101 protein-coding genes and 1 pseudogene (2 of these 102 running past the window's edge) are annotated in these 115,343 nt (G+C 62.2%); 48 read left to right on the top strand and 54 right to left on the bottom strand.

Annotation, left to right across the window (positions count from 1 at the left end; genetic code table 11):
* A protein-coding gene (locus OHD62_RS07790; protein ID WP_263781888.1) for a thiamine pyrophosphate-binding protein crosses the window boundary here: on the bottom strand, positions 1-976 show its 5' portion. The gene continues 827 nt to the left of window position 1, outside the view; only the first 976 of its 1,803 coding nucleotides appear in the window; its start codon is at positions 974-976; the stop codon falls past the left edge of the window.
* Between the two features lie 170 nt (positions 977-1,146).
* Between OHD62_RS07790 and OHD62_RS07785 the strand changes: the two genes are divergently transcribed.
* From OHD62_RS07785 to OHD62_RS07735, 11 genes and pseudogenes are all read left to right on the top strand, one after another.
* Positions 1,147-1,971 carry a helix-turn-helix domain-containing protein gene (locus OHD62_RS07785; protein ID WP_065010843.1) on the top strand — a complete coding sequence of 275 codons (825 nt, stop codon included), beginning with the start codon at positions 1,147-1,149 and terminating at the stop codon, positions 1,969-1,971.
* Positions 1,972-2,107: 136 nt separating this feature from the next.
* Complete coding sequence (locus OHD62_RS07780) at positions 2,108-2,968, top strand: sugar phosphate isomerase/epimerase family protein (RefSeq protein ID WP_263781885.1); 861 nt, start codon at positions 2,108-2,110, stop codon at positions 2,966-2,968.
* Positions 2,969-3,233: 265 nt separating this feature from the next.
* On the top strand, positions 3,234-4,112 hold the full coding sequence (locus tag OHD62_RS07775) for an ABC transporter permease (protein WP_263781884.1): 879 nt from the start codon (positions 3,234-3,236) through the stop codon (positions 4,110-4,112).
* A gap of 2 nt (positions 4,113-4,114) precedes the next feature.
* A complete protein-coding gene (locus OHD62_RS07770) occupies positions 4,115-4,918 on the top strand; it encodes an ABC transporter permease (protein WP_263781883.1) in 804 nt (267 codons plus the stop codon).
* The gene (locus tag OHD62_RS07765; protein ID WP_263781882.1) at positions 4,915-6,000 is read left to right on the top strand and encodes an ABC transporter ATP-binding protein; all 1,086 of its coding nucleotides are present in this window, start codon (positions 4,915-4,917) and stop codon (positions 5,998-6,000) included. The genes OHD62_RS07770 and OHD62_RS07765 overlap by 4 nt, the downstream gene beginning before the upstream one ends.
* Before the next feature lie 160 nt (positions 6,001-6,160).
* Entirely contained in the window at positions 6,161-7,300 is a 1,140-nt protein-coding gene (locus OHD62_RS07760) for an ABC transporter substrate-binding protein (RefSeq protein ID WP_263781881.1), read from the top strand.
* A 113-nt stretch (positions 7,301-7,413) separates the two neighbouring features.
* Complete coding sequence (locus OHD62_RS07755) at positions 7,414-9,009, top strand: GMC family oxidoreductase (RefSeq protein ID WP_263781880.1); 1,596 nt, start codon at positions 7,414-7,416, stop codon at positions 9,007-9,009.
* Positions 9,010-9,036: 27 nt separating this feature from the next.
* Complete coding sequence (locus OHD62_RS07750; protein WP_263781879.1) at positions 9,037-9,570, top strand: VOC family protein; 534 nt, start codon at positions 9,037-9,039, stop codon at positions 9,568-9,570.
* A 50-nt stretch (positions 9,571-9,620) separates the two neighbouring features.
* Positions 9,621-10,166 (top strand): annotated as a pseudogene (locus OHD62_RS07745) (site-specific integrase); the annotation flags it as partial.
* 392 nt (positions 10,167-10,558) lie between these two features.
* Positions 10,559-10,852: a glycosyltransferase family 2 protein gene (locus OHD62_RS07740; protein ID WP_263781878.1), complete on the top strand. Its 294-nt coding sequence runs from the start codon at positions 10,559-10,561 to the stop codon at positions 10,850-10,852.
* Positions 10,842-13,811 (top strand): trifunctional glycosyltransferase/class I SAM-dependent methyltransferase/polysaccharide deacetylase, encoded by a 2,970-nt coding sequence (locus tag OHD62_RS07735; protein WP_263781877.1) that lies wholly within the window; start codon positions 10,842-10,844, stop codon positions 13,809-13,811. The genes OHD62_RS07740 and OHD62_RS07735 overlap by 11 nt, the downstream gene beginning before the upstream one ends.
* A gap of 203 nt (positions 13,812-14,014) precedes the next feature.
* Here the strand turns inward: OHD62_RS07735 and OHD62_RS07730 are convergent, their stop codons facing one another.
* From OHD62_RS07730 to OHD62_RS07710, 5 genes are all read right to left on the bottom strand, one after another.
* Positions 14,015-14,695, bottom strand: coding sequence for a redoxin domain-containing protein (locus tag OHD62_RS07730; protein WP_263781876.1), 681 nt, complete (start codon positions 14,693-14,695; stop codon positions 14,015-14,017).
* A gap of 18 nt (positions 14,696-14,713) precedes the next feature.
* Entirely contained in the window at positions 14,714-18,013 is a 3,300-nt protein-coding gene (locus tag OHD62_RS07725) for an ATP-binding protein (protein ID WP_263781875.1), read from the bottom strand.
* A 195-nt stretch (positions 18,014-18,208) separates the two neighbouring features.
* Positions 18,209-19,594 carry a hypothetical protein gene (locus OHD62_RS07720; RefSeq protein ID WP_263781874.1) on the bottom strand — a complete coding sequence of 462 codons (1,386 nt, stop codon included), beginning with the start codon at positions 19,592-19,594 and terminating at the stop codon, positions 18,209-18,211.
* 117 nt (positions 19,595-19,711) lie between these two features.
* On the bottom strand, positions 19,712-20,236 hold the full coding sequence (locus OHD62_RS07715; RefSeq protein ID WP_263781873.1) for a GNAT family N-acetyltransferase: 525 nt from the start codon (positions 20,234-20,236) through the stop codon (positions 19,712-19,714).
* Between the two features lie 74 nt (positions 20,237-20,310).
* The gene (locus OHD62_RS07710; RefSeq protein WP_263781872.1) at positions 20,311-21,135 is read right to left on the bottom strand and encodes a hypothetical protein; all 825 of its coding nucleotides are present in this window, start codon (positions 21,133-21,135) and stop codon (positions 20,311-20,313) included.
* A gap of 204 nt (positions 21,136-21,339) precedes the next feature.
* On the opposite strand from OHD62_RS07710, the gene OHD62_RS07705 reads away from it, so the two are divergent.
* A complete protein-coding gene (locus OHD62_RS07705) occupies positions 21,340-22,755 on the top strand; it encodes an adenylate/guanylate cyclase domain-containing protein (protein WP_263781871.1) in 1,416 nt (471 codons plus the stop codon).
* Between the two features lie 37 nt (positions 22,756-22,792).
* Here the strand turns inward: OHD62_RS07705 and OHD62_RS07700 are convergent, their stop codons facing one another.
* The 8 genes from OHD62_RS07700 to OHD62_RS07665 all read right to left on the bottom strand — a co-directional run bounded on the left by OHD62_RS07700 (position 22,793) and on the right by OHD62_RS07665 (position 33,820).
* Positions 22,793-23,272 carry a class I SAM-dependent methyltransferase gene (locus tag OHD62_RS07700; protein ID WP_263781870.1) on the bottom strand — a complete coding sequence of 160 codons (480 nt, stop codon included), beginning with the start codon at positions 23,270-23,272 and terminating at the stop codon, positions 22,793-22,795.
* Between the two features lie 207 nt (positions 23,273-23,479).
* A complete protein-coding gene (locus OHD62_RS07695; RefSeq protein ID WP_263781869.1) occupies positions 23,480-24,661 on the bottom strand; it encodes an ABC transporter permease in 1,182 nt (393 codons plus the stop codon).
* Positions 24,658-25,656 carry an ABC transporter permease gene (locus OHD62_RS07690; protein ID WP_263781868.1) on the bottom strand — a complete coding sequence of 333 codons (999 nt, stop codon included), beginning with the start codon at positions 25,654-25,656 and terminating at the stop codon, positions 24,658-24,660. The genes OHD62_RS07695 and OHD62_RS07690 overlap by 4 nt, the downstream gene beginning before the upstream one ends.
* Before the next feature lie 2 nt (positions 25,657-25,658).
* The gene (locus OHD62_RS07685) at positions 25,659-27,557 is read right to left on the bottom strand and encodes an ABC transporter substrate-binding protein (protein ID WP_263781867.1); all 1,899 of its coding nucleotides are present in this window, start codon (positions 27,555-27,557) and stop codon (positions 25,659-25,661) included.
* Complete coding sequence (locus OHD62_RS07680) at positions 27,554-29,449, bottom strand: ABC transporter ATP-binding protein (protein WP_263781866.1); 1,896 nt, start codon at positions 29,447-29,449, stop codon at positions 27,554-27,556. The genes OHD62_RS07685 and OHD62_RS07680 overlap by 4 nt, the downstream gene beginning before the upstream one ends.
* Before the next feature lie 144 nt (positions 29,450-29,593).
* On the bottom strand, positions 29,594-30,934 hold the full coding sequence (locus tag OHD62_RS07675) for an adenylate/guanylate cyclase domain-containing protein (protein ID WP_263781865.1): 1,341 nt from the start codon (positions 30,932-30,934) through the stop codon (positions 29,594-29,596).
* A 266-nt stretch (positions 30,935-31,200) separates the two neighbouring features.
* A complete protein-coding gene (locus tag OHD62_RS07670) occupies positions 31,201-32,544 on the bottom strand; it encodes a nucleotide sugar dehydrogenase (RefSeq protein WP_263781864.1) in 1,344 nt (447 codons plus the stop codon).
* Positions 32,545-32,659: 115 nt separating this feature from the next.
* Positions 32,660-33,820 carry a DUF3095 domain-containing protein gene (locus OHD62_RS07665; protein ID WP_263782328.1) on the bottom strand — a complete coding sequence of 387 codons (1,161 nt, stop codon included), beginning with the start codon at positions 33,818-33,820 and terminating at the stop codon, positions 32,660-32,662.
* Positions 33,821-33,912: 92 nt separating this feature from the next.
* Here OHD62_RS07665 and OHD62_RS07660 point away from each other — a divergent pair, with 92 nt between their 5' ends.
* Together OHD62_RS07660 and OHD62_RS07655 are read left to right on the top strand one after the other, a co-directional pair.
* A complete protein-coding gene (locus OHD62_RS07660; protein ID WP_263781863.1) occupies positions 33,913-35,001 on the top strand; it encodes a glycosyltransferase family 4 protein in 1,089 nt (362 codons plus the stop codon).
* Positions 34,998-35,762, top strand: a complete 765-nt coding sequence (locus tag OHD62_RS07655; RefSeq protein ID WP_263781862.1) for a polysaccharide deacetylase family protein — start codon at positions 34,998-35,000, stop codon at positions 35,760-35,762. The genes OHD62_RS07660 and OHD62_RS07655 overlap by 4 nt, the downstream gene beginning before the upstream one ends.
* Before the next feature lies 1 nt (position 35,763).
* On the opposite strand, the gene OHD62_RS07650 is transcribed toward OHD62_RS07655, so the two are convergent.
* From OHD62_RS07650 to OHD62_RS07635, 4 genes are all read right to left on the bottom strand, one after another.
* Positions 35,764-36,618, bottom strand: coding sequence for an MBL fold metallo-hydrolase (locus tag OHD62_RS07650; protein ID WP_263781861.1), 855 nt, complete (start codon positions 36,616-36,618; stop codon positions 35,764-35,766).
* A gap of 135 nt (positions 36,619-36,753) precedes the next feature.
* Positions 36,754-37,203 carry a cyclic nucleotide-binding domain-containing protein gene (locus OHD62_RS07645; RefSeq protein WP_263781860.1) on the bottom strand — a complete coding sequence of 150 codons (450 nt, stop codon included), beginning with the start codon at positions 37,201-37,203 and terminating at the stop codon, positions 36,754-36,756.
* Positions 37,204-37,395: 192 nt separating this feature from the next.
* The gene (locus tag OHD62_RS07640; protein WP_263781859.1) at positions 37,396-40,110 is read right to left on the bottom strand and encodes an ABC transporter transmembrane domain-containing protein; all 2,715 of its coding nucleotides are present in this window, start codon (positions 40,108-40,110) and stop codon (positions 37,396-37,398) included.
* 17 nt (positions 40,111-40,127) lie between these two features.
* Positions 40,128-40,388: a hypothetical protein gene (locus tag OHD62_RS07635; protein WP_263781858.1), complete on the bottom strand. Its 261-nt coding sequence runs from the start codon at positions 40,386-40,388 to the stop codon at positions 40,128-40,130.
* Positions 40,389-40,576: 188 nt separating this feature from the next.
* Between OHD62_RS07635 and OHD62_RS07630 the strand changes: the two genes are divergently transcribed.
* Complete coding sequence (locus tag OHD62_RS07630; protein WP_263782325.1) at positions 40,577-41,248, top strand: class I SAM-dependent methyltransferase; 672 nt, start codon at positions 40,577-40,579, stop codon at positions 41,246-41,248.
* A gap of 99 nt (positions 41,249-41,347) precedes the next feature.
* Here OHD62_RS07630 and OHD62_RS07625 read toward each other — a convergent pair whose 3' ends face one another.
* From OHD62_RS07625 to OHD62_RS07595, 7 genes are all read right to left on the bottom strand, one after another.
* Positions 41,348-42,544 (bottom strand): glycosyltransferase family protein, encoded by a 1,197-nt coding sequence (locus OHD62_RS07625; protein ID WP_263781857.1) that lies wholly within the window; start codon positions 42,542-42,544, stop codon positions 41,348-41,350.
* Positions 42,541-43,785, bottom strand: a complete 1,245-nt coding sequence (locus tag OHD62_RS07620; protein WP_263781856.1) for a glycosyltransferase family 4 protein — start codon at positions 43,783-43,785, stop codon at positions 42,541-42,543. The genes OHD62_RS07625 and OHD62_RS07620 overlap by 4 nt, the downstream gene beginning before the upstream one ends.
* A gap of 1 nt (position 43,786) precedes the next feature.
* A complete protein-coding gene (locus tag OHD62_RS07615) occupies positions 43,787-45,001 on the bottom strand; it encodes a glycosyltransferase family protein (RefSeq protein ID WP_263781855.1) in 1,215 nt (404 codons plus the stop codon).
* A 546-nt stretch (positions 45,002-45,547) separates the two neighbouring features.
* Positions 45,548-47,110, bottom strand: coding sequence for a glutamine-hydrolyzing GMP synthase (gene guaA / locus OHD62_RS07610; RefSeq protein ID WP_263781854.1), 1,563 nt, complete (start codon positions 47,108-47,110; stop codon positions 45,548-45,550).
* A gap of 55 nt (positions 47,111-47,165) precedes the next feature.
* The gene (locus OHD62_RS07605) at positions 47,166-47,822 is read right to left on the bottom strand and encodes a 5'-methylthioadenosine/S-adenosylhomocysteine nucleosidase (RefSeq protein ID WP_412177359.1); all 657 of its coding nucleotides are present in this window, start codon (positions 47,820-47,822) and stop codon (positions 47,166-47,168) included.
* Positions 47,823-47,976: 154 nt separating this feature from the next.
* Entirely contained in the window at positions 47,977-48,435 is a 459-nt protein-coding gene (locus OHD62_RS07600) for a PaaI family thioesterase (protein WP_263781852.1), read from the bottom strand.
* 119 nt (positions 48,436-48,554) lie between these two features.
* Entirely contained in the window at positions 48,555-49,844 is a 1,290-nt protein-coding gene (locus OHD62_RS07595; RefSeq protein ID WP_263781851.1) for an RsmB/NOP family class I SAM-dependent RNA methyltransferase, read from the bottom strand.
* Between the two features lie 266 nt (positions 49,845-50,110).
* On the opposite strand from OHD62_RS07595, the gene OHD62_RS07590 reads away from it, so the two are divergent.
* Positions 50,111-50,788: an MIP/aquaporin family protein gene (locus OHD62_RS07590; protein WP_263781850.1), complete on the top strand. Its 678-nt coding sequence runs from the start codon at positions 50,111-50,113 to the stop codon at positions 50,786-50,788.
* A gap of 77 nt (positions 50,789-50,865) precedes the next feature.
* On the opposite strand, the gene katG is transcribed toward OHD62_RS07590, so the two are convergent.
* Positions 50,866-53,064 carry a catalase/peroxidase HPI gene (gene katG, locus OHD62_RS07585; protein ID WP_263781849.1) on the bottom strand — a complete coding sequence of 733 codons (2,199 nt, stop codon included), beginning with the start codon at positions 53,062-53,064 and terminating at the stop codon, positions 50,866-50,868.
* Between the two features lie 129 nt (positions 53,065-53,193).
* Here katG and OHD62_RS07580 point away from each other — a divergent pair, with 129 nt between their 5' ends.
* Positions 53,194-54,102, top strand: coding sequence for a hydrogen peroxide-inducible genes activator (locus tag OHD62_RS07580; protein WP_263781848.1), 909 nt, complete (start codon positions 53,194-53,196; stop codon positions 54,100-54,102).
* A 167-nt stretch (positions 54,103-54,269) separates the two neighbouring features.
* Here the strand turns inward: OHD62_RS07580 and OHD62_RS07575 are convergent, their stop codons facing one another.
* Positions 54,270-55,337, bottom strand: coding sequence for a calcium:proton antiporter (locus tag OHD62_RS07575; protein ID WP_263782324.1), 1,068 nt, complete (start codon positions 55,335-55,337; stop codon positions 54,270-54,272).
* 260 nt (positions 55,338-55,597) lie between these two features.
* Positions 55,598-55,819: a cysteine rich repeat-containing protein gene (locus tag OHD62_RS07570; RefSeq protein WP_263781847.1), complete on the bottom strand. Its 222-nt coding sequence runs from the start codon at positions 55,817-55,819 to the stop codon at positions 55,598-55,600.
* 79 nt (positions 55,820-55,898) lie between these two features.
* Between OHD62_RS07570 and OHD62_RS07565 the strand changes: the two genes are divergently transcribed.
* Genes OHD62_RS07565 through OHD62_RS07555 form a run of 3 tightly spaced genes read left to right on the top strand, consistent with a single transcriptional unit; the run spans position 55,899 to position 60,780 of the window.
* The gene (locus tag OHD62_RS07565) at positions 55,899-57,065 is read left to right on the top strand and encodes an efflux RND transporter periplasmic adaptor subunit (RefSeq protein WP_263781846.1); all 1,167 of its coding nucleotides are present in this window, start codon (positions 55,899-55,901) and stop codon (positions 57,063-57,065) included.
* Complete coding sequence (locus OHD62_RS07560) at positions 57,062-60,211, top strand: efflux RND transporter permease subunit (RefSeq protein WP_263781845.1); 3,150 nt, start codon at positions 57,062-57,064, stop codon at positions 60,209-60,211. Before OHD62_RS07565 ends, OHD62_RS07560 begins: the two co-directional genes overlap by 4 nt.
* A complete protein-coding gene (locus OHD62_RS07555) occupies positions 60,157-60,780 on the top strand; it encodes a DUF992 domain-containing protein (RefSeq protein ID WP_263781844.1) in 624 nt (207 codons plus the stop codon). Before OHD62_RS07560 ends, OHD62_RS07555 begins: the two co-directional genes overlap by 55 nt.
* A gap of 15 nt (positions 60,781-60,795) precedes the next feature.
* On the opposite strand, the gene OHD62_RS07550 is transcribed toward OHD62_RS07555, so the two are convergent.
* Together OHD62_RS07550 and OHD62_RS07545 are read right to left on the bottom strand one after the other, a co-directional pair.
* Complete coding sequence (locus tag OHD62_RS07550; protein ID WP_263781843.1) at positions 60,796-61,986, bottom strand: M23 family metallopeptidase; 1,191 nt, start codon at positions 61,984-61,986, stop codon at positions 60,796-60,798.
* A gap of 69 nt (positions 61,987-62,055) precedes the next feature.
* Positions 62,056-63,021 carry a LysR family transcriptional regulator gene (locus tag OHD62_RS07545; protein WP_263781842.1) on the bottom strand — a complete coding sequence of 322 codons (966 nt, stop codon included), beginning with the start codon at positions 63,019-63,021 and terminating at the stop codon, positions 62,056-62,058.
* A 110-nt stretch (positions 63,022-63,131) separates the two neighbouring features.
* Between OHD62_RS07545 and OHD62_RS07540 the strand changes: the two genes are divergently transcribed.
* Both OHD62_RS07540 and OHD62_RS07535 read left to right on the top strand, forming a co-directional pair.
* Complete coding sequence (locus OHD62_RS07540) at positions 63,132-64,043, top strand: SDR family oxidoreductase (protein WP_263781841.1); 912 nt, start codon at positions 63,132-63,134, stop codon at positions 64,041-64,043.
* 2 nt (positions 64,044-64,045) lie between these two features.
* Positions 64,046-64,636, top strand: coding sequence for a DUF924 family protein (locus OHD62_RS07535; RefSeq protein ID WP_263782323.1), 591 nt, complete (start codon positions 64,046-64,048; stop codon positions 64,634-64,636).
* A 27-nt stretch (positions 64,637-64,663) separates the two neighbouring features.
* On the opposite strand, the gene OHD62_RS07530 is transcribed toward OHD62_RS07535, so the two are convergent.
* Positions 64,664-65,317, bottom strand: a complete 654-nt coding sequence (locus OHD62_RS07530) for a glutathione S-transferase family protein (protein ID WP_263781840.1) — start codon at positions 65,315-65,317, stop codon at positions 64,664-64,666.
* Between the two features lie 244 nt (positions 65,318-65,561).
* Between OHD62_RS07530 and OHD62_RS07525 the strand changes: the two genes are divergently transcribed.
* A complete protein-coding gene (locus tag OHD62_RS07525) occupies positions 65,562-65,852 on the top strand; it encodes an ArsR/SmtB family transcription factor (protein WP_263781839.1) in 291 nt (96 codons plus the stop codon).
* 45 nt (positions 65,853-65,897) lie between these two features.
* Positions 65,898-67,013: an alkene reductase gene (locus OHD62_RS07520; RefSeq protein WP_263781838.1), complete on the top strand. Its 1,116-nt coding sequence runs from the start codon at positions 65,898-65,900 to the stop codon at positions 67,011-67,013.
* Between the two features lie 131 nt (positions 67,014-67,144).
* Here OHD62_RS07520 and OHD62_RS07515 read toward each other — a convergent pair whose 3' ends face one another.
* The 4 genes from OHD62_RS07515 to hisS form a co-directional block, all read right to left on the bottom strand.
* Positions 67,145-68,905 carry an AMP-binding protein gene (locus OHD62_RS07515; protein WP_263781837.1) on the bottom strand — a complete coding sequence of 587 codons (1,761 nt, stop codon included), beginning with the start codon at positions 68,903-68,905 and terminating at the stop codon, positions 67,145-67,147.
* 239 nt (positions 68,906-69,144) lie between these two features.
* A complete protein-coding gene (hisG, locus tag OHD62_RS07510) occupies positions 69,145-69,846 on the bottom strand; it encodes an ATP phosphoribosyltransferase (protein WP_263781836.1) in 702 nt (233 codons plus the stop codon).
* On the bottom strand, positions 69,843-70,964 hold the full coding sequence (locus OHD62_RS07505; RefSeq protein WP_263781835.1) for an ATP phosphoribosyltransferase regulatory subunit: 1,122 nt from the start codon (positions 70,962-70,964) through the stop codon (positions 69,843-69,845). The genes hisG and OHD62_RS07505 overlap by 4 nt, the downstream gene beginning before the upstream one ends.
* A 258-nt stretch (positions 70,965-71,222) precedes the next feature.
* Positions 71,223-72,779 (bottom strand): histidine--tRNA ligase, encoded by a 1,557-nt coding sequence (gene hisS / locus OHD62_RS07495; protein WP_263781834.1) that lies wholly within the window; start codon positions 72,777-72,779, stop codon positions 71,223-71,225.
* 287 nt (positions 72,780-73,066) lie between these two features.
* Here hisS and OHD62_RS07490 point away from each other — a divergent pair, with 287 nt between their 5' ends.
* Positions 73,067-73,267, top strand: a complete 201-nt coding sequence (locus OHD62_RS07490) for a hypothetical protein (protein ID WP_263781833.1) — start codon at positions 73,067-73,069, stop codon at positions 73,265-73,267.
* Between the two features lie 52 nt (positions 73,268-73,319).
* On the opposite strand, the gene OHD62_RS07485 is transcribed toward OHD62_RS07490, so the two are convergent.
* Entirely contained in the window at positions 73,320-73,958 is a 639-nt protein-coding gene (locus tag OHD62_RS07485) for a DNA-3-methyladenine glycosylase I (protein ID WP_263781832.1), read from the bottom strand.
* A 206-nt stretch (positions 73,959-74,164) separates the two neighbouring features.
* On the opposite strand from OHD62_RS07485, the gene OHD62_RS07480 reads away from it, so the two are divergent.
* Together OHD62_RS07480 and OHD62_RS07475 are read left to right on the top strand one after the other, a co-directional pair.
* Complete coding sequence (locus OHD62_RS07480; protein ID WP_263781831.1) at positions 74,165-74,908, top strand: L,D-transpeptidase; 744 nt, start codon at positions 74,165-74,167, stop codon at positions 74,906-74,908.
* A 255-nt stretch (positions 74,909-75,163) separates the two neighbouring features.
* The gene (locus tag OHD62_RS07475; RefSeq protein ID WP_263781830.1) at positions 75,164-76,084 is read left to right on the top strand and encodes a bifunctional 5,10-methylenetetrahydrofolate dehydrogenase/5,10-methenyltetrahydrofolate cyclohydrolase; all 921 of its coding nucleotides are present in this window, start codon (positions 75,164-75,166) and stop codon (positions 76,082-76,084) included.
* A 9-nt stretch (positions 76,085-76,093) separates the two neighbouring features.
* Here the strand turns inward: OHD62_RS07475 and OHD62_RS07470 are convergent, their stop codons facing one another.
* From OHD62_RS07470 to OHD62_RS07445, 6 genes are all read right to left on the bottom strand, one after another.
* Positions 76,094-77,098: a hypothetical protein gene (locus OHD62_RS07470; RefSeq protein ID WP_263781829.1), complete on the bottom strand. Its 1,005-nt coding sequence runs from the start codon at positions 77,096-77,098 to the stop codon at positions 76,094-76,096.
* A gap of 31 nt (positions 77,099-77,129) precedes the next feature.
* Positions 77,130-78,431 (bottom strand): glycolate oxidase subunit GlcF, encoded by a 1,302-nt coding sequence (gene glcF / locus OHD62_RS07465; RefSeq protein WP_263781828.1) that lies wholly within the window; start codon positions 78,429-78,431, stop codon positions 77,130-77,132.
* A gap of 10 nt (positions 78,432-78,441) precedes the next feature.
* On the bottom strand, positions 78,442-78,837 hold the full coding sequence (locus tag OHD62_RS07460) for a DUF4870 family protein (RefSeq protein WP_263781827.1): 396 nt from the start codon (positions 78,835-78,837) through the stop codon (positions 78,442-78,444).
* Positions 78,837-80,093 carry an FAD-binding protein gene (locus OHD62_RS07455; RefSeq protein ID WP_263781826.1) on the bottom strand — a complete coding sequence of 419 codons (1,257 nt, stop codon included), beginning with the start codon at positions 80,091-80,093 and terminating at the stop codon, positions 78,837-78,839. The genes OHD62_RS07460 and OHD62_RS07455 overlap by 1 nt, the downstream gene beginning before the upstream one ends.
* Before the next feature lie 243 nt (positions 80,094-80,336).
* Positions 80,337-81,833, bottom strand: a complete 1,497-nt coding sequence (locus OHD62_RS07450) for an FAD-linked oxidase C-terminal domain-containing protein (RefSeq protein ID WP_263781825.1) — start codon at positions 81,831-81,833, stop codon at positions 80,337-80,339.
* Positions 81,834-82,124: 291 nt separating this feature from the next.
* Positions 82,125-83,447 carry a DUF3422 family protein gene (locus tag OHD62_RS07445; protein WP_263781824.1) on the bottom strand — a complete coding sequence of 441 codons (1,323 nt, stop codon included), beginning with the start codon at positions 83,445-83,447 and terminating at the stop codon, positions 82,125-82,127.
* Positions 83,448-83,651: 204 nt separating this feature from the next.
* Here OHD62_RS07445 and OHD62_RS07440 point away from each other — a divergent pair, with 204 nt between their 5' ends.
* From OHD62_RS07440 to OHD62_RS07430, 3 genes are all read left to right on the top strand, one after another.
* Complete coding sequence (locus OHD62_RS07440) at positions 83,652-84,455, top strand: FadR/GntR family transcriptional regulator (RefSeq protein ID WP_263781823.1); 804 nt, start codon at positions 83,652-83,654, stop codon at positions 84,453-84,455.
* A gap of 18 nt (positions 84,456-84,473) precedes the next feature.
* The gene (locus OHD62_RS07435; RefSeq protein WP_263781822.1) at positions 84,474-85,610 is read left to right on the top strand and encodes an alpha-hydroxy acid oxidase; all 1,137 of its coding nucleotides are present in this window, start codon (positions 84,474-84,476) and stop codon (positions 85,608-85,610) included.
* 131 nt (positions 85,611-85,741) lie between these two features.
* Positions 85,742-86,521, top strand: coding sequence for a metallophosphoesterase (locus OHD62_RS07430; RefSeq protein ID WP_412177347.1), 780 nt, complete (start codon positions 85,742-85,744; stop codon positions 86,519-86,521).
* Between the two features lie 102 nt (positions 86,522-86,623).
* Here OHD62_RS07430 and OHD62_RS07425 read toward each other — a convergent pair whose 3' ends face one another.
* Together OHD62_RS07425 and OHD62_RS07420 are read right to left on the bottom strand one after the other, a co-directional pair.
* Positions 86,624-86,755, bottom strand: coding sequence for a hypothetical protein (locus OHD62_RS07425; protein ID WP_006329401.1), 132 nt, complete (start codon positions 86,753-86,755; stop codon positions 86,624-86,626).
* A 317-nt stretch (positions 86,756-87,072) separates the two neighbouring features.
* On the bottom strand, positions 87,073-87,771 hold the full coding sequence (locus OHD62_RS07420) for a type 1 glutamine amidotransferase (protein ID WP_263781820.1): 699 nt from the start codon (positions 87,769-87,771) through the stop codon (positions 87,073-87,075).
* Positions 87,772-87,858: 87 nt separating this feature from the next.
* On the opposite strand from OHD62_RS07420, the gene OHD62_RS07415 reads away from it, so the two are divergent.
* The 5 genes from OHD62_RS07415 to OHD62_RS07395 all read left to right on the top strand — a co-directional run bounded on the left by OHD62_RS07415 (position 87,859) and on the right by OHD62_RS07395 (position 92,365).
* The gene (locus OHD62_RS07415) at positions 87,859-88,506 is read left to right on the top strand and encodes a hypothetical protein (RefSeq protein WP_263781819.1); all 648 of its coding nucleotides are present in this window, start codon (positions 87,859-87,861) and stop codon (positions 88,504-88,506) included.
* A 31-nt stretch (positions 88,507-88,537) separates the two neighbouring features.
* Positions 88,538-89,272, top strand: a complete 735-nt coding sequence (locus OHD62_RS07410) for a 16S rRNA (uracil(1498)-N(3))-methyltransferase (RefSeq protein WP_263782319.1) — start codon at positions 88,538-88,540, stop codon at positions 89,270-89,272.
* 219 nt (positions 89,273-89,491) lie between these two features.
* Positions 89,492-90,865: a glutamate--cysteine ligase gene (locus OHD62_RS07405; protein WP_263781817.1), complete on the top strand. Its 1,374-nt coding sequence runs from the start codon at positions 89,492-89,494 to the stop codon at positions 90,863-90,865.
* A 102-nt stretch (positions 90,866-90,967) separates the two neighbouring features.
* The gene (locus tag OHD62_RS07400; RefSeq protein ID WP_263781815.1) at positions 90,968-92,068 is read left to right on the top strand and encodes a DUF937 domain-containing protein; all 1,101 of its coding nucleotides are present in this window, start codon (positions 90,968-90,970) and stop codon (positions 92,066-92,068) included.
* A gap of 18 nt (positions 92,069-92,086) precedes the next feature.
* On the top strand, positions 92,087-92,365 hold the full coding sequence (locus OHD62_RS07395; protein WP_263781814.1) for a hypothetical protein: 279 nt from the start codon (positions 92,087-92,089) through the stop codon (positions 92,363-92,365).
* 150 nt (positions 92,366-92,515) lie between these two features.
* Here the strand turns inward: OHD62_RS07395 and OHD62_RS07390 are convergent, their stop codons facing one another.
* Positions 92,516-92,803, bottom strand: a complete 288-nt coding sequence (locus OHD62_RS07390) for a DUF1127 domain-containing protein (protein ID WP_263781813.1) — start codon at positions 92,801-92,803, stop codon at positions 92,516-92,518.
* A 177-nt stretch (positions 92,804-92,980) separates the two neighbouring features.
* On the opposite strand from OHD62_RS07390, the gene OHD62_RS07385 reads away from it, so the two are divergent.
* From OHD62_RS07385 to OHD62_RS07375, 3 genes are read left to right on the top strand one after another with little or no spacing between them, the layout of a single operon-like run.
* Positions 92,981-93,937 carry a LysR substrate-binding domain-containing protein gene (locus OHD62_RS07385; RefSeq protein ID WP_263781811.1) on the top strand — a complete coding sequence of 319 codons (957 nt, stop codon included), beginning with the start codon at positions 92,981-92,983 and terminating at the stop codon, positions 93,935-93,937.
* Positions 93,938-93,995: 58 nt separating this feature from the next.
* Positions 93,996-95,591, top strand: coding sequence for an exodeoxyribonuclease VII large subunit (gene xseA, locus OHD62_RS07380; RefSeq protein ID WP_263781809.1), 1,596 nt, complete (start codon positions 93,996-93,998; stop codon positions 95,589-95,591).
* Between the two features lie 38 nt (positions 95,592-95,629).
* Positions 95,630-96,760 (top strand): P1 family peptidase, encoded by a 1,131-nt coding sequence (locus OHD62_RS07375; RefSeq protein WP_263781808.1) that lies wholly within the window; start codon positions 95,630-95,632, stop codon positions 96,758-96,760.
* A 66-nt stretch (positions 96,761-96,826) separates the two neighbouring features.
* On the opposite strand, the gene OHD62_RS07370 is transcribed toward OHD62_RS07375, so the two are convergent.
* Both OHD62_RS07370 and uxuA read right to left on the bottom strand, forming a co-directional pair.
* Positions 96,827-97,081, bottom strand: a complete 255-nt coding sequence (locus OHD62_RS07370) for a hypothetical protein (RefSeq protein WP_263781806.1) — start codon at positions 97,079-97,081, stop codon at positions 96,827-96,829.
* A gap of 443 nt (positions 97,082-97,524) precedes the next feature.
* Complete coding sequence (gene uxuA / locus OHD62_RS07365; RefSeq protein ID WP_263781805.1) at positions 97,525-98,709, bottom strand: mannonate dehydratase; 1,185 nt, start codon at positions 98,707-98,709, stop codon at positions 97,525-97,527.
* Positions 98,710-98,792: 83 nt separating this feature from the next.
* Between uxuA and OHD62_RS07360 the strand changes: the two genes are divergently transcribed.
* Positions 98,793-99,578, top strand: coding sequence for an SDR family NAD(P)-dependent oxidoreductase (locus OHD62_RS07360; RefSeq protein WP_263781804.1), 786 nt, complete (start codon positions 98,793-98,795; stop codon positions 99,576-99,578).
* A gap of 165 nt (positions 99,579-99,743) precedes the next feature.
* Here OHD62_RS07360 and OHD62_RS07355 read toward each other — a convergent pair whose 3' ends face one another.
* The 7 genes from OHD62_RS07355 to OHD62_RS07325 all read right to left on the bottom strand — a co-directional run bounded on the left by OHD62_RS07355 (position 99,744) and on the right by OHD62_RS07325 (position 106,893).
* Positions 99,744-100,718, bottom strand: a complete 975-nt coding sequence (locus tag OHD62_RS07355) for an ABC transporter ATP-binding protein (protein ID WP_263781803.1) — start codon at positions 100,716-100,718, stop codon at positions 99,744-99,746.
* Positions 100,715-101,722 carry an ABC transporter ATP-binding protein gene (locus OHD62_RS07350; protein WP_263781802.1) on the bottom strand — a complete coding sequence of 336 codons (1,008 nt, stop codon included), beginning with the start codon at positions 101,720-101,722 and terminating at the stop codon, positions 100,715-100,717. The genes OHD62_RS07355 and OHD62_RS07350 overlap by 4 nt, the downstream gene beginning before the upstream one ends.
* Positions 101,723-101,724: 2 nt before the next feature.
* Positions 101,725-102,642: a dihydrodipicolinate synthase family protein gene (locus tag OHD62_RS07345; RefSeq protein WP_263781801.1), complete on the bottom strand. Its 918-nt coding sequence runs from the start codon at positions 102,640-102,642 to the stop codon at positions 101,725-101,727.
* A gap of 11 nt (positions 102,643-102,653) precedes the next feature.
* Positions 102,654-103,544 carry an ABC transporter permease gene (locus OHD62_RS07340; protein WP_263781800.1) on the bottom strand — a complete coding sequence of 297 codons (891 nt, stop codon included), beginning with the start codon at positions 103,542-103,544 and terminating at the stop codon, positions 102,654-102,656.
* A complete protein-coding gene (locus OHD62_RS07335) occupies positions 103,544-104,503 on the bottom strand; it encodes an ABC transporter permease (protein WP_263781799.1) in 960 nt (319 codons plus the stop codon). Before OHD62_RS07335 ends, OHD62_RS07340 begins: the two co-directional genes overlap by 1 nt.
* Before the next feature lie 79 nt (positions 104,504-104,582).
* Positions 104,583-106,157: an ABC transporter substrate-binding protein gene (locus OHD62_RS07330; RefSeq protein ID WP_263781798.1), complete on the bottom strand. Its 1,575-nt coding sequence runs from the start codon at positions 106,155-106,157 to the stop codon at positions 104,583-104,585.
* Positions 106,158-106,179: 22 nt separating this feature from the next.
* Positions 106,180-106,893 carry a FadR/GntR family transcriptional regulator gene (locus tag OHD62_RS07325; protein ID WP_263781797.1) on the bottom strand — a complete coding sequence of 238 codons (714 nt, stop codon included), beginning with the start codon at positions 106,891-106,893 and terminating at the stop codon, positions 106,180-106,182.
* A gap of 120 nt (positions 106,894-107,013) precedes the next feature.
* Between OHD62_RS07325 and OHD62_RS07320 the strand changes: the two genes are divergently transcribed.
* From OHD62_RS07320 to OHD62_RS07280, 9 genes are all read left to right on the top strand, one after another.
* Positions 107,014-107,985, top strand: a complete 972-nt coding sequence (locus OHD62_RS07320; protein WP_263781796.1) for a Gfo/Idh/MocA family protein — start codon at positions 107,014-107,016, stop codon at positions 107,983-107,985.
* Positions 107,982-108,977 carry a Gfo/Idh/MocA family protein gene (locus tag OHD62_RS07315; RefSeq protein ID WP_263781795.1) on the top strand — a complete coding sequence of 332 codons (996 nt, stop codon included), beginning with the start codon at positions 107,982-107,984 and terminating at the stop codon, positions 108,975-108,977. The genes OHD62_RS07320 and OHD62_RS07315 overlap by 4 nt, the downstream gene beginning before the upstream one ends.
* Positions 108,967-109,716: a hypothetical protein gene (locus OHD62_RS07310; RefSeq protein ID WP_263781794.1), complete on the top strand. Its 750-nt coding sequence runs from the start codon at positions 108,967-108,969 to the stop codon at positions 109,714-109,716. Before OHD62_RS07315 ends, OHD62_RS07310 begins: the two co-directional genes overlap by 11 nt.
* 7 nt (positions 109,717-109,723) lie before the next feature.
* Positions 109,724-110,662, top strand: a complete 939-nt coding sequence (locus OHD62_RS07305) for a dihydrodipicolinate synthase family protein (RefSeq protein WP_263781793.1) — start codon at positions 109,724-109,726, stop codon at positions 110,660-110,662.
* Between the two features lie 454 nt (positions 110,663-111,116).
* Complete coding sequence (locus OHD62_RS07300) at positions 111,117-112,337, top strand: sedoheptulose 7-phosphate cyclase (protein WP_263781792.1); 1,221 nt, start codon at positions 111,117-111,119, stop codon at positions 112,335-112,337.
* A 153-nt stretch (positions 112,338-112,490) separates the two neighbouring features.
* Positions 112,491-112,616, top strand: coding sequence for a hypothetical protein (locus tag OHD62_RS07295; RefSeq protein ID WP_263781791.1), 126 nt, complete (start codon positions 112,491-112,493; stop codon positions 112,614-112,616).
* Positions 112,616-113,845: a 6-phospho-beta-glucosidase gene (locus OHD62_RS07290; protein WP_263781790.1), complete on the top strand. Its 1,230-nt coding sequence runs from the start codon at positions 112,616-112,618 to the stop codon at positions 113,843-113,845. Before OHD62_RS07295 ends, OHD62_RS07290 begins: the two co-directional genes overlap by 1 nt.
* Positions 113,842-114,918 carry an ROK family protein gene (locus OHD62_RS07285; protein ID WP_263781789.1) on the top strand — a complete coding sequence of 359 codons (1,077 nt, stop codon included), beginning with the start codon at positions 113,842-113,844 and terminating at the stop codon, positions 114,916-114,918. The genes OHD62_RS07290 and OHD62_RS07285 overlap by 4 nt, the downstream gene beginning before the upstream one ends.
* Positions 114,887-115,343 carry the 5' portion of an alcohol dehydrogenase catalytic domain-containing protein gene (locus tag OHD62_RS07280; RefSeq protein ID WP_263781788.1) on the top strand. 626 nt of this gene lie beyond the right edge of the window, so 457 of the gene's 1,083 nt are visible here — the first part of the coding sequence; the start codon lies at positions 114,887-114,889; its stop codon lies beyond the right edge, outside the window. Before OHD62_RS07285 ends, OHD62_RS07280 begins: the two co-directional genes overlap by 32 nt.

Raw genomic sequence — 115,343 nt, 5'->3', positions numbered from 1 at the left:
CGACTTCGGTCGGATAATTCTTGCCGATCTCATGATGATCGAGATCGACATGGATGAGCTTGCCGGGCGGGATGGAGAAGGACGCACCCTTGCGATAGCTCGACGCCGACCAGTCGGTGAAGCGGCAGCCGACCGACATGACGACATCGGCGCTGGCAGTGATCTGATTGCCGCAGGCTGTGCCGGTCTGACCGACGGCGCCGATCGACAGCGGATGATCCTCGGGGAAGGCGCCCTTGCCATTCCAGGTCGAAGAAACGGCCGCCCCGACCTTCTCGGCCAGCGCAAGCAGCGCCTCCGAGGCATTGGCGCTGATTGCGCCACCGCCCGCGATAATGACCGGCCGTTCGGCCGACAGCAGCAACGCCGCCGCCTTCTCGACCGCAACGGGATCGGGATAGGTGACGCCGATCGCCATGCGCGAAGCGAGCGGATGGATGGTGACGTCGGCCGCTTCGGTCTGAAGGTCCATCGGCACTTCCACATGCACCGGCCCGGGGCGGCCCGACAGCATCGTGTTGAAGGCGCGGTGCATGATGAAGGGCAGTTCATCCACACGGCCCGCCTTGTACACGCGCTTTGTCACCTGCTCGGTGATGCGCGGGAACGCATTCTCCTGCTGGCGCTCCAACTCCTGCATGACGCCATGGCCCTTCATGTGCGTCGCCGGACCGCCGGAAACGTAGAAGGCCGGAATGGAGTCGGTGTAGCAGGTCGCCAGGCCGATGATGGTGTTGGTCGCGCCCGGGCCGATCGAGGTCGAGCACGCCATCGGCTTGCCCGAAGCGCGGAAATAGCCGTCGGCCATATGCACGGCGCTCTGCTCGTGCATGACCTGGATGAACGGGATCTGCGAGCCGGACTCGAGAAATGCGTCGAACAACGACCAGATGCCGTGGCCGGGAACGCCGGCGACATATTCGACGCCGTACTCCTTCAGCGCTCGTGCTACGATTTGTCCGCCCGTCAAATTCATCGGTTCCACCTCGTTTTTCGCGTTGCCGGCGGGTCGAAGGCTCGGCGCCGGCAGCAGGATCGAGGCAGAGTTTCAGGAAATAGTCATTGACGCACAATTTCGCAGACACTTGAATATTGACGCGACATGACGCAACATATGCGACATGTAACTTAAAGTGGGCGAGGTCGATGGAACACGACGAAAACCAGGTGGCCCACTTCTCGGCCAACCTGCGCCTGCTCTGCGAGCGTCACGGCTCGATCTCCGCCGTCTGCCGGAAGATCAATCTGAATCGTCAGCAATTCAACAAATATCTTTCCGGGCTGCACATGCCCTCGCCGCAGAACCTGCGGCTGATCGCCAATTACTTCGGCTTGAGCGTGCCGATCCTGTTTTCGCAGCCGGACGAGTTCCGCACCCTCGTCGAGGGAAATTTTTTCCATGCGATGGAAAATGTGCGCCGTTCACCCGAGCTCAACAAGTTCGTCGAAGCGATGATCGTCGAATCGAGCGGCGACCAGAAAGAGGTGCTTGGCGTCTGGGACCGCTACCAATACTCGTCGATCTACAAGGGCTTCGTCCTGCGCTCGGCGTTCTGCATCTACAAGAACAACCAGTTCCTGCAGCACTATTACATCGAACGGTTTCCGAGCTACGACGATCCGACGAAGACGGAATATGTTTTCAAATATTACGGCTTCGTCTTTCCGGTCGCCGGCCGACTTTTCACCGCCGATTTCGAAGGCATTCAGCGCAATGAGCTGACCTTCGGCGTCTATGCGCCAGTCAAGCGCAGCTCATCGAAATTCATGTTCGGCATCGCCACAGGCATCGCGGCCACCATGTTCCGCCAGCCTTATTCGACCAAGGTGGCGCTGCACTACCGGGGACCCGGATTGCTCAAGCGCGAGCACCTCGACGCACTGACCGTGCTCGACCGCGGCGACCCCTCAATCCCGCGCGAGGCCTTGCAATTCCTCGGCGACGGCTCCGAAATGATCCAACTCGGCTGACGCAATCCGACGCGGCCAAAGCGTCAAACACGCTCGCCAATGTCTTCGCCACGAAATTGCGGGAGCGTGCGCAGCCGTGTCAATTGGCGCGGTCCGGCAGAGCGCCGAACGCCCGGTCAGAAGGAGCGCGATTTTGGTGGCCACCGTCAATTCGACCATGATGCCGTTTTCCAACGTGGCGCACCTGCCCTTCGAGGAAAAGCTGCGCGCGACGCGGTTGGCCGGATTCGGCGAACTGTCGCTGATGCCCCTGCAGGTCGAGCGCCTGCTGGAAAGCGGCATGAGTTTTGCCGAGATGAAGTCCCGCGCGGCTGACCACGGCGTCTCGATCACCCGGCTCGATCCGCTCAACACTTGGCCGCGCATCTGGCGTCCCGACAATATGGACGAGGCCTATATCCGCACCGTCGACACGACGCCGGACGCCTTCTTTCGGCTGACCGATGGGCTGGGTTGCACGCATATGAGCCTGAATGCCACTTTCCCGTTGAATGCCATGTCGATCGACGAGATCACCCAGCACTACGCCGCCATCTGCCGTCGCGCCGCGGCGCACGGTGTCACCTGCGACCTCGAATTCATCCCGCTGTGGGGCGTGCCGACGCTGGACATGGCCTGGCAAATCGTCAGCGCCGCGGACCAGCCGAATTCCGGTCTGGTTTTCGATGTCTGGCATTTCGTCCGGAGTCGCTCGAGGCTCGACACGCTTCGCCAGCTTCCCGGCCACATGATCCACTGCCTGCAGTTGAATGACGGCCCGCTCGACCTCCCGGCCGGCGTTTCGATCAAGGACGACTGCTACAACAGGCTCTTTCCCGGGGACGGCGACTTTCCCAACGTGGAGATCATCCGCATCCTGGCCCAGCGCGGCGGCCTGAACCAAGTCGGGCCGGAGGTTTTTTCCCCGGTGCTGGCGGCCATGTCGACCGAAGAGGTCGCGGCGAAATCCTCGACCTCGATCGCTGCCGTTTTCGATGTGGCCGGCGTGCACGCCTGATGGCTTCTCTGTCCCAGCGCTGATGCCTCGATTTGGAAGCGATACTTCGCGCATCGTGCGCAACATCGCGTCATGAAACCCTGTCGTGCGAAATTGTTAACCGGCGCGAAACTGCGGACTATCAGCAGGCAAGAGCGGGCGACGGATCGATCGATCCGACGACCTGCCGACGGGAACCATGAAGGCGCTATTGATCGGCGCGGACAGTGTCGGACGGAGCCGGCTCGAATGGGCGGGCGATGGCGAAGCTTTGGGAGTGCTGCGAATGAGCCTTTCACGCACGAGGACGGGAGCATTGCTGGCCACGCCGACGATACTCTACATGCTTGTCTTCTTCGTCGTGCCAAGCCTGATCCTGTTCGCCTATAGTTTCTGGTCGTCTGCGTCCTATCGGATCGTGCCGGACTTCCAGTTCGAGAACTATCTCGGCTCGCTGGCCTCGCCGGTCTTCTGGAAGGTCACCTTCAACGCTATCCGCATCGGCCTCTTCACCGCCGCGATGACGCTGATCCTGTCGATCCCGGTCGGCTACTATCTGGTTTATGTCAGCCGTTCGCAGACCATGCTCTATCTCATCCTCATCACCTGGTTCTCGAGCTATCTGGTGCGCATCTACGCCTGGCGCACGCTGCTCGGTACCAATGGCGTGCTCAATACTTTGCTCCTGCAACTCGGCGTCATCGATCACCCGGTCTCGGCTTTCCTGTTCAGCCCCTTCGCGGTGACGATCACGCTGGTCCATATCTACCTGCCGTTCTGCATCCTGCTGGTCGTGTCCTCGCTGAGCGAGATCAAGCGCGACCTGGTCGATGCGGCGCGTGACCTGGGTACGTCGTCGATCGGAGCTTTCTTCAAGGTCATAGCGCCCAACGCGGCCAATGGCCTGGTCGGCGCCTTCATGCTGACCTTCATCCTTGTTGCGGGCGACTACGTGACGCCGCAGATGCTGGGCGGCTCGTCGGGACAAACCACCGGCCTCCTGATCGCTGATCAATTCCGCAAGACCGGCAACTGGCCGCTCGGCGCGGCGCAGGCTTTCCTAATGTTCGGGGTCTCGATCATCCTCTACGTCGTCATCACGGCGCTTGGCCGCGCCACCGGCCTGATCGTCAAGCGGCGGGCGAAAACCGAGCGGGAGATCTGACTGTGCTGTTGCGGATCATCGTCTGGGCCATCCTGGCCTTCCTGCTCGTCCCCCTCCTGATCATCATATTGTTCTCGTTCCACGCCTCGCCTGCCCTGTCCTTCCCCTTCGCGGGATTTTCGCTGCGCTGGTACGAGGAGCTGTTTGGCAATGCGCAACTGGCCTCTGCGGTCATCAAGAGCCTGACGATCGCTCTGCTCACAGCGCTGGTGACGCTGCTGCTTGGCGCCACGGCGTCGCTGGCCTGGCTGCGCTTCGGCCGCGCCGGCCGCGGCATGATCGAGGCGCTGACCGTGACGCCGATCGCGCTGCCGGGCCTGTTCGTCGGCGTCTCACTGCTCGTCCTCTTCGCGCAGTCGGGCACCCAGCTCTCGACTGCCACGATCGTAATCGCCCATGTCGTCATCGCGATCCCGATCCTGATCGTGGCGATGAAGGCGCGGCTGGCGCTGTTCGACCCCTCGCTGGAGGAGGCCGCGCGTGACCTCGGCGCCTCTCAGATGCAGACCTTTGCCCGCGTCACCCTGCCGCTGATCGCGCCGACCCTGATCGCATCCGCGATCCTGGCTTTTGCCGTGTCTTTCGATGAGTTCGTGGTCACCTCCTTCGTCGCCGGCACGGAAACGACCCTGCCCATGTACATCTGGTCGATGATGCGCCGCACCGTGACCCCGCTCGTCAACGCAATCTCGACGCTCGCCCTCTTCTTCTCGATCGCAATCCTGGTTGCGTCCTGGCTGATCGGTCAGGCCCGTCGGCGCTCTGCGATTGCCGGCCGCCTCGAACAGTTGGAACCCTTGCCATGACCAATCCCAGGACGATCATCGAAATCCGCGATGGCAAGAAAGTCTTCGGCAGTTTTACTGCGTTGACCGACATCAATCTCTCGATCCGCCAGGGCGAGATCCTGACGCTGCTCGGACCTTCCGGCTGCGGCAAGACCACGCTGATGCGCTTGATCGCCGGCTTCGAGACGCTGACCTCGGGCGCCATCAGCATCGACGGAAGCGACTGCGCCGGTACGCCGCCGGAGCGTCGCCCCGTGAACATGGTTTTCCAGCGCTATGCGCTCTTTCCGCATCTCGACGTCTTCGAAAACGTCGCCTTCGGCCTGAAGGTCAAGGGCATGCCCAAGGCCGAGGTCAAGGAGCGGGTGAGCCGCATGCTGCAGATCGTGCAACTGGACAATTTCGCCAACCGCTACATCGATGAGATCAGCGGCGGCCAGAGCCAGCGCGTGGCGCTGGCGCGCGCCCTGGTCAACGGCCCCAAGGTGCTCCTGTTGGACGAACCACTGGCCGCGCTCGACCTTAAGATCCGCCAGCACATGCTGGCCGAGATGAAGCGCATCCATACCGAGACAGGAGCCACCTTCGTCTATGTCACCCATGACCAGGACGAGGCGATGATCCTGTCGGATCGCGTCGTACTGATGGAAAAGGGCCGCATCGTGCAGATCGACCGGCCCGAAGACATGTATGCCAGGCCGAAATCGCTGTTTGCCGCGAAATTCCTCGGTGAGACCAACCTGTTCGATGCGACGGTCAGCGCCGTCAACGGCATTGGCACCACCGCGGTCACGCCGGCGGGCATCCGCTTCATCGGCGCCGAGACGGCCGATCGCCAGCCGTCGGAACGCATAACAGTCTCCATCCGCCCGGAATCCTTGAGTTTCCAGGACGGCGAGGCGGCGACGCAGTCGGCCGAAGGCACCGTCGAGGATGTCGTCTTCATCGGCAGCCGCTCGTTCTACACCGTGCGTCTCGACGACCAGTCTCCGGTCCGCATCCAGGTGCAGCGCAATGGTCGGCTGGCCCTGCCGTCGATTGGCGACCGCACCCGCGTCTACTGGGACTCGGCCAACGTCGTCATGCTCCCGCATAGCTGATGCGGCGCCAAAACTTGTGCATCTCCGACGAGGGGCATTCGCACACTGACGCACACAACGCGCCATGAAGCGCCGGCATTCGGCACCATGCGAAATTGTTTCTCGCTGACCCAGCCAACACAATCAAGCTCTTAACGGATCTCAAAAGGGGAATTCGACAATGAGACAAATCTGGTCCACCGACGAAGTCATGCAATTCGCAACGAGCCGCCGGTCATTCCTTGGCGGCGCAACGGCGCTTGCCGGCGGCGCGATGCTCGCGCCCTTCATTCCCAATCTGGCGCATGCCGCCTCAGGCGATCTCCAGATCATGGCCTGGGAAGGCTGGGAGCTGACTGACGAGCTTGCCGACTGGATTTCCAAGAACGGCCTCAACGTCGAGGTCTCGGCCATGGGCAACCAGGACGATGTCACCACGAAGTTCAGCGTGCCGAACCCGCCGCCTTTCGACGCTGCCGAATACAACCAGGGCTATGCCGACCTTTATCTCGACGTGCTGAAGATCACCAAGCCGCTCGACAAGTCCAGGCTGCCGAACTACAGCGCCGACAACCTTTTCGACGTCTTCTACGACAAGCCGACCTGGTTCCGGAACGGCGAGCTGCATGGCGTGCCCTATGCATGGGGCCTCAACACCATCGTCTACAATCCCAAGATGATGGAAAAGCCGACCTCCTACACCGATCTCCTGAAGCCGGAGCTGAAAGGCAAGATCGTGCTGGTCGACGACACGCTGGTCACCTGGCCGGTCGCGGCGACGTTGGCGGGCTTTACCACCTTTCCGAACCTCACCAAGGACGAGATGGCCAAGACCTTCGAGCATCTGAAGCTCTATCGCGATCAGGCCCGTACCATCAGCCTGACCTACGGCGATGTGGTTTCGCTGATGGTTTCGGGCGAGGTCGCTGCCTGCTTCGCCGGCTGGACTGGCATCCCGACCGAGACCGCCAAGCAGAATGTCGAGACGATCTACACCATCCCCAAGGAAGGTGCGGCGACCTGGTGCGACGCCTGGTTCATGCCGCCCGGCGCCGACAATGAGGAAGCCGCCTACGAGTTCTTCAACCAGGCGATCTCGCCGGAGGTGCAGGCCAAGGTCGTCACCCGCAATGCTGCCGGTGTCGTCTCGTCGAAGGCGGTTGCCCTGCTGCCGCCCGAGACCAAGGCGCTGTTCGACTATTCCGACGTCGAAGGCATCTTCAAGGCCGCGCCGCTTCTCGGCATTCCACCGCTCAAGTCGGACCAGTATGCGACATACGCCGACTGGGTCGCCGCCTGGAACGAATTCAAGGCGGGCTGACCCTCTCCGACACCAGACCGAGGCGCATCCTCCCAGCGCTTCTCCGCGAGGCGGCAGCCGTGCACATACGGCTGCCGCCCTGCCGTACGACTTGTGCAACTGAGGCAGCACTTATGCCAGACTACATCGTCATTGGCGGCGGCTCCGCCGGTTGCGTCGCCGCTTCGCGGCTGTCGGAGGACGCTGGCAGTTCAGTGCTCCTGCTGGAGGAAGGGCCTGAAGATAGGGCCATCGAAATCCATCTGCCGGTGATGGTTTACAAGACCGCGACCGGCAACCTGTTGCAGCGGTTTGAACAGGAGCCGACCGCCGAGAACCCAAAGGCCACGCCGCCGACCATGGTGCAGGCGCGCGTGCTGGGCGGCGGCAGTTCCGTCAATGCCATGCTCTATATCCGCGGCATTCCGTCGGACTATGATGGCTGGGCCGAACAGGGCGCCGAGGGCTGGTCCTACAAGGATGTGCTGCCCTTTTTCCTGCGCGCCGAGGACAACGACACGCTGGCGGGCGAAACGCATGCATCGGACGGGCCGCTGAAGGTTTCCAATCCGCAATATGTCAGCCCGCTGACGAGGACCTGGCTCAAGGCCTGCCAGCAGGCAGGCATCCCCTATGTGGCGGACTTCAATGGCGGCGAGCAGGCCGGTTCGGGTCTGTACCAAATCACGGCGCGCCACGGCCGCCGCGCCAGCGCCGCAGTCTGCTATCTGCAGCCGGCGCGCGATCGGCCGAACCTCAAGGTGCAGACTGGCGCCCGGGCTACGCGCATCCTTGTCGAGAACAATCGTGCCGTCGGGGTTGAGTACGTCCAGGGCGGGCGCACGCTCGTCGCACGTGCCGAGCGTGAAGTGATATTGTCTGCAGGCGCGATCAACTCGCCCCGCCTGCTGCTGCTTTCCGGCATCGGCCCGGCCGAGCATCTGAAGACGATCGGCGTCCTCGTCGTGCATGATCTTCCTGGGGTCGGACGCGGTCTTCAGGACCATGTGGACTGCTACCTGATCTATGAGCTGAACGGTCCGCACGGCTACGACAAATACAAGAAGCTGCGTTGGAAGGCGTGGGCTGGTCTGCAATACGCGCTGTTTCGGCAGGGACCCGTCTGCTCCAACATCATCGAGGGCGGCGCCTTCTGGTGGGGCAATACGGACGATCCCCACCCCGACCTGCAATATGCCTTCCTTGCTGGTTCGGGCGTAGAGGAAGGCGTGGCAAAGGTCGAAAGCGGCCATGGCTGCACGCTCAATGTGTGCCAGACACGGCCGCGGTCGCGGGGCTTCGTCGAGTTGCGTTCGCCCGATCCGTTCGCACTCCCGCGAATCGTGCCGAACTACCTGTCTGACCCGTACGATCTCGACACGATGGCCGAGGGGGTGCGGCTCGGCCAGGAGATCATGGGACAGCCGGCGCTGAAGCCGATCATCAAGCGCGAGCAGTACCCTGGACGATTGATGCGCTCCAAGGATGACTATCGCGATTACGTCAAGGAGATGGCGCAGGGCGCGCTGCATCCGACCGGCACCTGCCGGATCGGCAGGGATCGTATGGCGGTGGTCGACAGCGAGTTGCGACTGCACGGCATCGATGGCCTGCGCGTCGCGGACGCCTCGGTCATGCCGAGTGTGCCTTCAGGCAATACCAACGCGCCATCGATCATGGTCGGCGAACGTGTCGCCGACTTCATCCGTCGCCGCCGCAACGCGCATTGAACCGCGACCATCATACAGGAGGCATAAATGAGCGACAGAAAAGGAATGCCGGGCTTGGCCGCCATGGACCATATCGGCCTTGTGGTGCCTGACATGAACGAGGCGATCGCCTTCTTCGGAGATGTCATCGGCTGCGACTTCATCTATTCCGGCGGCTCGATGAAGGACGACAATGGCACCTTCATGCAGGACAAGATGAACATCCATCCGCGTGCCAACATGAAGGAAGTCGTCTTCATGCGTTGCGGCAACGGCAGCAACATCGAACTGTTCGACTTCGAGGCGCCCGACCAGAAGCGGGTCTATCCGAGGAACAGCGACATCGGCGGCTACCACCTTTGCTTCTATGTCGAGAATATCGAGGCCGCCGCCGACTATCTGATAGGCAAAGGCGTCAGGGTCTTCGACCGGCCCGAACTCGAAAAGCAAGGACCGGGAGCCGGCGAATCCTGGGTTTATTTCGAGGCACCGTGGGGGTTGCAGATGGAGCTGATCAGCTATCCCGACGGCAAAGCCTACGAGACGGATGCGCCAAAGCTGCTCTGGAAGCCGGCTCGGTAGTGGCCGCTCGCAACGCCGGATACGCTTCCGTCAAAACATGAAAGACGCTAGTGCCGAGCCTTACCGATGGAGAAATACGCTGCACTCTGAGACAGGTTGATGAGACCCGAAGGCAGCTAAGCCTTGTCGACGGCGAGGGTCACGGAACGGGTCGCCTCGTTCTTGTGATGAAGCCGATGCCAACTCGCGTCACTGCGGATTGGATGGCCCAGCAGTGACGAGACAAGAAGCGCCTCAAGAAGAAGCTCGGCTCATATCCTTCGATGAGCATCAGCCAGGCGCGTGACCTATTCCAGCGCGACTACGCAAATATGATCCAGAGGGGTCGGAGCATCAAGATCGCAGGAAACACACGTCCGGGAACCGTCGCCGACTTGTTCGAAGCCTATGTCACGTTGCTCAAAGCGGACGGAAGGCCATCCTGGAAGGAGATCGAAAAAGGGCTAAACACAATCGCCGATATTCTCGGGCGCAACCGCCCTGCCCGCGACATCGAACCCGACGAAATCAGAGACGTCATCCGCCCGATCTATGAACGCGGCAGACGCTCCATGGCAGGTCATGTCCGCAGCTATATCCGATCGGCTTACAGTTGGGCATGAAGTCATGACTATCGCACCAGTCATGATCCCTCTGATCTGGTTGGAAAGCTTTCGCGATCTTGTCGAGCGCGGCGGTCATGCGGCGTCACCGTCAACGCCCGCCTCAGTACAACCCTTCTGCAAGCCAGGTCAGGCTTGTTTGTAAAGCGGAATGGCGGGGACCAGATGATCCTCACCCGAGCAGTGAAGGAATGCGCGAGCGGAAATGCCCCTGCGCATCGACCTCAGCTCTAAGCCGTCGGGCATGAGCGCTTGCCATTCAGCCTGTCTTCAAGTCTTTTTGCCTGCCTCTAACTCGCCCCGATCTTGACAGAGCAGTGCTGCCATCCGATGCCGTCATCTGTTTTTGACATTCGCAAACTCTTGCCGAAGAAAACGAAGGCTAGATGATCAAGGACAATGCTACCGCAGGCTGTGTGGTACCGATGTTCAATGCCGAGCAAGCCATCGGCACAACGCTTGCCAGTATTCACCGGCAGATCTACCAGCTACTGGATACAGTCGTGGTGGACGACGGGTCGACGGACGGATCGGAGTCGATTGTGACGGCCTACGCCAAGAAAGATCAACGCATCCGACTTCTACGGCAGCAAAATGGCGGCGTCGCGGCGGCCCGGCTATGTTTCGGGACTCTTGTTCCACCTTCGAACCAGGCGCGGGTAAGGCGGCGTGGCGCATAATCCCTTGGTTTCAATCGTGGTTCCTGCGCACAACGCGGAGGTAACGCTGGCGCGCGCACTCGATTGCCTTCTCGATCAGGAAATAGTGGATTGGGAGGCGATCATCGTCGACGACGCCTCCACGGATCGCACCCCCGCGATCATCGCCGGTTATGTGGAGCAAGATGCCCGATTTCGAACGTTGAGCTCTTGCGCGTATAGCGCCGCCGGCGCGCGCAATAGCGGGATTTCGACAGCGCGCGGCCACTGGCTCATGTTTCTGGATGCGGACGGTTGGGTGGATGCCAGCTTCCTTGCGAAAATGCTGGCCGCACTGAAAACCGCTCCCGATGCAGTGGCCGCCTATTGCGGTTCTCGGCGCGTGATGCGCGATGGCGAACTCACCCCGTCGAGCATTTCAACGCAGGTTGCGATCCAGCCCTTCGAAACATTCGCCCGCCAGTGTGCCATTCGCACTCACGCGCTGCTGGTCGACCGGGAGACAATTGTCGAGTTGGGCGGTTTCGATGTGTCGCTGCGCACCTGCGAGGACTGGGATCTGTGGCAGCGCCTCGCACGTCTAGGCAAAAATTGGGCGATGGTCGACGAGCCGCTCGCTTTCTATCGGATCAGCCCCAACTCACTCTCCCGCAATTCGACGCAGATGCTGGTAGATGCGGAAATCGTGATCGCCCGCGGCTTTTCTTCTGATCCCAGGGTCAAACACCCAGCATCGGCTCACGCCAATGGAGCGATCGAGGCGAACGGCGGCACTGCTTCCGAAGCACTCGCGTGGTTCGCGTTGTGGAACGCCGCGACGGATTGTGGCCGCGGCTTGCGCTCGATCAACCCGCAGTCCCTGCGCGCGCTCCCGACAGGACGTAAGTGGGCGGGTGAGATCGCCAAGGTGGCCATCGATGGCCTTATGGCAGGAAGCCTATCGGTGCCAGCGCAATTGGCTGCGAGGTGGGACAGGTTCGGCGGCTCCCTCACCGAGTTGATCATCGAACTCGGCAAGGTGTGGGACAATCCGGTCGCGGGCCGCCGCGTCCAGTATTACCTTGAGCAAATGCTTCTCGACGTCGACGACCTTGCCGCGCCGCGCAGGCTGGCGCGGACACTCGGAATTCGCGTCGACGCTCAAAATCCGGCCTCGATCGAACTTCCGGAAGGAATCGATCAAATCTACGCCTATCTGATGATGGACGGCCAGATCGAGGCGCGCGTGCAGTTGGGCGTACTCGGGACAGTGACAAGGGATCATTGGGTTCAATTGATCCTGGATGTCGTGGCCCCTGAGCGGCTTTCAGACAGCCTCTCCCCCTATGAGCACGTGGGGCGATCGCCTGTACATGCACAGCAAAAGGGCGCCGGTGCCGACACGTCAAACATGGTTGCGGCCGAGGCATTGACCATGGCGGGACTCCGGTCTGATCGCGACAGCCACTTCGGCAAACTCGCCCAATTGGCCGCGGAAGCGCTGGAGCTGGTTCGGTCGAGCGCCGAACCTGCACAGCCTCCTGCAGCGCCGCGCCGAGCACGGACCGCGGATAGGAATGATCGCACGGCGTTCTGGAATAGCTATTTCGCGACCGAGGATCCCTGGAACTACGGTTCGCGCTATGAGCAGGAAAAATATGAGCGGCAGCTCGAAATCCTGCCTGCCGGTCCCATCGGACGGGCGCTTGAGCTGGCCTGCGCGGAGGGCCACTTCACGCGGCAGCTGGCGCCGCGTGTGGGCCATTTGACCGCAACTGACATCTCCGCCATAGCCATCGAGCGAGCAGGCGCGCGATGCAGCGATCGGCCGAACGTTGAGTTCGGCGTACTGGATTTCGCTGCGGACACGCTGCCGGGTGAGATGGATCTGATCTTCTGTTCGGAAGTGCTCTATTATCTGGATGATCTCGCCGAGTTGCGGCGCATCGCCAAAAAATTCGCTGAGGCGTTGGCGCCTGGCGGCAGTTTCATCAGCGCACACGCATTTGTGCTGCGTGACAATGTCGAAAGAACGGGCTTCGACTGGAACACATTCGGTGCACAAGCGATCTCGGAGACGCTGGCAGCAACCGAAGGCCTCGTGCTTGAGCAATCGATCCAGACCGAGCTCTACCGCATAGACCGCTTCCGCCGCCTGTCGCCGGACGATGTGGCGACGGAACCGGTGATCGATCATGTGCCAATCCGTGCGCCTATCGAAATCGGGGTCGCGCGAAATATCGTCTGGGGCGGGGCGCGGGCCTTGCGCCGCGACGTCGCACGTAACGAGCGGCGGCAGCGTATCCCTGTCCTCATGTATCACAGCGTCGCCGATGATGGTCCGGCCGCGCTCGCCCGTTTTCGGCTCACGCCCGCCGCATTCGCCAGCCAGATGGCATGGCTGCGCGCCAATGGCTTTCACGCGATTAGGTCCGATCAGCTGGAAGGGTTCATCGCCAACCGTCAGCCCTTCGTTGGCCGCCCAGTGCTCATCACCTTCGATGACGGCTTCCAGAACTTTGCCGACCATGCCTGGCCGACCTTGCGCGCGAACGACCTGACCGCGGAAGTGTTCCTGGTGACGGACCTGGTGGGTAAAAGTGCACAGTGGGACGCCGACAGCGGTCCGCCGACGCAGCTTATGGACGCCGGGACGGTGCGACGCCTCGCCGGTGAAGGTGCGTTCTTCGGAAGCCATATGGCGACGCATCGCGCGATCGATGGTCTGTCGAGCTCTGAGTTGGCCGCCGAGCTCCTGCGCTCTCGTATGTTCATCGAACGGTGGACCGGTCGGCCAACCACGGCGTTCGCGGCACCCTTTTCTGTCACCGACCGACGGCTTGGCCGGCTGGCCAAGGAATGCGGCTATCGCATCGGCTTCGGCGGCAGACACGGGCCGGCGAACCTCGATTGCGATCCCATCGACCTTCCGCGCATCGAGATTCGCGGGGATCGCTCGCTCGATGACTTTGTTGCCATCGTCGAGGCCGTGCTCGAATGAACGGTAAACTTGGCCAAACTGGCGGGGCGATGTGCTTGTACGCCCCTTCCACAGTAATTTCGTCGGCAACGGCAGGGCCGCAAGGGGTGATGTCGCAGCGACCCCACGATACAAGAGCCATCCACAGAGGACATCGCTAGTCCAAAGGCGACAGAAAGTATTGCCGCTTTTTGTTCAGTGTCATGTTTACCTCGTTCGCAAGTCTATTGGGCGACTTGGGACACGGCTGACATCAGCTCCTGCGGGCTTGGCGCCCCAAACATGTATCGCCCACCCTCTGGAACCTCCGTGAAGCTCCAGCGGACGATCCCCTGCCGGTCCAGTAGGAACTGACCGACCAGTTGTCCGTGTCCCGTTGCCATCATCTGCTCGTCGGCTTCGGTCAGTTCGTAATGGTCCCTCTTGTCGAGGATTTCGCCCGCCGCAAGAGGATCCATAGGACCGGGCAACTCGCCTGGTATGTCGACCCGCATATCCTTTACCACTGCCATCGAGACCTTGTACGGCCAGTTCGTCTCGTTTTCGGTGAATTCGAGATTGGGCAGTCCAAAAGCACGATGTGAAGCGCGTTCAGGGTCGGAGGCCGCAAGCAGATTCGGCATTGGGTGGTAGCGGAAATAGAGACGCGCCCGTTCGATCGGCGTGTTGACTACCGTCAAGCTCTCCACGCCCTTTTCGCGCAGCTCCGGATCAAGCCGCGCCTGGGCGGCGATATGACGCCGGCAAAACGCACAATGCAGACCTCGAAACAGGCCGACAAGCACCGGTTTTTGTCCGCGAAAGTCATCAAGTGCGATCTTGCCTTCCTGGGTAATGGCGTCGAGTACCAGGTTTGGCGCACGGTCGCCCGGTTGAAGCGGTACCAAGTCACTACGCGCGGACATTTCCAACCTCCAACCCGGCTAGTCGAGAAAAGGCAGCACCACAAGCGCTTCCGGGTCGAGCCCGTGCCGGGCGCATATACCCTGCGCCAGGGAAAAGTAGCGTTCGGCCTCGGCCAGATTGTCGAGGTCGAGATTAAGCGTTGCGAGACCATCATAGCACGGAAACAGCAGTTGGGGTTCGCCCGTTTCGCGGGCTACGTCCAGTGCTTCGTGGAACAAGCCAACCGCCAATTCCGGACGGCCGTTGCACTGGTGGATCTGCCCAAGCACGATCAACGGCACCGGCAGGTGCTCGCGCTGGTCGAGCGCCCGGTCGATCTCGATGGCCTTCTCGGCAGCAGGCACGCCCTCCGTTGGACAGCGATCCGTGAAAGTACAGCAAGCGACCGCCAGATTGGCGAGGAGGCGCGCCTGGAAACCCAAATCGCCAATATGGCGCGCCACTTCAAGACCGCGCCGACAGACCTCCATCGCCTTTGCCGGATCGATGGTCGTGTAAAGCACGCCGAGATTGGTGTAGCCGCGACAGGCCGCGCCCAGTAGACCGGCGGCTTCGGCCAATTCAATACTACGCTCAACCTGACGCACGGCTTCATGGTTTCGCCCAAGGCGAGCCAGCGCAACAGCCTTGGTATTAAGTGCCTCGGCGGTCACAAGAGTGGCATCACACCCTTCCTCGGAGGCATGCTCCGTTGTCAGAGTGCGTACGCAATCGAGCGCCGCGTCTGCCCATTTTGCCGCGAGAGCGTGATCTCCGCTACGGAACGCCTGTCGGCCACGTTCTTGCCACAGATGCGCCTGCTCGATCGGGGCATCCGCTCCATCGAGGAGCGCTGCCGCTTCAGCATAGCGGGATTCTGCGTTGTCCCGCTTGCCGACGTCCCAGAGCAGCCGACCGATCTTACGCAGAACTCGCGCCGAAGCGACACGATCGGCTGACTCGCGGTATGCCTGCAACACCGTCTCGTAGTGGTGATGCGCGATCTCGCGGCGGCCTACCGGCCCGCTCAAATCGGCAATGCGTTCTGCAATTGCCAGTTTGAGCGGTGTTTGCCCGATCGCGTCCAACGCAGTCAGTGCTCGCTCGTAGAAACGTAGGGCGTCGTCGTTGGCGTATATCATGCGAGCGCGATCGCCCGCCGCCTGCAGGTAATGCGCGCCCCTCTCCCGCTCGGCGCTCTGTGCGAAATGATGACCGAGCACGGTCAAATCCTCGAGCCGTTCCGGCTTGTCGCCGCACAGTTGCTCCAAGGCAGCACCGACCCGCCCGTGGATGTCGGTCCGGCGTTGCAGGAGCAGATTCTGGTAGATCACGTCCTGCAGCAATGTTTGCGTAAAGCGGTAGCTTTGCGACGAGACCGAGCCTGATCCGGCAACTTCCTCGACGATTTCCGCATCGCAAAGCAGTTCGCAGCCGGCTTCTAGCCGGCCGGGGTCGGCTGTCACGGCTTTCAAAAGTGTGGCATCGAAGCGCGGACCGATTACCGCGGCTTCCTGGGCCAACCGGCGCACCTCTTGGGGCAGCCGGTCGACGCGAGCAAGCAACATTGCCTGGATAGTGGCGGGAATGCCGGTTGCGACTTCGCCTGCCACAGTCCGCCATCGCTGGCCCTCGCGCACCAGTACACCGCGATCGATAAGGCCGCGAACGATCTCCTCTACAAAAAGGGGGTTGCCGCCCGCGCGCTCGAGGATCTGGTCGAGAAGCCTTCCTGCGGAGTTTACCCAGCTCTCGCCGAAAAGCGCCGCCAGCAGGCTGCATCCGTCGTCACTGTTGAGCGGCGAAAGCCTGAGCGCTGTGTGACTGACCCGACTTGAGTCGAGCTGGTCGTTGTCCGGCGCCGGACGATGCGTGACCAGCAACATCAACCGCGTGCGCTCCAACCTGTCCATCACGAAACGTAGTGCCTCGAGCGACACGGCGTCGGCCCAGTGCAGGTCTTCGACGACAATCAACAGCGGCGACAACGCAAGCCGCCGTTCGATGATTGTGCGGACTGCGTAGAAAATTTGCCGCCGCAGTTGCTCGGGCTCGACATGCTGCAAGGTGGCATCGGGGTCGCCAAGGCCAAGCACATGGTAGAGCAAAGGCATCAGCCGCTTCGCCTCCTCGCCCAGCAGGCCGAGATCCGTAAGCAAGCCTGCGAGCTTCCCCCGCATTTCGTCCCCATTGTCGTTTTGCATCATCCCGGCAGCGCTGCGCACGACTGCGCCCAAGGCGCCAAATGATTGTTCGCCCAGCGGTGAGCACGTGGCTTGTCGTACGGCGACGTTGCGAAAACGATCCTCGTCGCCGACACGGGCGACGAACTCCTTCACCAGCCGCGATTTCCCGATACCGGCTTCTCCGACGAGGCGGACAAGTTGGGCCGAGCCGCCGCACGCCAGGTCAAGGCTCGCCAGCATTCTATTGAGCTCCGCACCACGACCTACCATCGGCGCACTGAGGCCAAGCGCTTCGAGCCCACGCGCTGCACGTGGCATCGCAAGCGGTGCATCCAGTCGATGGACGAGCACACTGCCAGCCTTGCCGCGAAGCACGACATCACCCAGCGACTCGTAAGAGAAGGCATGCCGGGTCAGCCTGTGAGTGAGCTCGCCGACCAGCACCTCACCCGGTGCGGCCAGCGATTGCAGGCGTTGCGCCGTATTCACTGTGTCGCCGGTCACCGAATAGGATTTGGCGGTGCCGATGCCCAATCCGCCAGTGACGACCGGACCAGTGTTTATGCCGATGTGGAGCAGCAGAGGCGAGCCGGAGTGGGGGGCGCTTTCGCCGAGCCGCGCAGTCCGGGCGATCATGTCGAGGGCGGCGCGAAGCGCACGTTCCGGATCGTCCTCATGCGCGACCGGCGCACCGAACAAAGCGAGTAGTGCATCGCCGATGAATTTGTCGACGAAACCACCAAAGTTCCGCACGGCCGCCGTCAATTCCTTAAACAGTTCGTTCTGCAGCGCTTGCATGACCTCGGGGTCGAGCTGCTCGCTGAGTGTCGTGAAGCCGCAAAGGTCGGCGAACAGGACCGTTACCGTCCGGCGATCGGCGTCTGAGACGGGATGCCGCCCATCTTCGCTTTCGATGTTCTGAACCAGCGACGGAGTTCGAGAAGGCGGCACAATGGTCCGGCTCGGTGTCGGAGCAGGCCGTTCGGCGGCTTTTGCGGACGCACCGACGCTTGCCCCACATTTCGGACAGAACTCGAAATCAGGTGCGCAGGGATAGCCGCAACTGACACATGACACGGGCTGGCGCCGGCCACACTTCGGACAGAAGGCGTAACCGCCCTCAATCTCGAAACCGCAGCCCGAGCAGTCCATAGATACCTCTCTTGGAGCCAGTGACGGCGTGATCTCGCCACGCTCGTCACGGCCAGGACATGCACAAGGATGAACCGATAGCCGTCAACCGGCAAGCGGCAGCGCAAATGGGCAAGGAAGCGGCCGGATCAGACGCAGAGGCTCACCGATAGATCGCCTGCGGTTGCGCACCAGAAAATCAACCTGAGGTAAAGCTCAGGTCGCCTTGATCTCCGCCTGGCCGATCTTGCGCCATCGGGCGTTTTCGCGAACCAGTTTCAGGTCGTCGGTCGTCTCGGCAAGTGTCCGCAAACGGTATTGTCGGAGCAGGTCCGGGAAGAGCGCCCCTTCCGGCAGGCCGGCAAGCTGCTCGCGGACCGAGATCTTTTCATCAATGACCCGCATGCCCCAGGCATTTTCCCGAACCTGCAGCTCCGCAGCCAGATCGCGCTCTTCCGGCGCGTTTTCGTCCAGCACTGCCAGCAGGACCGAGTGGAAAAGCGCTACATAGCCAATCTGTCTCAGGCCGCCCACAACCCGCACGCGCGGCAATATGGCAAGGACGAGGAACATCAGGAACAAGTTCGGCAGCAGCAGGCCGTCGAGCAGCGCCTGCCTGAGATGCTGCCGCTCGAACGGGATGGAAAGACCATGCGGCCTGTCAGGCTCGATCAGGTGCCCGTTCTCGAGGACGAGCTTGCGCACGCGCTCCTCGCGGATGCCCCAGAAATAGTCCGTGGCATTGGGCAGGAATCTGCCAAATGGGCTCGATGCTGCCTCTTGCAAGGCTTGTTCGAGACGCTGGCGTCTTGTGGGCTCGAAGAGCAGCCTGGAAAGAAGGCTGTCGTCATATTCTAGATGCCGCGCCGTGGCAGCCGCGGCGAGCCGATCATCGATGAAAACCGGCAGGGCCATGCCGGAACGATCCCAATTGGCGACCAGATCCTCGTTGAGGGCTGTCAGCGCATCGGCGGCGGTACCAAACACCTTGTCCTGACTGGCAAGCAGTGTGTCCAGCCAGCGGCTGGCATCCGTTTCATCGCCCACCGCTTCGAGCGCGCGCTTGTTGAGGGAGACGGGACCGGCCACGCAGGCGCTTTTGCGGCACAGTTTGTGGCGCCCCATGCCAAACAGGTTGACCTTGTCGTCACCGACATCGAGCCATCCCGGCCCCTCCCGGCCAATTGTTTCCATGGTCATCGTCGTTCCCATGAAGCTGAAGAAGGCCGACAGCCCGTTTTCGACCGCGCCGAGCCAGGCAAGCAGGAGGGCATCGAAGGTGATCCGGTCCATCAGAAGCAGGCAGTGCAGGCCGGACTGAATCACCGGTCTGTGCTCGAACTCTTCGAGGGCCTTGCCGATCTCCTCAGGCTGCATGATCACACCGAGGCGCTGCTGCAGGACTTCGCGCAGAATCGAGCGGGCAGCGATCGACGGGCCTGATGCAGGCCTTGCCACCGGCCGCCACAGATGGCGGGCGTAATCGGAAACCGATGCATTCCAGTTCTGCTCGATATCACGCACGACTTCCGGGCAGAGCAGCGACAGCACAGCCAGAATTTCCACCGGAGGCGTAGGGGTTGGGTCAAAGACGGCGGTCATTGGTCCCGTCTAGCCGCTTGTGGCGAAAACGCCAAGGGAGACCAGACTTGCTGGGTGCGGCCGGCCCAGATCGTCAAATCGATCAAACGCTAAACTGCTCTAAAGAAACAGCGGATCTTAGAACCGCAGCCGGGCCATGCTCAGGAGGTCGTGGTACTGCCCGTCGGTAAAACCGGCCTTCACATGCCGGCCTTCGACCTCGAAGCCGTGGCTTGTGTAGAGACGGATGGCCGGTTCGTTGTCGGCATAGACGGTCAATTCGACCCGCTTCAGGGCCCGCCAGTTGTCGGCCACGTCAAGCAGCGCGCCAAGTATGGCAGAGCCGATGCCCTTGCCAACAAAGGCATCGTCAAGGCCGATATTGATCTCGCCGATATGCGAACGGCGCGGCGAACCCTGCACGACCAGGCTGCCATGGCCGACGACCTTGCCGTCCAACTCCGCAACGATCCAGGTGGTCTCCTGGCCGGACTTGGCGATGCGCCGCTCCACCTGCTCCACCATCTCGAAGGGCATCCTCAACGTGCCCCAGCGGAAGCCCGGCATGTTGAAGATAGCGCAAAGCGCCTCCGCATCGCTTGGCCGGACGGATCGGAGCCGCGGCTGGATTTTCTCGGAGGATGGCGAGGTCGTGCTGGTCATGGCGTTCCCGGCGAAGGCAATCGGCCCGGTACGATGCACCGGACCTCACCTGAAAATCCAGCCGTCTCTGCAACCTATGATGCCGATTGCGAGCTAAAATACCGGGAGGCGGCGTAGAGTTTGAAGACGCCGCTGATGCCGATCCAGCCGAAAAGGGCGAGCCAGCACAATGTCCCGGTCGCCGTCCAGTCGATCCGGCGCACCGCAGCATCGGTGATGACGAGGCCAAGGATGGCAAGCAGGCCAACCAGAAACTGCGCCAAGCCGAGCACCAGCAGTTCCTCGCGCGGCGCGCTTCTCCAAACGAGATATACGCCGCCCGCACCGGCGAGGAAGATGGCGCTGTAGACCTGAGCGTGGAAGGCATCAACCGGCCATGGCCAGATGCTGCTGAATGTCAGGGGAAACAGCAACAGGCCGACGCCATAGAGCCCAAGGATCGCCCATTCCACCGGCATGTAGCCGCGCCATGCGGGGTTTAAGGTCACGCCTTTTGCAGAAGGACGGGCCCTGGCGCGCCACAGGAACAGCCCGGATACCGCGACCGAGGCAAGATAGACCAAAAACCAGAGCCAGGGCGCTTTGCGTTCAAAGTTGAAATAGCCGAGATTGATGAACGAAGCCACCGACACGATGACGGTGAAGATGAAGGCCATGACGAGCACGAGCCTGCCGGGCGACCAGCGGTTCCAGAACAGCAGCGCCGCCATCACGACCATTTCGGCGGTGTAGAAGCCGCCGAGGAAGCGGGCATTGAACGGCGTGACGGCCCAAGGCCAGCGCGGTTTGACCAGCGCAGGCGCGAAAAACAGGCCGGCGCCTACGATCAGGACGATGATGACCACCACAGAGAAAAGGCGCAGGGCCGCGGGAAATGGCAGGTTGTCGGATGTCGGCATGGGAGAGAGTCCCAAAGATGAATACCCCATGGACCATCATAGTGCCGCTAACGGCCGGTGAAAATCGGCCGAATGGAAATTGAACTGTCACCAGGCTTATCTATTCGAATGGCCGTACGGTCCGTTTCGAAGTAAAATAGAGCAGTCGGACCAGAGAGCGGTCCGGTCAACACGCCTCGGGGCGCATTTTCCGGAGCCTGCACGATGAACGAAGCTCAGGATCTGTTCTCGCTTCTGCGGCAATCGACCGATGTCGATCCACTGGCAATCGACGCGATCAAGCGAACCATCGCGGAGGGCAAGGACCGCGAACTTTGCCGCATCAATGCGCTAGCCTTCGCCAGCAAGCATGGCCTCGACGAGGAGCGCACCATAAGTGCCTTTCTCCATGCGGCGCGGGTCGGCATCTTCGACATTTCCTGGAATGTCCTGTGCCCCGGCTGTGGCGGCGTGCTCGACACCAACGCCACGCTGAAAACCCTGCAGAAAGACGAATACACCTGCGCGCTGTGCGCCGAGGGCTATTCGCCGACCCTCGACGAGATGGTCGAGGTGACATTCACCGTCAGTCCCCGCATGCGCAGGATTGCCGCCCACAATCCACACGAACTGCCGTTGTTGGAATATTTCCGCCAGATCTACTGGGCGTCCGGCGTCGATCTGCCGGATGAGGATTTCGCGAGAAAGATGGAAGCGTTCTCGCTGGAGGATATCGAGCTTGCGCCCGGTGAAAAGGCGGTTCTGCCCATACAGCTCCCATCCGAATTCATCATCGTCTTCGAGCCGGTCACCCATTCAGCGCAGTTCATCGACGGGAAGGGCGAACCAACAAAGGAGCGCAGAAGCCTCTCTTTGGTCTTCGATCGCGACCATGTCCAGAACCAGACACTGGAGATGCAACCCGGCCCCTTGCGCATTTCGCTGGAAAACAGGACCGACACCCGCGTGCTGCCGACGGTCGTCATCGCCGGCCAGGCATTGCATGATTTCCTGAGCAAACGCCGGCCCTTCCTCACCGCCAATCGCCTGCTCACCAACCAGACGTTCCGTGATCTCTATCGCACGGATACGCTCGACATCAACCAGCGCCTGAAGATCACCAGCCTGACCTTCCTGTTCACCGACCTGCGTGGATCGACCGCGCTTTACGAGCGGGTGGGCGACCTTTCGGCCTTCGATCTCGTGCGCGCCCATTTCCAGGTTCTGCACGAGATCGTCGCGGCGGAGGCAGGCGCGGTGGTGAAGACGATCGGTGATGCGGTGATGGCGACCTTCGCGACGCCTGATCGTGCGATCGCTGCGGCCCTCAGGATGCGCGATGCCATGCGTGAGCTCAACGACAAGAGCGGGCGTGAGGATCTGCTGCTCAAGATCGGAGTCCATGCCGGCCCCTGCATCGCCGTGTCTATGAACGAGCGACAGGACTATTTCGGCCAGACGGTCAACATTGCTTCGCGAGTCCAGAACCTTGCCAACGCACAGGCGATCTTCGCCACTCGTGCGGTGGTCGAAGACAATCTCACCGCCGATCTGTTGCACAGGAACGCGCTGACGCCCGTGCCTCACGAGGTCTCGCTGCGCGGCATTGAGCGGGAGATAGCAGTCTATACGATCCCCTGAAGACTTGGCCCCTGAAGATTTGGGTCGTCTCGGCCCCTCACACGCGCCTACAGATGAAATAACGATCGGCGGGCACCGAAGGCGGTGGCGGGAGGCGTTGCAGCAGCGGGTGATCGAGCGGCGTGCCGCTGACCGCGATGCCGCCGACGCGAAGCAGGCGCGCAATCAGATCGGGAAGCCAGGTAGAGGTCACTGCATCGCGATCTTCATAACCGGTGCCGATATCGGCATGAACAAGAGCGGCGTCGATGCCAATGAACCTGGTCGCCGTCTCGCGTATTTCGCCGAGCACGAGGTTTTCAGCTTCGGGAATTGAACTGGCGTGTGCGGCAAGTGCGCGGTCGAATGCCACGATCCGGCGTCCGGGCAGGCGCTCGCGCAGATGGTGGAACGTCCGGCCATTGCCGAGGCCGAGCTCAAGCACGGGACCCTCAATCTTGGCCACCTCCGCGCAGACAAGATCGAGAATGTCGCGCTGCGCGGTCATTCTGCGGATGAAACTGTCGAGGCGACTCATATGCGATTGTATGTCCTGAACCAGTCCACGACACTCGGCGATGCCCCCGACCAGAGCGTTTCGCGGCTGAAACCCGGGGCGGCGTGTTAAACCCCGACCGATGCCGCATATAGAGGCGAACGATGAACACTGCAATTACCGAACAGGCTGCCAACAAGGATCATACCGTGGGGCGTCGGCGGCCCGGCGCGCGGCGGAATAGCAATCTCACTTGTAGGGGTCTGCGGCGTCCCGCAAGCCGTCGCCGAGGAAGTTGAACGCCATGATGACGAGAATGACGGGGAGCATCGGCAAAAGCAGCCATGGATAGAACGCGATCACGCTGACGCTGCGCGCCTCGGTGAGCAGGATGCCCCAGCTGGTTATCGGCGCCCTCAGGCCGAGCCCGAGGAAGCTCAGCGCCGTCTCGCCCAGGATCATGCCGGGTATGGAGAGCGTCGCCGTCGCGATCAGATGCGACATGAAGCCAGGAATGAGGTGCCGCCGGATGATGCGACTGCTGTTGGCGCCCATCAATTGCGCGGCCAGAACGTAGTCCTCCTCGCGCAAGGCCAGAAGCTTTGAACGCACCGCCCGCGCCAGTCCGGTCCAGTCGAGCAGCCCGAGGATGACGGTGATGCCGAAATAGATCAGGATCGGACTCCAGGTTATCGGCATGATCGCCGCCAGAGCCAGCCATAGCGGGATGCTGGGGATCGATTGCAGAACTTCGATTATCCGTTGAACGATCAGGTCGAAGATACCGCCATGATAGCCGGCCAGTCCGCCGATGACGATGCCGAGCAGGAAGCTGAAAGCGATGCCGACGAGACCGATTGTCAGTGAAATGCGTGCGCCATAGATGATGCGCGAGAGCACATCGCGCCCCAGCCTGTCAGTGCCGGCCAGAAAGAGCTGGCCGTTTTCGGCAGGGCAGACAAAATGCCTGTCACCTTCGATCAGGCCCCAGAACTGGTAGCTGTCGCCCCTGCAGAAGAAACGGATCCGCTGAACATCATCCTGTTTGTCGATGTACTTCCGCTCGAGCGTGTCCATATCCAGCGTCATCTGGCGGCCATAGACGAACGGCCCGACGAACTGGCCGTCGTGGAACAAGCGCACCCGCTGCGGCGGCGAATAAATGTAGTCCATGTTGCGCGTGTGCAGATTGTAGGGCGCCAGGAACTCGCAGATCAGTATTCCGAAATAAAGCACCGCCAGGAATATGCCGGATACAAGGGCAAGCCGGTGCTTCCGGAATTTCCACCACATCAGCCGCAACTGCGACGCCTGAAAGACCTTCGACTGCTCGGGCGTCATCGCTTCGACCGACTGCAGGTCAAAGGGCGCGATGGAAACATAGTGTTGCAGTGGAGCGCCGGGAGCCGGCAGCGGCGATTGCGTGTTCATTTGGTGCTGCCGCCCTGCAAACGAATTCGTGGATCAAGCAGCGCCAGCGCCAGGTCGGAAATCAGGACGCCAATGACCGTCAGGAAGGCGAGGAACATCAGGAACGATCCTGCCAGATACATGTCCTGGCTTTGCAACGCCTTGATCAGCATCGGCCCGGTCGTTTCCAAAGACAGCACGATCGCTGTGATTTCGGCGCCGGAGATGATGGCCGGCAGGATAGAGCCGATGTCCGAAATGAAGAAATTGAGCGCCATGCGCAGCGGATATTTGACCAGCGCCTTGAAGGGATGAAGGCCTTTGGCGCGCGCGGTCACGACATATTGCTTGTGGAGCTCATCGAGCAGATTGGCGCGCAGCCGCCGGATCATGCTTGCCGTGCCCCCGGTGCCGATAATCAAGACCGGGATCCAGAGATGGGCGAGGATCGACTTCGCCTTGGCCCAGCTCATCGGCTCGCCGAGATATTGCTGGTCCATGAGATGGCCTATGGACGTGCCGAACCAGATGTTGGCGAAATACATCAGGATCAGCGCCAGCATGAAATTCGGAATGGCAAGGCCGAGAAGGCCTAAGAAAGTCAGGCCGTAGTCGCCCCAGCTGTATTGATGCGTGGCGGAGTACATCCCGATCGGAAAGGCGATGAGCCAGGTGAAGATGATCGTGACGAAGGAAACCAGCACGGTTAGCCACATTCGCTCCCCGACGACGTCGCGAACCGGCAGCTCATATTCGAAGGAATAGCCGAAATCGCCGTGCAGCATCCCGCCGACCCAATAGAAGTAGCGAATGACCGGCGGCTTGTCGAAACCATACTCCTTGCGCATCATCTCGATGCGATCGGAATCCACCGCTTCGCCCTGGGCTCGAAGCTCGGCAACATAGCTGTCGAAATAGTCGCCTGGGGGAAGTTCGATGATCGTGAACACCAGCGCCGATATGATCAGCAGCGTCGGAACCATCACGGCGATGCGCCAGACAATATATCGAAGCACGCTCAGGTGTCTCCAAGCCAGAATGTATCCGGCATGTAGACGCCGAAATAAGCGGTCGGGTCGTAGCCGTAGAGGGCCTTGTCAGGCAGATTGCGCAGCCGCGAGGACGTCAGAATCGGCTGATGCGTTCCGTTCACGGTGCCGATCGAGAACACCTGATCGGTGTAGATCGACAGCATTGAGGTCCAGATTTCGGCGCGTTCCGTGGTTTCGGTCGATGCGTTCCAGCGCTTGAGTAAAGCCATCAACTCGACCACTTCAGGAAGATCGGGCGCCTCACCCATCTTGCCATGAGACAAGTAGTAAGCACCCCAGAGCGGCCATTGCAGCTGGTCGTCGATGGTGGGGGCCAGCTGGTACGGGTTCATGTCGGCGGTCGGCACGCCATTGTCGATGCCCGACCACATCGACATCATGATCTGGCCGCCAAGCGCGCGGCTGCGGAAGATGTCGCGCTGCGACGTCCGGATGAACAGGGCGATGCCGATCTTGCGCCAGTGATCGGTGATGAGTTCGAGCGCGTCGGTTTCCAGCGTGCTTTCGCCGGCCGTTTCCACTATGATCTGTGCCGGGCGTCCATCGGGAAGTATCCGCAGGCCGTCATCGTCACGCGTCTGAAGCCCGACCTCATCGAGCAAGGCATTGGCCTGGTTGGGATCATGGGCGACCCAGGCTTTCGCGAATTCGGGCCGGTAGAGCGGGCTCTCCGGCAGGACCGTATCGGCACTTTCCTGCGCCAATCCGTAGAACACGGCCATATTGATCTCGCGCCTGTCCACAGCGAGCGAAAGTGCGCGGCGCACGCGCACGTCACGAAGAAGGCCACGCCACACCTGGTCGGCACAATTCAGATTGGGCAGCAGCGCCAGCCGCGAACCCTGTGTGCGTTTCCACAGATGCATCTTCACCGGGTAGCGCTTCTCCGCGTCTTTCAGGAAGGCGTAGTCGCTGAAATCAATTCCCATGCCTTGCAGGTCGCTCTCGCCCGCACCGGTCTTGGCGGAAATGATCGCCGACGAGCTGACATTCAGGACAAACTGGTCAACATAGGGCAGTTGCCGGCCATTCTCGTCTGTTCGATGAAAGAACGGGTTGCGTTCGAAGATGAACTGCTCGGCCGGCGGCTTGGTCCGGTTCTGCCAGGGATCGAGCGTCGGCAGATCCGGGTTCTCCGGGCGATACTGCCGCGACATGCGGATATGCAGGAGCGTCCATTTCTTGGCCCGGTTCTCCTTCATCAGGCCGGCGAGCCGGAATGGGTCCTGGTATTTCTTGTGGAACTGCTTGAGATAGGCGGCCGGCAGAACAAGCGATAACGGCGCAGCGGCAGCGAGCTTGGGCAGGAAGTCGGGATTGGGCGCATCCCAACTGTAGCGCACCGTCAACGGATCGACGATCTCGAAGCGTGGCGGCTTGCCGTCCGCCAGCAGGGCCGGGGCGAGCCCGCCTTGCGAAAGCTCATCGTTCAGCCAGACATCTTCCCAGCAATAGCGAAAATCCTCCGGCGTCAGCGGGCTACCGTCAGACCATTTATGTCCTTCCCGTAGCTTGAAAGTGAAGACGCGATCATCCGCTACGTCGAAACTTTCGAGAATGTCGGGTTGCAATTTGAGCTTTTCATCATAGCCGACCAGGCGAGCATACCCGTAGATCGTCATCATCCGGATATCTTTCTGGCTGCCGATGATCGTGCGCAGCGTGCCGCCATATTGGCCGGGCTGCCGGCCCATCGCAGCGAGGTTCAACGCGCGCGGGCTCTTGGGCAGGCGTTCGGCGAGTGCCGGCAGCGCCCTGGCCTTCAGCTGAGGCTGAAGAAATTCCGGCTCCAGATCGCCGGCGCGCAACGTGCTCGGCAGAAATGCCGAAGCCATGAGCCCAAGGATGGTGCGCCGGCTGATCAATGGCGTAGCTCGCTGACATCGGCCGAACGTCGGGCCAGCACGAGGTGGCCACCGCCAAGATCGAGCGGCGACAGCATATCCTCTTCGCCCTCGTCACGGAATTGCGGTCCCCATGCGCTGGTATCGGAAGCGCCGCTGAGCTTCAGCGTTTTGAAATCCATCGGCCTGTCGAGATCGGGGAAAGGTACTGCGGCGACCAATGAGCGTGTGTAGGGGTGGACCGGTTTCCTCAGCAGAATTTCGCGCGGCGCAAGCTCGACGATACGCCCGCCGCACATCACAGCGATGCGGTCTGCCATATAGTCCACCACCGCCAGGTTGTGGGATATGAACAGGTAGGTCAGGCCCAGTTCCTTCTGCAGGTCCTTCAGAAGGTTCAGGATCTGCGCCTGAACAGAGACATCGAGCGCCGAAACCGGCTCGTCGCAGATCAGGAGTTCAGGCCCCAGCGCCAACGCGCGCGCGATGCCGATACGCTGACGCTGCCCGCCGGAGAAACTGTGCGGATAACGCTTGATGAAGCGCGGATCGAGCCCGATTGCCTGCATCAGGCTCTTGACCGTGGCGAGTCGGGACGCGGTATTGCCACGTTGATGGATTTCCAGCGGTTCGCTCAAGATGTTCTCCACCGTCATGCGAGGTGAAAGCGACGAAACCGGATCCTGGAAGACCATCTGGATTTTCGCGCGCAGCATGCGCAGGGCGTCTCCCTCGGCCTCCAAGACGTCGATCGGTCTATCGCGGCCGTTGAAGATCACAGAGCCGCCGCTAGGGGTGACAGCCCGCATGAGGATCTTGCTGACGGTGGTCTTGCCGGAGCCGCTTTCGCCGACAAGACCCAGGCACTCACCCCGCCTGATATCGAAGCTCACGCCGTCCACGGCGCGAACAGAGGTTTGATGATCTCCGCCGAACCATCCGGACTTGCGGATGGTGAAGGTCTTTGTCAGATCCCTGACCGACAGCAGGATGTCGTCCGGCCCCTTCGATGCCGGCGCCGTCTGCTTGCCGAGCAGGTTCCCGACATTCACCGGCACCTCGCGGAGCGCCTTTAGCCTTTCGCCAGGCTTCAGGTCGAAATGCGGAACTGCTGCCATCAGGCCCTTCAGGTAAGGGTGGCCTGGCCGGCGGAATATCGCCTCCACAGGTCCCGCTTCCATGATCTCGCCATGGTACATGACCACCACCTCGTCGGCGACATTGGCGACCACGCCGAGGTCGTGCGTGATCAGCAGCATCGCCATGTTCAGCTTGGTCTGAAGCTCGCGCAGCAATTGCAGGATTTGCGCCTGGATGGTGACGTCCAACGCCGTCGTCGGCTCATCGGCGATCAACAAAGCGGGCCGGCAGATAAGCGCCATGGCGATCATGGCGCGTTGACGCAATCCTCCCGAAAGTTCAAAGGGATACATGTCATAGGCGCGCTTGGGATTGGGAAAGCCGACAAGGCTGAGCATTTCCTCGGTCCGCGCCTTGCGCTCCGCCCGAGCCATGGGCGTATGAATCTGCAGGGATTCGCTGACCTGGTTGCCGATCGTGTGCAGCGGCGACAGCGATGTCATCGGCTCCTGAAAGATCTTGCCGATACGGCTGCCTCTCAACGCCCGGATCTCGGGTCCGTCACGCGGCATCTGCAGGATATCCTGCGTCGTGCCGGGCTTTTCAGGGTCGGAAAACAGGATGCGGCCGCGAGCATGGGCTGTGTTCGGCAAAATGCCCATCACTGCCTGGCTGAGAACCGATTTTCCGGAACCTGACTCGCCCACAAGCGCGGTAACCTTGCCGGGCAGGACGCGAAGATTTGCGCGCCTGACGGCATGCAATGGTCCCCCAATAATGGCAAAAGAGATGCCAACATCTTCGATCCGCAGCAGATCAACACCCGAATTCATTCTCATACCAGCCCCACTCTGGCAGGTCCAGAAGACGAGACTAGCGCATTGCCAGTTTAGAGCAACTTGGATTCGAAACGGTCGCCAGTGGCGGAACCGGCGACTGGACTGCCTACCAAAGGCGTTCGGGTCAGATCCCGGCGGTTACTGGAGCTTCCTCGGGTCGCCCGCCGACACCCGCGCGGCATCGCGATGAAGCAGAATGACCTGCTCGGCGTCCGATCTTCGGTCGTGAATCGGCTCCAGCGCACCGTCGTCATCGAGTGCGAGAGCACCCGACAGATCGGGCGAAAGCACCGTCAGCTTCTGCTTGATGCCCGCCAGTTCCTCATTGCCCAGCGTCTGCCAGCTGTTGGCGCCGCAATAGCCGGCGAAGTCTTTGCTGGCGAGAACGCTGTGCGGATATTTCTTGGTCAGGGTCTGGAGGCGCTGGACCTCGTTTACAGCCGAGCCGAAGACAGAGAATGTGAGCCGGTCGGTAAGCCCGACATTGCCGAACATCACATTGCCGACATGCAGGCCGATACCGAATTTTATGTCGCTCAACCCCTGCTCCTTTCTGCGCAGATTGAGCTCCATCATGCGAGCGCTGGCCTTGTGCGCTGCCGCAAGAGCAGTCTGGCAGGCGATCTCGGACTGCGCGCGGTGCCTTTCGCAGGGGTAGACGGCAATGAAGCCATCCCCCAGGAAACTCATGATCTGCCCGCCTCCGCGATTGAAAGGTGCAGCAATGGCATCGAAAAACTGGTTCAGCGTATCGATATAGATTTCGCGGCCGGAGGTTTCGGCCAGCCTCGTCGACCCGCGCATATCGCCCATGACCAGTGCGGCCCGGATTGTGTCGCCCTCGCCGCGCTTGATCTGGCCGTCCAGCACGCGCCTGCCGGCGTCGCCGCCGAGATAGGTGGTCATCATGTTGTCGGCGAGCTTGGTAAGCACCGCCATCTTGGTTGCGATAGCGAGATGGTTCTGGATGCGCAGCAGCCCCGAAATCATGCTGTCGCTGAAGCCTGAAGCACTGTCGGTGGACCAGGACCCTATCATGCCCTGACTGGTGTTGCCGCTGAAGGGATGGACGAAAGCCATGTAATCGGTGACGCCCATAAGCCTGAGTTCATCGAAAATAGGAAATTCCGACGGCACCGACGAGTCGAACCGGCGCCGCAGATGGTCGAGCTTGTTGCTGAGCAGATGGTAGTATGGGCTGGTCAGGAATCTGTCAGAATGCACGCCGTCCTTTTTGCGGAAGCCTTCCACTTCTATGCCCTGGCCGCGAATCCAGGTGAAGCCAAGCGCGTCATAGAGCGGATGAAGCATCGAAAAGCTCAAATGCACCCGCTTCAGCGGCAGGCCGGCGGCAGCCAGCCGTTCACAAAAGCCTTTTACCAATGTTTCCAGGTCGTTGCCCGCCAGCGCCGATTGGTTCAGCCAATCGGCAACCTTATCCATGAGAATGGTGGAAATTTCTGCTTGTGCTGTGCTCATGCTATCTCGAAACCCGTCGAAGACGGAGCCATTATCCTTTGATCTGCCATAACACAGCCCACCAACGACCCAAAGATAAGCGCCCCGAAGTCAACGAGGCCGGCTTCGGCGGCAAAAAGCGACGAAGACTTTCCCGAATGCCTGTCCTTGCAGCGAGGAATAGGTGTAACTGCATCGATCTCTTGGGGCGTTATGTGGCGAGACAGCCGGCAGAGTGCAATCACCATCCTGACATCGGGCAAAAAAAATCGCCGGCTCAGACACCGTCAGGCCTTCACCACCGTCTCTCGGGCTAGCCCGAGGCGGCCAAAAACATTGCGTGTGTCGACGATTAGAAGAGCGTGATCAGCGATCGCCTGATAGTCGATCGCGTCGTGGTCGGTTGCAACGACGACAGCATCGAAATCCTTCAAGGCCGCCTCGGTCAATTCGACCGAGCGGCGCCCCTTGATCGCCATATGCTCCCGTGTGGTGGGGATCTCGGAAACATGCGGATCGTGGAATTCCGCCTTGCCGCCCCATTCCTCAATGAGTTCAATGAGCCGCAATGAGGGGCTTTCGCGGATGTCGGGCACATTCTTTTTATAGGCGAGCCCGATGATGAGAATGCGCGAGCGGCTGAGCGCCTTGCCGCAGCGCCGGTCCAGCGCCTTCGCCAGTTCATCGACCACATGACGCGGCATGGCCGTGTTGATCTCTGCTGCCAGCTCGATAAAGCGGGTCGGAAGTTCGTATTCGCGCGCCTTCCACGTCAGGTAGAAGGGATCGATCGGAACGCAATGCCCGCCAAGTCCGGGGCCAGGATAGAAAGGCATGTAGCCGAAGGGCTTGCTCTTTGCCGCCTCGATCACCTCCCAGATGTCGATGCCCATCGCACCGAGCACGACCTTCAACTCGTTGACGAGGGCTATGTTGACCGAGCGGAAGATGTTTTCCGTCAGCTTGACCGCCTCGGCGGTCGCCGTGCTGGAAACCGGAACGACGGTCTTGACCACGCCCTGGTAGAAAGCCTGCACGAGCGTCGCCGCTTCAGCGCCGTCGCCTGCCACGACCTTGGGGATCGTCGCGACTTCAAAGTTGCGGTTGCCGGGATCCTCACGTTCGGGCGAGAAGCCGAGGAAGAAGTCTATCTTCGACTGCAAGCCGGTTTCTTCCAGTATGGGCTTGATCACGTCGTCGGTGGTGCCAGGATAGGTGGTCGATTCCAGCACGATCAGATGGCCGAGACGCAGATGCTTCGCGATCGTGCCTGCCGTGCTCCTGACAAAGGAGAGGTCCGGCTCACGGTGTTTCGTCAGCGGTGTCGGAACGCAGATGATGATGACATCGCAGACGGCCAGTTCGGCAAAATCCGCAGTGGCGCGGAACCGTCCGCTCGCCACCTGGCCGGCAAGGGCTGTCGACGTCACCGCCTCGATGTAGGATTGGCCGTTGTTCAGGCTCTCGACCTTCTGGGCTTCGATGTCGAAGCCGAAAACCGGGAAGCCGGCGCGAGCGATCGCAACTGCCAGCGGCAACCCGACATAGCCCAGTCCGATCACGCCGACTTGTGCGACACGCGTCGAAATTCGGTTCAGAAGACGGTCATATGTCGATCGTGAGGCGTCCAAAAAATCTGCTTTCCCGTCAATTCGGACAGGCTGTTCGCTTCCATGGCGAGGCTCACCTGGTCCCAAGAACCATGGCCGAGGCATATTGCGGAAGATGGATTTCCGCAAGCCGTCCTCAGACCGGGGTCTTCGCCTTCAGTCTTGCGGCAGCCATCGCATAGCCGCCGGCGGCGCCATCGATGAAATGAACGTGATCGCGCTGCAGCGGCGAGGCGACGAGGCATGTCATCAAGGCCGATTTCTGGCGGTGCAGGCCATAGTTGCAGATGCCCGCCTCTTCCGCCTGTTTCAGCCGGTTCTCGATCCGTTGCAACACATCCGTGTCAACGTCGATGGTCATCTTCAAGCCGTCGTCGAACTTCCGGAAATCCGAATTGCTGGCCACGTCGCGTTTGTAGATCTTCGGATCGAAACGGCCGATCGTCCAGCCATATCTATCGGTAACAGCCGTAAGCGTCATCAGGAACACTATCCACAGCTTCGACAGCCATCGCCATCCTGCCGGTGCCATGGCCCGCGCCTCGATATCGAGGCCGGCGGGCAGAAAACTGTAGCCCGGCCCGTTCACCGGCACCGGGTGGCCATCGCGTTCATGCCTGCCGGCAAGGGCGATGATGTCGGAAGCCAGAAACTGAAAACCGCGCAAGTCGCGTGACGCCCCCGGTATGGCTATGATCGAGACGATTTCGCCATGCCGGGCTTCGATCGGGTTCCAGCGGCAGGAGAGGCCGGTCAGATCCGGCCGCGTGCCGGCCGGCGCAGGATCGATGCGGTAGCGCCCCGCTTTCATCTCGGCTTCCGCCCAACTGCCGCCACCGCCGGCGAACATGGCATAGAAGACCGCTTCGGAGGCCTGGAACCTCGCCACGCGAACGTCGAGGCCTTGCGCTCTTATATCCTTTATCGGCACGATTGCGGCACGCAAGGTCAGGTCCAGTTCGTCCGCCACCCATCTCTGGACAGCCGCCAGCGCGCTGCGGGTGATCTCCAGCGCCGAGCCGGGAAACGCCACGAGCGCGCCGTCGCCGCCGAAGACAAAGGGAAGATCTTGCCGACCCAGCGCATTGAGCAGCGCCGAAATGACGCTGGCGCCGGCCATATTGACGGTTTTGTAGCGCCCAGCCTCGACCGCCTTGGTCGAGCCGACGATGTCGGCGGTGGCCAGCGCCCAGCCATCGGGGAGAGGCCGATAGTTATCGATATCGGCAACGCTTTCGAACTTTGCGAAGACCGGCAAGGAAGCGACAAACGGGTCGGACGCGGCAGCTGTTTCCATGAGCATCAGATAGCACATTCCACTGCTTGAAGGTGAAGTCGATCATGCTTCGAAATTGACTTGCGCAAGCTTTCCGATGATAGGGTTCGGCGATGCGAATTGCCTTCTACGCGCCGCTGAAGTCGCCCAATCATCCCGTTGTCTCCGGCGACCGTCAGATGGCACGGATGCTGGTCAAGGCGCTGGAGCATGGAGGGCATAGCATCGAACTAGCATCCGAATTGCGCTTCTATCTACGCCAACCGGAGTTGAAAAGTTTCGATACGCTCAAGATCGAGGCCCGAGAGGAAGCCGCGCGGCTGAAAAAGCTTTGGGATCGCGACGGCAAGCCCGATCTTTGGTTCTCCTATCATCCCTATTACAAGGCGCCAGACCTGATCGGACCCGAGTTAGCGTCGGCCTTTGCTGTCCCCTATGTGACAGCGGAAGCCTCCTATTCGAGGCGGCGCAACGCCGGCTTGTGGGCCGATACGCAAGCGTTGGTGGCGCGAGCCATCGAACAGGCAGCGCTGAACATCTGCTTCACGCAAAGGGATCGTCAGGGACTGACAGACGCGATTCCCGACGCCGCTCTCGCTATGCTTTTGCCCTTCATCGACACATCGGTATTCTGGGAAACACCGGCACGGGGTTGTCCGACGCGCCTCGTTACAGTCGCCATGATGCGCCCGGGCGACAAAGTCGAAAGCTATCGCATGCTGGCGCAAGCGCTCGGCTCGATCGACCACCTGCCCTGGACCATGTCGGTCGTCGGGGACGGGCCTGCCCGTGACGAGGTCAAAGCGCAATTCGCCGACTTGCCCGCCGACCGTATCGAATGGCTTGGCGCGATTGAGCCGGCCGCCGTGCCGGATGTCCTCTACAGTGGGGGAATTTACGTCTGGCCGGGTTACGGCGAGGCCTATGGCGTTGCCTATCTTGAAGCACAGGCCGCCGGCCTTCCGGTGGTGGCTCAGGACATCGCCGGCGTGCCGGAGGTCGTGCGGGATGGCCAGACCGGGTTTCTCACCCCGCCGGGCGATGTGGCGGCGCTCGCTTCTGCCATTGAAAGGCTTCTGGCCCGTAACGACGAAAGAACCATCATGGCCGCAGAAGCCAGACGTTTCATCCTCGAAGAACGTTCCCTCGGTGGTGCAGCGGCGCGTCTGACCGAACTTTTTGCGAAGATCGCGGTTTCATGACATCCGATCAGATATGGCAGCCCTTGGTGGAAGAACTGGCGTGCCGGCAACGGGCGGACCGTAAGGCAGAGTTCTGGCTGCGCGACGATGACGCCGTGGATCCAACGCCTGCGCTTGATCGGCTGCTCGACCTCACCGGTGAGTTCGCGGTTCCGGTCACTCTGGCCGTCATTCCGGCCCTGACTGATGAGAAGCTTGTCGTCCGGCTTGACGAGGCGCCGCATGCCACGGTCGCCATCCATGGCTGGGCGCACCGAAATCATGCGCCCGAGGACCAGAAAAAGCAGGAGCTCGGCGCGCATCGGCCACGCGAGGCGGTGCTCGATGATCTGGCTCGCGGACTGTCGCACGTAACCGGCCTGCACGGCGCACGTACCGTTCCGATGCTGGTGCCACCCTGGAACAGGATCGACGCCGGCTTGGTATCCGACCTTGGATCGATAGGATTTGCGGCATTGTCGGTCTTTGGGCCGCTGAAGCCGGCTTCACTGGCGGTCATCAACAGCAATGTCGACATCATGGATTGGCATGGCACGCGCGGCTGCCGCGATCATGGCCTGTTGGTTCAGGCCATCATCGCGCAATTGCAGCATTCAGTCGACAGCGGCGAACCGGTCGGCCTGCTCACCCACCATCTCGTACATGATGAATCGGCCTGGCTTTTCCTCGAACGGCTGTTCACAGTCACCGCACAGACCAAAGCCTGCGCATGGCTTCCGATCAGGACATTGATCGGGCGCTACGCCGGTAGGGGAAAATAGCTCAGTGCTCTTTGTGCAATGAGACTGGAAATTTAAGCGTCTGGCCATCCCTCGCGACAAATGCGCCGGCAAACCTGTCCTTGGCCAGTTTCTCGATCTCGTCCAGTTCCTCGTCGGTGCGTGTCGGAGTGTGATGAAACACCGCAAGCCCCCGCGCACCGGCCGCCTCACAGAGCTTGACGCCCTGTTGCCATGTCGAGTGCCCGTCACCGCGGTGGCGTTCCATTTCCTCCTCGGTGTAGGCGCAGTCGTAAATGACGAGGTCGGCATCTTCGATCAGGCCGAGCACCGCCTGATCGAGTTTGTCCGACTCGTGCTCAGTGTCTGTGATCATTGCCACGACACGGCCGCCCCATTCCACCCGGTAGCCTATGCAGCCGCCCGGATGGACAAGACTGCCGGTTCGGACCACCACCCCTTCGCGCGGCCGAAGCACGTCTCCGGATACGAAATCGCGGCAGTCGAGGCTTGCCTTGCAGATATCCAGTTTCACCGGAAACCACGGCGGCCGCATGAACTCGTCGACCATCTGCCGGGTCGTCATGCGTCCTGCAAGATGCCCGGACCAAAGCGTAACCTTGACGCTCCGGTCATAGATCGGCACAAAAAACGGCAGCCCGATGATGTGATCGTAATGGCAATGGGTGAAAAGCAGGTCGAAATCGGTCACGCCCGACGCCCGAAACGCCCGGCCGGCGGACCGTAGGCCAGAGCCCGCGTCGAACAGAAGCGTATGCTTGCCGCATCGCATCTCAACGCAGATTGTGTTGCCGCCATAGCGAGAGAATTCTGGCCCCGATACCGGAATGCTGCCGCGCACGCCCCAAAACCTGACCAGGAAAACGTCGTCGTCCATGCTACCCCTTCGCAGTCCCTGTCGCCCATCGTAGCCAAACAACCGCTGCTAGGCGAGACAGGTTTTTCTCCAGGTGATCTTGTCAGTAAGAGGCCAGTGCCATCACGACGGCGAGGATCGAGCGAAAGTCATTCGTTATTTGGCGCTTCGTGCGTCGATCAGATCCGCGGTCGTATGGTTTAGGCGATCGGCAAGAACCCGCAATATCTCGATGGTCATTTCAGGGAACTCCTTCATAAGCCTCAGGAAATGATCCTTGCGGATTCTCAAGGCTTCCAGCGGAGATGCGGCTCTGACGGTGGCCGTGCGGGAGCTGTTGCACAATATGGCGATCTCGCCAACAATCGAATTTGGCATCAGTTCGGCAACTTTTATCGGTCCGCTGTCGGAATCGACCAGAATATCCGCCCTGCCTGAAAGGATGACGTAGGCGGCGTCTCCCTCGTCGCCCTGCCGGAAAAGGATCTGGCCGGCGCCGTAGCTCACGCGATCGGATGTGAACGCAAGCAGCTTGAGCTTTGTCGGCTCTATGCCAGAGAACAAGGGAACGCGTTGCAGCATTCCAACCTCATCCTTGAGCAGCATTGTCGCAAACCTTCCCAAAATTTCACGTCTGCGAGACTAGAACAACCGACACCCCGATGGAATCAATTCTGTTTCCGGATGGCGAGACGAACCACGCGAAAGGTGGCGAGCCCGATCAGCCGGAAACCTCAATCCCTTGACCTTGCAACAAGTTCCCACCGGCAGGATGATCCCATCTGAATGTCCAATGCTCTATGATAGCAGTTCCTTAAAGATACCGCTTCCTGCCAAAAGTGTCTCGTGTGTTCCGTCTTCCACCAATTGACCCGAGTCGAAGACGATAACGCGATCGAACATCATCGCCATTGCCGGATTCGTCACGACCCACACAATTGCTGGTGAATGGCCGTCGCGTCTGGCTTCCTCGAGCACGTTTCGCAGCACCTTATCCTGCATGCGCTGGTCGAGTGCCGACAGCGGCCGGTTGAGAATGAGAAAATCGGGACGCTTGAGCAGGGCCCGGGCAACATCGAGCTTCTGTCGCTGTCCGCCGGTCAGCCGCCTGCCGCCTGAGCCAACGTTGAAGTCCAGGCCGACATCCAGAAGTTCGGCATAAAGCCCCAGTTCGTCAAGAATGTCATAGACGATGGAGCGTATGCGGTCCGGCGCGTCGGGATGGTTGTTGCCCACACGCCCGAACAGGACATTATCCATGACGGTGGCCGCGGCAATGTATTTGGCAGGATCATACCGTTCGACCGCATTTTGCAGCTCGGGCGGCAGGTTTTCATAGAACCGGTTGCGTGCAGCGACGATCTTGCTCATGAGCTCGTCGCTCAGCAGGCCGAAGCGGTGCCGGGGCTCGATATAGGCAAAGCTCAAGGTGACGATCATGGCGCGGTCGCTCTCCGAAACCGCCTCGTAGGGACGGTTCTTGAGCCGTTGCAGCAGGCTTTCGTAGGCGGGTATCTCCTCGGCGCTCATGAAGGCGAGCTGCTGGAAGAACTGGTGATCGGGCGGCAGGTCGGCAAACAGCTCGATCGCCTGTTCGGCGATCTCCATGCCCATTTCGTAGAACGTGCGATCGAGGCCGGCTTGCTTCAGCACAGAAGCAAAATAGGGATTGGCCGCCAGAGCCCTGTCGGCCAGTTCGGGGCCGGCGGCAGCGCCGAAGAGCAGGTTTTGGCCGATCGTTGCTTCCTTGTTGTAAGCGCCCGGTTCGAAAGGAGCCACCAGTCCGCTCAGCCCTTCGTGTTCCAGCCGGGTTCGCAGTGCCGCACGCAGTTCGACGATCCGCCTGGCAAGCTCCGTGTGACGCGTGAGGTCGGCCGAAGAGCGCAAGCCAAGATCCAGAATGTCGCGCGACAGAACAACCGCGTCGAGCACCCGGCGCACGGCTTCAAAGAGGTCGTGCGGGCCGGTAGCGCCGGCGGAAGCATAGTTGATCCAGTCGCTGTGGATATCAAGCTCCGGATTGCCCGACCGGCGCGCCTCCTGGATGTTCCAGCGGCGCTGGTCTGCCGCAGCACCGTCATAAGGCACCGATGTCAGCGGCGCATGCTTCAACCCGTAGAGCAGGTTATCGCGGAGGCTTGCCTGGAACAGGAAAACATCCGACGAGGCATAGGACATGCGCCGGCCGGTCACTGCTTCGGGGAGTTCAAGCAGGTCATCGGCACCCGAAGCGACCCTTCCGCTGTCCGGCCAGTTCAGCCGCGCGAAGGCTTCTGCAAGCGCCTCCGCTCCACCTGTTGTGGTGCTGACCAGCGCCACCGTCTCACCCGGCTTGATCTGGAGGGAGATACGGTTGAGGAGCATTGCACCGCCATCGTCTACCATGGACAGACTGACGGCCGACAGGGGGTTGGTCATCGGAGCGGGATCGTCGATCGTCAATGCCCCGATTCTCGGCGCAATGAGATCCTCAACGGTAAACTGTTCAACGACCTGCTGATATTTGACCTGGACATCCTGCCGCGCCTGATCCCAATCGATCAGTTCCTTCATCGGTCCGGGCAGGTCCTTGTAAGCGCCGATCACTGCCACGAGCTGGCCGACGTCCAGCCGCCCCTGGATGACCAGATACCCGCCGATCATGTAGAACAGAAAGGGCGTGAGCTGCGCGAGAAAATTGTTGAGGAACTTCACCATGAATTTCCATTGGTAAAGATCGAAGCGGATTTTAAAGATAAGCCCGAGCCGGGCAGCTATGTCGGCGCGCTCGTAGTTTGATGTATCGTGGACGTGAACCGCGCCGATGCCATCGACGATTTCGCCAACCCGGCCCGAAAGAGCGCGCGCCGTCAACTGCCGCTCGCGCCCGAGCACGATCAGCCGCCGCCGCATTCGCGGGATGAGCACGATCTGGATCCCCACGATCACGGCCGCGATCATTCCGAGCCAGACATTCTGGACCATGATGAACAGCATGGCCGTCAGCGCCTGGCCGCCGAGTAGTACCGGCTGGACGAAGGCATCGCCGATGAAGCCGCCCAGCGGCTCCACCTCGTCCTTTACCATGGTCGCCACTTCGGCGGATTTCACCCGCTTGAAGTAAACCGGCGGAAAACGCAGCACACGGTCGACCAGATCGAAACGGATACGCCGCAGCATGCGCTCGCCGAGGCGGCCCTTGTAGGTGTTGATGTAGAGTTTGAACAGCCCGTTGATGATGACTAGCAAGAGGAACACAAGGCTCAGGGCAAACAGCGTCGCGTTGCGGTCGAGCTGAAAACCGGAGAAGAACTGAACCTCTCCGATGAACGGCAGGTTATAGTGTAGCCTCATGAATGGCTGGGTCGCGCCCGGTTGCTCGAAGCCGCCACCCTGGATCGGGCCGTTGACGATCAGCTTCGGCAGGTCGAAGGACATGAAATACGGGACCATCGAAAGCACGACGATCATCAATATCCAGAGCTGCTGCTTCTTGGTGTGCGTCCAGATATAGCGGGCTAGGCTGGGTTCCATATGCGACTGCGGACCCTTCAGTTGAAAGGATGCAGGATGTAGACGCACCTGCTGGCGAATGGCGTATCGGCAATTTCTTCGTCGCCAACGACAAGCTCGAAGCCGCAGTGCACTGAAATTGTCCTGCGCTCAACGATGGAAGGAACCTGCGAGGCGGCGCGATCCAGTTCCGGCGCATGGTCGATGACAACGACATGGGCATTGTTGGTCAGCGAAGAAAGCGGCTGGCCAAACGGTTCGCGGCTTCCATAGGATTTTGGCGAATAGCCGAGCAGCACGAGGCCGCAGCTGCGAGGCTGGTGCTGTCGGATGGACGCCGATGGTCCGGACAGATGCAACAGGCTCTCTCCGGCACCGGCCAATGGCGAAGCGGCTTGCAGCATAATCACGTCCGCGAATCAAACAGCCTTGCAGGAGGCAAGATTGCGTTGTGTCGCCCGAAATCCCAACATACAAGACGAATATGATGGATGTCACGCGACCACGCAATGCCGGCATGGACTGGCATGAGCAAGCCTTGGACCTCACGCGGGGGATTGCTGCCTATGTCAACTGCCCTCTCGTGGCAGGGCTGGCGCGCGTCGTCACCAAGCATCCGAAGGCCGATATCGCCAACGCCTTCAACCACAAGCAGGTCGCCTGCAAGATGTGGGCGCTCGACAGGCTGTTCGAAAGCTGCGGTGGCCGGTTCCGTCGCATATGGGTTTTGGGTGGATGGTACGGCGTATTGCCGGCAATGCTTTTCAACGACGCCCGCTTCGACATCGCGGCGATCGATAGCATCGACATCGATCCCGAAGTCGCGCCGGTCGCCCGGACCCTCAACCGGGAAGCGGGCGACCGGTTCCGGGCGCTGACGGCAGATATGTACGCACTCGACTATGCGGCCGGGCGGCCCGACCTGATGGTCAATACGAGCTGCGAACACATAGCCGATCTGCGCGCCTGGCTTGCTCTGCTTCCGCGTGGCACGAATGTACTGCTGCAATCGAACGATTATTTCAGCGAGCCGACGCACATCAACTGCGTGGCTTCACTTGCAGCCTTCGAAGCAATGGCGGCGCTACGGGAGGTGCGGTTCTCCGGCGAACTGCCGACAAAAAATTATACGCGCTTCATGCTGATTGGAACTGTTTAACGCATTTCGCCCAAAAGTGCGTAGCGGTTTGGGACAACGACATGCACAAAAACAAAGACTTGATGCGCGTCGCACAAATCTCGCCAGACGCGACGCGCGTCAGGATCTATCGTCTATTTGATCATGAAACTTTCCGAAACCGGGCCTCACTTTTAGGGACCATGTTCGATACCGCTCGCGCAGGATTTGCGCGGAGCGACGCGCGCCTTCCAGATCGAGGCGATGCGCGGATGGCGTCGGTCCCACAAGCGCCTGTTCGATCGCTTGCGCCAAACCTTCAGGCGTTAGGTCCTTTTCCATCAGCACCGTTGCAAGACCGAGTTCTTCGAGCATCAGGGCGCGAACCGTCTGTTCGGTTTCCCCGCCGGCTGCAAATGGAACGAGCAGGGAGCGACAACCCGCGCGCAGGACATCGCAGACCGTGTTGTAACCCGCCTGCGAGACTGACAGGCGGGCGCCGGTCAGCAGGCTGGCGAAATCCTCGCGGAACCGGAAGATGGACAGGCCCGGCGTGGCATCGCGTGCGATCGCGTCAAACTCGTCTTTCGGCAGGTTTGGGCCGGTGATCAAGCACCATTTCCAACCATTGTTGGCATTCCGCACCGCTGCGATGGTGGAGCTGACAAGGCTCTTTCCGGCAGCCCCGCCGCCAACCGACACCAGAACGTCGAAGCGCTCGGAGGCCGCGGGCGATGGGGGCGCGGCAACGAGCCCTGTGTAGGTGACCTCGGCCCTGATCGCCCCAGCCAGTGGAAATGTCTTGTCGATGGTTGCGAAAGCCGGATCGCCGTGGACCATAACAAGGTCGAAATACCTGTTGATGAGATCGACCGTTTCCTTGTTTCGGCCCGGCTTGACTCGCTCCTGAAGGATATCACGGACCGACGTCGCCAGCAGCGGTCTGGGCGACGTCGCGTCGATGGCCTCGATCAGCGGCAAGAGTTCGAAACGCATCTGCCGGCGTCCAAATGGAAACGCCTCGACAATGACGATATCAGGCCTGCAATCCCGGAATGCCTGCAGCAGCATCTCTGAACGCCATTTCTTGAAATCATCGTCGATGGGTTTGCCCTGCAAGTCGACAAGTCCGGAAAATCCTTCATCACCGGAGGTGACAGGTGGCAGGGTTACAGATTTTACACCCAGTCCCGGAAACCCCGCGATCGGCGCTCCGCCGGTCACGACGGTTACGTCAAACCCGTCATCGACCAGAGCCGCCGCAACGCGGCTGGCGCGCGCGAGATGGCCGATACCGAGCAGGTGCTGAACATAGAAGAAAGCGCGCAGCCGCTTCATTCGGCGGCCCGCCACTCCCGCTCGAACAGTTCCTTGAGCTGTCCAATGCTTGCCATATGATCGAAATTGCCGCGCACGCGCCGCTCTGCGGCGTCGCCGAGGCGGGCACGCAGCACAGGATCACGGATCAGGCGCTCCAGCGCCTGTGCCAGGGCAATTGGGTTTTCCGTCGGAACCAGGAGCCCGGTTTCATCCGGCGATAAAAGCTCCGGCACGCCGGAAATATCGGTCGACACGCAGGCAAGCCGCTGGCTAGCCGCCTCCACCAAAACATTCGGCAGACCGTCCCGGTCGCCATTTGCGGTGATCCTGCAAGCCAGGGCGAAGATGTCGGCGCAGCGGTAGTGCTCAAGCACCTCCTCCTGGGCAAGCGCGCCTTTCCAAGAGACGCGACCATCCAGTCCGAGCTTTTGCGCCAGCGCCTTGAGCCGTTCCAGTTCCTCGCCGCCGCCGATATGCTCGAAACGCCACGCCAAATCACCGGGCAAGAGGGCAAGGGCCTCCAGCAAGGTATCGTAACCTTTCTTTTCAACGGCGCGCCCGACACTCAGAACGATAACCGGTTCGTCCGGCGCCGAGCCGTCATGCTGTTTTCGCGCCTCGCCGAAACTGCCGAAGCGATCAAGGTCGAGCCCATGATAGCTCAGATGCACAGACGAGTTGCCGTTAGCGAGTTTTTTCAGACGGTCGAAACCGGTTTGCGTGCAAGTGACCGTCCAGCGCGCCGAGGCAAGCTTGCCAGCCAGATCCCAGTCCGCCGAAGTCCAGATGTCCTTGGCATGGGCCGAGCAGCTCCAGGGCAGGCCACGAAGCTGGCTGGCATAGCGCGTCACCGACGCCGGCGTGTGCGCGAAATGTGCATGCAGCCAGCCCGCGTCTTCCGGCCATTCGGCCGCCAGCACGAGCGCTTGCCCGAAGCGGCGCGCGCGATTGCGCGTAAAGTCGCGGGGGATATCGGCCGCCAGCGATCCGAGAGCGCGCCAGAAGCCCGGCCGCAGCAGATAAGCAAACAGCGAGCGAACCACGCGCAGCGGCTCTTCATGCAGATATTCCGGCAGATAATGGACGGGCGCTTTGATCTCGTCATGCACGGGGTGGCGTTTTGCGTCGGTCGGCCGCCTGAGCGCGACGAGTATCAGGTCGAACCCTGCACGCTCCAGACCGAGCAGTTCCTGCGCGATGAAGGTTTCCGACAGCCGCGGATAGCCCTTCAGAACCACGACGATCTTGCGATGTTGCAACTCAGTTCATGCCTTCAATGACCGAAAGGTGATGGCCGGCCCGCCGGTCGAGCAGTTCCGCGACGATTTCGGAAATATGAGGCAGCCCTTCCAGCGTCAGATGCGGGTTGCTCTGCGATGGGCGGGGCCGGTCCGGCAGCACCTTCAGTGCATCGGCAAACCGCTGGGAATCCTTGGCTTCCTCCGGCAAAAGCATCTCGATGAGACCGAGTTCGGCTGCACGCCGTGCGCGGATCAGTTGTTCCTCGCGGGGCATGATGCGCGGCACGATCAGCGCCGGCTTGTCGAAAGACAATATCTCGCAATAGGTGTTGTAACCGCCCATCGCCACTACCGCCTTGGCGCCGGCAATCAGATCTTCCATGCGGTTGTCGAACTCGATGATCTTGATATAGGGGATCCTGGATCCCTTCTTGAGCAGCTTGTTGCGCTGGCGCGCCGGCATGTAAGGCCCAAGCACGATCAGCGCCCTATGCTGCAATTGCGGATCCTGCTGATAGGCATCGATGACGTCGTGGATCAAGTCGGCGCCGTCACCGCCGCCACCGGTGGTAATGAGGATATAATCGCCCTCGGGCCGGTGGCCGGGCAACTCGTTCTTCTGCAGGCTCCGTTGCAGGAAACCGACGAACTTCATCTTTGCCCTGACAGCCGGCGGCACATCCAAGCCGGTCAACGGATCGTAGAAATCCGGCGGACCATAGGCCCAGACCTTGTCGTAGAACAGGCCTATCTTGCGCATCACATCCTTGCGTGCCCACTCTGCATCGAGCAGATGCGGCGCGTCCATCACCTCGCGCAGGCCAAGCACAAGCGTGGTGCCCCGCGTCTTGAGGTAGGACAGCGTGTCCTCGATCTCACCGCGCAGGCCGAGCGGTTCCTTGTCGACGATGAAGATATCCGGCCGGAAGGTCTCGGCTGTGTGGCGGATGATCGACTGGCGCATCCTTAGCGTCTCATGCAGATCGATATCCTTTTCCAGCGAGGTGTATTCGCCGTTGCGCAACTTGATGACGCTGGGGATCTTCACGAAGTCGACACGGGCGCGGTAGTCGAAGGCGCCAGCGATAGTCGCACCCGAAATGATAAGCACCTGAAGTCCGCGGAAATCCTCGACCAGCGAATGCGCGATCGTCCGGCAGCGCTGCAAGTGGCCGAGCCCGAACGTGTCGTGGCTGTACATGAGAATTCGAGCGTTTTGTACGTGCTGGGTCATTGTTGAACGTCTTTTAGAATTCTCGCCTTGAGGACCGTGGGCGAAACCATCCTCGCGGGTCTACCGACCTGTTTTGAAACATGAGGGCGCAATTTTCAATCTGTACTACCCAAGAGGGTCCATACGCTGAAGCCAGGAAGCTGCGTCTCGCGCTTTGAGGTCAACGAGCCGGCGTCGCGCGCTCACTAGAGACAGGTCGAACACACAAACACAATTTTCTCTTTTGGTTTCAGTGCCTTAATGGCGGCATCCGTCAACACGCCTACTACCTCCTGAAAAGTCCCGTCAGTACAATTTTGAGGTTCCTCGACAGGAAATCTCTTATATTTTCAATGCTTTAAGGCAAAGTACCGTCATGAGCTTCGTTGTTCGTGACGGTACTTTGAAAATTCGGAACGGGCAATATGCCGAGGCCCGTCAATCGGTCCGTCACCGCCAATCTCTGCCCACCGATAGTTGCTGACTGTCCTTGGAATGATTTATTTTGTTTTCAAATGGCTACGGCGAGCATCGACCCAGTTTCGGCGGCAATTGGGTAGGTCTGAATCATTCCCACTCGATGGTGCCGGGCGGCTTGCTCGTCACGTCGTAGACGACGCGGTTGATGCCGCGCACCTCGTTGATGATGCGCGTGGCGGCAGCACCCAGGAACGCCATGTCGTAGTGATAAAAATCCGCCGTCATGCCGTCGACCGAGGTCACCGCGCGTAACGCACAGACGAATTCATAGGTGCGGCCGTCGCCCATCACGCCGACCGTCTGCACTGGCAGCAGCACGGCGAAGGCCTGCCAGATGGCGTCGTAGAGGCCGGCCTTGCGGATCTCGTCGAGATAGATGGCGTCGGCCTCGCGCAGGATCTCCAGCTTTTCGCGCGTGATGCCGCCGGGGCAGCGGATGGCGAGACCTGGACCCGGGAACGGGTGCCTGCCGATGAAACTGTCGGGCAGGCCGAGTTCCTTGCCGAGCGCCCTGACCTCGTCCTTGAACAGTTCGCGCAGCGGCTCGACCAGTTGCATGTTCATGCGCTCGGGCAGGCCGCCGACATTGTGGTGCGACTTGATGGTCACCGATGGGCCGCCGGTGAAGGAGACGCTTTCGATGACGTCGGGATAGAGCGTGCCCTGCGCCAGGAAATCGGCGCCGCCGAGTTTTTTCGCCTCTTCCTCGAACACCTCGATGAACAGCCGGCCGATGGTCTTGCGTTTCTTCTCGGGGTCGGCCTCGCCCTCCAGCGCCGAGATGAAGCGATCGGAGGCATCGACCAGGATCAGCGGCAGATTGTAGTGCTGGCGGAACATTGCCACCACGCCCGCCGCCTCGTCCTTGCGCATCAGGCCATGGTCGACGAGGATGCAGGTGAGCTGGTCGCCGACCGCCTCGTGGATCAGCAGTGCCGCGACCGAGGAATCGACGCCGCCCGACAGCGCGCAGATCACCTTGCCCTTGCCGACCTGCTTGCGGATCGTCTCGACGGCGTGCTCGCGGTAGGCGCGCATCGTCCAGTCGCCTTCGATGCCGGCGATGTTGTGGACGAAGTTCCGGAGCAGCCGGGCGCCGTCAGGCGTGTGCACTACCTCGGGGTGGAACATGATGCCGTACATTTTGCGCTCGACATTGCCGAAGATGGCGAAGGGCGAGCCCTCCGATTTGCCGAGCACCTCGAACCCCCTGGGCAAGGAGATGACGCGGTCGCCATGGCTCATCCACACCTGATGCCGCTGGCCGGGCGCCCACAGGCCCTCGAACAGTGGGCTGTCCTTCTCGATCTCGACGAAGGCGCGGCCGAATTCGCGATGGTCGGAGCTTTCGGCAACACCGCCCATCTGCACGCACATGGCCATCTGGCCGTAGCAGATGCCGAGCACCGGCACGCCAGCGTCGAAGACGATCTGCGGCGCGCGCGGGCTGCCTATGTCTGACGTCGAGGCCGGGCCGCCGGACAGGATCACCGCCTTTGGATTAATGCGCTTGAAGGCCGCTTCGGCCGACTGGAAGGGCACGATCTCGGAAAAGACGCCGGCTTCGCGGATGCGGCGGGCGATGAGCTGCGTAAACTGGCTGCCGAAATCGACAATCAGGACGGTGTCGGGATGATTGGCTGTTTTCATGGCGAGCGTTTAGAGAAAGAAATGAGTCGGCGCAATGGGTTGCGAGGCGTCTCTCTCAATCCGATTCCGCATCTTCACGCGATGAATCAAATCGCAGGGCTCCGGAGGCGATCGCCTGGTCGAGCCGCATGACGGCGTCGGCCAGCTTCTCGTCGATGACGTGGAGATATTCCTTCCAGTCACCGACATGCCTCAGGTCGGCAGCGCCATCGGAAATGCCGCGCAGCCCAACAAGCGGCACGCCGAACAACTGACAGGCGCGCAGGCAGGCAAAGGTCTCCATGTCGACCATGTCCGCGGCGATCGCATCATAAGCACCACCGGAAATGATCGCACCGCCGGTCGACAGCGTCGCCTCCCTGATGCCGGGAATCCTGAACGGCAGCGGCACCGTCACCGGCAGGTCGAGAAACGGCGTCGCGCCCTTCTCGAAGCCCAAAGGCGAGGCGTCGATGTCCCGGTAGGCGACCGAAACGGCTTGGTAGATTTCCGTCTGTTCAAGCGTGCGGCTACCCGCCGAACCGAGCGATACGACGAGGTCCGGCAGCGCCTTTTCGGACTTCAGCCAGGACAGTTCGGCGCTGAGCCTGACAGCCGCCTCGACCGGCCCGACGCCCGTCATCAATGGCGTGAACAGCCGCTTGAGATGCGGGCCGTATTCGGCTTCGGCGGCCATGACAAAGAGGACATCCCTGCCCGACAGGCGAGACATTTTGGCGGTCACGATGATCTGTTCCTCTCTACCTGAGCCGGAAGGCTAGAAGGCGACGTGCCCTCACCGGCCCCCGACCCTTCGCCATGGCTCCGGGCGTTCGTCGCTCGAAAAGCCCATTTGGGGGCTTTTCGAGCGCTACGCGGATCACTCCTCATCCTTCAATGCCATCGCGTCCAACCACGGTCATCATCGTTCCGGTCATGGTGGCGATCAGCTTGGCCTCGCCGTCTGCGGCAAAGGCATAGGCCTGGCCGTCGGCGACGATGATGGTGCGACCGGGCTTGGTCACCGAACCGCGGAACAGGAAGCGTTCGCCTCGGCCTGGCGCCAGGAGATTGACCTTGAACTCGATGGTTAGCACGCCGGAATTCTCCGGCATCAGCGAGAACGCCGCGTAGCCGCAGGCCGAATCCAGCGCCGTCGAAATGACGCCGGCATGGAGGAAGCCATGCTGCTGGGTCAGCGCCGCCGAGTAGGGCATCTCGATTTCGATGATGCCAGGCGTCACCAGCGTCAGTTCGGCGCCGATGGTCGTCATGGCCTTCTGGCGCGCGAAGGACGTCCTGACGCGGTCCTCATAGTCGGGGGCGGGTACGATCTTTGCTGCCATGGCCTCGCCTTTGCATCTGCAGAAAAAGCTTATTGCAGAGGTGTGGGCGACAGGCAATCGCTTTTGCTGCACTGCAGCAATCCCATCCCAGCGCGCCCGGTTTCGTTTGCCGGCAAGGCTCAGCCGGCCTTGTGCAGCGCGCAGGCATAAAACCCGTCAGTGCCGCTGAGCAGCGGCGACAGCGAGATGCCGCCCGCGGCGCCAATGCGTGCGGCGGCCGCGTGGCCGGGAAACCGCTTGTCCCAAAGCTCCCGGTGGTCGACCGGAACAAAGTCGCCATGGCGCTCCCGGAAGGCCGCGACCTGGTCGCCATTCTCTTCGTCGAAGACCGAGCAAGTGATGTAGACCAGCAGGCCGCCGGGTCTGACGAAGGCCCTGGCATCGTCGAGGATCGCCGATTGCTCGGCTTTGCGGGCATCGAGCTGTCTTTGCGTCAGCCGCCATTTGGCATCGGGCCGGCGCCGCCAGGTGCCACTGCCGGTGCAAGGTGCATCGACCAGAACGATGTCCATGTGGTTCTCAAGGGGGGCGAGTTCCGCCGGCTTGCTGACGATCTGCACATTGCGGTTTTCCGAACGGCGAATTCGGTCGAAGATCGGCGCCAGCCGTGCCTTTTCGGCATCATACGCAAAGACCTGGCCTGTATTACCCATCGCCGCCGACAGAGCCAGCGTCTTGCCGCCGGCGCCGGCGCAAAAATCGAGAACCTGCATGCCAGGCTCGGCGCCGGCAAGTGCCGCCACGATCTGCGAGCCCTCGTCCTGGACCTCGAACCAGCCCTTCTGGAAGGCCGGCTCGGCCTGCACGTTCGGATGCCGGCCGTCGCCGTCGATGGGCGGGATACGGATGCCATGCGGCGCGATGTCGGCGGCTTTCGCGCCGGTCTGCGTCAGTTCCGCCAGCACCTTGGCGCGATCGGCCTGCAGCGTGTTGACCCTGATGTCCAGTGGCGGACGGGTGGCGAGTGCCGCGCCCTCACCGACCCAGCTTCCGTCGAAGGCCCGCTCGAAAAGCGGTTCGCACCAATCGGGGATATCGGCCCGCACCGCGGCCGGCGCATCGGCCAGCCGGCGATCGGCGACTGTTTTCAATTCGTCGCCGCTCAGCAAAGGCGGCGCGAACTTGTCGCCGTCGAGCGCCCCGTTCAGCGACTGCGCCGTCTGGTCCCATTCGAGCAGCAGCGCGCCGAAGCCAGTAGCGCGCGGCGTGTCCTCGCCGAGCAGCCAGCCGGCGGAGCGCTTGCGGCGCAGCGCGTCATAGACGATGTTGCCGATCGCCGCGCGGTCGCCGCCGCCGGCGAAGCGGTGCGACAGGCCCCAGTCCTTCAGCGCGTCGGCCACCGGACGGTGGCGCCGGCTAATGTCCTCCAGCACTTCGATGGCCGCCGCCAGCCGTCCTCCCAATCGCATTTTCTTGTTCCGTTGTTTGGCCTTGTCGGCAAATTGCGTTCGGCCCTGCTCTATCGCATCGGTCCGGAAATCGGAATCTATTTTCGGAAAAGCACGATACGAGGATTCAAAGCGCCGGAGCGTCCTAAATGGCGCAAGTGGAGCGCACAAGCGCGCCGGCTGGCGCAATGCTCGTGCTTTCAAACTTTTCAGGTTGCGATACTCTTCCGCTGCGTGATTCGCCAAGAACAGCAAGCGGATCGACGGGAAATTACGAGGAGAGGGCAATGAAGACTTATCTGGCGGAAGTTCTGGGTACATTTCTACTGGTGTTCATCGGCACCGCTTCGGTGGTGACGGGCGGTTTCGGCGGCGCGCTGCCGCTTGGCCAGGAAGGCATCGGTCTGGCGTTCGGCATCGGCCTTATTGCGGCGGCCTATGCGATCGGCCCGATCTCGGGTGCGCATCTCAATCCGGCGGTGACGCTCGGCGTGTTCCTTGCCGGCCGGATGCCGGCCAAGGACGTCATCCCCTACTGGATCGCGCAAGTCATCGGCGCCATCATCGCGTCGCTGGCGCTGTGGATCATCGTCTCAGGCCAGGTCGGCGGACACACCGGTGGCTTCGGCGCCAATGGCTGGGATACGACGAAATGGGGCGTCAGCTCGGCGTTCCTGTGGGAGCTGATCGGGACCTTCACCTTCGTGACGGTGATCCTCGGCGTTACCAATGCCAAGCATACGACCGCTTTCGCCGGCCTCGTCATCGGCCTGACGCTTGCCGGGCTGCATTTTGCCATCATCCCGGTCACCGGCACCTCGCTCAACCCGGCCCGTTCGATCGGCCCGGCGCTGTTTTCGGGAAGTGCCGCGATCAGCCAGCTCTGGCTTTTCATCGTCGCACCGCTGATCGGCGGCGCCATTGCCGGCGTCGTCGCCAAGGCCGGCATTTTCGAGAAGGACTGATTTTCGAAGCTTGAATACAAAAAGGCGCGGGCCACGGCCCGCGCCTTTTTGTTGTGTCGAGAAATCTTGTGCCTGGATCAGGCCGCGAGGTCGAAACGGTCAGCGTTCATCACCTTGGTCCACGCCGCTACGAAATCCCTGGCGAACTTCTCCTTCGCGTCCGCCGTCGCATAGACTTCGGCAAGCGCGCGCAACTGCGAGTGCGAACCGAAGATGAGATCGGCGCGGGTGCCGGTCCATTTGACTTCGCCGGTCTTGCGGTCGCGGCCCTCGAACACGTCCTTGGCGTCCGACGTCGCTTTCCACTCCGTGCCCATGTCGAGCAGGTTGACGAAGAAGTCGTTGCTCAGCGTTTCCGGCTGCCTGGTGAAGACGCCGTGCTTGGACTGCCCGGCATTGGCGCCGAGTACGCGCAGGCCGCCGACCAGAACCGTCATCTCGGGCGCCGTCAGCGTCAGCAATTGTGCCCGGTCAACCAGCGCCTCCTCCACGGTCAGCCGCTGCTTGCCGCTGACATAGTTGCGGAAGCCGTCAACGGTCGGCTCCAGCGGCGCAAAGGAGTGGATGTCCGTCTGCTCCTGCGAGGCGTCCATGCGCCCCGGCGTGAAGGGAACCTTCACGTCGTTTCCGGCATCCTTCGCGGCCTTCTCGATGGCAGCACCGCCGCCGAGAACAATCAGGTCGGCAAGCGAAACCTTCTTGTCGCCAGACTGCGACGCATTGAATTCCTTGCCGATCGCTTCGAGCTTGTCGAGCACCTTGGCCAGCTCGGCCGGCTGGTTGACGGCCCAGTCCTTTTGCGGCGCGAGACGGACGCGCGCGCCGTTGGCGCCACCGCGCTTGTCGGAGCCGCGGAACGTCGAGGCCGAAGCCCAGGCCGCAGCGACCAGTTGCGGCACCGAAAGGCCGGACGCCAGGATCTTGGCCTTGAGCACTGCTGCGTCCTGCTCGTCGATCAGGACATGATCGACCGCCGGAACGACGTCCTGCCAGGGCAGTTCTTCCGCGGGAACGAGCGGGCCGAGATAGCGCACGCGCGGGCCCATGTCGCGGTGGGTCAGCTTGTACCAGGCGCGGGCGAACGCGTCGGCGAACTGATCCGGGTTCTCGTGGAAGCGCCGCGATATCGTCTCGTAGGAAGGGTCGAACCGCAGAGCGAGGTCGGTGGTCAGCATGGAGGGTGCGTGACGCTTTCCGGCGTTGTGCGCGTCCGGCACGGTGCCGGCGCCGGCGCCACCCTTCGGCGTCCACTGATGGGCGCCGGCCGGGCTCTTGGTCAGTTCCCACTCGAAGCCGAACAGATTGTCGAAGAAGTTGTTGCTCCATTTTGTCGGCGTCGTGGTCCAGGTCACTTCCAGGCCGCTTCCGATCGCGTCGCCGCCCTTGCCGGTGCCGAACTTGCTCGCCCAGCCGAGGCCCTGCTGCTCGATGTCGGCGCCTTCCGGCTCGACGCCCACCAGCGACGCATCGCCGGCGCCATGGGTCTTGCCGAAAGTGTGTCCGCCGGCGATGAGTGCGACGGTCTCCTCATCGTTCATGGCCATGCGCGCGAAGGTGTCCCTGATATCGCGCGCCGCGGCCAGCGGATCCGGATTGCCGTTCGGGCCTTCCGGATTGACGTAGATCAGGCCCATCTGCACGGCGGCGAGCGGGTTCTGCAGATCGCGGTCGCCGCTGTAGCGCTCATCGGCCAGCCACTTGCCTTCGGGACCCCAGTAGATGTCCTGTTCGGGCTCCCACACATCGGCGCGGCCGCCGGCGAAACCGAAGGTCTTGAAGCCCATCGATTCGAGCGCGACGTTGCCGGTGAGGATCATCAGATCGGCCCAGGAGATCTTGCGGCCGTATTTCTGCTTGATCGGCCACAGGAGCCGGCGGGCCTTGTCGAGGTTGACATTGTCCGGCCAGCTGTTCAGCGGCGCGAAACGCTGCTGGCCGGCTCCGGCGCCGCCACGGCCGTCGCCGATGCGATAGGTGCCGGCGCTGTGCCACGCCATGCGGATGAACAGCGGCCCGTAATGACCGAAGTCGGCCGGCCACCAGTCCTGCGAGTCCGTCATCAGCGCATGCAGGTCCTTGATCACGGCGTTCAGGTCGAGGCTTTTGAACTCCTCGGCGTAGTCGAACGCCTCGCCCATCGGGTCGGACAGCGAGGACTGCTGGTGGAGAACCTGGACGTTCAGCTGGTTCGGCCACCAGTCGCGGTTGGCCCTGGCAATGGTGGTGTGCACGACCGGGCATTTGCCCGTGCTGGGATCGTCAGTCTGAGCGTCCATTTTCGTCTCCGATTTGCTGAGTTTTCCGGGCAAGCCCAGTGGCCGCACCATTCTGGAATGATTCCAGACTAGGCCGCATTGCCGATAAAAACAAATTGCCTTTCCTGTTTATTCCGATAGGTTTTCCTTATGATAGGTCTCACCGTCCGGCAGATGCAGTATTTCGAGGCGCTGGCGCAGACGCTGCATTTCGGCCGCGCCGCAAAACTCGCCGGTGTGAGCCAGCCGGCGCTATCCTCGCAAATCGCCGAGATGGAGCTGAGGCTCAACTGCCGGCTGTTCGAGCGCGGCGGCAAGGTGGTGCGGATGACCGACGAAGCGCTGGCCTTGCAGCCCCGCATCGAGCGCATTCTCGCCGATATCCGTGACGTCGAGACGACGGCCCGGCGCGGCCGCCCGGCCATGGAAGGGCGCTTCCGGCTGGGCATCATCCCGACGGTCGCGCCCTATTTGTTGCCGCATGCGCTGCCGGAACTGAAACGGCATTTCCCCGCCTTGCAACTCGAACTGCGCGAAGCGGTGACCGCCTCGCTGATTGAGGATAGTGCGTCAGGCAGGCTCGACGCCTTCATCGCCGCCCTGCCCCTCAATCAACCCGGGCTGGTCAGCGAAGAACTGTTCTGCGACCGGTTTTTCCTCGCCGTGCCTGCCGGCGATCCCGCCTTCGCCTCGCCGCCGGTGCCGCCGGAAAGCCCGGCGCTGGAAAGGCTGATGCTCTTGGAGGAAGGCCACTGCCTGCGCGAACAGGCACTCGCCGTCTGCGGCAGCGTGCGCCCGGTGGCGATGGCAAGCTACGGCGCCACCAGCCTCACGACGCTCTTGCAGATGGTGGCGCACGGGCTCGGCGTCACGCTGATCCCGGAAATGGCGGCAGGACCGGCCAGCGCTCTGCCCAATCTCAAGATCGTGCCGTTCCAGGAGCCGATGCCGCAACGCACGATCTGCCTGGCATGGCGACGCAACAAGGTGCGGCACGACGAGTGCGTGGAACTGGCAAAGATTATTCGCGGGCTGGACGCGGCGGTGCTGGGGGTGTGAGGGGAAGGCGGCCGCAGGCTGAGGCGCTGGGTGCTGCCCGTCCTTGATCGTATGTCGCGGTATTGCAGGTCACTCATGCGTCCCGCGTCGCCGAGCGGTGTTGGCCAGGATCGGTGCCTAAAAGCCGTCTCATCCCTGCATCTGAATGCCAGCTCGCACCAAACCCTTCATGGAACAAAGATCAAAAAGACGTAGGTAAAAAACACCACAAGGTGGACCATGCCGGTCAGGAACGTCGTCCGTTCGTTGCTAAAGCTGACACTGCTTATGAAAAGCGCCAGGACCAAGAGCACTGTGTCAGTCGCGGGGATGCCCAGGGTCAGGCCCCTTCCCGTCAGCAGGCTGGCGGCTGCGACTACCGGGATGGTCAAACCAATCGTGGCGCAAGCTGAACCCATCGCGACATTCAAACCGCGCTGCAGCTCGTTGTTGAGGGCGGCACGAACCGCCGAAACGGACTCCGGCATCAAGACCAGGCCCGCGATCAATGCCCCCACAATGGCATCGGACTGGGTCACCTGGTAGGCAACAAGCGCATCCTCGATGCTTGCGGCGACTTGCTCGGCGAGCATGACAATACCAATCAGGCCGACCACCAGCAGTAGAACGCCCGCGAGGATGCTCTCGTGAGGGGCGGCTCGCGTCGAAACGCCGTGTGCCTGTCCTTCGATGAAATCGTCCCGGTGACGGACAGTCTGCGCGAACAGGAAACCTGCATAAAGCAGCACGGAAAGCACGCTCACAAAACCAAGTTGAGCCGCCGAAAATGTGCCGGGCCCCGTAGCTTGCGTATATGTCGGCAGAACAAGCGTCATGACAGTTAGCGCGATCAGAACCGCCAGATAGGCGCTGGTTCCTTGTCGCACGATTGCCTGCGTGCGATGCCGCCAGCCGCCAAACGTCAGACAGACACCGACAACGCCCGTGGATGTGATCATCACCGTCGAGAAGACGGATTCGCGTGCAAGTGTCGGGTTGTTCTCGCCATGCAACATCATGGAAACGATGATCGACACTTCGATGGCCGTCACGGCAATGGTCAGCACCAAAGTGCCGTACGGTTCCCCTACGCGCCGAGCCACCGACTCGGCGTGGTCGAGCACCACAAAGATGGTGATGAACATGATCGCGCTCGAAATCGCTCCGACCAGGATCCTCATGTTGATGGAACCCTGGTCTACCGAGAGCCCGCTGGCCCTGACCGCGATGGCCACAGCGAGAGCGGCTAACGGCATCGCATATGAGACCGCCGATCTTGCGAAACCACTCATTGCAGCCTTTTACGCTTTAGTTCTTCGTTTTATGCATGTCGTTGTCCCAAAACCGCTGCACACTTTTGGGCGACATGCATCAGCCTTGCGGAAAGCCTATTTGGAGCACATCTGGCGCGCTGCGGCCACTCCTTATGCTGCACCCGCGGACCTCGCCCGCCGGCTTCCGATAGTCTCGAAACATGATGTCACCCGCGACCCGGAAAGATCGCGACGCGGCGGCCCTATCCAGGCGTGTTTGCCTTGACGACCTTTTGGCATTCCGGCGTCAATTCACTCATATGGTCGGACAGGCATTTGATGATGCGGCCGCCGCCCTGCTCCACGCCGCTGCAGAACTTCTTGTAATCTGACTCGCAGGCCTCACGCTCGGCCGCCGTCTGAGCCATAGCCACGTTGGTGGCCATCTGGGTGGTCAGGAAAAGCACGCTTAACGCAATCCGCATGACAAACCTCCCTCAAATATGTAAATTAGCTCACTTTCATATAATGCGATAAACACAGGGAAGTATATAGAGGGGAGACATGCTTTTCGTGGCGGGGAAAAGAGCGCCGGCGGCAGGCCTATTCGCCGTTACACTACTGTTGTGCGCATGCAGCGAGCAAAACGCATACGTACCGCCACCTCCGCCGAAGGTCGACGTGGCGCTTCCAGTCAAGCAGAGCGTGACCCCTTATCTCGAGGCCACCGGCAGCGCCGCGGCGATAAACACCACACCGCTGGTCGCGCGCGTCTCGGGCTTCCTTCAGGAAATCGACTACAAGGATGGCGACGAGGTCAAGGCCGGCACAAGGCTGTTCCTGATCGAACAGGATTCCTACCAGCTGGCGCTCGAACAGGCCCAGGCCGGGCAAGGTTCAGCGGATGCCGCCGCCAAGCAGTCCGGCGCCGACCTGAAACGGCAGCAGGAGCTGCTGTCCCAGAAGATCATCTCGCAATCGACCCTCGACCAGTCCGCCGCCGCGGCAGACGTCGACATTGCCAAGCAGAAGCAGAGCGCGGTCGACGTCAAGCAGGCTCAACTCAATCTGAGCTACACCGAGGTCAAGGCGCCGTTCGCGGGCACCGTCACGTCCCGCGAGGTTTCGATCGGGCAGCTTGTCGGTGCCGGCAGCGCCACCACGCTGGCGACCATCGTTCAACTCGCTCCCATCTACGTCAATTTCAATATCTCGGAGCAGGATGTACTGCGCATTCGCGCCGCCATGGCGAAGCGTGGAATGACCGCGCAGGACCTCAAGAAAATACCGGTCGAGGTCGGCCTGCAGAACGAGACGGGTTATCCCCACCAGGGAATGCTGGATTACGCCGCGCCAGAGGTTACGGCCGCCACCGGCACCCTGGCGGTCCGCGCCGTGCTGCCCAATGAAGACCGGGCGCTGCTGCCGGGCTATTTCGTGCGCGTACGCGTGCCGCTGAGCGAAGAGCCGGACATGCTGCTCGTTCCCGACCGGGCGATCGGCAGCGACCAGAAGGGGCGCTACGTGCTCGTCGCGGGAAAGGATGACGTCGTCGAGCAGCGGCCGGTCGAGATCGGCCAACTGGTCGGAGCGTTGCGCGTCATCACCAAGGGTATCACGGCGGATGACCGCGTCCTTGTCTCCGGCCTGCTGACGGCCGTGCCTGGCCAGAAGATCGAACCGCAGGAGAAGAAACTGGAAGCGGCCGCCACGGACGGCGCGGCAAAATGATCTCCAAATTCTTCATCGAGCGGCCGGTCCTGGCCAACGCAATCGCCATCCTCATGGTCGTCATCGGCATCATCTCGCTCTTTGCCCTGCCGGTGGCGCAGTATCCCGACGTGGTGCCGCCCACCGTTTCGGTAACGACGCGCTATCCGGGTGCGAGTGCGCGCGCGGTGATCGACACGGTGGCGCTGCCGATCGAGCAGCAGGTCAACGGTGTCGAGGGCATGATCTACATGCAGTCCTATGCTGCATCGGACGGCACCTATAATCTCACCGTCACCTTCGCGATCGGCACCGATCTCGACCAGGCGCAAGTGCTTGTGCAGAACCGGGTGTCCTCGGCGCTCGCGGGGTTGCCGCAGGCGGTGCAGGTGCAGGGTGTCACCGTTCAGAAGAAGTCGACCTCGATCCTCGAAATCGTCACGCTGACCTCGCCGGACGGCCAATATGACAGCCTTTATCTCGCCAATTACGCGACCATCCGGCTGAAGGATGAGCTCTCCCGGATACCGGGGGTCGGCAATGTCAATGTGTTCGGCGCAGGCCAGTATTCCATGCGCGTCTGGCTCGATCCGGAGAAGATGCAGGCGCGCGGCCTTACCACGCAGGACGTCGTCCAGGCGCTGGGGCAGCAGAGCGAGCAGGTCACCGCAGGCCAGGTCGGCGCGCCGCCGGCGCCCGACGGGCAGTCCTTCCAATACACGGTCGAGGTGTCCAGCCGCCTCGACGACCCCGATCAGTTCGGCGCCGTGATCGTCAAGACCGGCGCCAATGGCGACATGACGCGTGTGCGTGACGTAGGCCGGGTCGAGCTTGGCGCCCAGACCTATGGCCAGTTCTTCAATCTCGACGGCCAGCCGGCAGCCGGTATGGCCGTTTTCCTGTCACCGGGCGCCAACGCGCTCGATGTGGCCGGCAAGGTCGAGGCCAGGATGAAGGAACTGTCTCGCGAGTTTCCGAAAGGGCTGGCGTACTCGATCCCCTTCAACACCACGATCTTCGTCAGCCAGGCGATCCACGAGGTCTACAAGACGCTGATCGAAGCCGCCGTGCTGGTGCTCATCGTCATCCTGCTTTTCCTGCAGGATTGGCGGGCGATGCTGGTGCCGGCAACGACCGTTCCGGTCACGATCATCGGGGCGTTCGCGGCGATGGCCGCGCTCGGCTTCTCGGTCAATCTGTCGACCCTGTTCGCCATCGTGCTTGCCATCGGCATCGTCGTCGACGACGCCATCGTCGTGGTCGAGGGAGCCGCTCACAATATGGAGCGCGGCATGTCGGGCCACGACGCGGCGATTGCCGCCATGAACGCGCTGTTCGGGCCAATCATCGGCATCACGCTGGTGCTGATGGCGGTGTTTCTGCCGGCTGCGTTCCTGCCCGGCCTCACGGGGCAAATGTATGCGCAATTCGCACTGGTGATTGCGGCAACTGCCATAATCAGCGCCATCAACGCGGCAACGCTCAAGCCGACACAGTGCGCAACCTGGCTAAGGCGGCCGGTGCCGCCGGACCAGCGCAATTTCTTCTTTCGCGGCTTCAACTCGGTCTACCAGCGTATGGAGAACCGTTATGCCGGCTTGATCGGCTCCATGGTGCGTCACAGCACGGTGATGGGTATCATTGCGCTGCTGATCATCGGCGCGGCCGGCTATGGCATATCGCGCGTGGCCACCGGCTTCATTCCGATCGAGGATCAGGGCTACATGCTCGCCGCGGTTCAACTGCCCGACGGCGCCGCACTTGGCCGTACGCAGGAGACGCTGCAACAGGTTTCGAAGATCGCCAAGGCCACCCCGGGCGTCGATCAGGTCGTGACGATCGCCGGCATCTCGGCACTCGACAACAATTCGACGCTCGCGAACGCCGGCGTTGCCTACATCATCCTCAAGGACTGGAGCCTGCGCGGCAAGGGCGAGGATCTTGCCTCACTCTACGCAACGCTCAACAAAAATATGTCCGACATGGGTGACGGAACTGTGCTGGTGCTGCCGCCACCACCGATCCAGGGCATAGGCAACGCCGCCGGCTTCACCATGCAGGTCGAGTTGCGTGACGGCAGTTTCGACCTCGCCAAGCTGCAGGGCGCGGTCACGGCGGTGACCAGGGCTGCTGAGACGCAGTCGGGCATCCAGCGCGTATCGGCGCCGTTCCGCGCCAACGTCCCGCAATACACGGTCGAGATCGACCGCGAGAAGGTGCAGACCCTGGGACTGACCACGGACCAGGTCTTCCAGACGCTCGCCGGCTATCTCGGCTCGACTTATGTCAGTCAGTTCAACAAGTTCGGACGGGTGTTCCAGATCTATGTGCAGGGCGACGCGCAATTCCGCCTGACGCCCGAGAATATCGCCCGCCTGACCGTGCGCAACCAGAACGGCGACATGATCCCGCTCGGCACGTTGTTGAGCATCACACCAAGCGTCGGCCCCTCGCTGATCAGTCTCTATAACCTCTATCCCTCGGCATCGATCATCGGCGTGCAGGCACAAGGCTTCTCATCCGGCGACGCGATCAAGCTGATGGAAGGAGTCGCGGCCGAAACATTGCCGCCCGGCACCGGCTTCGACTGGACGGCGCTCTCCTTCCAGGAAAAGCTCGTCGGCAGCCAGATCTATCTGGTGTTCGGCCTGGCGCTGCTGCTGGTCTATCTGGTGCTGGCAGGCCAATATGAGAGCTGGCTGGCCCCGATCTCGATCTTGCTCGCCGCGCCGCTATCGCTGGTGGGTCCGGTCCTGGTCCTCAACGGCCTCGGCATCGACAACAATCTCTATGTCCAGATCGGCCTGATCCTGCTGATCGCGCTGTCGGCCAAGAACGCCATCCTGATCGTCGAGGTCGCGCGCGAATTACGCGCAGCCGGCAGACCGATCGTCGACGCGGCGATCGAGGCGGCGCGAGCTCGTTTCCGCCCGATCCTGATGACATCATTCGCGTTTATCCTGGGTGTCGCGCCTCTGGTGGTGGCGACCGGCGCCGGGGCCAGCGCGCGCAAGTCGATCGGCATCACGGTTTTTTCCGGCATGATCGCCTCGACCTGCCTCGCCGTTCTGTTCGTGCCGTCGTTCTTCGTCATCCTGCAACGGTTCGAGGAATGGCGCGCCGCGCGCAAGACGAAACGGGAGGTTACGTCCACGCTTCCCGGCTAGGCAAGGCAAAGGATCAAATGATTAACGAGGAGATTTGCCTCTTACCGGACGCATCAGCTTCGCAACTTCAACCAGGGAAATCCGACATGCTTTTCCACTCCGTCATCCGCCTCTTCGCTCTTGCGAGCGCTTCATTTCTGCTTTTCGCGGCAGCACCTGCCTGGGCGGTGAACGCCCAAGTCGGTATCCTGAAATGCGACACCTCGACCGGCATCGGCGAGATTATTGAGCGCAAACAGACCATGACCTGCGTATTCACCAGGAATGACGGCACGAAGGAAAACTACACCGGCTCGATCCACGAATTCGGTATTGAACTTGGCGAGGTGAAAGAAGGCCATCTCATTTGGGCCGTCGTCAGCGGTTCGACCGCAAAGGACAATGGCCTGCTGACCGGCAAATATGATGGCGTCGACGCGGAGGCGGCCGTAGGTCTTGGAGTTGGCGCTGATGCCCTGCTCGGCGGAACCGAGAAAGCCTTTGCACTTCAGCCGCTCGCAGTCGAGGGCGAAACCGGCATCAACATCGCGGCGGGGGTCGAGCAGGTTGAACTCACCGCGGCAAACTAGACTATTCGTGCGATATTACTCGAAATCGATGACCTGATTGTTCAGGGGCAACTCGTTCTCGTGCTGGCCACGGTGCCCGTCGTCACTGATCACGGCGGGCGCGCCGCGCTCGAGCGGGTCATTGTCGCCAGACATCACGACGACGCCTCGGCTCTGGAACCGCGTGAACACGAACGGCAGCCCATTGGCGTCGAGCGGTGAAGGACCGTCCATCAGATGGAAATGAAGGTGGGGAGCGGTCGTATTGCCGGTATTGCCGAGCAGGCCAACGACATCACCGACCTTCACGCGGTCGCCGAGCTTGAAGCGTAGGCTGCCGCGCTGCATGTGGGCATAGAATGAAAACACGCCGTCGCCGATGTCCACGACCATCATATTGCCGCCGATGTTCTCGGTGGTGATGCCTTCGATCTTGCCTGGAATCTGCTCCTCGGCTCCGTCATAGAGGTTGACGACGACGCCATCCGCCACGGCATGGATCTCGGCGCCGTAGTAGGCGTAGCTTGTCAGTTTGGACGGGTCGCCGGTAAAGACGTGGTCGGTTGCGTCGAGCTTTACCCAGTCGATCGCAAAACGTTCGGGAACGCGAAGCAGTCCATTCACCGCCATGATCGCTCCGCGATGCGATGTGAGCTCGTCGCAGCAGCCATTGACGGCGAGCCATCCCGTGCCACGCAGTGGCGGCTGTACAATGCGTGCCGGCTTTCCAACCGGTGTCGACGCGCCCGTGAAAGTGACCGTCGCCGGCAGTGGCTCTGTGGATGGGAAGGGTGCTGGTTTTCCATCCGGCCCGGAAATTTCCCTGCTCACCGTCAGCCTTGCCACGACTTGATCAGGAGGCGCATTTTCCTTTGCGACGATCGCATCGACGAGGATCGCGGCCGATCCGCCCGGCGACAGCTTCTCGCTGGCACCGCTGAACATGGACGTCATGCCTGCAAGCTTGTCCTTATCAGCCGACCACAGGACATTCGCGGCCGGGTCAAGCACTTCAACCTTGTCGATCGTCATGAACAGCCGGCTGGTGTTCACCACCAGGAGCTCATAGGCGAGATGTACGTTTCCATCGGCACCGAGCACCGGGTTTGGCTCGCTGATCGGCATGACGCTCAACGAACTGAGGACTTCGCCCTCCTTCAGCGACTGCGCGGAGCCTGTCGTGGCGAAGCCTATTGCCAACACGGCAAGTATAGCCAGGCGGAGCATGACGGTAGGTCCCCCGTAACGACGCGATCGACAAGTTGTACAGCACGGCAAATCGGACTGCCATCCGTACTATGGATCTCGACCTCGTAGAGCGGTTTGTCCGGTCTGTTTGAGCAGCCCAACAAGCCAGGCCAGGCCGGCATCCATCATGGCCACCTTTGGCACGATGCTGTTGATGTTGAAGTGACCGAGCGGGACGGGCGGATCGATGCCCACTACACCGAAACGGCTGGCATGCATGGCGACGAAGCGGCGCGGATAGGCTGAGATCAGATCGGTATCGGCGAGCACCGCCAGTCCGAACATGAAGTTTGGAACGGTCAGCATCACCCGGCGCGACAGGCCGTGCTCAGCCAGCACCCTGTCGACAAAACCCTTTGAATCGCCGGCGTTCGACACGACGAGATGCTGCATGGCGCAGTAATTCTCAAGGGTCGGGTTTCTGGCGAAGGGATGGCCGGCACGCATGGCGAAGATGAAATCCTCCTCGTAGATGGTGTCCACCACGAACCGCACTGGGAAGTGGTCGAACGGAATGACGGCGATATCCATGGCTCGGGCTTCGAGTTCGGCGATGGCGTCAAGCCAGGCCAGGGCCGGTGACGGTTCGCCGTACCTGGGCAGCAATTGCCGGATGCTGATGTCGATGCCGGGCGCTTCATGGCGCACCCTGTCGAGCAACGGCGGCAGGAACACGGATGAGGCTGCATCCGGCGCGCCGATGACGAAGCGGCGCGTCGAGCGGGCCGGATCGAACGGCTCGGCGCTCGATATTACCGAGCGCACCCGGGCCAGGATCTCAGCCACTGGTGCCGCCAGCTCCGTTGCCCGGTTGGTGGGCACGACGCCGCGCGGTGTTTTCAGGAACAGCGGATCGCCCAGCAGGCTGCGCAATCGGCCGAGGCCATGACTGACGGCCGAGGGCGACAGGTTCAGCCGCTCCGCCGAGCGACCGACATGGCGCTCCTCGATGACGGTCTCGAACAGGATCAGCAAATTGAGGTCGGCGCGGGAAAGGTCAATTTGGTTCAGCATATTTCTGAAATCATATCACTAGATTCAGCAGAGTAAAGTTGCGAATTGGCTGGCCTCAGCGGAGGCGGTCCTACCGGCTCCGCGAAGACACCACACCGAGGAGCAAACCGATGTCTGACTTTCCCCGTTCAATTCTGGTCACCTGCGCCGGCGGCGCGCAGGGATCAGCCATCGTGCAAGCCTGCCGTGCGGCAGGCGCCACTGTGCGCGCGCTTTTGCGCAAGGGCTCACGCGACCCGTTCGGCGACGGCGTCAACATCGTGCGCGGCGATCTCGCCGATGCCGAACGCGTCCGCCTCGCCTGTCTCGCCGTCGATGCAGTGGCGCTGACGCTGCCGCTTAACGCCGGCCCAGAGCAAATCCTGCGTTATGGCCGCAACATGGTCGACGCGGCGCTTGAGGCGGAGGTCAAGCTCCTGGTGTTCAACACCAGCGGCCATGTCTCCAGACATTCCGGCACCGGATTGATGGCAGCCAAGGTCGAACTCATCGACTATATGAAGGCCTCCGGCCTGCCATCGATCGTCCTCAAGCCAACGCTCTATATGAGCAATGTCGCCGCACCCTGGAGCGCGCCTGCGATCATGCATCAGGGCGTGTTCGCCTATCCGCTGCCGGCCGATTTCCAGACCTCCTGGATCTCATGGGAGGACATGGCGGCCTATGTGGTCGCGGCGATGCGGCGGCCCGAGCTTGCCGGCGCCAGTTTCGACATTGGCGGACCCGAAGCGCTGACCGGACCGCAGATGGCCAATATCCTGTCTGATATCGTCGGCCGCGAGGTCGGCTACTATCCGGTGCCGCTGGCGGACTTCGCCGCCGGCCTGAGCGCAATGCTCGGCAAGGATGCGGCCGATCAGGTCGTCGCCAACTATGCCTGGGTGCACCGGCAGCACTCGACACTGCTCGCCGTCGACACCAGCGAGACGCTTAGCATGCTGGCGATCAAGCCGACCTCGTTCATCGACTGGGCCAAGGCTCAGGACTGGCCGGCACTGGCCGGCACCGAGAGGGCGGCATGACTATGGAAGCGATCGCGACGCTGGACCCGAACGGCTGGTCCGGATGGGCAAATGTGCCGGACGCCGCCGCGGACGTCATCGACTTCTGGTGGCTGGCGGGTCCCACCGCATGGTTCGCCAAGGACGCGGAGTTCGACCGCGTCTTTCGCGACCGCTTCCTGGCGCTGCATGAGGCGGCGGCGCGCGGCGACTGCGACGACTGGGCGGCGACGCCCTATGGCGCCCTGGCGCTGCTGGTGCTGCTCGACCAGTTTCCGCGCAATGCCTTTCGTGGCACACCGCGCATGTATGCGACCGATGAAAAAGCCCGCCACATCACGGCTGCCGCCGTCGAGGCCGGGTTCCAGCAGCATGTTCACCCATCTTGGCGATTGTTCTTCACACTGCCCTTCGCGCATTCCGAAAGGCTAGCCGACCAGGACCGCTCGGTGGCACTGGCAGCCGAGAGCGGCGGGCGCGACCTGAAGCGCGCTGAGCACCATCGCGACGTCGTGCGGCGATTCGGACGCTTCCCGCACCGCAATCCGATCCTCGGCCGCGCCATGCGGGCGGACGAACAGCGCTTTCTCGATGAAGGCGGGTTCGCCGGCTGATGGGAGTCAAGTGACCCAAGGCGGCCTTCATCCGCCGTTCGATGCCGCAGTGAAAACTGCCAGTTGGCCATCGAAAGCGCGCTTGAAGGCAGGCCGAGCCTCGCCGCGGGCGACATAGGCCGAGAGGTTCGGATATTCGTCCAGCAACGCCGATCGGTTCAGCCGGCGTAGCACCATGACCATCAGCAGGTCGCCGGCGCTGAACGCGCCATCGAGCCAGTCAGAATCGCCCAGGCGATCGGAGAGTTCGCCGAGCCTGCCACGGATGCGATCCTCGACAACGGCCAGGCGCTGCTTGTGCCAGGGCTCGTCGCCTTCCAGCAGCATGGCGGTCTCTCGCTCGACGATCGTCCACTCCATCGTGGTAACCGCGGCAAACATCCACATGACCGCGTGCGCCCGGGCATTCGCCTCGTCCGGCAGCAGGCCAGCATGGCGCTCCGCGATATGGAGCACGATGGCGCTTGAGTCGAACAAAGCGAGATTGCCGTCTTCATAGGTCGGAATCTGGCCGAAAGGCTGCAGCGCACGATGCGGCGGTTCCTTCATCGCTGCGAACGAGACAAGTCGAACGTCGTAGGGCTGACCCACTTCTTCAAGCGCCCAACGAACACGCATGTCACGCGCCTGTCCCCTGCCGCGGTCGGGCGATCTTTCGAAGGCGGTGATGGTGGGTTTCATGGGAGGCTCCCTATCGGGTTGTCACGCCTTGCATTCAAAGGACGAACGACCGATGCGGTTCCCGACAATTGCCTCGTAGGCCCTGGGATTTGGGCCGAATTCGTGCGCGCCCGGGATATTCATTCCGGCTTCGTTGCCAGGCGAGGCGGCGACTTTCTCCGATCGCCATCGAGAATGGTATGGATTTCCTGCCATATCGTCTCTACCCGATCTATATATCGGGTGAGATCGATGCGAGGTGAAGATGGACCACGACATCATATTGAAGGCGCTGGCGCATCCGTTTCGAAGGGATGTTCTGGTGTGGCTGAAGGAGCCTGAACAGCACTTCGCCGAACAGGTGCATCCACTTGAAATGGGCGTCTGCGCCAGCCAGTTCGAAGGTCGCGGCCTCGCGCAGTCCAGTGTTTCGGCGCATCTGGCGACGCTGGCGTCGGCCGACCTCGTTACCACACGAAGGGTCGGCCAATGGGTCTTCTACAAGCGCAACGAAGAAACCATCGCCGCCTTTCAGGCCGCCTTGTCCGATCTCTGACCATCCTCCTCACTGCCCCCCACGAATGCATGAAAGGCATTTCTCATGACTACCCTCTTTGACCCCCTGCGGCTTGGCGACCTGGCGCTTGCAAACCGCATCGTCATGGCGCCGCTGACGCGCAATCGTTCTCCGAATGCGGTGCCCGGCGACCTCGCCGTCACCTATTACAGCCAGCGCGCCACGGCCGGGCTGATCGTAACGGAAGCCACCGCCATCAGCCATCAGGGCCAGGGCTATGCCGACGTGCCCGGCCTTTATGGCGCCGACCAGCTAGCCGGCTGGAAGCGTGTCACGGACGCCGTTCATGCCGCCGGCGGCAAGATCGTGGTCCAGCTTTGGCACGTCGGACGCATCTCGCACCATACGTTGCAGCCCGGTGGCGGCAAGCCGGTGGCACCGTCCGCGATCAGGGCAAAATCCAAGACCTATCTGGTCAAGCCGGATGGCAATGGCGAGTTCGTCGAGACCTCCGAGCCCCGCGCGCTCGATGCAGCCGAACTTCCTGGGATTGTCGACGGTTTTCGCCGTGCGGCCAAGGCGGCGATCGAAGAAGCGGGTTTCGACGGCGTCGAGATCCATGGCGCCAATGGCTATCTCATCGACCAGTTCCTGCGCTCGGGCACCAACCATCGCAACGACAACTATGGCGGTTCCATCGAAAACCGGGCGCGCCTCCTGTTTGAGGTGGTCGACGCGGTGACGGGCGCTGTCGGGGCGGCCAAGACCGGGATCCGGCTGTCACCGGTGACACCCGCCAACGACGCTTCGGATACCGATCCGCAGCCGCTGTTCAACCATGTGGTGGCTGGCCTGGGCAATCGCGACCTCGCCTATATCCATATCGTAGAAGGAGCAACCGGCGGCGCGCGCGACTTCAGCCAGGGCGACAAGCCGTTCGACTATGCGGAGCTCAAAGCCGCCTATCGCAACGCCGGCGGAAAGGGCGCGTGGCTGGTCAACAATGGCTACGACAAGGAACTGGCCGAGAAGGCCGTCGCGGACGGCTATGCCGACCTCGTCGCGTTCGGCAAGCTGTTCATCGCCAACCCCGACCTCGTCAGCCGCCTGAAGCGGAATGCCGAACTGAACGACCCGGACAAGGCGACGTTTTATGGTGGCGATGCCAGGGGCTACACGGACTATCCCACAGCGGCCTGAGGCAATTCGGGGAAAACTGTGAAACGGTTTTCCCGGAAAAGCGCGTAGCGCTTTCCCTAGGGAATTGCGTCAAAACGAAGAGACAGAACAGTTCACCCTTCCCCCCGGAGCGGTGAACTGTTCGGTGTTCCTCAAGCCGTCTTCTGCGTCACCAGCCCCAGTTCCTCGACCATCGCCTCGCGCATCAGGAATTTCTGCGGCTTGCCGGTCACCGTCATCGGCAGCTCGGTGCGGAAGCGGATGTAGCGCGGGATCTTGTAGTGGGCGATCTGGCCGGTGCAGAAGGCCTTGATCTCCTGCTCGGTGGCGATCTGGCCGGGCTTGAGCACGATCCAGGCGCAAAGCTCCTCGCCATATTTGGGATCGGGAATGCCGAACACCTGCACCTCCTTCACCTTGGGATGGCGATAGAGAAACTCCTCGACCTCGCGCGGATAGACATTCTCGCCACCGCGGATGACCATGTCCTTGACCCGGCCGACGATGTTGCAATAGCCCTCGGCGTCGATGGTGGCGAGGTCGCCGGTGTGCATCCAGCCATCGCTGTCGATCGCCTCATGGGTTTTTTCGGCATCGTCCCAATAGCCCTTCATGACAGAATAGCCGCGCGTGCAAAGCTCGCCCGGCGCATCGACCGCAACGGTTGCGCCCTCGGCGTCGATGGCCTTGACCTCGACATGCGGATGGATGCGGCCGACCGTCGAGACGCGCTTTTCCAGCGGGTCGTCGATGCCGCTCTGGAAGGAGACTGGGCTGGTTTCGGTCATGCCATAGGCGATGGTCACCTCAGACATATGCATCAACGACACCACCTTCTTCATCACCTCGATCGGACAGGGCGAGCCCGCCATGATGCCGGTTCTGAGGCTGGTGAGATCGAACGATGCAAAATCCGGATGGTCGAGCATGCCGACGAACATGGTCGGCACGCCGTAGAGGCCGGTGCAGCGCTCCTGCGCCACCGCCTTCAGTGTGGCGCCGGCATCGAACCCCTCGCCCGGGAAAACCATGGTGGCGCCCTTGGTGACGCAGCCCATCGTGCCCATCGACATGCCGAAGCAGTGATAGAGCGGCACCGGAATACACAACCGGTCGTCGACAGTGAGCCTGATCGCCGAGGTGACGAAATTGCCATTGTTGACGATGTTGGTATGGGTCAACGTCGCGCCCTTGGGCGCGCCTGTCGTGCCCGATGTGAACTGGATGTTGATGGCCTCGCCGGGCTTCAGCCCCTCCGAGATGCGGTCGAGGCTGTCATGCTCGTCGCGCCCGGCCATCGCCAGCACGTCGGCGAAATTGAACATACCGGGGGAATGCTCCTCGCCCATGCGAATGACGATCTGCAGCGCCGGCAATCTTTCCGCCTTGAGCTTGCCGGGTGTCGCCTTGGCGATCTCCGGCGCCAGCGTCTCGATCATGCCGAGATAGTCGGAGGTCTTGAATCTGGCTGATGTGACGAGCGCCCGGCAAGCGACCTTGTTCAGCGCGTATTCCAGTTCGGTCAGCCGGTAGGCCGGGTTGATGTTGACCAGGATCAGGCCGATGCGCGCGGTGGCGAACTGCGTCACCAGCCATTCCCAGCGGTTGGGCGACCAGATGCCGACGCGGTCGCCTTTCTCCAGGCCGAGCGCCAGGAAACCGGCGGCCAGCGCGTCCACCGTGTCCGACAGTTCGCTCCAGGTGAAGCGCTTGTCCTGAGCGACAAAGACTGCGGCATCGAGCGTGCCGTATTTGCTGACAGTGTCGGAAAACAGCGCCGGGATCGTCTGGTTGAGCAATGGCACCGTGCGGTCGCCCGAGACATGCGCCCGGCCATCGACCGGCGCGATCAAGCTGTTGCGCGTTTTGCGCAGGTTGGTGGCGTTCATGAGCTCGTCAAGTTTGATCGCCATCGCCGTCTCCTCCGCAGACGGCCGAGCCTATCAGCCCGCCGGGGTGGTGGAAATCCCGTCGATGGTACTGGGGATCCCCTCCCCCTTGAGGGGAGGGTGGCCCGTAGGGCCGGGAGGGGTCCTCGGCGAAGCGCTCGACTCTTTTGGCCACGGTCGAGACAGGTGGGGTCGTCTCACGTAGAGCACTGCCGCAACGACCCCTCCCATCCATCCGCCTTCGGCGGCTGTCCACCCTCCCCTCAAGGGGGAGGGAGAGCGCTCATCTTCGCCGCAATATCGCGCAGCACAGCTTCATCAGCCGCCGTCCGATCTTTCCTCGATGCGACGAGACAGGCTTGTGAGCGCAGGACAACGCCGTCGCCCAGCACCTTCAGGTGATTGGCGCGCAGCGTCGAGCCGGTCGTGGTGATGTCGACGATGATATCGGCCAGGCCCGCGGCCGGCGCGCCCTCGGTGGCGCCGAGGCTCTCGACGATGCGGTAGACCTGGATGCCATGCTTCTGCGAAAAGAACTGCTGGGTCAGCCGCCAGTATTTGGTGGCGATCCTGAGCCGCCTTCCGTGGCGCTGGCGGAAATCGGCGGCGACGTCGTCGAGATCGGCCATGTTATCGACATCGAGCCAGATGTTGGGCACCGCCACCACCACGTCGGCGTTGCCGAAACCAAGGTGGGCGACGATCTCGGCACGCGTCTCCCAGTCGGCAAGGCTCTCGCGCAGCAGATCCTCGCCGGTGATGCCGAGATCGATGGCGCCCTGGCCAATCTCGCCAGCGATTTCGGAGGCCGACAGGAACGCGACCTCGATGCTCTCGGCGCCTTCGATGCGGGCGCGGTATTTGCGCTCGTCGCCGGGCAGGTTGACGGCAAGCCCGGCCTTGGCCAGCACCTCCAGCGCCTGCTCCTTGAGCCGGCCTTTCGACGGGATCGCCAGCGTGATCATGACGCCTTCTCCCGCAGTGTCTCGATGCGGTCGAGCCAGACGGAAAAGCCGACGCCGGGGATCGGCGTTTTCGCGCCGAGCAGCGTCAGCAGACGGTCGTAGCGGCCGCCGCCGGCCAGTGGCCGCTCGCCATTTTCCGCAGCAATCTCGAAGACGAGGCCGGTGTAGTAATCGAGCGGGCGGCCGAAGGCGGCGTCGTAGCGGATTTTTTCAGCCGGCAGGCCGTGCGCCTCGATCGCTTTGGCGCGGGCGGCGAAATTCTCCAGTGCCGCACCCAGCGAAAGGCCGGCACCCGATGCAAAGGCTTCGAGCGCCCGGGCCGCGCCAGCGAGCGGCACGTCGATCGCCAGAAATGTCTTCAGCGCCGAAAACGCCTCGTTGGACAGCCGCACGCTGCGGAGTTCGGCCTTCTCGATCAGGCGCCGGGCGATGTCGGTGGGCGAACGCCCGGCCGATGCCGACAGCCCGGCCTCTTCCATGCCGCCGGCGATATGTGTCGACAGGCCTTCCAGATCACCGTCCAGTACAAGGGACGCGACCGGGCCGGAGAGCTGGCCATTGCGCGGCGGATTGGCGAGGTCGGCCAATGCCGCCTCCAGCATCGCCGCCGAGCCGAAGGCACGGGCAAGACGCATGCGCCAGCCGCGCGGCAGGCCGAGTGCCGCCAGCACCGCCTCGAATATGGTCTGGTCGCCGAGCGTGACAGACAAGGCCTGGCCCGGCAGCACCAGCGACAGCAAGGCATGCGCGTCGGCCAGCGAACGGGCGTCGGCGGCGGCCGTGTCGCGATCGCCGAGATCCTCGATGCCGGCCTGGAAGAACTCATTGCCGCCCTCGCGGCGCTGGCGGAAGACCTCGCCGAGATAGGAATAACGGCGTGGCGTACCGGCCTGCGAGCTGATGTGGTCGAGGCAGACGGGAATAGTGAATTCCGGCCGCAGGCACAGTGTCTTCCCCGTCTCGCTTTCGGTGAGGAAGATGCGGCGGCGCAGATCCTCGCCGGCCATGTCGAGGAACGGATCGGCCGGCTGCAGCACCGCGACTTCCACCGCGTGGGTGTTGCGCGCGGCAAAGAGGTTGGTGATGTCGGCGGCGATGGCAGGATAACGGGAGGTCACAAGGCGCCACCTTCCCTTCTCCCCTTGTGGGAGAAGGTGGATTGGCGCGAAGCGCCAAGACGGATGAACGTAGGCGCTCTACGGCGCCCCCCTCTGTCCTGCCGGACATCTCCCCCACGAGGGGGGAGATTGGCAGCTTCGCTGGCGGCTCCAGCCTTCCAACGTCGGCGATAGGCGAAAGCGGCGATGACGGCCAATCTCCCCCCTCGTGGGGGAGATGTCCGGCAGGACAGAGGGGGGCGCGAAAGAACGCGGCCTCTATTTGCCACGTGCCCTCTCCTCGGCCTGCGCAGCCAATATCTTCTTCACTTCACCGACCAGCTCGCTCTCCGCCACCGTCACCTGCGCCGGCCGCGCGGCGCGCCATTCGGCGTTGTCCGATATCTCGGCCGACATGCGCGCGCCCTCGATCAGGTCCTTGATCTGCACCTCGCCTTTGGCGCGCTCGTCGCCGCCCTGGATGATGGCGGCCGGGCTGCCGCGGCGGTCGGCATATTTGAGCTGCGCCTTCATGCCGGCACCGCCGAGATACATTTCGGAGCGGATGCCGGCGGCACGCAGTTCGCTGACCATCTTCTGGTAGCGGCCGAGGCTTTCCGTATCCTTGTCCATCACCAGGACGACGACCGGCGCGATGACATCCGAGGTGTCGAGTTTGCCGAGGTTCTTCAGCGCCGTCATCAGGCGGGAGACGCCGATGGAAAAGCCGGTCGCCGGCACCGGCTCGCCACGAAAGCGCGAGACGAGCCCGTCATAGCGGCCACCGCCGCCGACCGAGCCAAAGCGCACGATCTGGCCATCCTCATTGGGGATCTCGGCCAAAAGCTCGGCCTCGAAGACCGGACCGGTGTAATATTCCAGGCCGCGCACGACCGAGGTATCGATGACGACCCGGCCATCGTGATAACCGGCGCTATCGACAATCGAGCCGATGGCGGCGAGTTCCTCCACGCCTTCGCGGCCGGTCTCGGCGAAGTAGTCGAGCGTTTTCAGCCAGCGGATTTGGGCGGCGTTGGGCGAAATGTCGGTGGCGGTCTCCAGCTTCAGCCAAGAACCGGCTTCCGGCCCCGGCTCGTAATTCATGAAATAGAGTACCGTCTCGATGGCCTTGCGCTCAAGACCGGCACCCTTGGTGAAGTCGCCGCTTTCATCCTTGCGCCCGGTGCCAAGCAACTGCCCAATGCCTTCGGGGCCGATCTTGTCCAGCTTGTCGATGGCGCGAAGCACGGTCAGCCGGCGCCCGGCATTCTGATCGCCGCCAAGGCCGATCGCCTCCAGCACGCCATCGAGCACCTTGCGGTTGTTGACCCGGATGACGTAGTCGCCACGCTTGATGCCGAGCGCTTCCATGACGTCGGCCATCATCATCGCCATCTCGGCGTCTGCGGCCACGCTCGGTGCACCCACGGTGTCGGCGTCGAACTGCATGAACTGGCGGAAGCGGCCGGGACCGGGCTTCTCGTTGCGGAACACCCAGCCGGAGCGATAGCTACGGTAAGGCTTCGGCAGGCGTTCGAAATTCTCGGCGACGAAACGCGCCGTCGGCGCCGTCAGATCATAGCGCAGCGAGAGCCACTGGTCGTCATCGTCCTGGAAGGAGAACACGCCTTCGTTCGGCCGATCCTGGTCGGGCAGGAACTTGCCCAGCGCATCGGTGTATTCGATCAGCGGCTGCTCGACCGGCTCGAAGCCGTAGAGCTCGTAGACGCCACGGATGGTCGCCATCATCTTCTCGACGGCACGGATGTCGTCGGCGCTGCGGTCGGCAAAGCCGCGCGGCAGCCGCGCTTTCGTCTTTTCCGATTTGTCGGCCATGGGATGGTCTTTTTGCTAGGTAATCGCTCACTTGTTGCGAGCGCGCGTTTCCTAACCGATGCGGCTTGGTGCGGCAAGGGTTGGCAACTCTTCTGGCAGACGGGAATAGTGCCAACAGCAAACGCGGCGCCTCCCCTCACACGCCAATTGCTATGGTTAGTAATTTCGAAACGCTTATGGCATTCCGAAACAAACCACGCCGAAAATGAAACAATTCGGCCATCAACGCGGCATCGTGCCGACACAATCGGGGTCGATAAGCGTGCCGAAACAAAGGGTTCGGGGCAATGACCACGACACAAGGAACAAACATCGACAGTTCAGCCCGCGCGCTGCCCGCGGGTCCTTTCGAGGCTGCCGCTGAAGAACGCAAGGGTTCGACGGTGCGCGATGCGCTGATGACCGGCCTGCTGGTGATCTACCCCGCCCTGGCCACCGTGGCAGCCATCGTCGCCGGGCTCTTTCTCGCGGGTGCCAGCGGCACTTGACTGCGCGACCTGACCTTCTCCCGTTGTTGTTGTGGGAGAAGGGAAAGGAAATTCACTTCGGCCGCTTGAACGCCCTGCGCTCCTTTTCCACCTGCGCCCGGCAGACGCAGCCCTCGAGATGGTCATTGACCAGCCCCATCGCCTGCATGAAGGCGTAGACGGTGGTCGGGCCGACAAAGCTCCAGCCACGCTTTTTCAGCTCCTTCGAAATCCTTACCGAAACCGCTGTGGTCGGGTTGGCGCGCAGATGGGCGAGGTCGACGATTTCCGGTCGCTCATCGCGACCTGGTTCGAACTTCCAGAACCAGGCGGCCAGCGAGCCGAACTCGTCGACCATTTCGCGCGCGCGCCTGGCGTTGTTGATGGTCGAGACGATCTTGCCGCGGTGGCGGATGATGCCGGCATCGCCAAGCAGGCGCTCGACGTCCTTGTCGGTGAAGGCGGCGATCTTGTCGAAATCAAACCCGGCGAAGCCGGCGCGGAAATTCTCGCGCTTGCGCAGTATAGTCAGCCACGACAGGCCCGACTGAAAACCCTCGAGGCAGATCTTCTCGAACAGCCGGTGGTCATCGGCGACCGGCCGGCCCCATTCATGGTCGTGGTAGTGCAGATAGTCCGGCAGATTGCCGTGCCAGAAGCAGCGCTTCACCCCATCGGGACCGGCGAGCAGGCCTGTATTTTCATTGTCCATTGCATGAAATCCATTCGTTAATAGGCTTTTGCGCTGCTTTTACCCCGGCTTTACCAGATTCCTGAACCGGCCGGTAACCACACCAAAAGGTTTACTGACACTTCGGCATTTTACGCATTCCGATTCATGTTTCGGTTGCGGCTTCGCGCCAATGTTCGCGCAATCGGGGGCCTTCCCCGCATGTTCGACGATCAAGGTGCGTTCCGATGAAGTCAGTGTTCTTCTCCCTGTTTGGCGCCGCGGCCATGCTTGCCGCCGGCGTCACCGCCTCCAGCGCCAATGACCGCTATGCCGACAGGCCACCGGTGATGGTGAGCCCCGACCTTTCGGCGCCCTGGGTCCTGCAGCTCGGCCAAGCCCCGGGCATCGTGCGGCAGAGCCGGCAACAGGTGCAACAACCGCTGCGGCGCTATCAGTGGCAAGCACAGCCCGACCAGCAGCGCACGGCGGCCGTTCAGCCGCCCGCCAAGCGCATGGTCGCGCGCCCGCAGATCAACCCGGTCTACCTGCCGCAGGAAGTCGCCTATGACGGCGGGCAGAAGCCGGGCACGATCGTCATCGATACGACGCAGAATTTCCTCTATCTGGTCGAGAAGAACGGCAAGGCGCGGCGCTACGGCGTCGGCACCGGCAAGCCGGGCTTCGAATGGTCGGGCACGCACAAGATCACCAACAAGCGGGTGTGGCCGGACTGGCGCCCGCCGGCGGTGATGATCAAGCGCGAGGCCGCGAAGGGCCGCTATTTGCCGACCTATCTCGCCGGCGGCATGGAAAATCCGCTCGGCGCGCGCGCGCTCTATCTCGGCTCGACGGAATACCGCATCCACGGCACCAACCAGCCCTGGACGATCGGCGGCGCGGTGTCGTCGGGCTGCATCCGCATGCGCAATGAGGACGTCGTCGACCTCTATGAGCGGGTCAATGTTGGCACGACGGTTGTGGTGATGTAATCTCCAGTTGATTTTACTGGTGATTCTGTCCAGAAAGATTCTGGAATAGGGATAACGGGGGACGGGCCGTGTGGGGATACGGTCAGTCACGGAAGGGCAGCACGGGAAACCGCGCTGCCCTTTTTGTTTCCATCCAATAGGCCGGCAAGGCCGCGTCGCAAGGTCGCGCGAGTCGAAGCGGTTCGCTTTTCGGGCTGCCTTTTGCCTGTTGCTTTGCTATGTCGGCGGGAGAGTTTCAGGCAAAAGGCCCATTCCATGTCCCTGTCCGACGACAGCCGCTATCTCAGGGGCGGCCCGGTCGCCCAACGCATCATCGCCGCCGTGCGCGAGGACGCGGCGATCGCGACCGCCGAAGGTTTTCCACCGAAACTGGTGTCGATCACCGTCGGCGACATCGCGGCGGTCGATGTCTATGTGCGCAACCAGCGCGCCAAGGCGGCATTGGCCGGCATCGGCTTCGAGGAGCGGCGCTTTCCCGCCGACATCAGTGCCGGCGAACTGGAAGCGGCGATCCATGGCCTCAATGCCGATCCGCGCATCACCGGCATCATCATCCAGCGGCCGGTGCCGGCGCATATCCCGATCAGGACGCTGCAGGCGGCGGTGCATCCGCTGAAGGACGTCGAGGGCATGCATCCGGCCTCGATTGGCAATATCGTCTACAACCAGCTCGATCTTGCACCCTGCACGGCGGCCGCTTCGGTGGAACTGCTGAAGGAGACCGGCCTCGATCTCAAGGGGCTCGAGGTCGTCATCGTCGGCCATTCGGAGATCGTCGGCAAGCCGATCGCCTTCCTCTTGATGAGCGAGGGCGCGACGGTGACGGTCTGCCACCACATGACGCGTTCGGTGGCAGCGCATGCGCGGCGCGCCGATGCGCTGTTCGTCGCTGTCGGCAGGCCGCGATTGATCAAGGCCGACATGGTCAAGCCGGGCGCCGCGGTGATCGATATCGGCATCAATTCGGAGATCGGGCCGGATGGCGAAAGCCGCATCGTCGGCGACGTCGATACGGACAGCGTCAAGGAAGTCGCCTCCTGGATCACGCCGGTGCCGGGCGGCGTCGGCCCGATCACCGTGGCGATCCTGCTGCGCAATACGATGGTGGCGCTCAGCCGTCAGCGGGCGCGCTACCAGGCGACCTACGGCGTGGTGGACAAGCTCGCGGCGGAGTAGCGGTGTTCTCTACGTGTATTGGGGGACGTGGCAGGTGATTCGGGACTCTTCGTCCCAGAAAACATAAAGCATGCCGCCGCTGCCCCAGAAGAAGCCGGCTAGTGAATCGAACTGAAGAAGAAATTTCATTTGCCGATCCGTTCCGGGAACGACTGGAAACTGGGGCCCCTGAATCCATGAGGGCAGCCCGCCAAGCCGAAACAGGTTTTGCCTTGAATTGCTTATACCGTACGACTGCCTGAGCCATCGCTGTGGCGTCGACGCCAGATGGGCGGTGCTCACCTTGGTCGCTGGTTCGGATGTGAAGTCATCGGGGGAATGCAACGGCGCGATGGGTGTCGGCACTCCAGCGGCGTCATGGGAATAGTAGGTCGGCTCGAGAGACCCCTCACAAGTCTCAAGGCGGAGCCGAGGCAATGTGCCTCTTTGCCCTCCAAGATCGTCCAAGGTGACGAGATGCACCAACCTCTTGCCGCAAGCCGGACAGGTGGCCGTCCCTTCGCCACCAACCGCAAATGACGGTCCGACCCTCGGAAGGTGCCAGGTGGGATGGTTGCGATGCGTCGGAAAAGACATGTCGCTCGGAGCGCCCTCCTCAAAGATGAAGTGATGGCATGCGGGCGGCGAACGGGGATCATCATGCGTCAGCCAGTCTGCGAAATCGGGAATGTCGCCCAAGGTGCTGTCTGGAAACAATTCCGGTGCCTGTAAGGCGACGTGAGCAAGCAGACCCTCGACATCTATTCCGCGTTTCACTTCTCCTTGCAGGAAAAATGCCAGACGGACCAAATGCGTGTCGTCGAGAAACGAAATCACGTCGTCAATCAGATTGGTCTGGTGAACGTCGGCTTCGACGGCCGCCTTTATCAGCGCAAACAGGAATTCGGACCCGTCCTTGAGATGTCGAGCCGCAATTGCCGTGCAGTCTTCATAGCGCGCCTGGATGGTCGCGCGCGGCGTCTTCGATAACAGCCGAACGATGGTTTCGATCTCTAGTGATTCCAAATCGGACATCGGCCTATTCTCATGAGCGAATGCAAAGCAATCAACTCATTCTTGGTGGTTCGCCGCCATAGGCCCAGTCGAGCAGTTTTATCGTATGCACCACCGGCAGCTTCGCGGCGGAAGCGATCTGCGTGATGCAGCCGATATTGCCGGTGGCGACGATTTCGGCGCCGGTCGCCTCGATGTTTTTCACCTTGCGGTCGCGCAGCTTTGCCGAAATCTCGGATTGCAGGATGTTGTAGGTGCCGGCCGAGCCACAGCACAGATGCCCTTCGCGCGGCTCGCGCACGACGAAGCCGGCCTTGGCCAGCAGCTCTTTCGGCTGGCGGGTGATCTTCTGGCCGTGCTGCATCGAGCAGGCCGAGTGATAGGCAACGACGGTACCCGGCTTGCGCACCGGCTCGGGCAGGTCGAGGCAGGCCAGATATTCGGTTATGTCCTTGGCCAGCGCCGAGACGCGCGCCGCCTTTTGCGAATAGGCCGGGTCGAGGCGCAGCATGAAGCCGTAATCCTTGATGGTGGTGCCGCAGCCCGACGCGGTGATGACAATGGCGTCCAGCCCGCCCTGCTCGATGGAGCGCGTCCAGGCATCGACATTGCGCCTGGCCGAGGCAAGGGCAGCCTCCTCCCGCCCCATATGATGGACCAGCGCACCGCAACAGGCCTCGCCTTGGGGCACGACCACCTCAATGCCGAGCCGCGTCAGCAGCGAGATCGTCGTGTCGTTGATGGCCGGATCGAGCACGGATTGCGCGCAGCCGGTGAGGATGGCGACGCGGCCATTTTTTCTCCCCCCCTGCCCGGCATGGGTGCCAGGGGAAGCCATCGGCGACGCTGCGGGAATCGACGCCGGCGCGAGCTTGAGCATCGCGCCCAGCGGCTTCAGTGCCGGGATCTTGTCGAACAGGCCGGTAAACGGCCTGCCGAGTTTCGCCAGTTTCAGCGCGGCGCGGAAGCGCGAGGGATAGGGCAGCACGAAGGCCAGCATGGCGCGCGTCAGGCGGTCAAGCAGCGGGCGCTTGTAAGTCTCCTCGATATGAGCGCGGGCGTGGTCGACCAGATGCATGTAGTTGACGCCCGACGGACAAGTGGTCATGCAGGCGAGGCAGGACAGGCAGCGGTCAATATGGGTGACGATCTCCTTGTCGGCCGCACGGCCGTTCTCCAGCATGTCCTTGATGAGATAAATGCGGCCGCGCGGCGAATCCAGCTCGTTGCCGAGCGTCACATAGGTCGGACAGGTGGCGGTGCAGAAGCCGCAATGCACGCATTTGCGCAGGATCGTTTCCGATTCCGCGACATGCGGATCGGCAAGCTGGGCAAGCGAAAAATTGGTCTGCACTAGAAAAATCCTATAATCCCAGGAACCAGCTTTCCGGGTTCTTGACCGGTTCGCCGCGCTGCAGCGCCTGGATACCGAGAATGCAGCGAGCGATGAACCAGACCGCGACGACGAACATCAGCACGATGCCGACCACCGCCAGCATCAGCACCACCGAGATCAGCGCATAGAGCAGGCCGATCCAGAAGGTGCGGATCAGAAAGGTGTAGTGGCTCTCGACAAAGCCGCCTGATTTGCCGCGGTTGATATAGGCCAGCACGATGCCGACAATGCCGGTGATGCCGATGACCAGGCTGGCGAGGTAGAGGATGTAGATGACCAGCGCGTTGGTCGGACCGGGCTCCAGCCAGCGGTCGGTCTGGCGTGGCGTGGGCTTGTCGCTTTGACCGGAATTGATATCGCTCATTATGATGATCCTCCCTCGGTTACCGGGCCAAGATTAGCAGAGCCGGCACCCGGCGCCATACGGCCGGGATTGAGGATGGCCTTGGGATCGAATTCGGCCTTGAGCCGCGCCGACAACGCTGCCAGCTGCGGCGCCTGCGGTTCGAACACCGGCACGGCGGCGCGATGCGACGGAGCGGCGCGCACCAGCGTCGCGTGGCCGCCGCCATGTTTCCTGATCAGCCCGCGCAGCAGATCGGCCTCGGGGTCGCCATGTTCCATGCGCAACCAGATCAGCCCGCCCTGCCAATCGTAGAAGGCGTCGACCGCCGCCTGCATGCGCAGCGCCAGCACCATCTGGTGCGCCTGCGCCGGCGCCATCGAGACGCGCCACACCGGTTTTTCCGAGCCATCGGCGAATGGGGCGCAATCCCTGACATCGCGCCAGAGCGAATGCGTGGCTTCGCCTGAAATCTCTTCCAGCGGGCCGGCATTCCTGAGCAGATCTTTCAGCGCGGCGATGCGGTAGGCGACCGACGGACCAAAGCCTTCGACGCGCAGCAGCGTCGCCGCCTCGCTGCCGAAACTACCGCCGGCGACCCGCCCGGCGACGCGTTCGGGAAGATGGGCAGCGCTCGACACTTCGGCGCTGGAGCCGAGTGCCAGCGCCATGGCGGCGGCGGCCGCATCATCGAGCAGGCCGCGGATGGCGAGCGTGACTTCGGTTTCGGCTGATGGCAGCACCTTGAAGGTGACATCCGTGAATACAGCGAGCGTGCCCCAGCTGTTGGCCATGAGCTTGGACAAATCGTAGCCGGTGACGTTCTTGACGACCCGGCCGCCGGACTTGAAGGCCTCGCCACGGCCGGCAACCGCATTGATGCCGAGTATATGGTCGCGCGCAGCACCCGCCTTCAGCCGGCGCGGACCAGAAAGGTTGGCGGCAAGTGCGCCGCCGATGGTGCCTTTCCCCGGTTTGCCGCCAAGCAGCGGGCCGTAATCCATCGGCTCGAAGGCAAGCTGCTGGGCGTTTTCGGCGAGCAGTGCTTCGATCTCGGCGAGCGGCGTGCCGGCCTTGGCCGACAGCACCAGCTCGGCCGGTTCGTAGAGGGTGACGCCGGTGAGTTTGGAAACGTCGAGTGAATGTTCGCTCTGCTGTGGACGGCCGATGCCGCGCTTGGAGCCGTGGCCGAGGATTTCGAGCGGAGATTCCTCCGACGCCGCCCACTGGACGGTGGAGAGGACTTCGGAGGATGTGGCGGGGGTGAAGGTGGTCATCGGGCGGACGCGCCAATAGCAAACGCGGAGACGCCGCATTCCTTCGCGCCCCTCTCTGTCCTGCCGGACATCTCCCCCACAAGTGGGGAGATTGGCAGTTTCGTCGATGGCCCTCTTCCTGCAACGCGGGCGATTGGCGAAAGCAGGCGCGACATCCGATCTCCCCCCTTGTGGGGGAGATGTCCGGCAGGACAGAGGGGGGCGCGAAGGAACGCGGCCGCAGAAGGATGAGACGCCATCATCTCAAAACCTCGGAATATCCGGAAACGCCACCTGCCCGCGATGCACATGCATGCGGCCGAGTTCGGCGCAGCGGCGCAGTTGCGGGAAGACCTTGCCGGGATTCAAAAGATGGTTGGGGTCGAAGGCGCATTTGACCCGCATCTGCTGGTCGAGGTCGATCTGGTTGAACATTTCCGGCATCAGGTCGCGCTTTTCGACACCGACGCCGTGCTCGCCGGTCAAGACGCCGCCGACCTTGACGCAGAGCCGCAATATGTCGGTACCGAAGCTTTCGGCCTTGTCGAGTTCGCCAGGCACGTTGGCATCGTAGAGGATCAGCGGATGCAGATTGCCGTCGCCGGCATGGAAGACATTGGCGACGCCGAGCCCGTATTTTTCCGACAGCTCGCGCATACCGGCCAGCACGCGCGGCAGTTCCTTGCGCGGGATGGTGCCGTCCATGCAGTAATAGTCGGGCGAGATGCGACCGACCGCCGGGAAGGCCGCCTTGCGTCCGGCCCAGAAGCTCAGCCGCTCCTGCTCCGACTGCGAGATGCGGCAGGTGGTCGAGCCGTTCCGGTAGGCAATCGCTTCGACAAGGCCGATCAGGTGATCGACCTCGACCCCCGGCCCGTCGAGCTCGACGATCAGCAGCGCCTCGACATCCAGGGGATAGCCGGCATGGACGAAATCCTCCGCCGCGTGGATCGCCGGGCGGTCCATCATCTCCATTCCGCCGGGAATGATTCCGGCGCCGATGATGTCGGCGACGCATTGGCCGCCCTGTTCGCTGGTCGGAAAGCCGATCAGCAGCGCGCGTGCCGTCTCCGGTTTCTTCAGGATGCGCACGGTGACCTCGGTAACGACGCCGAGCAACCCCTCGGAACCGGTCATCACGCCGAGCAGGTCGTAGCCCTCGGAGTCGAGATGGCTGCCGCCGAGGCGCACCACTTCGCCATTCATCAACACCATCTCGATGCCGAGAACGTTGTTGGCGGTGAGGCCGTATTTCAGGCAGTGCACGCCGCCGGAATTTTCCGCGACATTGCCGCCGATCGAGCAGGCGATCTGGGAGGATGGATCGGGGGCGTAGTAGAAGCCCTCCTGCTCGACGGCGGTGGTGATGCCGAGATTGGTGACGCCCGGCTGGGCGACGACAATGCGGTTGGGAAAGTCGATCTCGAGGATGCGATTGAAGCGGCTCATGACCAGGAGCACGGCGTCTTCCAGCGGCAGCGCGCCGCCAGACAAGGACGTGCCGGAGCCGCGCGGCACGACACGGATGCTGCGGTCGTTGCAATATTTCAGCACGCGCGAGACCTGCGCCACTGTTTCCGGCAGCACCACGACGAGCGGCAATTGCCGGTAGGCGGTGAGCCCGTCGCTCTCGAAGGCACGCATTGAATTGACGGCGTCGACGACGCCCTCGCCCGGCACGATCATGCGCATGTCGGCGACGATCTCGTCGCGCCGGCGCATCGTGGCATCGTCTGGCTTCGGCATGGCAAGGCCGGACATCAGCAGCCTCCTTCGCTCGACTGGTAAAAATGTTTTACCAACGACGAGCGTCTGTTGCAAATCCTGCTTTGGACGAAATCGGGAACCAATGCCGGGACAGGCTTCCGCAGCGGCAATCTGCCGCTGCCGCAGTTTCTCCCCCCTTGAGGGGGAGATGGCCGCGAAGCGGCCAGAGGGGGTCGTCTCACGTAGATCGCCGGGGCCATCTTCTGTCGTGAACGAGGTTGGTGCCCCACGCGAGGCGACCCCCTCTGTCGCCTTCGGCGACATCTCCCCCTCAAGGGGGGAGACTCACTCGCCCGGCTGCTTGGCCGGCTCGGAGTGCATCCGGCGCACGCGGCGCACGCCCCACCAGACGAGCAGGATGGCCAATGGCACCGAGGCAGCGGTAACGATTTCCGGCGCGAAGGCGTGGTCGAAGATCGAGGCGCCCTTGGCGACATAGCTGACGAGGCCGACGACATAGTAGGAGACAGCGGCGACGGACAGGCCTTCCACCGTCTGCTGCAAACGAAGCTGCAGGCGGGCGCGGTTGTTCATCGACGCCAGCAGATCGCGGTTCTGCTTCTCGACCTCGACATCGACCCAGGTGCGCAGCAGCGTGGTGGCGCGGGTGAGCTTGCGCGACAGATTGGCCTGGCGCTCCTCGACCGAACGGCAGGTGCGCATGGCGGGCGCGACGCGCCGTTGCAGGAAGCCGCCCCAGGTGTCGTAACCGGGCACCGCTTCTTCCTCCAGCGCTTCCAGCCGCTCAACGACGATGCCGTCATAGGCGCGGCTGGCGCCAAAGCGGTAGAGGCTAGAGGCGGCATCGGCCTCGAGTTCCGCGGCAAGCTCGGTCAGATCGGCAAGCAGCGTCTGGCTATCACGGGTCTCGGCCACCTTCATTTCAAGTGTCGTCTGCGCCAGCCTGTCTTCGATACGGCGGGCGCGGCCGGACAGCGTCAGCGCCAAAGGCAGTCCGAGCATGGCGAGCGTCCGGTAGGTCTCGATGTCGATCAGCCGCTGCGACAGAGCGCCGGTTCGCGCCGGCGTCAGGCCGCGATCGAGCACCAGTATGCGGGTCAGGCCGTCGCCATCCTGGCGGAAGTCGGTGACGATGGCGGCATTGCCGCGCTCGACCAGCGAGTAACACAGGCTGGTCGGATCGAAGCCGGCGATCAGCCTCTCGCTGGTTTGCGTCCATTTGCGTATTTCGAGCCTGATGCCCGAAATGACGGTTCCCGGCGGCGAAAATCCATTGCCGAAGGGAGAGTCCTCCTGGGCCTTGCCGCTTTCGGCAAGCGGCCCTTCCCACAGATAGGTCGAGAATTCCGTGTGCCGTTCCCAGCGCAGCGAGCCCTGACCCCATTTCATGGCATGGTGGCGGGCATGACGGTCGGGCGCGGCGATTCCGAGGCGGCGCGACAGTTCGGACAGCACGGCCATGTCGACGCCGGAACCGCCCTCGGTCATGAAGGAAAGCTGGATCAGAACGCGCGGCTTCTCGACCAGCGGATGCGGCCGGGCGTGAACCTCGCCAAGCGCGCCGGGCCTTCCCTCATGCGCCGGGAAGCCCATGACGCTGCCCTTGGCGCGCGGCTGGAATTCGAGATTGGACCGATCGTCCGACACGGCTGGCCCCCTCTTTTTGACCCTTCGTGCAATGGCGTCCTCTAGAGACAATCGCCCGGAGACGCAAACAACAAAGTTTAGCCGAAGGCGATATTGCGGCATGGCGTCGAAACGACCCGATCGGGCGAATTGGATAAATAATTTGACCAGTTGGCGACACTGGCTTTATCCTGCGCGACACCGGTTCAATTCCCAGGCGCCCCTTTGAGCGACATTTTCTCCAGGATCGAGCATTCGCGCACCGCCGACGAGGTGGTGCAGCAGATCGAAAACCTGATCCTCGAAGGCGTGCTGCGCACCGGCGACCGGCTGCCCGGCGAGCGCGAGCTGGCGCGCCAGTTAGAAGTGTCGCGACCGATCCTGCGCGACGCGCTCAAAATGCTCGAGGGCCGCGGGCTTTTGACGACACGGCCGGGCGGCGGCACCCATGTCGCCGACGTCATTGGCCAGTTGTTCACCAAGCCAGTGACGGACCTGATCTCCATGCACCGCAAGGCGGTGACCGATTATCTGGAATACCGCCGCGAGATCGAGGCGGTTGCGGCCGAATACGCGGCGCGGCGCGCCACCAAGGACGATCTGGCGCTGCTCGACCGCATCATGGCGCGCATGGACGAGGCGCACCGGACCGGCGACTTCGACGACGAGGCGGAAATCGATGTCGAGTTCCATCACGCGGTCTGCGAATGCGCGCACAACATCATCCTTTTGCACACTCTGCGCGCATGCTACCGGCTGCTATCCGAAGGCGTGTTCCAGAACCGGCTTTTGGTGTTCAGCGTGCCGGGCGCGCGCGAGGCGCTGCTGGCACAGCACCGCGCGATCCATGCCGCGGTGAAGGCCGGCGACCCGGCCGCGGCCAGGCAGGCGGCGATGGACCACATCACCTATGTCGAACGATCAATGGCCGAAGCCGAGCGCAGCGGCGACTGGCAGCGCGTGTCGCGGCTGAGGCTCAAGCAACGCTCCGAGTCCGGCGACAACGAACCGGCACGTAAACACTCCTAAGGACAAGTCGGGACCATCATGAGCACCATACTCACCATTGCCGATCTCAAGGACCTCGCGCGCCGCCGGGTGCCGAAGATGTTCTTCGACTATGCCGATTCGGGCGCGTGGACCGAAAGCACCTATCGCGCCAACGAGGAGGATTTCCAGAAAATCAAGTTTCGCCAGCGCGTACTGGTCGACATGAGCAACCGCTCGCTGGAATCGACCATGATCGGCGAAAAGGTGGCAATGCCGGTGGCGCTGGCGCCAACCGGCCTGACCGGCATGCAGCACGCCGATGGCGAGATGCTGGCAGCGCAGGCGGCGGAGGAATTCGGCGTGCCGTTCACGCTCTCGACGATGAGTATCTGTTCGATCGAGGATGTCGCCTCGGTGACGAAGAAGCCATTCTGGTTCCAGCTCTATGTGCTGCGCGACAAGGATTTCGTGCTCAACCTGATCGACCGCGCCAAGGCAGCGAAATGCTCGGCGCTGGTGCTGACGCTCGACCTGCAGATCCTCGGCCAGCGCCACAAGGATGTCCGCAACGGACTTTCGGCACCGCCCAAGATGACGCTTGCGAACATTGTCGATATGGCCATCCGCCCGCGCTGGTGCCTGGGCATGGCCGGTACGCCACGCCGCACCTTCCGCAACATCGTCGGCCACGCCAGGGGTGTCGGCGATGTCGCCTCGCTGTCGTCATGGACGACGGAGCAGTTCGACCCGCACCTGTCGTGGAAGGACGTCGCCTGGATCAAGGAGCGCTGGGGCGGCAAGCTGATCCTGAAAGGCATCCTCGACAAGGAGGACGCGCTGATGGCGGCCAAGACCGGCGCCGACGCGATAATCGTTTCCAACCATGGCGGACGCCAGCTCGACGGTGCGTCGTCGTCGATCATGGTGCTGGAAGAGATCGCCGACGCGATCGGCGACACCATCGAAGTGCATATGGACGGCGGCATCCGCTCGGGCCAGGACGTGCTGAAGGCTTTGTGCCTCGGCGCCAAGGGCACCTATATCGGCCGGCCTTTCCTTTACGGCCTGGGCGCGCTCGGTAAGGAAGGTGTTACCAAGGCGCTCGAGATCATCCGCAAGGAGATGGACATCACACTGGCGCTATGCGGAAAGCGCCTGGTGACGGATATGGGCAAGGACCAGCTTCGGCGGTAAAGCCTTTTTGCGGCCAAATGGAATCATTTGGCGTCCGCATAGATGCAGCAAAACAAATAGTTAGCGAGTTGCCGGTTCCAAGAGAACCGGAACCGCACTAAGAGTCTTGTGACAGTATGATCACGGAGACGATGCAAACTTTGACAGGCCCCGGCATCCACTTTCTAGACGCGCGCGGACCTGATGGCGTGCGGCTCTACGCGATCGGCGACGTGCATGGCCGGCTCGATCTGCTGGCCGCCATGCTCCGAGGGATCGCGGCGGAGATCAGCAAGGAGCGGCCGGCCGACTGGCGCGTCATCCATCTTGGCGACTATGTCGATCGCGGGCCGGACTCCAAAGGGGTCATCGACTTCCTGATCGAGGTGCAGAAACGCGACCCGCGTTACCTGACGCTCGCTGGCAACCACGACATCGGCTTCCTCGACTTTCTCGACGCCCCCGATCCGAACGGGCTGTTCATACGCTATGGCGGCATCCAGACAGCGCAATCCTATGGCGTGGCGCTGCCCGAAGGCAACGCATGGTTTGGCAGAAGCGACGCGGCACTGCGGCTGGGGCACACCGCACTTGTCGAGGCCGTGCCGAAAGGCCATGTCGACTTCCTGCGGTCGCTGCCGTTTTCACTGACGTTCGGCGACTTCTTCTTCTGCCATGCCGGCATCCGGCCTGGCATTGCGCTGGAGAAGCAGGACACGCAGGACCTGATCTGGATCCGCGATGTCTTCCACAACCATCCCGGCCTCTATCCGAAGATCGTGGTGCATGGCCACACGCCAGTGCCGGAGGCTGAGGTGATGGCCAACCGCGTCAATGTCGACACGCTCGCCTGGCAGTCGGGGAACCTTACCGCACTCGTCGTGGACGGCGCGGACAAGCGCATTCTGGCGATATCGGGCGAAAAGGGCTAAAGCGGGGGAACACGCTCAAGTTGCTGCCCATGGGATGTCGCCGTCCCAAAGCCACGGCGTATCCTCGGTTCAAGCCCAAGGGCGGGCTTTTGGGCAATCGTATCAGCGAAGCGCGGCGGTAACGCCGTAACCGTCGACGGCGTTGTGGTTGTTGGCCACGTCGCCGGCGTAGGTGCCAAGGCCGAAAAGCACAATGGCGGACAGCATGGCAAAGGACAGAAGCGCTGCTTTCACGGACGTCATCTCTTGTTGAGCTTTCTGCATCTGTGCATGAAGACTGTTACGAATCTGTTGAAGAAGCGAGTTACCAAGATCTTTCAAGATTTCGCGCTTCTAGGCGTTTCCTGTATCGGCCGTGTGTCGCTTAGCGACGAAAAAAGGTTCATCGCGTTGCACAGAAGATGCAGAGCGCGCGCCTTCTAGGACGCCGGGCGGACACAAGCCAAGGATGAAACAAGCTGTCCACAGCGGTTTTTCGCTCGCGTGCTAAATATGCAACGTCCGGTACGGCAATCGGAGCGCCGCGCCTTGCAGGCGCAAATATCTTCTAGTCAGATCGTCGCCACCCAGGCGCGGGCGATGGCCAGGCCAGCGGCGTCGGCCTGAGGTCCGTTGCTGGCCATTTCGCCATCGAGCTTGCCGGCCCAGTCCGGATGCCGGGCGGCGATGAGCGGGGCGAAGGACGCGCTCCAGTCACGGACCATCGGCCGGTCGGCCTCGAAATGGAACTGGAAGCCGTAGACCGCGCGGCCGATGCGGAACGCCTGGTTTTCGGCGACGTCATTGCCGGCCAGCCGCACGGCATTTTCAGGCAACGCAAACGTGTCGTCATGCCACTGGAAAATAGGAAAATTTTCAGGCAGCGCGCCGAGCACCGGATCGGCCTTGGCATCTGGCGTCAGCGAGACGCCACACCAGCCGAATTCATTGGCCGCGCCGATCCGGTTCTCGCCGCCGAAGGCGCGGGCGACCAATTGGCTGCCAAGGCAGATGCCGAGCACGGCGCGGTCCTTGTCGGCGAAATCGCGGGTCAGTTCGAGCAGCGCGGGAAAATAGGGATAGTCGTCGTCGGCCAACGCATTCTGGCCGCCGCCAAGCACCACCATGGCGTCATGCTGGGCGGCATCCTCCGGCAGGGTTTCGCCTTGATAGGGGCGGCGCAGATCGAGGTCGGCGCCCGCCTCCGCAAGGGCGGCGCCGACCTGGCCAAGGCCGGTGTTGTCGTAGTTCTGGACCACCAGCACCCGCATGGAGAAACCTGCTGACACGAAAATGATGTCACGAGCGATATCATGGTGTCGGCGTTTCAGCCAAGATGCGTATTCGGGGAGAAAGCTATGCCACTGCAGAACCGCGTCGATCCGTTCGGCGCCATCCATGCCGTACCCGAGCGCGGCCTGTTTACCGGCAATCGCGGCATCATCCACGCCCCTGAGACCAAGACGCTTCTGAAGAAGCGCTGGGCGCTTCAGGCCTGGATTATCTGTGTGTGCAAGTTCCGTGACGTGCGGCGCGAGCCGATGGGGCGCAACCGGCCGGGCGGCAAGGCAGGCTGGACCGAGCTGTTCTTCCTCGACGAGGTGACGGCGCTCGCTGCCGGGCATCGGCCCTGCTTCTTCTGCCGGCGCGAGCAGGCAAGCGACTTCGTCCGGCGCTTTGGCGAGGCCTTCGGCATCGCCCAGCCGCGCGCACCGATGGTCGACAAGCGCTTGCACAAGCAGCGGTTGGCATCGGGTGGGCGACCGCCGATCGTGGCGGTGGATAAGCTTACCGAGCTGCCGGACGGCGCCATGGTCGCGGATGACGCCAAAGTCTACGCGGTGCGCGGCGGCAAGGCATTGCGCTGGTCGTTTGCCGGCTATGACGAACCGGTAGGGCTCGATTGCCTTGCCGGCCGTCCGCTCAGCCTGATTACGCCGGCAACCACTCTTTTGGTGCTAAGGCAAGGCTACGAGCCGGTCTGGCATGCCACCGCTGAGGCTTGACGGCAACGGCCGGCTCGCCCATTCCTCGGCAATGCGCGCCAATTACAAGATGCAGCGGCTGTTCGTGCCTAACGATCTCGCAAGAGATATCGAGTTCGAGGCGAGCCCGCAGCAAAGCCACTATCTGATGCATGTGCTGCGGCTTGGCGAAGGCGCCGAAATCCTGTTGTTCAACGGCCGCGACGGCGAGTGGTCGGCGGCAATCGCCGCCAAGTCGAAAAAGTCGGTGCACCTGAAGGTGGCGGTCCAGCAACGGCCGCAACCACCGCTGCCCGACCTCGTCTACTGCTTTGCGCCGCTGAAGCAGGGGCGGCTCGACTATCTCGTGCAGAAGGCGGTCGAGATGGGTGCCGGCATCCTGCAGCCGGTCATCACCCAGCACACGCAAGTGGCAAAGCCCGGCATCGAACGCCTGCGCGCCAATGTCGTTGAGGCTGCCGAACAGTGCGGCATACTGGCGGTGCCGGAGTTGCGCGAAACGGAAAAGTTCGAACGCCTGCTCAGCAACTGGGACAGAGAGCGGCGACTGATCTTCTGCGACGAGGACGCCTCGACCAACAATCCCCTGCCCGCGCTGCAGGGGTTGAGGGAAAGCAAGCTAGGGCTGCTGGTCGGGCCGGAGGGCGGCTTTTCCGACGACGAGCGCAAGGTGCTGAGGGCGCTGCCGTTCGTGACCGCCATTCCACTCGGACCCCGTATCCTGCGCGCCGACACGGCCGCGGTGGCAGCACTTGCGGTGATACAGGCGACGATCGGTGATTGGTGAGACCAGGCATGAATCAATTCCTCTTGACCTGTGGCTCAGGATTTTTCTCTTGATCGGCTACTGACATTTCGTCCATCTAGCGCCGGCGGTCGTCCGGCCGCCTACAGTGCCGCGCGTCCTTCCGGACGCGCAAAGGACGCTGTAGCACTTTGATTGGGCACATGATCCCCGGCGAAAATCGAAGGCGATTTTTTGGGGTGATGTGCCAAAGGACTTGTCATGGCGCGCGACACAACCGATTTCCGGCCCATTGAAGGCGTCGACGAGCTTGTCGAGTATCTGGCCGAAGGCAACAAGCCGAGCGACAAATGGCGCATCGGTACCGAGCACGAGAAGTTCCCGTTCTATGTCGACGGCAACGCGCCGGTGCCCTATGGCGGCGAGCGCGGCATCCGCGCCATCCTCGAAGGCATGCAGGAAAAGCTCGGCTGGGATCCGATCATCGATGACGGCCGCATCATCGGCCTGGTCGAGCCGACCGGCCAAGGAGCGATTTCGCTGGAACCCGGCGGCCAGTTCGAACTGTCCGGCGCGCCGCTGGAAACGATCCACCAGACCTGCCGCGAGGGCAATGCGCATCTGGCCCAGGTACGCGAGATCGCCGAGCCGATGGGCATCCGTTTTCTCGGCCTTGGCGGCAGCCCGAAATGGTCGCTGGCCGAGACACCAAAAATGCCGAAGTCGCGCTACGAGATCATGACGCGCTACATGCCCAAGGTCGGCAGCAAGGGCCTCGACATGATGTACCGCACCTGCACCATCCAGGTGAATCTCGACTTCGAGAGCGAGGCGGATATGCGCCGCAAGATGCAGGTGTCGCTGAAGCTGCAGCCGCTGTCGACGGCGCTGTTCGCCAACTCGCCTTTCACGGAAGGCCGGCCCAACGGATTTCAGAGCTGGCGCGGCGACATCTGGCGCGAAACCGACAACCAGCGCTCGGGCCTGCTGGAATTCTGCTTCTCGCCCGAGTTCGGCTTCGCCGACTATGTCGAATGGGCGCTCGACGTGCCGATGTATTTCGTCATCCGCGACGGTCATTATCACGACATGACGCACGTCACCTTCCGCCAATTCATGACGGGGGTGGCCCGCAACGAGATACCGGACGGCCTGCCGACGATGGGCGACTGGGCGAACCATCTGTCGACGCTGTTCCCCGACGTACGCCTGAAGCGGTTCCTTGAAATGCGCGGAGCCGATGGCGGGCCGTGGCGGCGTATCTGCGCGCTGCCGGCTCTCTGGGTCGGGCTGCTCTATGACGAGGCAGCGCTCGACGCAGCCGAAGCGCTGACCTCGAATTGGGCCTATGAAGAGGTGCTGGCGATGCGCAACGCCGTGCCGGAACAAGGCATTTCGGCGCCCTTCCGCAACACGACCTTGCGCGACATCGCCCGCGACGTGCTTATCATTTCACGCATGGGACTGAAGAACCGCGGCAAGAAAAACCGCGACGGCTACGATGAAACCTCGTTCCTCAACACATTGGACGAAGTCGTCGCGCGCGGTACGACCAGTGCCGAAGAGATGCTCTCCGCCTATCATACGCGCTGGGGCGACTCGATCGAGCCGGTGTTCATGGAATATGCGTATTAACGTTTCGCTATCTGCTTGAGTGACTGCTCGGCAGAAGTCGCTTCAAACAGTCATGGAAACGAACTAGACTTCTCCAACGAGGATTTTCCCGAGGAGAAATCAATGCCTTCCTTGTTCGACATTCTGGCGCAGGCCCAGAACGGCAATGGCATGCAGGCGCTTGCCCAACAATTCGGGCTTTCGCAGCAGCAGACGCAGTCGGCGGTCGAGGCGCTGCTGCCGGCCTTCTCGCAAGGGCTGAAGCGCAACACGTCCGACCCTTACGGGCTCGGCTCCTTCATGGCGGCGATGGCCAGCGGTCAGCACGCCAAATATTTCGAGAACCCGGCAGCGGCCTTTTCGCAACCCGGCGTCGATGAAGGCAATGGCATTCTCGGGCATCTGTTCGGCTCGAAGGATCTGTCGCGCGCCGTTGCCAGCCAGGCCGCGCAGGCGAGCGGCGTCAGCCAGCAGGTCTTGCAGCAGATGCTGCCCTCGGTCGCCTCAATGGTCATGGGCGGCCTGTTCAAGCAGACCAACAACCAGATGCAGGCGGCCGGTGGCTTCGGCGGCGGCGGCAATCCACTCGGCGAGCTCATCGAGCAGATGATGCGGCAGGCGGGCGGTGGCGCCCAGGTTCCGTCGCCACAGCAACGCCAGGCGCCGCAGGATGCAAGCCCGGCCGACAATCCGCTTGGCAAGGTGCTGCAGGATATTTTCGGCGGCGGTGGCCAGCAGCCGCAAGGCCAGCCACAGCAGACACAGAACCCGATGGGCGACAATCCGCTCGGCAAGGTGCTGCAGGACATGTTCGGCGGCGGTGCGCAGCAGCCGCAGCGCCAGCCGCAGCAGACGCAGAACCCGATGGGCGACAATCCGCTCGGCAAGGTGCTGCAGGATATGTTCGGCGGCGGCGCCCAGCCGCCGCAGGGTCGGACACAGCAAACCCAGCAGACGCAGAGCCCCTATGGCGATAATCCGCTGGGCAAGGTGCTGCAAGACATGTTCGGCGGTGGTCAAGGCGGCGGGTTAGATAGTAGCCAACCGCCGCCGCAGCAGCGCCAGGCACCGCAGCCTGCGCCCAATCCGAGCGGCCGACCGAGGAATCCATTCGACGATCTGTTCGGCAAGATGTTCGAGACGGGTGCGCAGCAGCGCGACGACTACCAAAAGGGCGTCGAGTCGATCTTCGACCAGTTCAAACAGGGAATGGGTCGGCGGTAGGTTGAATGTGTTGAAAAAATGAGCTTAGGCCAGATTATTACCAACGTCTTGATGATTGCTTCGATGCTCGGAGTTGCCTACGTCTTTTTTCGATACGATATTGTAGACCCAAGAAGGACTCCTAGCTTCCGCGATATTCAAGACGCCCTGAAGCACGGCAAGCCGATTTCATCACAGTGGAAGCCATTCAACGAAGCCAATCGCACCGGATATGGAATTTGGGTCCTGTGCTTTTTGGCTTTCGGGACTTTGATCTTTACTCACGACTGGCTCGCTAATTTCATTGACCAGTTTTGAGCCAAGAAAATGCCCGGTCCTCGCGGGACCGGGCAGGATGCAGGCGGGCCGGGGGGATCCGGCAGGGAGTGGGAGCCTGCATAACCCTTGGTGACGTCGAACCTCAAAAGGTTCAAGGCGACCGAAACGGCATGCAACCAGCCGGCGCGATCAGGCCACCTTGCGGGCCAGATCCTCGATCGTGTCCGCGCGGTCGGTGGCGATCGCACGCAACCTGACCGTCGGGTCGCGGCCGAACGGCACATTGGCGACGTGCAGGTCGGCGCGCGTCAAGCCGATATCGGCGAGCTCGGCGTCCGACATCTCGCCAAGGCGATAAAAGGCGCGGCGATTTTTCCAGGCGCGGTAGGCATTGGCGACCGCATTGGCCACGCGCGTCGCAACGGACGGACGCGTGGTGATGCGCGAAGTCTCGGTGGCGAAATCATACGTGGTCATGTCGATCTCCTTCAGATTCGAGCAGACAAAGCCGGCCGATCGGCGCTGGCGACAGCGGCCGTTCCGGTCTCGATTCACATGCCTTCATGTGGATGCTGCTAATTTGCCATCACTTGATTGATTAATCCAACGAATGTTTCTAATCTTTAGCATCAACACTAGTGATGGATTGGACCGATGAAAGCGCCTCTCGATCTCGATCAGTTGCAGACCTTCATCTCGATTGCCGACACCGGCAGCTTTACCCGCGCAGCCGAAGAAGTGCACCGCACCCAGTCGGCGGTGTCCATGCAGATGCGCCGGCTGGAGGAGCGGATCGGCAAGCCGCTGTTCGAGAAGGACGGGCGCACCAACAGGCTGACCGAGGAAGGCGACAGGCTGCTTTCCTACGCAAGACGGTTGCTCTTCCTCAACCGGGAAACGCTGGCCGCCTTCGACGACCGACGGCTCGAAGGCACAATCCGCATCGGCACGCCGGACGACTATGCCGACCGCTTCCTACCCGAGATCATGGCGCGGTTCGCGCGTTCCAATCCGCGTGTCGAGCTGACCGTGATCTGCGAGCCGACGCCAGGGCTGGCCGAGCATATCAAACGCGGCAATCTCGATCTGGCCCTGGTGACGCACAGTGACGCGCACGGCCAATCGGAAGTGGTGCGGCGCGAGCCGTTGCTGTGGGTCACCTCGGCCAACCATGCGACGCATGAGCAGGACGTGCTGCCGATGGCCTTCGGTCGGCCGAACTGCATCTGGCGACGCGCCGCCGTCGATGTGCTCGATCGGCAGAACCGCGACTATCGCATCCTGTTCACCAGCTTCTCGGCAACCGTCATCACCGCCGCGGTGCTGTCCGGCCTGGCGATCTCGGTGCTGCCGGAATGCGCGCTCAGGCCGGGCATGCGGGTGCTGGGCGATGCCGACGGGTTCGGCACCCTGCCCGATTGCCGCATCGGCATTATGCGCGGCCAGACATCGCGGCCGGAGATCGTCGATGCGCTGGCCCGCCATATCTCGGAAAGCCTGGACAATATTTCGGTGCCGCTCAGCGAAGAGACGGGAACCTTCGATTTCGCCGCGCTCGCCTTTTCGAAGATGAAGCGGACCAAGCCGAACCAGATCCTGCCGGGCTGGTGAGACAGATGTCGGGACCAGCCGCCTTGACGCGGGCGGACAACCGCCCCTCAATCTGTCCATGAGCGACGCCGCATCCGAATCACGCACCAACGCCACCGAATACACGGTGAGCGAGATTTCCGGCGCGCTGAAACGCACGGTCGAGGATGTCTTCGGCCATGTGCGGGTGCGCGGCGAAATATCGGGCTATCGCGGGCCGCATTCTTCCGGCCATGCCTATTTCGCGCTGAAGGACGACCGCGCGCGGCTCGACGCGGTGGTGTGGAAGACCACGATGAGCCGGCTGAAATTCCGTCCCGAGGAAGGCATGGAGGTGATCGCCACCGGCAGGCTCACCACCTATCCCGGAAAGTCCAACTACCAGATCGTCATCGACAATCTCGAACCCGCCGGCGCCGGCGCACTGATGGCGCTGCTGGAGGAACGCAAGCGCCGGCTGCAGGCCGAAGGCCTGTTCGATGCCGGGCGCAAGCGGCGGCTGCCTTTCATGCCGCGCGTCATCGGCGTCATCACCTCGCCGACAGGTTCGGTCATCCGTGACATCATCCACCGGATCAAGGACCGGTTTCCGCTGCATGTGCTTGTCTGGCCGGTCAGGGTGCAGGGCGAGACGGCGGGCGCGGAAGTGACCGCCGCCGTCAACGGCTTCAACGCGCTGGCATTGGATGGCGCCATCCCGCATCCCGACCTGTTGATCGTGGCGCGCGGCGGCGGCAGCCTCGAGGACCTCTGGGGTTTCAACGACGAAGCGCTCGCCCGTGCCGCCGCTGCCTCGCGCATTCCGCTGATTTCGGCCGTCGGCCATGAGACGGACTGGACGCTGATCGACCTGGTGGCGGATGTGCGGGCGCCGACGCCGACGGGTGCAGCCGAAATTGCCGTGCCGGTCAAAGCGGATCTCGAAGCGACGCTTGCCGGGCTCGGCGCGCGGCTGAAGGCGGCCGTCTCGCGCAATTTCGAACGCAAACGGCAGGTCGTGCGCGCGGCTGCCCGGGCGCTGCCCTCGCCCGACCAGTTGCTGGCGCTGCCGCGCCGCCGCTTCGATGAGGCGACGAGCCGGCTCGGCCGGGCACTGTCGGTCAGCATCGAGCGCAAGCGGGCCAGGCTTCAGAGCCAGCGTTTGACGCCGGCCACCCTGTCGCGACGCATGAACGAGGCCCGCACCCTGACCGGCCGCGACCTCGCCCGCGCGCAGGCTGCGTTCTTCGCCATCGTACGCGAACGGCGAGCGCGGTTTTCGCGCAACGCGGCGCGGCTGTCACCCGCGCCGATCGCAAGGCGGCAAAAACTGCAGGCGGATGCACTGACGAGGCTGACACGGCGACAGGACCAGGCGATTTCACGGCGACTGGACCGCCTGCGCGGCAAACTGACCCAAGCCGATCGGCTGCTGGCGACGTTATCGCACAAGTCCGTGCTGGCGCGGGGCTTCGCATTGGTGAAGGACGCCGACGGCGCGGTCGTCAAGCACGCGGCGGAGGTGGCGCCGGGGATGGCGCTTTCGCTGGAGTTCGCCGACGGCGCCGCGGATGCCATCGCGACCAGCGGTACGGCAAGACCGACCAGCGGTACGGCACAACCGGCAAGACCCAAGGCAATTGCGAGACCCGCCGCCAAATCCAGGGAGCCTGGCAACCAGGGTTCCCTGTTCTGAGGCCGTGAATTCCGAGCACCCATGACTTGTGAACAGCCATGACCGGCAATCCGCACCAACAGACGCCTTCCGGCAAATGGCGTGCAAGAGCCTTCGGCATCGGTTTTGACGGCACGCCCGGCCGGTTCAACGCCATCACCGACGTGCCCGGCATCGCGGTGGGTTACACGACGCTGATTGTGGGCGACGGGCCGCTGGTGGTCGGCAAGGGACCGGTGCGCACCGGCGTGACCGCTATACTGCCCAGACCCCGCGCCGATCTCGCCACACCGGTCTTCGCCGGCATGTTCAGCCAGAACGGCAATGGCGAATTGACCGGCTCGCATATCATCGAGGAAACCGGGGCCTTCAACTTTCCGGTCACCATCACCAACACGCATTCTTGCGGCGTCAGCCGCGACGCAACCTTGCGCTGGATGCAGCAGACGCTGCCGCAATCGCTCGAAAGCGCCTGGGCGCTACCGGTGGCGGGCGAAACCTATGATGGCTTCCTCAACGACATCAATGGCCACCATCTTGAGGTCAAGCATGTCTTTTCCGCTCTCGATGTGGCCGCAAGCGCGCCGATCGAGGAAGGTAGTGTCGGTGGTGGCACCGGCATGATCAGCTTCGGCTTCAAGGCAGGCTCCGGCAGTGCGTCGCGCATCGTCGAATGGGGGGAGAGAAGCTACACGGTCGGCGTGTTCGTTCAGGCGAATTTCGGCACGCGGCACAATTTGACTGTTCGCGGCGTGCGCGCCGGGCCCGATCTCAAGCAGCCGGCGATCCGCGAAGGCACGCCGCGGGCCGAAAAGGGCTCGATCATCGCCATCGTCGCCACGGATGCGCCACTCCTGCCGCATCAGATGAAACGACTGGCGCGGCGGGTGCCGCTCGGCGTCGCCATGACCGGCGGGTTCGGCTATCATAGTTCGGGCGATATTTTCCTGGGCTTTTCGACGGCCAACCCGCAGGCGGCGCTGGCGCGGTCAGGGCGCATCGCCAATGCCGATTTCATCCCCGATACCGACATCGATCCGTTCTTTGACGCGGTCATCCAGGGTACGGAGGAAGCGATCCTCAATTCGCTTACCGCCAATGACGACATGACCGGGCGCGACGGCAATTTCGTGCCAGCGCTGCCGAAGGCATGGCTCAAGGAGAGATTCGGCGCGGGCCCAAAGGAATAGCGCGGCGCGGGCCGTCAGACAGGCTGGAAGTTGCTCTCCCGGCCCCTTTTGCCGGGTTCGGCAACATCACTCGGCAGGCTTGGCCGAATTCTTTTCGTCCTCTTCGGCCTCGGCGGCCTCTTCCAGCCTCGACGCGATCAGCTCCTGGATGTCGCCGACCTCTTCCTGGATATCCTCCAGGGGTATGCCGGCTTCCGCTGCCTTGGCCGCGCATTCCCTGGCGAGGGTCTCGGCCTGCTTCTCGATCCTTTCGGGCGAGGGCTGGCATTGGACCTTTTCACCGATCCACCCCCGCAAGAACTCGATCGCGTGTTCACTCATACTGCTGTTCCCTGGCGGCTATGCCGGTTGGTAATCATAAACGTCGCCATCCCGCAAAAGGATGCATGTCCCATTCCAGCCGAGTCGTCGTCACCCGGCAAGCCGATCTTGTCCAAGCTCCACAGAGCCGAAGGAATCGCAGGTTCAAGGAGCACGTTCTGTTCTAGAGGAGACTGGTACCGTTGGCTGGGATCCATAGCGAATCCCGCGCTATTGTTTCTATTCGCTTTTTTCCCGGTTTTTAAGACCGATATGTATCACAAAAGGTGTCACAATATGTAGCGCATTTACGGTGGCTCCACGGACACGAGCCGTCGAAGCCGCCGCTATATAGTGACATCCCCATGCAATGTCGACTCTGCTCGCCATCCTGCTTCCTTCCGCCGCGCCGGACGATAGCTGATGGACGGCGCGTTGTGGCGACCCACTGCCCGCCGAGACCGTCAAGCCAGCCCGAACCGCTCCACGGCGCGCATGATGCCGCGCAGTTCGGCGAGGCCTTTCAGCCGGCCGATCAGCGAGTAGCCGGGGTTGATTTTCTTCTTGCCGATGTCGTCGGCGAGCAGATGGCCGTGATCGGGCCGCATCGGAATTCGCCAGTCGGTGCGCCCTTCCCTACGGCGGCGCGCCTCTTCCTGCATCAAGGCGAGGATGACATGCGCCATGTCGGTGCCGCCCTCGAGATGCTCGGCTTCATAGAACGAGCCGTCTTCCTCGATGGTAACATTGCGCAGATGGACGAAATGGATGCGGTCTGCGAATTCCTTGACCATGGCGACAATGTCATTGTCGGCGCGGGTGCCATAGGAGCCGGTGCAGAATGTCAGGCCGTTGGCCGGACTGTCGACCGCATTGAGAATGAAACGCGCATCCTCGGCGGTCGAAACGATGCGTGGCAGGCCGTAGAGCGAGAAGGGCGGGTCGTCGGGATGGATGCACATGCGCACCCCTTCCTCTTCGGCCACAGGAATGATCTCGCGCAGGAACCAGGCAAGGTTGTCGCGCAATTCCTTCGCCCCGATCGCATCATACTCCGCCAGCGCCTCGCGAAAGCTGTCGCGGTTATAGCTGCGCTCGGTCGCCGGCAGGCCGGCGATGAGGTTGCGCTCGATCTGGTCGATCTTCCCGCTGCCCAGCTTCCTCAGTCGCAATTCCGCCTCCGCTACGCGGGTGGCACTGTAGTCGGCATCGGCATTCTTGCGCTTCAGCACGAACAGGTCGTAGGCCGCGAAATCGATCGCATCGAAACGCAATGCATAACCCGTCGTCGGCAGCCGGTAGGCCAGATCGGTGCGGGTCCAGTCGACCACGGGCATGAAATTGTAGCAGATCGTCGCGATGCCGGCCTTGGCAAGCGCGCGAATGCTGTCGCGATAGTAGCCGGCATAGCGCTCGCGTTCCGGCGCACCGATCTTGAAGGAGTTATGGACCGGGATGCTCTCGACGACCGACCAGGTCAGCCCAGCCGCCTCGATGATCCGCTTGCGTTCCTGAATGCTCTCGATCGGCCAGGCGCGCCCGTCATAGATATTGTGCAGGGCCGAGACCACGCCTGTCGCACCTGCCTGCTTGACATGATCGAGTGTCACCGGATCGTCCGGTCCATACCAGCGCCAGCACTGTTCCATTTACGGCTTTCCTTTTGCGAGAGGTTGGCAACTTATTGTTGGACCGCGATGGGAGTCGATAGCCAATGAAGGAGTTTTCGAAAATGAAGGATTTCGACGGCAAGGTGGCATTGGTGACGGGGACGACCGGGATTGGCCTTGCAACCACCAGACGCCTTGCGGCAGGGGGTGCTGCGATCATCGCCTGCGGCATCGACCGCGCGGCCAATGCAGCGATGAAAGCGGAACTGGAAAGTTCCGCAGCCGAAGCACTGGTCATAGACGCCGACGTCTCCGTGCCGGACCAGGTTCGCGACGCGGTCGCGGCCGGTGTCGAGCGGTTCGGCGGGCTCGATATCATCGTCAATTCGGCCGCGGTCCATCCATACGGAACCGCTGTTAGCACCGATTTCGACACCTGGAACCGGGCAATGACGGTCAATGTCGGTTCGATCTACCTGACGGCGCATTTCGGCATCCCGGAAATGATCCGCCGAGGCGGCGGCGCCATCGTCAACGTGGCTTCGGTGCAAGGCTTCGCCTGCCAGCAGAACGTTGCCGCCTATGCCACCACCAAGGGCGCCATCCACACGCTGACGCGCGCTCTGGCGCTTGACCACGCGCGCTCCGGCATCCGCGTCAATTCCGTCAGCCCAGGCTCGATCCGCACCCCGATCCTGGAAAAGGCAGCGCGCGGCGAGAACGGCACGGATGCCGATGTCGAAGCCGCCTACAAGCGTTTCGGCGAAGCGCACCCCATCGGGCGCATCGGCGAGCCGGAGGAAGTGGCGGAGCTCATCGCCTTCCTGTGCTCGGCGAAAGCCGGGTTCTGCACCGGTGCCGACTATAAGATAGATGGTGGCCTGACCGCCGGCATCGGCGTGAAATAGAACCATGAAGATCGGTCTTGGACTTACCGGGAATCGCTGACGCCAGACAGTTTGCGCTTTACCTGTCAGACTGGAAGCTGCCGCGATCGAGAATCTTTCGCCCGCTTCTGGTTCGACGTGCTGCTTGGCGGTCCCGATCGTCGAGATAGGCATAGACGAAGACCTTCATGCCGGGATGTCGTCGCGGATGCAAGCCTTGAGGTGTCCCGCCTCGGTCTTGCGCAATTCGGGCACCACGCCGGCGCAGGCCTCGATCGCATAGGGGCAGCGGGTACGGAACACGCAACCCGACGGCGGGTTGGCGGGGCTTGGAATATCGCCCTTGAGTATCTGGCGCTTCGAGCGCTTCGTCGGGTCCGGCGAGGGAATGGCCGACAGCAGCGCCTGCGTATAGGGGTGTTGGGGGCGGGCGTAGAGGCTCGCCGCCGGTGCGATCTCCATGATGCGCCCGAGATAGAGCACGATGACGGTGTCGCAAATATATTCGACCACTGCCAGATCGTGCGAGATGAACAGCATCGTCAGGCCGAACCGCAGCTGCAGGTCGCGCAGAAGGTTGATCACCTGTGCCTGGATCGAAACATCAAGTGCGGATACGGGCTCGTCGGCGACGATGAATTCAGGTTCCAGCGTGAGGGCGCGCGCGATGCCGATGCGCTGGCGCTGGCCGCCCGAAAATTCGTGCGCGTAGCGATCATAAGTGTCGACTGGCAGTTCGACGGCGGCGAGCGCCTTTTCGGCGCGCGCGCGGCGCTCGGCGCGGTTGCCGATCCTCTGGATATCCAGGCCTTCGGTGAGGATCTGGCCGATGGTCATGCGCGGCGACAGGCTGGCGAAGGGATCCTGGAAAATATACTGCATACTGCGGCGCTGGCGGCGAAGATCCCCTGCCCCCAGCTTGACGATGTCCTTGCCGTCGAAGCGTATCTCGCCCGACGTCGGTTCGATCAGTCGCAGCACTGAACGGCCAACGGTCGTCTTGCCGGAACCGGATTCGCCGACCAGCCCGACCACCTGGCCACGGGGAATGTCGAAGGAAATGTCTTGCAACGCCTTGACCACAGGCCCGCGCGAGAACGCAGTCGGGCCAAAATGCTTGGTCAGATTGCGAACAGTGAGATAGGGGGCCGGCGCGCTCATAGCTCCTCCCAGCGAATGCAACGGCTCGCCTGCGTCGGCGACATCTGGAACAACGGCGGCACGGCGGCACGGCAGGCGTTCATCGCCATCGAGCACCTCGGAGCAAAGGAACAGCCCTTGGGCAGCATGGCCAGCGAGGGGACGTTGCCGGCGATCGTCGGCAGCGGCGTGCCGGCCGCCTTCAGCGCCGTTGCCTGGCCAAGCCGTGGCACGGAGCGCATCAGGCCGATCGTGTAGGGATGGCGCGGATGGGCGAAAACTTCGCTCACCGGGCCGGTCTCGACGATGCGCCCGGCATACATGACGGCCACGCGGTCGGCGATTTCGGCAACCACGCCAAGATTGTGGGTGACGAAGAGGATGCCCATGCCGCGTTCGGCCTGAAGGTCGGCAAGCAGATCGAGGATCTGCGCCTGGATCGTCACGTCAAGCGCCGTCGTCGGTTCGTCGGCGATCAGCAAGGTCGGGTTGCATGCGAGCGCCATGGCAATGGTGGCGCGCTGGCGCATGCCTCCCGAGAGTTCGTGCGGGTATTGTTTCGCGCGCCGCGCGGGGTCCGGGATGCCGACCTGCGTCAGCAGGCGCACCGCCTCGGCTGCCGCCTCGCGATGCGATTTGCCAAGGTGAATGCGGATCGGCTCGGCGATCTGCTCGCCGATTGTGTAGACCGGGTTGAGGCTGGTCATCGGCTCCTGAAAGACCATGCCGATGTCGTTGCCGCGCACGCGGCGCAATTGCTCCGCGTCAAGGCCTGTCAGTTCGGTGACGGACCCGTCGCGCCGCCTAATCGAGATGTGGCCGTTGGCGATATGGCCGATCTTCTTCGCCAGCAGCCCGATGATGGAGAGGCTGGTGACCGACTTGCCCGAACCGGACTCGCCGACCAGCGCCACGGTCTCGCCGGAGCCGATCTCCAGATCGATATCTTGCACGGCAGCGATGTCGCGCCCCGCGATGCGGAATACGGCACGCAATCCGGCAATCTGGAGGATCGGCGCGTCCATTGTCAGCCGAGCAGGCCGACATCGCGCAGGATCGCGTCAACCTTGGCGGTTTCCTCAGCGTTGAGGTCGCGCTGCGGACGGGCCATCCTGTTGGTGGCAATGATGCCGAGGCTGCGCATGGCCGTCTTGAAGGAGCCGACGCCGGCCGAACCGGCGCTGGTGCGGCCGAGCGCGATCCAGACGATCTCGAACAGCTTCATAAGCCGCTCCTGCTCAACGCGGGCCTCGGCATGCTTGCCGGCCTGCATCAGGTTCCACATCTTGACGTAGCCATGCGGGTCGACATTGGCGATGCCCGGCACCACGCCATGCGCGCCCATGGCAAGGGCCGTGTCGACCATGATCTCAGAGCCGGTCATGCCGAAGAAGTTGGCGTCGCCGGCCATGTCCTTAAGCACGTAACGCAGATTGCCGTCGTCGCCGCTGGAATCCTTCAAGCCGGCGATGGTGCCTTCCCTGGCAAGCGTCACGGTCGTCTTGCGATCGAGCTTGATATGGACGCAAACCGGGATGTCATAGGCGATGATCGGAATGTCGATTGCGTCCTTGATGTAGCGGAAATGGTCGATGATCTCCGGCTGGCTCGTGCGTGCATAAAAGGGCGCGGTGACGACGATGGCGTCGGCGCCGGCCGACCTGGCGATCTTCGAATGGTTGATGACGCGGTCTGTAGTCGGGTCGATGACGCCGACAAAAATCGGCACGCGGCCGTTGTTGACCTTCACCGCGTGCTCGATGATCGCCCTGCGCCCGGCTTCGTCGTGGAAGACCACCTCGCTGGTCGAGCCAAGCACGAACAGCCCGTGGACGCCGCCATCGAGCAGGTTCTCCAGCGTTCGGGTGAAGGACGGAAAGTCGATGCTGTAATCGGCGTTGAGGGGGGTAACGACGGGCGGCACGACGCCGGTAAAAAGTGGCATTTTGAGAACCTTCAGTTGAGATCGGATCGGGGATCGAAAGCGTCACGCAGGCCGTCGCCAATGAAATTGATGGCAAGCACCGTGAGCACCAGAGCGGCACCAGGGAACATCCACTGCCAGGGGTATTGTTCGAGGACGACGGTGGAGCGGGCGAGATTGAGCATGTTGCCCCAACTCGCTTCGGGCGGCGCGATGCCAAGGCCGAGGAAGGAGAGGCCGGCTTCCAGCAGGATCGCGTTGGCGATCTGCAAGGTCGCGTAGACGACGAGGATGTCTATGCAATTGGGCAGGCCGTGACGAAACAGGAGATGCGGCAGCCCCGCCCCCATGCCGCGCGCGGCAACGACGAAATCACGCTCGCGCAGTTCGAGCAGGCGCGCCCTGACCATGCGCGACAGAACCGGCCATGACAGCAGCGAGATGACGAGGATTGTCGGTGCGATGCCGGTGCCGGCGATCGAAGCAAGCACCAGCAGGAAGATGACCGGCGGCAAAGTCATGGCGAGATCGACGAAGCGCATCGCGGTCGCATCGACGACGCGGCCGCCGAAGCTTGCGATGGCGCCGACGAGAAAGCCAATGACGATAGAGATCGCGACCGAGCAGACGGCAACCAGCAACGAAATGCGACCGCCTTGCAGAAGCCGCGCGAAGACGTCGCGGCCGACACCGTCGCTGCCGAGCCAATGGCTGGCGGACGGTCCCTTGTTCATGGCCTTCAGGTCGATCGCATTGGGCGCGTATGGCCACCACCAGTGATAGGTCATGACCGCCATCAGCACGGGGATCACGATAAACAGGCCGGCCCGTGCGGCGCGGTTCTCGATGAAGCGGTCGAGCGCACGGCGCAGCGGACCCTTGGTGCGCTGTATGGCTGGCGGTTCGATCGCGGCGACCGTCATCACGCCACCTGGATGCGTGGGTCGACGAAGGCGTAGGCGACGTCGGTGAGAATGTTGACCAGGATGACGCAGACACCGATCACTAGCGTGGCGCCCATGATGACGGGATAGTCACGCGTGCCGACGGCGTTGACCAGCAGCAGGCCCATGCCTGGCCAGTTGAAGACGCTCTCCAGGAAGATCGCGCCGCCGATGGCAATGCCCACGGTCGAGCCGATCAACGTGATGACCGGCAAGAGCGCGTTGCGGGTGGCGTGTTTGATGATCACCCAGAACTCGCGCACGCCCTTGGCACGGGCGGTGCGGACATAATCCTGGTTGAGCACTTCGAGCAGCGAGGCACGCATATAGCGCATGATCAGCGCCGCATGGCCGATCGACAGCAGACACGCCGGTAGGATTAGATGCGCAAGCACGTCAGAGATCGAGAATGGCGCGCCGGCGGTCTGCATGCCGCCAGAGGGCGCCCAGCGCAGCAGCACCGAGAAGAAATAGAGGCCGAGCAGCGCTGTCAGGAAGGCCGGGCTCGATATGCCGATGAAGGACAGCACGGACATCGCAATATCGGGCCAGGCGTTGCGGCGCACGGCGCTGTAGATGCCGGCGGCGATGCCGACGACGATGGCGATCGCCAGACCCAGGCCCATTAGCAGAGCCGTGGGTCCGATGCGCTCCATCACCAGCGGCAGCACCTGCACGCCGCTGCGCTGGATCGAATAGCCGAAATCGCCAGACAGCGCCGCGCGCAGCCAGCCGAAATACTGAAGCGGCAGCGGTTGATCGAGGCCGAGGCGGTCGCGCAGCGTTTCGAGATCGGAGGCCGACATCGGCACCGAAGGATTGATATAGGCATCGATCGGATCGCCCGGCGCCAGGCGCAGCAGAACGAAGATGAGGAGGCTCAAGGCGACCAGCATCAACAGTCCTGTGGCGCAGCGGCGGGCGATGAAACTCAGCATCGGCTTTCCGGAAGTGGATGGCGTGAGCCGGCATCGCGGAGGAAGCCGGCCCTATTGGCGAGGCGGGAGGCCCGCCTACCTACTGGATGTCCCAGGTCTCGGGATGAGCGGCATAGGGACCGCCGCCAGGCGCGGGCGTCCAGACGAAGTCCTTTAGCTTGTTGGAGGCAACGCCGTAGCGATTGGCCACCCACAGCGTTGCCCAGGGAAGATCCTTGTTCATCACCTTGCAAACATCCTGCCAGGCGGCATCGAGTTTCGACGCATCGGTTTCACCGAGCGCCTTGTCGAAAGCCGCGCTCAGATCGTCGAACTCGATGCGCATGGTGTTGAACCCAGCGGGCGGCAACTGCGACTTGTTCAGACCCGGATTGATGCCGGCCGGGTTCGGACCGTTCTGCAGACCGGCATAGACCATGGGGAATGCGTTCCAGTCCGGCGTGCCTTCCTTGTAGACGGTGCCGTTGTAGGTCGGCGTATCGACAACGCGCGGCACGACGTTGATGCCGACCTGGGCCAGCATGGACTGGATGGCGGCCATGACGTTGGCGGCCTGCGGCGAGCCGTAGTAGGTCAACAGGGTAATGGGCTTGTCGCCGTTGATCTTGTCCCAGCCGGCCTCGGTCAGCAGTGCCTTGGCCTTGGCCGGATCGTAGGCGTAGGCTTCCAGTCCTTCGGGGACCAGTTGCGGCGCGACATAGCCGCAATTGGCTGGTTTGGCTGCACCGCCATAGAGGCTCTCGATGATGGCGTTGCGGTCGATTGCGTACATGATCGCCTGACGTACCCTCAGGTCCTTGAACAGGTCGACCTTCTGATTGAGGCCGATATAGTTGACCACGTAGGAGCCGCCCTCGATCACCTTGAAGCTGGTGTCGGTCTTGAACGATGCCGCATCGTCGGGCTCGACATAGGTGAACTGAATCTCGCCAGCCCGCAGCGCTGCGACCGCTGCCGCCGGGTTCTCGAAATAGCGGTTGATCAGCACGTCGACCTTCGGCTTGCCGCCACGATAGTCGTCGTCCGCGGCCAGTTCGACATATTGGTCGGTGACGTATTTCTTGAACTTGAAAGGGCCGGTGCCGACCGGACTGGTCGACCACCAGGTGCTGGTCGCCAGCGACTCCGGAGACATCCCGGCAAGGGCATGCTCCGGCAGGATAAGCACCTGCGAAAGAATGGACAGGAAGGAGCCATTCGGCTTCGACAGCTTGACGATCACGGTGCTGTCGTCAGGCGTCTCGACCGACGCGACATCGCCGAGGCGTGCCGCGAGCAGGCTGCCGGAAGCCTTGTTCTTGGCGAGCTCGATGGTGAACTTCACGTCCTTCGACGTGAACGGCTTGCCGTCGTGCCAGCTCTCCTTGACCAGGTTGAACGTATAGGTCAGCTGGTCGCTGCTCATCGTGTAGTTCTTGGCCAGGTCGCCTTCGAGTTCGGTCAGCCCGGCGTTCCAGATGACCAGCGGTTCAAAATAGGTGCTGAGCCAGGTGAAGCCGCCAGTCGCGACCAGCGGATTGAAGTTCTTGGGGAAGCCGCCGGGACCGACGTCGAATCCGCCGGCGATGGTCTTTGGATTTTGTGCCTGCACGATGGTCGGCAGGCCGGTGCCGAGCAGCAGCGCGGCGGCAATGGCTATCGTCTTAATGCGCATGGTTTCCTCCCTTGGCATTTTTTCAAATTGTGCGGTTTTTGGCGATGACTTGCTGGATACCTCGGTAGTGGTCGTCGAGCCGGCTGCGTGCCCGGTCAACATCCTTGGCGGCGACCGCCTCGACGATTTCATGATGATCGCGCCAGGTGGCGAGCGGCGTCGGATTGTCGAGATTGGTGAAGTCCGAGGCCTTGTTGAATGCCACCCAGAAGATGTCGATGAGAGCGCTCAGCATGTGGTTGTTCTGGCAGCGGAACAGCATCTGGTGAAACTGCTGGTCTTCTTCGGCAAAGCTCTCGCTGCGCTCGGCCCGCTGGCGCATGCTTTCAGTCAGCCGGCGAAGCTCGTCGATGTCCTCAGTGCTGATCATCTCGATGGTTTTGGCGATCAGTCCGGTCTCGAGCACACGGCGGATCTCGCGCAGCTCCTCGACATCGCGCAGCGAGTCCTGCAGGCCGTAAGCCAGATTGTCGAGCAGCGGCTTGAATGAGAATTCCTTGACGAACACGCCGATGCCGCGGCGCGTCTCCAATATGCCGATCGATTCCAGCGCCTTGATCGCTTCGCGGACCGAATTGCGGCCAACACCGAGCTGCTGCGCCAGGAACGTCTCGGGCGGCAACGGATCGCCCGCCTTCAGCCTGTTCGCCTCGATATATTTCCGCAGGCTCTCCTGCACGCTCACATGCAGAAGCGGTGGTCGGCTGAGCGGTTCGATCGACTTCAATACCGGCATGTTGCTCCCTGCTCCCACTGTTGTCCGACGCCGAATAACCACATCGCGCGGGAGGTTGACGACTTGTCCTATAGCGACTTGTAGGATATCCTGCAAGTCGTTGGAGGAAATATCAGGGACATGAAGATCGTTTTGGCCGGCACGAGCCATTGGCACGCCGACATGCATCTCGATGCGGCGCGTGCCGCCGGGGCTGAAATCATCGGCGTGTGGGACGAGGACGAGGCGCAAACGAAGAGTTTTGCGGCGCGCAATTCGCTGAACGCGATTGCCGCATTCGAAGGCGTTCTGACGACACCTGCCGATCTGATCCTGCTGATGGGACATCCTTCGACCGTGCCCGCCAGGGCGCGCAGTGTGATCGAGGCTGATATCCCGCTTATCCTCGAGAAGCCGGCAGCGAGCAACACGGCGTCGCTGATCCAACTGCGAGACCTGGCGCATCGACGAAAAGCCTTCGTCAGCGTGCCTTTGCCCAATCGCTTCGGTCCGGCGGTTATCGCCTTTGAAGGACTGCGTAGGGAAGGCCGCGCCGGCCAACTTGCGCATGGTCACTTTCGTGTCGTCAACGGGCCGCCCGAGCGCTATGCCGCCGACGGCGTTGCCTGGGTGGTGGATCCCGCGATTGGCGGTGGCGGCGCATTGCGCAATTTGGGTATTCACGGTGTGGATGCCGCGCTGAGCCTCGCCAGTGGAAGCCTCCATCTCAAATCCGTATCGGTGGGCAACCGCATCCACCGGTCTCCGATTGAGGACTATGCGCTGCTGGTGCTCGAGGACGAGGCCGGCGCGCTGTTCACCGTGGAGGCGGGTTACACCTTCGCATCAATGCGGCCAGGCGGCGATTTCGAATGGCGTATCGTCAGCGCCAATGCCACGCTGATCGACCGCGGCGACAAGGCGACCTGCGCGACGCTCGACGACGCCGCGCTTGTCGATCTGCCGGTCGAGCTGCCGGCTACTCGCTACCGGCTCTGCATGCGCGACACGTTCGAACGGTTGCAGCAGAAGGTGGCGCCGGCAATCTCCATAGGCGACTATGTTGCGGCGATGTCGCTGATCGACGCCGCGTACCAGAAGGCAGGACGATGATTGGAATAGGCATTATCGGAGCAGGCGATTTCGGCGCGGCGCATGCGCGCGCGATCAGGGAGGTCGATGGCATACGCATCGTCGCGGCCTGCCGTGGAGACGCGACGGCGCTGGCCGCCTTCACGGCCGAACATGGCGGCAAGGGCTACACCGACTGGCGCAGGCTTCTCGAAGACAGCAACGTCGATGCCGTCGTCATCGCTGCCCCGCACGCATTGCATGCCGAAATGGCTGTAGGAGCGGCCAAAGCCGGCAAGCACATTATGCTCGAAAAGCCGATGGCGCGAACGGCGGCCGAATGCGAGGCGATCAACGCGGCGGTGAGGCAGAGCAGCGTCAAGCTGATGGTCGCCCACCTCCTGCATTTCTCGAAACCTTGCATGGCGGCGAAGAAGGTCATTGAGGCAGGCGAGATCGGCCGGCCACTGATCGGATCGAGCTGGATGATCAAGCTGTGGATGGAGCACAACCGACGTGACTGGCACCTGCGCAACGCCACCGGTGGCGGCATGCTGATGACCGCCGGCATTCACGCGCTCGACCGTCTTGTCTGGCTGATGGATGACGACGTCACCTCGGTGAGCGCCATGCTCGGCGCGAAGTTCCACGAACAGGAGGCCGACGACACCTCGATGCTGGCGCTGCGTTTCAAAGGCGGCGGCCTGGGCCAGGTGCAGAGCGTCGGCTATCGCAATGGCGCGGTCGGCTTTGCGATGGATCTGGTCTGCGAGCGCGGCACGTTGCGCATCGACATGGATCGCGGCACGATGATTGGTCGGGATACGGTGTGGACGGACCTGCCGGATTCGTTCGAGCCGGCCTGGATGCACAATGCGGTGAAACGCGAATGGGCAGCGTTGCGCGACGCCATCGTTCGGAACGAACCGGTACCGGTGACGGGCGCCTATGGGCGCAAGCTCATCGGCATCATCGAGGCAGCCTTTGCTTCGGATAAATCCCGCCGCGAGGAAACGATCGCCGATGCCGGCTGATACAAATGCAATTGCCGAGGCCATCGCCGAGGCTCACAGGGATCCGCGCCAACGCGTACCGGCATCGCGTTTCATCGACCTGACGCGCAATGAAGCACTGGCGATTCAAGGTGAAGTCATGAAGCTGCTTGGCGAAAGCGCGCCTGTCGCCAAGGTTGCGATGCCGCCCGATGGCATTGCGACGGGTGCGCCGATCCCCGTCGGTCTGGTCATCGACGACGGCGGAACCATCGAACTTGGCGAACGCGATCTCGCCGGGCTTGAGATCGAAGTGGCTGTCCGGCTTGACGCCGACCTGACGCCCGAGATCGCCAAGGCCGGGCGCGATGCCGTGTTGCAGACGGTCGAACATTTCGTCCTCGGTATCGAGCTCATCGGCTCCCGCATCGACGACCGGACCAAGGCCGGCCCTTTCGGTCCGCTGGCCGACAATATGGTCACTGGCGGCTATGTCACCGGCACGCAGATCCTGGCGCACGAGCCAAATGTCGATGGTCTGGCGATCACGCTTTCCAGCGACGGGGCCATCGTCCAGCGCGAGGTCGCCAAGTACCCATTCGGCGACGCCATCTCTCCCGTCATCGCTTTCGCTGGGATGGCCGACGATCATTTCGGCGGTTTCAGAGAAGGCATGGTGATTACCACCGGATCACTGTCGCCGCTGCTGATCGTTCCAAGGAAGGGTCGCATCGAGATCCACCTTGGCGACTTTGCGCCGCTTTCCTTGACGCTGCGCTAGCCGGACCATGAGCGATCATCTCTGCGCCCTCCCCGAACATGCGCCGCGCGGTATCTGGGGCGCCGTGATGCTGGCGGTGGGCCTGGATGGCAATATCGACTGGAGCGCCACGCAAGACACCGTTGCGCGGCTCTGCGCATTGGGCGTTCACGGCGTCTACTCCAACGGCACGGCATGCGAGTTCCATTGCCAGACGGAAGCCGAATTCGACCGGCTGAGCGAAATGGTGGCGCAAGTCGCCGGCGCTGCGAAAATCCTTTTCCAGATCGGCATCAGCCAATCCAACCCGCGCGTCGCACGCGAACGGCTGAAGCGCGTTGCCGGACTGAGACCCTCGGCAGTGCAATTCACCTTGCCGGACTGGTGGCCGCCGAGCGACGAGGAAGTGCTGTGTTTCGTTTCGGGCTTGGCCGAGGCGGCGCCGAGAACTCCTCTAGTGCTCTACAACCCGCCGCACGCCAAGCGGCGGCTGAGCCTCGAAACCATTGCCGCGCTGCGAACCGCGGTGCCCTCGCTTGTCGGCGCCAAACTACCCGGCGGCGACGCCAGCTGGTACGCCGACATGCGGCGCGAACTGCCAGGCTTTTCGGTGTTCGTGCCAGGCCACACGCTGGCGACTGGTTACGCGAACGGTGCGCATGGCAGCTATTCGAACGTCGCCTGCCTTAGCCCGACAGGGGCACTGGAGTGGTGGGCGCTGATACGAGCGGGGGAACAAGCAGCCGTCGAGATGCAGGCACGCATACAGGCCTTTCTCGCCGACCACGTCCTGCCATTTCGAGCGCGCTATGCCGTCAGCGACGCCGCCCTCGACAAGGCGATGGCGGCGGCTGGCGGCTGGAGCTCGATTGGACCCAGGCTTTTGTGGCCCTATTCATCGGTGCCCGAAGAGGAAATCGCACCACTGGCGACGGCCGCACGCACTGCCTTCGCCGAATGGTTTTAGTTGCGCAGCAAAGCGAGTTCATTTCTGGCGGCGCTGCTCAACTCAGCGACCAGCTTAGCATCCAGTTGCCAGACCGGCAGCTTACGTATCAGAAGCCCCAGCTTTGCCCTCCCCTCCAGTTCCGCCTTGGCCCGCGCCACTGCTGGTGGTCAATCCGGCGGAACTAGACGATTGGCGCCAGCACCAGAAAATCGGTGCCGCCGGACCAACGCTGTCCCTCCACACCGCAGAATCCTAGGTGCGACAAGGTCTGATCAGTTTTTCATCCGAAAGCTCAGGCTTACGGCCGTGATTGCAAATCGTGAATTTTCACTTCCGACGAACGGCGCATCGGTCGAACAGATGAAGCCGAACAAGTCGATACACAGTAGATGGTAGAGAATGCGGAGCAACTTTTGCTGAGATGTTCTCAAGCATGCCGATGAGTTGTTCTGCCCGAACATCGGGCTCAACCATGTGGACACCCACCCAAGAGCAGCTCTCCCTCCGGTCTTCCCGTGACCACACCTTCGATGTCACTCTTTTCGAGAGTCTCCACTCGTCGGATTTCTGCGGGTGGATCGAGGCCCATGCCCGCAATCGGACTGTGCTGGCGGTCACCACCCCTACTGTCGAGAGGCTCTATGGCAACGAGATCCGTGCAGCCTTTGCAAGCGTCGGTTTGAAGCCGTCCTGGCTGGTGTTGAACTGCACCGAGCGGACCAAGACCATGAAATCCGTGTTGACCGTTTGTCGCGCAGCCTCCGACGCCGGGATTGATCGCCGGGGTACTTTGGTGGCAATCGGGGGTGGTGTCTGCTCAGATATCGTTACCCTGGCCGCTTCGATGCTACGCCGGAGTTTGTCTCACCTTCGCATCCCCACCACCTTGATTGGGCAGGTCGATGCCGGAATCGGACTAAAGGGTGGCGTCAACTTCGGAGAAGGCAAGAACTACCTGGGTTGTTTCCACCCACCAGAAGCCGTCGCGGTGATCCCGTCATTGCTCAAGACCCTGGGCGTCGATACGGTCAGGCAGGGGCTGGCCGAGATGATCAAGGTCGCCTGTACCTCCGACACAGATCTCTTCCGGATGATCGAAGAGGCTCGCGAAGGTGGGCTGCAGTCCTGGGTCCTCAACGGCGACTCGTTGGCTCACGAGCCCATCCAGCGAGCCATCGCCGCCATGCTGGGAGAGCTTTCGAAGAATCCCTTCGAGGTCACATCCTACGAGAGGGCAGTGGATTTGGGTCACACGATCGCCCACCCGCTTGAAGCTTCAACCCATTACGAACTCCACCATGGCTTTGCCGTCGCGATCGACCTCGCTTTCTCCAGCGTCCTCGGTTGGTACCTCGGTTGGCTCAGGGCGGAAACGGCCCTGCGCATAGTGGATCTGCTGGTGGCAGTTGGTTTGCCGGTCTGGCACGAGCATCTGAACGAGGACTTGGTCTCGAGCTCGTTCCGGGCCGCTGCAAAGCATCGAGGTGGAAATATCAATATGGTGGTGCCGACCGACCTTGGCCGGTATCGCTTCCTCAAGCGAGAGGATCAGTGTCCGCCAGGACTGATATCGGAGGTTCTGACATATTTGCGCGCTCGCAATTGGCAGGAAGGCATTTCTAACAGCCGTTCGACTCAATATGGGGTGGAGCTTTCTGCTGAGGGAAATCTGGCCAGGATTGGCCTGCATTGAGCGCAGGGCCTTCCTGTCAAGGCCAAGTCCGGACCGGATTTCAGTTCATGGCGACGGCGATGTTTCCTGGTCCTGATCTCTCGCACCAGGGGTGAATTCTTCCCGTTTCCCGAAAGGGCTGCAATGAAGGCGATCATATACGGGGGCTGGCACATGGGGCGGTTCCCAGTCACCGAGGCTCTTGCCGGCGAACCGCTGGCGCTGCCGATACGGCCGCGCATGCCAGTCGAAGAGATCGCTTACGTGACTACGACCATCGGCTCGTTCTGGACATCCTGATGACGCGGGTCTGCGTCCTCGGCGGAAGTTCGCCCTTCACGGTGGCGCTCGTCGATGCGATTGAGGCAAGCAAGCCGTTAAGCCAACGACTGGGCGAGTGGGTGTTGGTCCTGCAAGGGCGCAACGTGCAAAACCTCGATGCGGTTGCACATTATGCCCGGCACCGGCTGGGAGCATTCAGAACCTCGGTCATATCCACCACGGGTCTCGATGCGGCCCTGACCGACGCGGAGATCGTGATTGTCCAGACGCGCTTCGGCGGGCTTGAGGCGAGGGCCGATGACGAACGCTTCGCATGCGAGTTGGGATGCCTGGCCGACGAAACGTTGGGACCCTGCGGCCTGCTCTCTGCCTTCCGTCAAATGCGGCCGGTAGACGATCTCGCGATCCGCATGAAGGCGATCTGTCCCGGTGCCTTCGTCGTGAACATGATCAACCCGCTGAGCCTGACGACGGCCATGATGCTCCGCCGCGGCGTGGCTGCGGTCGGCATCTGCGAACTTCCCCTTGCCACACTTCAGGCTTTCGCGAAGGCGCTGCGCATCGATCCGACCGAACTTTACTGGAGTTACGAGGGCCTCAATCACAGAGGCTTTATCCCCATCGCCAGGACCCGTGACGGAGAGGATCTCCTGCAGCGCGTTCTCCGGTTGGCCCCAGATAGCGCAACGCAGAAGTACCGGGACGATATTCTTCGCCTTGGCGCAATTTCAACGAAATACTTCGCTTTTTTCGACGGCCGGTCTGTGCACGACAAGGGTCGGGCGGCAGCACTAATGTCTCTTAGAGATGCGATTGCCAGGGAACTTATCGCGGATCCTAAAGGACGGCCGGCGCAAATAGCAAAGCGTGATATGCCTTGGTATGCGCAAGCTGTCGTACCGCTCGTCGCCGCTCGCGTCGGAGCGCAGGGCTACGATGCCACCATAAACGTCGCGGTGGATGGACTTTTCGTTCAGGAGCGGCGAGCCCACGTCCTTGGTGATCGCATCGATATTATCGAATCCGCACCAGCGAACGGGGCATTCCGCGACTGGCTCGCGGCGTTCGAACATCACGAACGATTGTGCCTGGCAGCGCTCGCCGATCCAACGCCGTATACGATCGGTGCAGCGCTCGAAGCCGATCGAATCACGCCTTCCGACAAAATTCGAACTGCGGCTGCACGAATTTTCCGGACCTGGCGCGATGCTGCCAGCAATCCGCCAACCGTGCGAGGCCAGCAATGACCGATAAGGAAATTGCTGTCTTTGATATCGGCGGCACGCATTTTCGTTCGGCGCTGTGGTCCAATGGACGGCTGGGTCCAGTGACGCGACGACCTGCGATCAACTACCTTAACACGGCTCACCACAGCCCCATCGAACTCCAGGAAGCGTTGGCCGACTATCTGGTGGCCGAGACCAACCGCCTGCAGTTGCAGAGCGGAACCGCGATCAAGCATGCCGGTATCTCACTTGGAGCACCCTTGAATGCTCGTAGCGGTCGTGTGCTGCAATCTGGCCCACTTTGGGGCCCGAGGTCAGGACCTTTCGAATTCCAGGCGGCGCTGACACGCCGTCGGCTGGACACCCGCTGGACGATCGCGAATGACGTGACCGCTGGACTGGCATCCTACATACAGACCTGCGATCCGGGGAGCCATTCGCGTATCCTGTTCGTCACGGTGAGCACCGGAATCGGGGCGAGGCTCTACGATTTCGCGCGAGGCGGCGTGCCGGTCGATCCCGTACACGGCATACAGGGCGAAATTGGCCATATCAAAGTGGAAGCTTTCTTCCGCGGCACACGTCTCAAGTTTATCTGCGATTGCGGTGGAGCCGACCATCTGAACGCCTATTCGTCCGGGCGCGGCGTGTTGAAACTACTGCGCGAGTTGTCAGCTCTTTCCCCGGATGCGCTGGCAGGGTCGACGATGGCCGCCGCACGCGACGGGGATGATGACACCATGCTCGCGGCATTCTCGCGTGGGGTGGCGGCCGCTGATGCCCTCGCCTTAGACGTCCTCGCTACGATCACGCGACCGCTGGCAACTATTTTCTCCGCACTCCTGACACATGATCCGCTACTTGATTCAATTGTTCTCGCCGGGGGTGTCGTGGATGCACTCGAACCAGCCTATTCGGCTAGCCTTGATCGGCAATTCCGCGACCACGGATTGTTCCAGATCACTGAATGCGATTCGTCCTATTTCGCCCGCCGGCTGCGTATCGTCTCGCCGGGGGACCTGTCTGGACTGATCGGTGCGGGCCATCTCGCCGAGATGGCGGATGAAGGGCGAAGCATCCATGTTTTCCGGTGATCGGATCAGCTCGGCCGGAACGAAATCGCACCTCGCTCTGGTGCGGCCGCCGGGCATGGGCGCCCCAAGACTGGAGCAGGTCCGGAAACCCGTGGCGCTACCGGGCGATTTTGTGTGCCGAACCCTTATTGCCGGCGTCTGTGGGACCGATCTCCAGATTCTGCGCGGCGTGCGTGACGATCCAGCCCGGATCCTTGGCCATGAGGGCCTCGCGGTTGTCGACGAAGTGGCTGCGAAAGCGGACGAGCGCTGGCTAGGTGCGACGATTGCTGTAAATCCAACGCCAGACTGGGGCGCCGCAGAACTCGGCCATACTCTCGACGGGATGATGCAGCAGCGCTTTCTCGTGCCTGCCCGGTTGCGGTCCTTGGTCGTTCCGTCGCCCGCGGAACTGGCTGCCGATCTCGCTATTCTCGCTGAGCCGC

Source organism: Mesorhizobium sp. YC-39 (assembly GCF_025753795.1).
Lineage (GTDB): Bacteria > Pseudomonadota > Alphaproteobacteria > Rhizobiales > Rhizobiaceae > Mesorhizobium.
The sequence above is the reverse complement of the archived record's forward strand: the minus strand, read 5'-3'. Positions and strand labels throughout refer to the sequence as shown.

Bases quoted from the DNA above. Each gene is read 5' to 3' on its own strand.
- OHD62_RS07305 (WP_263781793.1), top strand. From the start codon at position 109,724: ATGAGCGATCATCTCTGCGCCCTCCCCGAACATGCGCCGCGCGGTATC.
- OHD62_RS07700 (WP_263781870.1), bottom strand. From the start codon at position 23,272: ATGAGTCGCCTCGACAGTTTCATCCGCAGAATGACCGCGCAGCGCGAC.
- OHD62_RS07375 (WP_263781808.1), top strand. From the start codon at position 95,630: ATGACCGGCAATCCGCACCAACAGACGCCTTCCGGCAAATGGCGTGCA.
- OHD62_RS07575 (WP_263782324.1), bottom strand. From the start codon at position 55,337: ATGCCGTTAGCCGCTCTCGCTGTGGCCATCGCGGTCAGGGCCAGCGGG.
- OHD62_RS07490 (WP_263781833.1), top strand. From the start codon at position 73,067: ATGACCACGACACAAGGAACAAACATCGACAGTTCAGCCCGCGCGCTG.
- OHD62_RS07515 (WP_263781837.1), bottom strand. From the start codon at position 68,905: ATGGCGATCAAACTTGACGAGCTCATGAACGCCACCAACCTGCGCAAA.
- OHD62_RS07625 (WP_263781857.1), bottom strand. From the start codon at position 42,544: ATGAAGCGGCTGCGCGCTTTCTTCTATGTTCAGCACCTGCTCGGTATC.
- OHD62_RS07565 (WP_263781846.1), top strand. From the start codon at position 55,899: ATGCTTTTCGTGGCGGGGAAAAGAGCGCCGGCGGCAGGCCTATTCGCC.
- OHD62_RS07395 (WP_263781814.1), top strand. From the start codon at position 92,087: ATGAGCTTAGGCCAGATTATTACCAACGTCTTGATGATTGCTTCGATG.
- OHD62_RS07715 (WP_263781873.1), bottom strand. From the start codon at position 20,236: ATGACCAGCACGACCTCGCCATCCTCCGAGAAAATCCAGCCGCGGCTC.
- OHD62_RS07360 (WP_263781804.1), top strand. From the start codon at position 98,793: ATGAAGGATTTCGACGGCAAGGTGGCATTGGTGACGGGGACGACCGGG.
- OHD62_RS07295 (WP_263781791.1), top strand. From the start codon at position 112,491: ATGGGGCGGTTCCCAGTCACCGAGGCTCTTGCCGGCGAACCGCTGGCG.
- OHD62_RS07300 (WP_263781792.1), top strand. From the start codon at position 111,117: ATGTGGACACCCACCCAAGAGCAGCTCTCCCTCCGGTCTTCCCGTGAC.
- OHD62_RS07760 (WP_263781881.1), top strand. From the start codon at position 6,161: ATGAGACAAATCTGGTCCACCGACGAAGTCATGCAATTCGCAACGAGC.
- OHD62_RS07530 (WP_263781840.1), bottom strand. From the start codon at position 65,317: ATGAAACCCACCATCACCGCCTTCGAAAGATCGCCCGACCGCGGCAGG.
- hisS (WP_263781834.1), bottom strand. From the start codon at position 72,779: ATGGCCGACAAATCGGAAAAGACGAAAGCGCGGCTGCCGCGCGGCTTT.
- OHD62_RS07665 (WP_263782328.1), bottom strand. From the start codon at position 33,820: ATGGAAACAGCTGCCGCGTCCGACCCGTTTGTCGCTTCCTTGCCGGTC.
- OHD62_RS07570 (WP_263781847.1), bottom strand. From the start codon at position 55,819: ATGCGGATTGCGTTAAGCGTGCTTTTCCTGACCACCCAGATGGCCACC.
- OHD62_RS07480 (WP_263781831.1), top strand. From the start codon at position 74,165: ATGAAGTCAGTGTTCTTCTCCCTGTTTGGCGCCGCGGCCATGCTTGCC.
- OHD62_RS07315 (WP_263781795.1), top strand. From the start codon at position 107,982: ATGATTGGAATAGGCATTATCGGAGCAGGCGATTTCGGCGCGGCGCAT.
- OHD62_RS07655 (WP_263781862.1), top strand. From the start codon at position 34,998: ATGACATCCGATCAGATATGGCAGCCCTTGGTGGAAGAACTGGCGTGC.
- OHD62_RS07410 (WP_263782319.1), top strand. From the start codon at position 88,538: ATGCGCGCCAATTACAAGATGCAGCGGCTGTTCGTGCCTAACGATCTC.
- OHD62_RS07645 (WP_263781860.1), bottom strand. From the start codon at position 37,203: ATGCTGCTCAAGGATGAGGTTGGAATGCTGCAACGCGTTCCCTTGTTC.
- OHD62_RS07335 (WP_263781799.1), bottom strand. From the start codon at position 104,503: ATGCTGAGTTTCATCGCCCGCCGCTGCGCCACAGGACTGTTGATGCTG.
- OHD62_RS07765 (WP_263781882.1), top strand. From the start codon at position 4,915: ATGACCAATCCCAGGACGATCATCGAAATCCGCGATGGCAAGAAAGTC.
- OHD62_RS07605 (WP_412177359.1), bottom strand. From the start codon at position 47,822: ATGTCTCGCCTGTCGGGCAGGGATGTCCTCTTTGTCATGGCCGCCGAA.
- uxuA (WP_263781805.1), bottom strand. From the start codon at position 98,709: ATGGAACAGTGCTGGCGCTGGTATGGACCGGACGATCCGGTGACACTC.
- katG (WP_263781849.1), bottom strand. From the start codon at position 53,064: ATGGACGCTCAGACTGACGATCCCAGCACGGGCAAATGCCCGGTCGTG.
- OHD62_RS07775 (WP_263781884.1), top strand. From the start codon at position 3,234: ATGAGCCTTTCACGCACGAGGACGGGAGCATTGCTGGCCACGCCGACG.
- OHD62_RS07435 (WP_263781822.1), top strand. From the start codon at position 84,474: ATGAGCACCATACTCACCATTGCCGATCTCAAGGACCTCGCGCGCCGC.
- OHD62_RS07290 (WP_263781790.1), top strand. From the start codon at position 112,616: ATGACGCGGGTCTGCGTCCTCGGCGGAAGTTCGCCCTTCACGGTGGCG.
- OHD62_RS07675 (WP_263781865.1), bottom strand. From the start codon at position 30,934: ATGAGCACAGCACAAGCAGAAATTTCCACCATTCTCATGGATAAGGTT.
- OHD62_RS07470 (WP_263781829.1), bottom strand. From the start codon at position 77,098: ATGTCCGATTTGGAATCACTAGAGATCGAAACCATCGTTCGGCTGTTA.
- OHD62_RS07385 (WP_263781811.1), top strand. From the start codon at position 92,981: ATGAAAGCGCCTCTCGATCTCGATCAGTTGCAGACCTTCATCTCGATT.
- OHD62_RS07485 (WP_263781832.1), bottom strand. From the start codon at position 73,958: ATGGACAATGAAAATACAGGCCTGCTCGCCGGTCCCGATGGGGTGAAG.
- OHD62_RS07640 (WP_263781859.1), bottom strand. From the start codon at position 40,110: ATGGAACCCAGCCTAGCCCGCTATATCTGGACGCACACCAAGAAGCAG.
- OHD62_RS07430 (WP_412177347.1), top strand. From the start codon at position 85,742: ATGCAAACTTTGACAGGCCCCGGCATCCACTTTCTAGACGCGCGCGGA.
- OHD62_RS07600 (WP_263781852.1), bottom strand. From the start codon at position 48,435: ATGGCAGCAAAGATCGTACCCGCCCCCGACTATGAGGACCGCGTCAGG.
- OHD62_RS07345 (WP_263781801.1), bottom strand. From the start codon at position 102,642: ATGCCACTTTTTACCGGCGTCGTGCCGCCCGTCGTTACCCCCCTCAAC.
- OHD62_RS07320 (WP_263781796.1), top strand. From the start codon at position 107,014: ATGAAGATCGTTTTGGCCGGCACGAGCCATTGGCACGCCGACATGCAT.
- OHD62_RS07420 (WP_263781820.1), bottom strand. From the start codon at position 87,771: ATGCGGGTGCTGGTGGTCCAGAACTACGACAACACCGGCCTTGGCCAG.
- OHD62_RS07355 (WP_263781803.1), bottom strand. From the start codon at position 100,718: ATGAGCGCGCCGGCCCCCTATCTCACTGTTCGCAATCTGACCAAGCAT.
- OHD62_RS07730 (WP_263781876.1), bottom strand. From the start codon at position 14,695: ATGTCCGCGCGTAGTGACTTGGTACCGCTTCAACCGGGCGACCGTGCG.
- OHD62_RS07370 (WP_263781806.1), bottom strand. From the start codon at position 97,081: ATGAGTGAACACGCGATCGAGTTCTTGCGGGGGTGGATCGGTGAAAAG.
- OHD62_RS07550 (WP_263781843.1), bottom strand. From the start codon at position 61,986: ATGCTCCGCCTGGCTATACTTGCCGTGTTGGCAATAGGCTTCGCCACG.
- OHD62_RS07405 (WP_263781817.1), top strand. From the start codon at position 89,492: ATGGCGCGCGACACAACCGATTTCCGGCCCATTGAAGGCGTCGACGAG.
- OHD62_RS07785 (WP_065010843.1), top strand. From the start codon at position 1,147: ATGGAACACGACGAAAACCAGGTGGCCCACTTCTCGGCCAACCTGCGC.
- OHD62_RS07680 (WP_263781866.1), bottom strand. From the start codon at position 29,449: ATGAATTCGGGTGTTGATCTGCTGCGGATCGAAGATGTTGGCATCTCT.
- OHD62_RS07695 (WP_263781869.1), bottom strand. From the start codon at position 24,661: ATGAACACGCAATCGCCGCTGCCGGCTCCCGGCGCTCCACTGCAACAC.
- OHD62_RS07725 (WP_263781875.1), bottom strand. From the start codon at position 18,013: ATGGACTGCTCGGGCTGCGGTTTCGAGATTGAGGGCGGTTACGCCTTC.
- OHD62_RS07350 (WP_263781802.1), bottom strand. From the start codon at position 101,722: ATGGACGCGCCGATCCTCCAGATTGCCGGATTGCGTGCCGTATTCCGC.
- OHD62_RS07330 (WP_263781798.1), bottom strand. From the start codon at position 106,157: ATGCGCATTAAGACGATAGCCATTGCCGCCGCGCTGCTGCTCGGCACC.
- OHD62_RS07450 (WP_263781825.1), bottom strand. From the start codon at position 81,833: ATGTCCGGCCTTGCCATGCCGAAGCCAGACGATGCCACGATGCGCCGG.
- OHD62_RS07460 (WP_263781827.1), bottom strand. From the start codon at position 78,837: ATGAGCGATATCAATTCCGGTCAAAGCGACAAGCCCACGCCACGCCAG.
- OHD62_RS07555 (WP_263781844.1), top strand. From the start codon at position 60,157: ATGGCGCGCCGCGCGCAAGACGAAACGGGAGGTTACGTCCACGCTTCC.
- OHD62_RS07325 (WP_263781797.1), bottom strand. From the start codon at position 106,893: ATGCCGGTATTGAAGTCGATCGAACCGCTCAGCCGACCACCGCTTCTG.
- OHD62_RS07520 (WP_263781838.1), top strand. From the start codon at position 65,898: ATGACTACCCTCTTTGACCCCCTGCGGCTTGGCGACCTGGCGCTTGCA.
- OHD62_RS07535 (WP_263782323.1), top strand. From the start codon at position 64,046: ATGGAAGCGATCGCGACGCTGGACCCGAACGGCTGGTCCGGATGGGCA.
- OHD62_RS07595 (WP_263781851.1), bottom strand. From the start codon at position 49,844: ATGCGATTGGGAGGACGGCTGGCGGCGGCCATCGAAGTGCTGGAGGAC.
- OHD62_RS07580 (WP_263781848.1), top strand. From the start codon at position 53,194: ATGATAGGTCTCACCGTCCGGCAGATGCAGTATTTCGAGGCGCTGGCG.
- OHD62_RS07310 (WP_263781794.1), top strand. From the start codon at position 108,967: ATGCCGGCTGATACAAATGCAATTGCCGAGGCCATCGCCGAGGCTCAC.
- OHD62_RS07755 (WP_263781880.1), top strand. From the start codon at position 7,414: ATGCCAGACTACATCGTCATTGGCGGCGGCTCCGCCGGTTGCGTCGCC.
- OHD62_RS07475 (WP_263781830.1), top strand. From the start codon at position 75,164: ATGTCCCTGTCCGACGACAGCCGCTATCTCAGGGGCGGCCCGGTCGCC.
- OHD62_RS07545 (WP_263781842.1), bottom strand. From the start codon at position 63,021: ATGCTGAACCAAATTGACCTTTCCCGCGCCGACCTCAATTTGCTGATC.
- OHD62_RS07455 (WP_263781826.1), bottom strand. From the start codon at position 80,093: ATGACCACCTTCACCCCCGCCACATCCTCCGAAGTCCTCTCCACCGTC.
- OHD62_RS07750 (WP_263781879.1), top strand. From the start codon at position 9,037: ATGAGCGACAGAAAAGGAATGCCGGGCTTGGCCGCCATGGACCATATC.
- OHD62_RS07660 (WP_263781863.1), top strand. From the start codon at position 33,913: ATGCGAATTGCCTTCTACGCGCCGCTGAAGTCGCCCAATCATCCCGTT.
- OHD62_RS07590 (WP_263781850.1), top strand. From the start codon at position 50,111: ATGAAGACTTATCTGGCGGAAGTTCTGGGTACATTTCTACTGGTGTTC.
- OHD62_RS07705 (WP_263781871.1), top strand. From the start codon at position 21,340: ATGAACGAAGCTCAGGATCTGTTCTCGCTTCTGCGGCAATCGACCGAT.
- OHD62_RS07630 (WP_263782325.1), top strand. From the start codon at position 40,577: ATGGATGTCACGCGACCACGCAATGCCGGCATGGACTGGCATGAGCAA.
- guaA (WP_263781854.1), bottom strand. From the start codon at position 47,110: ATGAAAACAGCCAATCATCCCGACACCGTCCTGATTGTCGATTTCGGC.
- OHD62_RS07415 (WP_263781819.1), top strand. From the start codon at position 87,859: ATGCCACTGCAGAACCGCGTCGATCCGTTCGGCGCCATCCATGCCGTA.
- OHD62_RS07740 (WP_263781878.1), top strand. From the start codon at position 10,559: ATGATCAAGGACAATGCTACCGCAGGCTGTGTGGTACCGATGTTCAAT.
- OHD62_RS07710 (WP_263781872.1), bottom strand. From the start codon at position 21,135: ATGCCGACATCCGACAACCTGCCATTTCCCGCGGCCCTGCGCCTTTTC.
- OHD62_RS07525 (WP_263781839.1), top strand. From the start codon at position 65,562: ATGGACCACGACATCATATTGAAGGCGCTGGCGCATCCGTTTCGAAGG.
- OHD62_RS07650 (WP_263781861.1), bottom strand. From the start codon at position 36,618: ATGGACGACGACGTTTTCCTGGTCAGGTTTTGGGGCGTGCGCGGCAGC.
- xseA (WP_263781809.1), top strand. From the start codon at position 93,996: ATGAGCGACGCCGCATCCGAATCACGCACCAACGCCACCGAATACACG.
- OHD62_RS07400 (WP_263781815.1), top strand. From the start codon at position 90,968: ATGCCTTCCTTGTTCGACATTCTGGCGCAGGCCCAGAACGGCAATGGC.
- hisG (WP_263781836.1), bottom strand. From the start codon at position 69,846: ATGATCACGCTGGCGATCCCGTCGAAAGGCCGGCTCAAGGAGCAGGCG.
- OHD62_RS07390 (WP_263781813.1), bottom strand. From the start codon at position 92,803: ATGACCACGTATGATTTCGCCACCGAGACTTCGCGCATCACCACGCGT.
- OHD62_RS07720 (WP_263781874.1), bottom strand. From the start codon at position 19,594: ATGACCGCCGTCTTTGACCCAACCCCTACGCCTCCGGTGGAAATTCTG.
- OHD62_RS07540 (WP_263781841.1), top strand. From the start codon at position 63,132: ATGTCTGACTTTCCCCGTTCAATTCTGGTCACCTGCGCCGGCGGCGCG.
- OHD62_RS07615 (WP_263781855.1), bottom strand. From the start codon at position 45,001: ATGACCCAGCACGTACAAAACGCTCGAATTCTCATGTACAGCCACGAC.
- OHD62_RS07285 (WP_263781789.1), top strand. From the start codon at position 113,842: ATGACCGATAAGGAAATTGCTGTCTTTGATATCGGCGGCACGCATTTT.
- OHD62_RS07340 (WP_263781800.1), bottom strand. From the start codon at position 103,544: ATGACGGTCGCCGCGATCGAACCGCCAGCCATACAGCGCACCAAGGGT.
- OHD62_RS07560 (WP_263781845.1), top strand. From the start codon at position 57,062: ATGATCTCCAAATTCTTCATCGAGCGGCCGGTCCTGGCCAACGCAATC.